At 44.9% G+C, this 115,343-nt stretch carries 115 protein-coding genes, 5 pseudogenes and 1 riboswitch (1 of these 121 cut by a window edge); of the genes and pseudogenes, 43 read left to right on the top strand and 77 right to left on the bottom strand.

From position 1 onward, the window contains the following. Window positions 1-524, bottom strand: partial view of an NAD(P)H-dependent flavin oxidoreductase gene (locus LC065_RS16370; protein WP_226589072.1) — the 5' portion only. Its footprint begins 436 nt before the window's first position; only the first 524 of its 960 coding nucleotides appear in the window; it begins with the start codon at window positions 522-524; the stop codon falls past the left edge of the window. A 124-nt stretch (window positions 525-648) separates the two neighbouring features. On the opposite strand from LC065_RS16370, the pseudogene LC065_RS16375 reads away from it, so the two are divergent. Beyond that, window positions 649-2,119: pseudogene (locus LC065_RS16375) on the top strand (aminotransferase class I/II-fold pyridoxal phosphate-dependent enzyme). Window positions 2,120-2,274: 155 nt separating this feature from the next. Here the strand turns inward: LC065_RS16375 and LC065_RS16380 are convergent. Beyond that, complete coding sequence (locus LC065_RS16380) at window positions 2,275-2,388, bottom strand: GapA-binding peptide SR1P (protein WP_089652758.1); 114 nt, start codon at window positions 2,386-2,388, stop codon at window positions 2,275-2,277. Window positions 2,389-2,579: 191 nt separating this feature from the next. Continuing rightward, entirely contained in the window at window positions 2,580-3,428 is an 849-nt protein-coding gene (locus LC065_RS16385) for a polysaccharide deacetylase family protein (protein ID WP_226589069.1), read from the bottom strand. A gap of 138 nt (window positions 3,429-3,566) precedes the next feature. Here LC065_RS16385 and LC065_RS16390 point away from each other — a divergent pair, with 138 nt between their 5' ends. The 3 genes from LC065_RS16390 (at window position 3,567) to LC065_RS16400 (ending at window position 6,932) form a co-directional block, all read left to right on the top strand. Then, window positions 3,567-4,643 (top strand): FUSC family protein, encoded by a 1,077-nt coding sequence (locus LC065_RS16390; RefSeq protein WP_226589068.1) that lies wholly within the window; start codon window positions 3,567-3,569, stop codon window positions 4,641-4,643. A gap of 38 nt (window positions 4,644-4,681) precedes the next feature. Continuing rightward, complete coding sequence (locus tag LC065_RS16395) at window positions 4,682-6,217, top strand: glycine betaine uptake BCCT transporter (protein ID WP_226589067.1); 1,536 nt, start codon at window positions 4,682-4,684, stop codon at window positions 6,215-6,217. 340 nt (window positions 6,218-6,557) lie between these two features. Continuing rightward, window positions 6,558-6,932: a hypothetical protein gene (locus LC065_RS16400; protein WP_226589066.1), complete on the top strand. Its 375-nt coding sequence runs from the start codon at window positions 6,558-6,560 to the stop codon at window positions 6,930-6,932. 194 nt (window positions 6,933-7,126) lie between these two features. On the opposite strand, the gene lpdA is transcribed toward LC065_RS16400, so the two are convergent. The 5 genes from lpdA to LC065_RS16425 all read right to left on the bottom strand — a co-directional run bounded on the left by lpdA (window position 7,127) and on the right by LC065_RS16425 (window position 13,178). After that, window positions 7,127-8,536 (bottom strand): dihydrolipoyl dehydrogenase, encoded by a 1,410-nt coding sequence (lpdA, locus tag LC065_RS16405; protein WP_226589065.1) that lies wholly within the window; start codon window positions 8,534-8,536, stop codon window positions 7,127-7,129. 3 nt (window positions 8,537-8,539) lie between these two features. Continuing rightward, the gene (locus LC065_RS16410; RefSeq protein ID WP_226589064.1) at window positions 8,540-9,850 is read right to left on the bottom strand and encodes a dihydrolipoamide acetyltransferase family protein; all 1,311 of its coding nucleotides are present in this window, start codon (window positions 9,848-9,850) and stop codon (window positions 8,540-8,542) included. A 28-nt stretch (window positions 9,851-9,878) separates the two neighbouring features. After that, window positions 9,879-10,856 (bottom strand): alpha-ketoacid dehydrogenase subunit beta, encoded by a 978-nt coding sequence (locus tag LC065_RS16415; RefSeq protein ID WP_306163560.1) that lies wholly within the window; start codon window positions 10,854-10,856, stop codon window positions 9,879-9,881. Between the two features lie 3 nt (window positions 10,857-10,859). Beyond that, on the bottom strand, window positions 10,860-11,942 hold the full coding sequence (gene pdhA, locus LC065_RS16420) for a pyruvate dehydrogenase (acetyl-transferring) E1 component subunit alpha (protein WP_306163956.1): 1,083 nt from the start codon (window positions 11,940-11,942) through the stop codon (window positions 10,860-10,862). A gap of 549 nt (window positions 11,943-12,491) precedes the next feature. Next, entirely contained in the window at window positions 12,492-13,178 is a 687-nt protein-coding gene (locus tag LC065_RS16425) for a YkyA family protein (RefSeq protein ID WP_226589060.1), read from the bottom strand. Window positions 13,179-13,404: 226 nt separating this feature from the next. Here LC065_RS16425 and def point away from each other — a divergent pair. Further along, a pseudogene (def, locus tag LC065_RS16430) lies at window positions 13,405-13,959 on the top strand (peptide deformylase). Window positions 13,960-14,035: 76 nt separating this feature from the next. Here the strand turns inward: def and LC065_RS16435 are convergent. Then, window positions 14,036-14,812 (bottom strand): Cof-type HAD-IIB family hydrolase, encoded by a 777-nt coding sequence (locus LC065_RS16435; RefSeq protein WP_226589054.1) that lies wholly within the window; start codon window positions 14,810-14,812, stop codon window positions 14,036-14,038. Window positions 14,813-15,250: 438 nt separating this feature from the next. On the opposite strand from LC065_RS16435, the gene LC065_RS16440 reads away from it, so the two are divergent. Together LC065_RS16440 and rnjA are read left to right on the top strand one after the other, a co-directional pair. After that, window positions 15,251-15,460, top strand: coding sequence for a DNA-dependent RNA polymerase subunit epsilon (locus tag LC065_RS16440; RefSeq protein WP_160912697.1), 210 nt, complete (start codon window positions 15,251-15,253; stop codon window positions 15,458-15,460). 3 nt (window positions 15,461-15,463) lie between these two features. After that, a complete protein-coding gene (rnjA, locus tag LC065_RS16445; protein WP_306163561.1) occupies window positions 15,464-17,134 on the top strand; it encodes a ribonuclease J1 in 1,671 nt (556 codons plus the stop codon). A 44-nt stretch (window positions 17,135-17,178) separates the two neighbouring features. Here rnjA and LC065_RS16450 read toward each other — a convergent pair. From LC065_RS16450 to LC065_RS16475, 6 genes and pseudogenes are all read right to left on the bottom strand, one after another. After that, window positions 17,179-18,901, bottom strand: a pseudogene (locus tag LC065_RS16450) (pyruvate oxidase). Between the two features lie 176 nt (window positions 18,902-19,077). After that, window positions 19,078-19,743 carry a potassium channel family protein gene (locus tag LC065_RS16455; protein ID WP_226589048.1) on the bottom strand — a complete coding sequence of 222 codons (666 nt, stop codon included), beginning with the start codon at window positions 19,741-19,743 and terminating at the stop codon, window positions 19,078-19,080. Window positions 19,744-20,461: 718 nt separating this feature from the next. Next, window positions 20,462-21,475 (bottom strand): cytochrome d ubiquinol oxidase subunit II, encoded by a 1,014-nt coding sequence (locus LC065_RS16460; protein ID WP_226589046.1) that lies wholly within the window; start codon window positions 21,473-21,475, stop codon window positions 20,462-20,464. Next, the gene (locus LC065_RS16465; RefSeq protein WP_226589042.1) at window positions 21,472-22,833 is read right to left on the bottom strand and encodes a cytochrome ubiquinol oxidase subunit I; all 1,362 of its coding nucleotides are present in this window, start codon (window positions 22,831-22,833) and stop codon (window positions 21,472-21,474) included. Before LC065_RS16465 ends, LC065_RS16460 begins: the two co-directional genes overlap by 4 nt. A gap of 823 nt (window positions 22,834-23,656) precedes the next feature. Then, the gene (locus LC065_RS16470; RefSeq protein ID WP_226589039.1) at window positions 23,657-25,489 is read right to left on the bottom strand and encodes an ABC transporter ATP-binding protein; all 1,833 of its coding nucleotides are present in this window, start codon (window positions 25,487-25,489) and stop codon (window positions 23,657-23,659) included. A 13-nt stretch (window positions 25,490-25,502) separates the two neighbouring features. Further along, window positions 25,503-27,260, bottom strand: coding sequence for an ABC transporter ATP-binding protein (locus LC065_RS16475; protein WP_226589036.1), 1,758 nt, complete (start codon window positions 27,258-27,260; stop codon window positions 25,503-25,505). 439 nt (window positions 27,261-27,699) lie between these two features. On the opposite strand from LC065_RS16475, the gene LC065_RS16480 reads away from it, so the two are divergent. Beyond that, entirely contained in the window at window positions 27,700-28,539 is an 840-nt protein-coding gene (locus LC065_RS16480) for a mechanosensitive ion channel family protein (RefSeq protein ID WP_226589035.1), read from the top strand. A 33-nt stretch (window positions 28,540-28,572) separates the two neighbouring features. On the opposite strand, the gene LC065_RS16485 is transcribed toward LC065_RS16480, so the two are convergent. From LC065_RS16485 to cbpB, 5 genes are all read right to left on the bottom strand, one after another. Then, window positions 28,573-29,865, bottom strand: coding sequence for a hemolysin family protein (locus LC065_RS16485; protein ID WP_226589033.1), 1,293 nt, complete (start codon window positions 29,863-29,865; stop codon window positions 28,573-28,575). A 92-nt stretch (window positions 29,866-29,957) separates the two neighbouring features. After that, complete coding sequence (locus LC065_RS16490; RefSeq protein ID WP_226589031.1) at window positions 29,958-31,073, bottom strand: N-acetyldiaminopimelate deacetylase; 1,116 nt, start codon at window positions 31,071-31,073, stop codon at window positions 29,958-29,960. A 74-nt stretch (window positions 31,074-31,147) separates the two neighbouring features. Beyond that, window positions 31,148-31,867, bottom strand: coding sequence for a 2,3,4,5-tetrahydropyridine-2,6-dicarboxylate N-acetyltransferase (dapD, locus tag LC065_RS16495; protein ID WP_089652739.1), 720 nt, complete (start codon window positions 31,865-31,867; stop codon window positions 31,148-31,150). Window positions 31,868-31,927: 60 nt separating this feature from the next. Continuing rightward, window positions 31,928-33,400 (bottom strand): MDR family MFS transporter, encoded by a 1,473-nt coding sequence (locus tag LC065_RS16500; RefSeq protein WP_226589029.1) that lies wholly within the window; start codon window positions 33,398-33,400, stop codon window positions 31,928-31,930. Window positions 33,401-33,467: 67 nt separating this feature from the next. Continuing rightward, window positions 33,468-33,935, bottom strand: coding sequence for a cyclic-di-AMP-binding protein CbpB (gene cbpB, locus LC065_RS16505; RefSeq protein ID WP_226589028.1), 468 nt, complete (start codon window positions 33,933-33,935; stop codon window positions 33,468-33,470). A 229-nt stretch (window positions 33,936-34,164) separates the two neighbouring features. Between cbpB and trhA the strand changes: the two genes are divergently transcribed. Beyond that, window positions 34,165-34,824, top strand: coding sequence for a PAQR family membrane homeostasis protein TrhA (gene trhA, locus LC065_RS16510; protein ID WP_226589026.1), 660 nt, complete (start codon window positions 34,165-34,167; stop codon window positions 34,822-34,824). Between the two features lie 130 nt (window positions 34,825-34,954). Here the strand turns inward: trhA and LC065_RS16515 are convergent, their stop codons facing one another. Genes LC065_RS16515 through LC065_RS16530 form a run of 4 tightly spaced genes read right to left on the bottom strand, consistent with a single transcriptional unit; the run spans window position 34,955 to window position 38,919 of the window. Then, window positions 34,955-35,899, bottom strand: coding sequence for a F510_1955 family glycosylhydrolase (locus tag LC065_RS16515; RefSeq protein WP_226589024.1), 945 nt, complete (start codon window positions 35,897-35,899; stop codon window positions 34,955-34,957). A gap of 57 nt (window positions 35,900-35,956) precedes the next feature. After that, window positions 35,957-36,157, bottom strand: coding sequence for a copper ion binding protein (locus tag LC065_RS16520; protein WP_226589022.1), 201 nt, complete (start codon window positions 36,155-36,157; stop codon window positions 35,957-35,959). A gap of 30 nt (window positions 36,158-36,187) precedes the next feature. Further along, complete coding sequence (locus LC065_RS16525) at window positions 36,188-38,590, bottom strand: heavy metal translocating P-type ATPase (protein ID WP_306163562.1); 2,403 nt, start codon at window positions 38,588-38,590, stop codon at window positions 36,188-36,190. 11 nt (window positions 38,591-38,601) lie between these two features. Next, window positions 38,602-38,919 (bottom strand): metal-sensing transcriptional repressor, encoded by a 318-nt coding sequence (locus LC065_RS16530; RefSeq protein WP_226589017.1) that lies wholly within the window; start codon window positions 38,917-38,919, stop codon window positions 38,602-38,604. A gap of 152 nt (window positions 38,920-39,071) precedes the next feature. On the opposite strand from LC065_RS16530, the gene LC065_RS16535 reads away from it, so the two are divergent. The 3 genes from LC065_RS16535 to LC065_RS16545 all read left to right on the top strand — a co-directional run bounded on the left by LC065_RS16535 (window position 39,072) and on the right by LC065_RS16545 (window position 41,933). Continuing rightward, complete coding sequence (locus tag LC065_RS16535; protein WP_306163563.1) at window positions 39,072-39,341, top strand: hypothetical protein; 270 nt, start codon at window positions 39,072-39,074, stop codon at window positions 39,339-39,341. Then, the gene (locus tag LC065_RS16540) at window positions 39,259-39,726 is read left to right on the top strand and encodes a DUF4396 domain-containing protein (RefSeq protein WP_306163564.1); all 468 of its coding nucleotides are present in this window, start codon (window positions 39,259-39,261) and stop codon (window positions 39,724-39,726) included. Before LC065_RS16535 ends, LC065_RS16540 begins: the two co-directional genes overlap by 83 nt. A gap of 746 nt (window positions 39,727-40,472) precedes the next feature. After that, window positions 40,473-41,933, top strand: coding sequence for a flavin monoamine oxidase family protein (locus LC065_RS16545; RefSeq protein WP_306163565.1), 1,461 nt, complete (start codon window positions 40,473-40,475; stop codon window positions 41,931-41,933). A gap of 109 nt (window positions 41,934-42,042) precedes the next feature. On the opposite strand, the gene LC065_RS16550 is transcribed toward LC065_RS16545, so the two are convergent. Beyond that, a complete protein-coding gene (locus LC065_RS16550; RefSeq protein WP_226589009.1) occupies window positions 42,043-42,237 on the bottom strand; it encodes a DUF2197 domain-containing protein in 195 nt (64 codons plus the stop codon). A 14-nt stretch (window positions 42,238-42,251) separates the two neighbouring features. After that, on the bottom strand, window positions 42,252-43,019 hold the full coding sequence (fadH, locus tag LC065_RS16555) for a 2,4-dienoyl-CoA reductase (protein WP_226589006.1): 768 nt from the start codon (window positions 43,017-43,019) through the stop codon (window positions 42,252-42,254). A 148-nt stretch (window positions 43,020-43,167) separates the two neighbouring features. Between fadH and LC065_RS16560 the strand changes: the two genes are divergently transcribed. The 4 genes from LC065_RS16560 to LC065_RS16575 all read left to right on the top strand — a co-directional run bounded on the left by LC065_RS16560 (window position 43,168) and on the right by LC065_RS16575 (window position 45,495). Continuing rightward, a complete protein-coding gene (locus LC065_RS16560) occupies window positions 43,168-44,025 on the top strand; it encodes a metallophosphoesterase (protein WP_226589004.1) in 858 nt (285 codons plus the stop codon). Between the two features lie 102 nt (window positions 44,026-44,127). After that, window positions 44,128-44,676, top strand: coding sequence for an SCO family protein (locus tag LC065_RS16565; protein WP_306163567.1), 549 nt, complete (start codon window positions 44,128-44,130; stop codon window positions 44,674-44,676). Window positions 44,677-44,751: 75 nt separating this feature from the next. After that, entirely contained in the window at window positions 44,752-45,222 is a 471-nt protein-coding gene (locus LC065_RS16570) for a YkyB family protein (protein WP_226588998.1), read from the top strand. Window positions 45,223-45,285: 63 nt separating this feature from the next. Further along, complete coding sequence (locus LC065_RS16575) at window positions 45,286-45,495, top strand: hypothetical protein (protein ID WP_226588996.1); 210 nt, start codon at window positions 45,286-45,288, stop codon at window positions 45,493-45,495. A 777-nt stretch (window positions 45,496-46,272) separates the two neighbouring features. Here the strand turns inward: LC065_RS16575 and LC065_RS16580 are convergent. The 7 genes from LC065_RS16580 to LC065_RS16610 form a co-directional block, all read right to left on the bottom strand. Continuing rightward, window positions 46,273-47,178 (bottom strand): chemotaxis protein, encoded by a 906-nt coding sequence (locus LC065_RS16580; protein WP_226588994.1) that lies wholly within the window; start codon window positions 47,176-47,178, stop codon window positions 46,273-46,275. Window positions 47,179-48,040: 862 nt separating this feature from the next. Further along, window positions 48,041-48,241 (bottom strand): PLDc N-terminal domain-containing protein, encoded by a 201-nt coding sequence (locus LC065_RS16585; RefSeq protein WP_226588993.1) that lies wholly within the window; start codon window positions 48,239-48,241, stop codon window positions 48,041-48,043. Between the two features lie 109 nt (window positions 48,242-48,350). Then, window positions 48,351-48,713 carry a hypothetical protein gene (locus LC065_RS16590; RefSeq protein WP_306163568.1) on the bottom strand — a complete coding sequence of 121 codons (363 nt, stop codon included), beginning with the start codon at window positions 48,711-48,713 and terminating at the stop codon, window positions 48,351-48,353. Window positions 48,714-48,773: 60 nt separating this feature from the next. Next, complete coding sequence (locus LC065_RS16595; RefSeq protein WP_226588989.1) at window positions 48,774-49,478, bottom strand: DNA alkylation repair protein; 705 nt, start codon at window positions 49,476-49,478, stop codon at window positions 48,774-48,776. Then, window positions 49,475-49,810, bottom strand: a complete 336-nt coding sequence (locus tag LC065_RS16600) for a hypothetical protein (protein WP_226588987.1) — start codon at window positions 49,808-49,810, stop codon at window positions 49,475-49,477. Before LC065_RS16600 ends, LC065_RS16595 begins: the two co-directional genes overlap by 4 nt. 2 nt (window positions 49,811-49,812) lie before the next feature. Next, window positions 49,813-50,664, bottom strand: coding sequence for a patatin-like phospholipase family protein (locus tag LC065_RS16605; protein ID WP_226588985.1), 852 nt, complete (start codon window positions 50,662-50,664; stop codon window positions 49,813-49,815). 115 nt (window positions 50,665-50,779) lie between these two features. Beyond that, complete coding sequence (locus tag LC065_RS16610) at window positions 50,780-50,929, bottom strand: FbpB family small basic protein (RefSeq protein ID WP_226588984.1); 150 nt, start codon at window positions 50,927-50,929, stop codon at window positions 50,780-50,782. Window positions 50,930-51,039: 110 nt separating this feature from the next. Between LC065_RS16610 and LC065_RS16615 the strand changes: the two are divergent. Beyond that, window positions 51,040-52,199 (top strand): annotated as a pseudogene (locus LC065_RS16615) (aminotransferase A). Between the two features lie 111 nt (window positions 52,200-52,310). Here the strand turns inward: LC065_RS16615 and LC065_RS16620 are convergent. Beyond that, the gene (locus LC065_RS16620; RefSeq protein ID WP_226588979.1) at window positions 52,311-52,478 is read right to left on the bottom strand and encodes an aspartyl-phosphate phosphatase Spo0E family protein; all 168 of its coding nucleotides are present in this window, start codon (window positions 52,476-52,478) and stop codon (window positions 52,311-52,313) included. Window positions 52,479-52,773: 295 nt separating this feature from the next. Between LC065_RS16620 and lepB the strand changes: the two genes are divergently transcribed. Further along, window positions 52,774-53,295, top strand: a complete 522-nt coding sequence (gene lepB, locus LC065_RS16625) for a signal peptidase I (RefSeq protein ID WP_226588977.1) — start codon at window positions 52,774-52,776, stop codon at window positions 53,293-53,295. Window positions 53,296-53,370: 75 nt separating this feature from the next. On the opposite strand, the gene LC065_RS16630 is transcribed toward lepB, so the two are convergent. From LC065_RS16630 to LC065_RS16640, 3 genes are all read right to left on the bottom strand, one after another. Next, window positions 53,371-53,514 carry a YvrJ family protein gene (locus LC065_RS16630; RefSeq protein WP_089654787.1) on the bottom strand — a complete coding sequence of 48 codons (144 nt, stop codon included), beginning with the start codon at window positions 53,512-53,514 and terminating at the stop codon, window positions 53,371-53,373. Window positions 53,515-53,774: 260 nt separating this feature from the next. After that, on the bottom strand, window positions 53,775-53,987 hold the full coding sequence (locus LC065_RS16635; protein WP_226588975.1) for a DUF2922 domain-containing protein: 213 nt from the start codon (window positions 53,985-53,987) through the stop codon (window positions 53,775-53,777). 19 nt (window positions 53,988-54,006) lie between these two features. Then, complete coding sequence (locus LC065_RS16640) at window positions 54,007-54,231, bottom strand: DUF1659 domain-containing protein (protein ID WP_226588973.1); 225 nt, start codon at window positions 54,229-54,231, stop codon at window positions 54,007-54,009. 587 nt (window positions 54,232-54,818) lie between these two features. On the opposite strand from LC065_RS16640, the gene LC065_RS16645 reads away from it, so the two are divergent. The 6 genes from LC065_RS16645 (at window position 54,819) to LC065_RS16670 (ending at window position 59,663) form a co-directional block, all read left to right on the top strand. Next, complete coding sequence (locus LC065_RS16645; protein ID WP_226588971.1) at window positions 54,819-55,328, top strand: DoxX family protein; 510 nt, start codon at window positions 54,819-54,821, stop codon at window positions 55,326-55,328. A 117-nt stretch (window positions 55,329-55,445) separates the two neighbouring features. Beyond that, the gene (locus LC065_RS16650; RefSeq protein ID WP_306163569.1) at window positions 55,446-56,219 is read left to right on the top strand and encodes a carotenoid biosynthesis protein; all 774 of its coding nucleotides are present in this window, start codon (window positions 55,446-55,448) and stop codon (window positions 56,217-56,219) included. Further along, window positions 56,200-56,862: a lysophospholipid acyltransferase family protein gene (locus LC065_RS16655; RefSeq protein ID WP_226588967.1), complete on the top strand. Its 663-nt coding sequence runs from the start codon at window positions 56,200-56,202 to the stop codon at window positions 56,860-56,862. Before LC065_RS16650 ends, LC065_RS16655 begins: the two co-directional genes overlap by 20 nt. A gap of 17 nt (window positions 56,863-56,879) precedes the next feature. Continuing rightward, a complete protein-coding gene (locus LC065_RS16660; protein WP_226588964.1) occupies window positions 56,880-57,989 on the top strand; it encodes a glycosyltransferase family 2 protein in 1,110 nt (369 codons plus the stop codon). Then, window positions 57,986-59,569 (top strand): phytoene desaturase family protein, encoded by a 1,584-nt coding sequence (locus tag LC065_RS16665; protein WP_371933352.1) that lies wholly within the window; start codon window positions 57,986-57,988, stop codon window positions 59,567-59,569. Before LC065_RS16660 ends, LC065_RS16665 begins: the two co-directional genes overlap by 4 nt. Beyond that, window positions 59,550-59,663, top strand: a complete 114-nt coding sequence (locus LC065_RS16670) for a DUF4021 domain-containing protein (RefSeq protein ID WP_306163957.1) — start codon at window positions 59,550-59,552, stop codon at window positions 59,661-59,663. Before LC065_RS16665 ends, LC065_RS16670 begins: the two co-directional genes overlap by 20 nt. A 31-nt stretch (window positions 59,664-59,694) precedes the next feature. Here the strand turns inward: LC065_RS16670 and LC065_RS16675 are convergent. The 4 genes and pseudogenes from LC065_RS16675 to LC065_RS16690 all read right to left on the bottom strand — a co-directional run bounded on the left by LC065_RS16675 (window position 59,695) and on the right by LC065_RS16690 (window position 65,172). After that, window positions 59,695-60,925: pseudogene (locus LC065_RS16675) on the bottom strand (MFS transporter). A 304-nt stretch (window positions 60,926-61,229) separates the two neighbouring features. After that, on the bottom strand, window positions 61,230-62,213 hold the full coding sequence (locus LC065_RS16680; protein WP_371933353.1) for a phytoene/squalene synthase family protein: 984 nt from the start codon (window positions 62,211-62,213) through the stop codon (window positions 61,230-61,232). A gap of 2 nt (window positions 62,214-62,215) precedes the next feature. Beyond that, window positions 62,216-63,691: a phytoene desaturase family protein gene (locus LC065_RS16685; RefSeq protein ID WP_226588946.1), complete on the bottom strand. Its 1,476-nt coding sequence runs from the start codon at window positions 63,689-63,691 to the stop codon at window positions 62,216-62,218. After that, window positions 63,688-65,172 carry a phytoene desaturase family protein gene (locus tag LC065_RS16690; protein WP_226591623.1) on the bottom strand — a complete coding sequence of 495 codons (1,485 nt, stop codon included), beginning with the start codon at window positions 65,170-65,172 and terminating at the stop codon, window positions 63,688-63,690. The genes LC065_RS16685 and LC065_RS16690 overlap by 4 nt, the downstream gene beginning before the upstream one ends. A 277-nt stretch (window positions 65,173-65,449) precedes the next feature. On the opposite strand from LC065_RS16690, the gene LC065_RS16695 reads away from it, so the two are divergent. Together LC065_RS16695 and LC065_RS16700 are read left to right on the top strand one after the other, a co-directional pair. Then, the gene (locus tag LC065_RS16695; protein ID WP_306163570.1) at window positions 65,450-65,581 is read left to right on the top strand and encodes a hypothetical protein; all 132 of its coding nucleotides are present in this window, start codon (window positions 65,450-65,452) and stop codon (window positions 65,579-65,581) included. A 147-nt stretch (window positions 65,582-65,728) separates the two neighbouring features. After that, window positions 65,729-65,854, top strand: coding sequence for a YjcZ family sporulation protein (locus LC065_RS16700; RefSeq protein WP_226588941.1), 126 nt, complete (start codon window positions 65,729-65,731; stop codon window positions 65,852-65,854). 203 nt (window positions 65,855-66,057) lie between these two features. Here LC065_RS16700 and LC065_RS16705 read toward each other — a convergent pair whose 3' ends face one another. From LC065_RS16705 to LC065_RS16750, 10 genes are all read right to left on the bottom strand, one after another. Beyond that, entirely contained in the window at window positions 66,058-66,462 is a 405-nt protein-coding gene (locus tag LC065_RS16705) for an EAL domain-containing protein (RefSeq protein WP_371933354.1), read from the bottom strand. Then, window positions 66,446-68,014 (bottom strand): sensor domain-containing protein, encoded by a 1,569-nt coding sequence (locus LC065_RS16710; protein WP_306163571.1) that lies wholly within the window; start codon window positions 68,012-68,014, stop codon window positions 66,446-66,448. The genes LC065_RS16705 and LC065_RS16710 overlap by 17 nt, the downstream gene beginning before the upstream one ends. 26 nt (window positions 68,015-68,040) lie before the next feature. Beyond that, window positions 68,041-69,402 carry a TrkH family potassium uptake protein gene (locus tag LC065_RS16715; protein WP_226588936.1) on the bottom strand — a complete coding sequence of 454 codons (1,362 nt, stop codon included), beginning with the start codon at window positions 69,400-69,402 and terminating at the stop codon, window positions 68,041-68,043. A 164-nt stretch (window positions 69,403-69,566) separates the two neighbouring features. After that, the gene (locus tag LC065_RS16720; protein ID WP_226588934.1) at window positions 69,567-69,992 is read right to left on the bottom strand and encodes a YwpF-like family protein; all 426 of its coding nucleotides are present in this window, start codon (window positions 69,990-69,992) and stop codon (window positions 69,567-69,569) included. 81 nt (window positions 69,993-70,073) lie between these two features. Continuing rightward, window positions 70,074-71,105: a GTP 3',8-cyclase MoaA gene (gene moaA, locus LC065_RS16725; protein WP_371933355.1), complete on the bottom strand. Its 1,032-nt coding sequence runs from the start codon at window positions 71,103-71,105 to the stop codon at window positions 70,074-70,076. Further along, a complete protein-coding gene (locus LC065_RS16730; protein WP_306163572.1) occupies window positions 71,092-72,363 on the bottom strand; it encodes a molybdopterin molybdotransferase MoeA in 1,272 nt (423 codons plus the stop codon). The genes moaA and LC065_RS16730 overlap by 14 nt, the downstream gene beginning before the upstream one ends. A 261-nt stretch (window positions 72,364-72,624) precedes the next feature. Then, on the bottom strand, window positions 72,625-72,753 hold the full coding sequence (locus tag LC065_RS16735) for a hypothetical protein (protein WP_255574141.1): 129 nt from the start codon (window positions 72,751-72,753) through the stop codon (window positions 72,625-72,627). 88 nt (window positions 72,754-72,841) lie between these two features. Then, the gene (locus tag LC065_RS16740; protein ID WP_264187676.1) at window positions 72,842-72,976 is read right to left on the bottom strand and encodes a hypothetical protein; all 135 of its coding nucleotides are present in this window, start codon (window positions 72,974-72,976) and stop codon (window positions 72,842-72,844) included. A gap of 118 nt (window positions 72,977-73,094) precedes the next feature. Further along, complete coding sequence (locus tag LC065_RS16745) at window positions 73,095-73,229, bottom strand: hypothetical protein (protein WP_264187675.1); 135 nt, start codon at window positions 73,227-73,229, stop codon at window positions 73,095-73,097. Between the two features lie 430 nt (window positions 73,230-73,659). Further along, on the bottom strand, window positions 73,660-74,193 hold the full coding sequence (locus LC065_RS16750; protein WP_226588929.1) for an HD domain-containing protein: 534 nt from the start codon (window positions 74,191-74,193) through the stop codon (window positions 73,660-73,662). A gap of 205 nt (window positions 74,194-74,398) precedes the next feature. Here LC065_RS16750 and LC065_RS16755 point away from each other — a divergent pair, with 205 nt between their 5' ends. Both LC065_RS16755 and LC065_RS16760 read left to right on the top strand, forming a co-directional pair. Then, on the top strand, window positions 74,399-75,124 hold the full coding sequence (locus LC065_RS16755; protein ID WP_226588927.1) for an SDR family NAD(P)-dependent oxidoreductase: 726 nt from the start codon (window positions 74,399-74,401) through the stop codon (window positions 75,122-75,124). Between the two features lie 72 nt (window positions 75,125-75,196). Then, window positions 75,197-75,526, top strand: a complete 330-nt coding sequence (locus tag LC065_RS16760; protein WP_306163573.1) for a hypothetical protein — start codon at window positions 75,197-75,199, stop codon at window positions 75,524-75,526. 125 nt (window positions 75,527-75,651) lie between these two features. Here the strand turns inward: LC065_RS16760 and LC065_RS16765 are convergent, their stop codons facing one another. Further along, window positions 75,652-77,064, bottom strand: a complete 1,413-nt coding sequence (locus tag LC065_RS16765; protein WP_306163574.1) for an MFS transporter — start codon at window positions 77,062-77,064, stop codon at window positions 75,652-75,654. Window positions 77,065-77,510: 446 nt separating this feature from the next. On the opposite strand from LC065_RS16765, the gene LC065_RS16770 reads away from it, so the two are divergent. Further along, a complete protein-coding gene (locus LC065_RS16770) occupies window positions 77,511-78,074 on the top strand; it encodes an FAD-dependent oxidoreductase (RefSeq protein WP_226588921.1) in 564 nt (187 codons plus the stop codon). Window positions 78,075-78,125: 51 nt separating this feature from the next. Here LC065_RS16770 and LC065_RS16775 read toward each other — a convergent pair whose 3' ends face one another. Beyond that, complete coding sequence (locus tag LC065_RS16775; RefSeq protein WP_306163575.1) at window positions 78,126-79,649, bottom strand: BCCT family transporter; 1,524 nt, start codon at window positions 79,647-79,649, stop codon at window positions 78,126-78,128. Between the two features lie 198 nt (window positions 79,650-79,847). On the opposite strand from LC065_RS16775, the gene LC065_RS16780 reads away from it, so the two are divergent. Beyond that, window positions 79,848-80,237, top strand: a complete 390-nt coding sequence (locus LC065_RS16780) for an SET domain-containing protein (protein ID WP_226588913.1) — start codon at window positions 79,848-79,850, stop codon at window positions 80,235-80,237. 667 nt (window positions 80,238-80,904) lie between these two features. On the opposite strand, the gene corA is transcribed toward LC065_RS16780, so the two are convergent. Then, entirely contained in the window at window positions 80,905-81,855 is a 951-nt protein-coding gene (gene corA, locus LC065_RS16785; RefSeq protein WP_226588911.1) for a magnesium/cobalt transporter CorA, read from the bottom strand. Between the two features lie 113 nt (window positions 81,856-81,968). On the opposite strand from corA, the gene LC065_RS16790 reads away from it, so the two are divergent. Then, complete coding sequence (locus LC065_RS16790; protein ID WP_226588908.1) at window positions 81,969-82,550, top strand: GNAT family N-acetyltransferase; 582 nt, start codon at window positions 81,969-81,971, stop codon at window positions 82,548-82,550. Window positions 82,551-82,903: 353 nt separating this feature from the next. Here LC065_RS16790 and LC065_RS16795 read toward each other — a convergent pair whose 3' ends face one another. After that, on the bottom strand, window positions 82,904-83,830 hold the full coding sequence (locus tag LC065_RS16795; protein WP_226588906.1) for a manganese-dependent inorganic pyrophosphatase: 927 nt from the start codon (window positions 83,828-83,830) through the stop codon (window positions 82,904-82,906). Between the two features lie 116 nt (window positions 83,831-83,946). Further along, entirely contained in the window at window positions 83,947-84,339 is a 393-nt protein-coding gene (locus LC065_RS16800) for a hypothetical protein (protein ID WP_226588903.1), read from the bottom strand. Between the two features lie 222 nt (window positions 84,340-84,561). Here LC065_RS16800 and LC065_RS16805 point away from each other — a divergent pair, with 222 nt between their 5' ends. Then, window positions 84,562-85,872, top strand: a complete 1,311-nt coding sequence (locus LC065_RS16805; protein WP_206948573.1) for a glutamine synthetase family protein — start codon at window positions 84,562-84,564, stop codon at window positions 85,870-85,872. Between the two features lie 64 nt (window positions 85,873-85,936). Here LC065_RS16805 and LC065_RS16810 read toward each other — a convergent pair whose 3' ends face one another. The 5 genes from LC065_RS16810 to LC065_RS16830 all read right to left on the bottom strand — a co-directional run bounded on the left by LC065_RS16810 (window position 85,937) and on the right by LC065_RS16830 (window position 91,204). Next, window positions 85,937-86,434, bottom strand: coding sequence for a DUF3221 domain-containing protein (locus tag LC065_RS16810; RefSeq protein WP_226588900.1), 498 nt, complete (start codon window positions 86,432-86,434; stop codon window positions 85,937-85,939). 13 nt (window positions 86,435-86,447) lie between these two features. Then, window positions 86,448-88,211, bottom strand: a complete 1,764-nt coding sequence (locus tag LC065_RS16815; RefSeq protein WP_306163576.1) for a beta/alpha barrel domain-containing protein — start codon at window positions 88,209-88,211, stop codon at window positions 86,448-86,450. A gap of 74 nt (window positions 88,212-88,285) precedes the next feature. Beyond that, window positions 88,286-89,311, bottom strand: coding sequence for a ribosome small subunit-dependent GTPase A (gene rsgA / locus LC065_RS16820; RefSeq protein ID WP_226588896.1), 1,026 nt, complete (start codon window positions 89,309-89,311; stop codon window positions 88,286-88,288). A gap of 155 nt (window positions 89,312-89,466) precedes the next feature. Further along, the gene (locus LC065_RS16825; RefSeq protein ID WP_115822165.1) at window positions 89,467-90,246 is read right to left on the bottom strand and encodes an ABC transporter permease; all 780 of its coding nucleotides are present in this window, start codon (window positions 90,244-90,246) and stop codon (window positions 89,467-89,469) included. Continuing rightward, entirely contained in the window at window positions 90,236-91,204 is a 969-nt protein-coding gene (locus tag LC065_RS16830; RefSeq protein ID WP_226588893.1) for an ATP-binding cassette domain-containing protein, read from the bottom strand. The genes LC065_RS16825 and LC065_RS16830 overlap by 11 nt, the downstream gene beginning before the upstream one ends. 403 nt (window positions 91,205-91,607) lie before the next feature. On the opposite strand from LC065_RS16830, the gene LC065_RS16835 reads away from it, so the two are divergent. Next, complete coding sequence (locus tag LC065_RS16835; RefSeq protein ID WP_226588891.1) at window positions 91,608-91,856, top strand: hypothetical protein; 249 nt, start codon at window positions 91,608-91,610, stop codon at window positions 91,854-91,856. A gap of 12 nt (window positions 91,857-91,868) precedes the next feature. Here LC065_RS16835 and LC065_RS16840 read toward each other — a convergent pair whose 3' ends face one another. Beyond that, entirely contained in the window at window positions 91,869-92,219 is a 351-nt protein-coding gene (locus LC065_RS16840) for a hypothetical protein (protein ID WP_226588889.1), read from the bottom strand. 161 nt (window positions 92,220-92,380) lie between these two features. Here LC065_RS16840 and LC065_RS16845 point away from each other — a divergent pair, with 161 nt between their 5' ends. From LC065_RS16845 to LC065_RS16855, 3 genes are read left to right on the top strand one after another with little or no spacing between them, the layout of a single operon-like run. Further along, window positions 92,381-93,058 (top strand): hypothetical protein, encoded by a 678-nt coding sequence (locus LC065_RS16845; protein WP_226588886.1) that lies wholly within the window; start codon window positions 92,381-92,383, stop codon window positions 93,056-93,058. Window positions 93,059-93,070: 12 nt separating this feature from the next. Next, entirely contained in the window at window positions 93,071-93,811 is a 741-nt protein-coding gene (gene nfsA, locus LC065_RS16850; RefSeq protein ID WP_226588883.1) for an oxygen-insensitive NADPH nitroreductase, read from the top strand. Window positions 93,812-93,826: 15 nt separating this feature from the next. Beyond that, window positions 93,827-94,552, top strand: coding sequence for an NAD-dependent protein deacylase (locus LC065_RS16855; RefSeq protein ID WP_226588880.1), 726 nt, complete (start codon window positions 93,827-93,829; stop codon window positions 94,550-94,552). 69 nt (window positions 94,553-94,621) lie between these two features. Here the strand turns inward: LC065_RS16855 and LC065_RS16860 are convergent, their stop codons facing one another. Together LC065_RS16860 and dacB are read right to left on the bottom strand one after the other, a co-directional pair. Continuing rightward, window positions 94,622-95,833 (bottom strand): cation:proton antiporter, encoded by a 1,212-nt coding sequence (locus LC065_RS16860; protein WP_226588877.1) that lies wholly within the window; start codon window positions 95,831-95,833, stop codon window positions 94,622-94,624. Window positions 95,834-95,919: 86 nt separating this feature from the next. After that, window positions 95,920-97,413, bottom strand: a complete 1,494-nt coding sequence (gene dacB, locus LC065_RS16865) for a D-alanyl-D-alanine carboxypeptidase/D-alanyl-D-alanine endopeptidase (RefSeq protein ID WP_306163577.1) — start codon at window positions 97,411-97,413, stop codon at window positions 95,920-95,922. Window positions 97,414-97,572: 159 nt separating this feature from the next. Between dacB and LC065_RS16870 the strand changes: the two genes are divergently transcribed. Together LC065_RS16870 and LC065_RS16875 are read left to right on the top strand one after the other, a co-directional pair. Continuing rightward, a complete protein-coding gene (locus tag LC065_RS16870; RefSeq protein ID WP_226588873.1) occupies window positions 97,573-97,758 on the top strand; it encodes a hypothetical protein in 186 nt (61 codons plus the stop codon). Window positions 97,759-97,909: 151 nt separating this feature from the next. Further along, complete coding sequence (locus LC065_RS16875) at window positions 97,910-98,644, top strand: poly-gamma-glutamate hydrolase family protein (protein WP_226588871.1); 735 nt, start codon at window positions 97,910-97,912, stop codon at window positions 98,642-98,644. Between the two features lie 495 nt (window positions 98,645-99,139). Here LC065_RS16875 and LC065_RS16880 read toward each other — a convergent pair whose 3' ends face one another. The 5 genes from LC065_RS16880 to LC065_RS16900 all read right to left on the bottom strand — a co-directional run bounded on the left by LC065_RS16880 (window position 99,140) and on the right by LC065_RS16900 (window position 102,819). Next, window positions 99,140-99,589: a hypothetical protein gene (locus LC065_RS16880; protein ID WP_226588869.1), complete on the bottom strand. Its 450-nt coding sequence runs from the start codon at window positions 99,587-99,589 to the stop codon at window positions 99,140-99,142. Window positions 99,590-99,724: 135 nt separating this feature from the next. Further along, window positions 99,725-100,003 carry an RNA polymerase alpha subunit C-terminal domain-containing protein gene (locus LC065_RS16885; protein WP_226588867.1) on the bottom strand — a complete coding sequence of 93 codons (279 nt, stop codon included), beginning with the start codon at window positions 100,001-100,003 and terminating at the stop codon, window positions 99,725-99,727. Window positions 100,004-100,052: 49 nt separating this feature from the next. Beyond that, window positions 100,053-101,501, bottom strand: a complete 1,449-nt coding sequence (locus LC065_RS16890; protein ID WP_306163578.1) for a HAMP domain-containing sensor histidine kinase — start codon at window positions 101,499-101,501, stop codon at window positions 100,053-100,055. Next, window positions 101,440-102,129, bottom strand: coding sequence for a response regulator transcription factor (locus tag LC065_RS16895; RefSeq protein ID WP_226588863.1), 690 nt, complete (start codon window positions 102,127-102,129; stop codon window positions 101,440-101,442). Before LC065_RS16895 ends, LC065_RS16890 begins: the two co-directional genes overlap by 62 nt. A 99-nt stretch (window positions 102,130-102,228) precedes the next feature. Continuing rightward, the gene (locus LC065_RS16900) at window positions 102,229-102,819 is read right to left on the bottom strand and encodes a hypothetical protein (protein ID WP_226588861.1); all 591 of its coding nucleotides are present in this window, start codon (window positions 102,817-102,819) and stop codon (window positions 102,229-102,231) included. A 185-nt stretch (window positions 102,820-103,004) separates the two neighbouring features. On the opposite strand from LC065_RS16900, the gene LC065_RS16905 reads away from it, so the two are divergent. Continuing rightward, window positions 103,005-103,910, top strand: coding sequence for a VanW family protein (locus LC065_RS16905; protein ID WP_226588858.1), 906 nt, complete (start codon window positions 103,005-103,007; stop codon window positions 103,908-103,910). A gap of 70 nt (window positions 103,911-103,980) precedes the next feature. On the opposite strand, the gene LC065_RS16910 is transcribed toward LC065_RS16905, so the two are convergent. After that, window positions 103,981-104,562, bottom strand: a complete 582-nt coding sequence (locus LC065_RS16910) for a DUF4256 domain-containing protein (RefSeq protein ID WP_226588856.1) — start codon at window positions 104,560-104,562, stop codon at window positions 103,981-103,983. Between the two features lie 381 nt (window positions 104,563-104,943). On the opposite strand from LC065_RS16910, the gene LC065_RS16915 reads away from it, so the two are divergent. The 4 genes from LC065_RS16915 to LC065_RS16930 all read left to right on the top strand — a co-directional run bounded on the left by LC065_RS16915 (window position 104,944) and on the right by LC065_RS16930 (window position 106,803). Then, window positions 104,944-105,612: a peroxiredoxin gene (locus LC065_RS16915; protein WP_226588852.1), complete on the top strand. Its 669-nt coding sequence runs from the start codon at window positions 104,944-104,946 to the stop codon at window positions 105,610-105,612. Between the two features lie 144 nt (window positions 105,613-105,756). Then, on the top strand, window positions 105,757-106,155 hold the full coding sequence (locus LC065_RS16920) for a DsrE/DsrF/DrsH-like family protein (protein ID WP_226588848.1): 399 nt from the start codon (window positions 105,757-105,759) through the stop codon (window positions 106,153-106,155). 14 nt (window positions 106,156-106,169) lie between these two features. Beyond that, a complete protein-coding gene (locus LC065_RS16925) occupies window positions 106,170-106,508 on the top strand; it encodes a rhodanese-like domain-containing protein (protein WP_226588845.1) in 339 nt (112 codons plus the stop codon). Window positions 106,509-106,575: 67 nt separating this feature from the next. Beyond that, on the top strand, window positions 106,576-106,803 hold the full coding sequence (locus tag LC065_RS16930) for a sulfurtransferase TusA family protein (protein ID WP_226588843.1): 228 nt from the start codon (window positions 106,576-106,578) through the stop codon (window positions 106,801-106,803). A 125-nt stretch (window positions 106,804-106,928) separates the two neighbouring features. On the opposite strand, the gene LC065_RS16935 is transcribed toward LC065_RS16930, so the two are convergent. The 7 genes from LC065_RS16935 to LC065_RS16965 form a co-directional block, all read right to left on the bottom strand. Continuing rightward, on the bottom strand, window positions 106,929-108,221 hold the full coding sequence (locus LC065_RS16935; protein WP_226588841.1) for an NCS2 family permease: 1,293 nt from the start codon (window positions 108,219-108,221) through the stop codon (window positions 106,929-106,931). A 67-nt stretch (window positions 108,222-108,288) separates the two neighbouring features. Beyond that, a riboswitch (purine riboswitch) is annotated at window positions 108,289-108,389 on the bottom strand. A 347-nt stretch (window positions 108,390-108,736) separates the two neighbouring features. Further along, window positions 108,737-109,195: a DinB family protein gene (locus LC065_RS16940; RefSeq protein WP_226588839.1), complete on the bottom strand. Its 459-nt coding sequence runs from the start codon at window positions 109,193-109,195 to the stop codon at window positions 108,737-108,739. Between the two features lie 180 nt (window positions 109,196-109,375). Next, window positions 109,376-110,929, bottom strand: coding sequence for a SagB/ThcOx family dehydrogenase (locus tag LC065_RS16945; RefSeq protein ID WP_226588836.1), 1,554 nt, complete (start codon window positions 110,927-110,929; stop codon window positions 109,376-109,378). A gap of 19 nt (window positions 110,930-110,948) precedes the next feature. Beyond that, window positions 110,949-112,895, bottom strand: coding sequence for a TOMM precursor leader peptide-binding protein (locus LC065_RS16950; protein ID WP_226588834.1), 1,947 nt, complete (start codon window positions 112,893-112,895; stop codon window positions 110,949-110,951). Next, on the bottom strand, window positions 112,892-114,175 hold the full coding sequence (locus LC065_RS16955) for a hypothetical protein (RefSeq protein ID WP_306163579.1): 1,284 nt from the start codon (window positions 114,173-114,175) through the stop codon (window positions 112,892-112,894). The genes LC065_RS16950 and LC065_RS16955 overlap by 4 nt, the downstream gene beginning before the upstream one ends. A 73-nt stretch (window positions 114,176-114,248) precedes the next feature. After that, window positions 114,249-114,821 carry a hypothetical protein gene (locus LC065_RS16960; protein ID WP_306163580.1) on the bottom strand — a complete coding sequence of 191 codons (573 nt, stop codon included), beginning with the start codon at window positions 114,819-114,821 and terminating at the stop codon, window positions 114,249-114,251. Between the two features lie 150 nt (window positions 114,822-114,971). Next, window positions 114,972-115,268, bottom strand: coding sequence for a heterocycloanthracin/sonorensin family bacteriocin (locus tag LC065_RS16965; protein WP_226588830.1), 297 nt, complete (start codon window positions 115,266-115,268; stop codon window positions 114,972-114,974). Window positions 115,269-115,343 lie beyond the last annotated feature (75 nt).

The following is a 115,343-nucleotide window of genomic DNA, read 5'->3' on the forward strand; positions in this document are numbered from 1 at the left end:
GAAGCGATGACAGGTATATCCACGGCATCCACAACTTGTGGCGTCAAGACGAATGTACCAACATCATCACGTCCGAGATGTCCGCCTCCTTCATGACCGACGACCATTACAGCGTCAGCTCCCAGTTCTTCCGCTTTAACGGCCTGTCGTCTTGCCGCTACAAGTACGAGGGTTTTAATTCCAGTGTCTTTGACAAGCTCAAGGACTGGGGCAGGATTTCCTCCTGTCACAGAGATGACCGGCACCTTTTCCTCCACAGCCACTTGAACCATCTCTTCAAATGGACGACCATGCTGACCAATCGCGAAGTTCACACCAAACGGTCGGTTCGTTTTTTCTCTTACAGCCTCAATTTCTTCTTTCAGTTGATCAGGACTTTCCATACTCATCGCCGTTATTTGACCGAGCCCCCCGGCGATTGACACCGCAGCCGCCAATTCAGAATAAGCGAGGTGGGCAAGTCCTCCTTGGATAATCGGGTATGTAATGCCTAAAGCTTCTGTAACGCGAGTTTTCCATTCCACATGAACCCCTCCCTTTTGTTTCATTTTAGCATGATTGGAAAAAGGATACACAAAAGACTAGCAAGGGAACGCGGAAACTGCTATAATTCATTTGCTTTTCTAAATTAAAGAGGTGGAAACACATATGAACCAACAGGAAACTCCCCTGTTTACAGGGTTAAAAAAACATAGAGACCGAAAGCCCGTCCAATTTCATATCCCAGGACACAAAGGCGGAAAAGGAATGGATGAAGAATTCCGATCGTTTATCGGTGAACAAGCTCTTTCAATAGATTTGATCAATATTGAACCACTGGATGACCTGCACCACCCTCAAGGCATGATCAAACAGGCGCAAGACCTTGCTGCAGAAGCCTTTGGTGCAGATTATACGTTTTTCTCCGTCCAGGGCACATCCGGTGCGATCATGACGATGATCATGAGTGTCTGTCATCCTGGTGATAAAATCATCGTGCCTAGGAACGTCCATAAATCTGTAACTACAGCGATTATTTTTTCAGGAGCGAAGCCTGTCTTTATCCATCCCGAACTTGACGACCGCTTCGGAATCTCTCACGGCATTACTTCAGATGCTGTGCAGAAGGCTTGTGAAGCTCACCCGGATGCGAAAGGTCTGCTCGTCATCAACCCGACATATTTCGGTGTGTCTGCCGATTTGAAAAAGATTGTCAACATTGCCCACGGTTTTGATATTCCCGTACTTGTCGATGAGGCACACGGCGTCCACATTCACTTTCATGAGCGTCTTCCCCTTTCTGCCATGCAGGCAGGTGCTGATATGGCAGCTACGAGTGTGCATAAGCTTGGCGGGTCGTTAACCCAGAGCTCCGTATTAAACTTACGAGAGGGGCTCGTGTCCCACGAAAGGGTTCAGTCCATTTTGTCCATGCTCCATACGACTTCAACTTCGTACCTTTTGCTTGCTAGTCTTGATGCAGCCCGGAGACATCTCGCCATTCATGGCAGGGAATTGATGGAAGAAACGCTGCGTCTGGCGGATCATGCAAGAAGAAGATTGAATGAGATCCCGGGCATTTATTGCCCTGGAAGCGAAATATTGACGAGCGATGCTACCGTAGACTTTGACCCTACGAAATTGATCATCTCTGTGAAAAAACTTGGATTGTCTGGCTACGATGTAGAGGTTTGGCTTCGGGAAAAGCATAACATTGAAGTAGAACTTTCCGATTTATATAACCTCTTATGTATCGTCACTCCTGGAGACAGGGTAGAAAACATCGATCAATTAGTATGCGCACTTGAAAACCTTTCAGAGGAGCGATCCACAGAAGAAGAAACAGAAAACATCCGCGTGAAAGTGCCGGACATTCCTGTTTTGGCTCTTTCTCCAAGAGAAGCCTTCTACTCTTCGACGGAAACGATCCTCTTGAAAGAAGCTGTCGGGAGAATCAGTGCCGAATTCGTCATGGTGTACCCCCCCGGGCATTCCTATTTTTATACCAGGAGAAATCATTACTCAAGAAAACATCGACTATATCCATGAAAACGTGGAAGCCGGCCTGCCTGTACAAGGCCCAGAAGATGACACTCTCGAAACGATCCAAGTCATTCGTGAGCAGCGTGCGTTTAAATAAAAAAGAAGCCCAACGTGGCTTCTTTTTTGTTTCTATTCTTGCGTGCGTTTCTCTCTTCTCGCGGAAACAAAAAAGAGCCAGGTCTTAGACCTGGCTCTTCCTCTTTTTATGCTTCCTTCACAGAAAGGATGCCCCCGTTTAATAGTACATACTCTTTATTTATCTTCTGGTTTGTTGCAAGTAGGACAGGTGCTGTAAAGAGTAGAAACCTTCTCATTTTCGTAGTGCTCAATTACCTTCTGACAGTCTTGACATACGATAGTACCCATTCACATCCACTCCCCATATTTGTAATCGTTTTCAACGTAATTTCATTCTAATATGGCACAATCGAAAAATCAAGCCCAAAAGTATAACTTTTTATAAAATGTGTCATACTAATAAATTCGTTACCTACTAGTATATGATCCGGTTTCATCCTTAAGCCCAAAAAAAGATCACTCGGGGAGTGATCTTTTCTTTATGGTGTTTGAATGAGCGCTGGATCCAACAGCTCATATCCTTTGTCTCTCAGACCATCCGTGATAGAACCCAGTGCCTTGTTTGTCCATTCCCGGTCATGCATAAGCAGGTTTGCCCCGTTATTTAGCAGCGGTGTGTTCACCATAATGTCTGCAAGTGCTTGAGCGTCCTGGTAATCACTTTCCCAATCATACCCATACGTCCAGTTCATCACGAGCATCCCTTCTTCTTCTGCCAACTGCTTAGAAAAATCGGTATTCTGACCAAATGGTGCACGGAAAAAGACGGGGCGTTCGCCTATAATTTCTTCAATTTTATCATTCAAACCAACAATTTCTTTTCTTTGTTCTTCTTCACTGAGATCAGGCAAGCTTGCATGTGATTCTGTATGGTTCCCGATTGGAAAGCCCATGTTATAAATCTGTTTTAATTTTTCTTTCCCTTCTGCTGTATTGATGAAGTGGCCGTTTACAAAGAAGATCGCCGGTGCCTCTTTCTCTTTCAACGTTTCCGCCATTTCTACTGCGTGAATATCTGGTGCATCGTCAATTGTAAGAAGAGCGACTTTTGGATTTGCATCCTCAATCGGCTTAAATGACCAGTTTCCTGTCAATTCATATTGTGGCTCTACATTCCTCGCTTCGCCTTCCTCTACAGACTCCTGAGCCGCTTCTTCTTCCTCTGCATTCGTGTCTTCAGAATCTTTCTCATCCTCACTAACTACTTCTTCTGTCTTGTCTTTTTCAGCTTCTTCTTCCTCAGAATTCTGGACTTGTTCACTATTCGCTCCAGAGCAGGCAGAAAGCAGGAAAATAAGTACCAACCACATAATTGACCATTTTTTCATAGGTGTTCCCTCCACTGTTATGTATTTCCACTTCCTTCATTATAAAAGAAAATTCAACATTTTTTCTATCGTTTTCGGGTAAAATATTATATAATGTTTTATCGTGGTCTCATGACTTCTTACATATGGGTGATTTAAATGCTACATTCATTGAAAAAATTCAAATTTTTAGGAAGCCGAACGTTAAAAACGGGGATTTCTGTCTTTTTGACTGCATTGATTTGCGGTTTTTTTAATTTACCCATTATATTTGCTGTCATCACAGCTATTGTAACGATTGAACACACAGCTGCAGATTCGATTAAAAAAGCCGCCGTTCGTTTTCCTGCCTCGGCCATTGGAGCGTTGCTCGCTACAACTTTCTATGGGCTGTTGGGAAAAGGTGCGTTGACTTTCGCTCTTGTAGCTATGGTGACGATCGCCGTCTGTCACAAGTTGAAACTGGATGATGGAATTATCGTTGCTACCATTACAGCGACCGCAATGATTCCTGACTTCCAAGATCAATACGTGGTTTCGTTTTTCACGAGATTGGGTACAACCTCCATTGGAATCATCATCTCGACTTTTGTGAATTTTTTCCTTTTGCCACCCAATTATTCGCCGATGATTTACAAAAACATCAACGATTTGTATAATCATGCTGGTCTGCTTTTAAAGCGAATAATTTCTGAGGTAACGGCAGAATCTAAAGAGAAAACTCGTGCTATCCAGAGGTCCTACCGGCAATTGACGGCCCATCTGGAAAAGACAAATCAGCTTTCTCAATATCAAAGAGAAGAGTGGAAATATCACCGGCACTCAGAAGAGTCGATGGTCGCTTTTCAACTATCTCAGCGGAAATTGGCGGCATTCCAACAAATTGCTTATCATCTCGGAAACTTACAGTACGTCCAAACAAAAGCCTCTGATTTTACGAAAGAGGAGAAAGAGCTTTTGCTTGCACTTACAGAAGAATTCACCAAAGTACTTAGTGACCCGACCCACTCGATTAATGAAAGACAATTCGAGATGGTAAATCAATTGGATGATGCATTCTGGAAATGGAAAGAAGACCATGTCGTAAAGCAGACAGGTTATCGACACCATTTACCACCGCAGACGATCTTAATTTACGAATTGCTTTGTTTTCACGACGTCTTGGAAGAATTGCAAAATTTGTCAGAAAAACAAAAACAATTAGTAAAAAAATGCTATCTACCGGATCAGTCATAATGCGGTGAAAAAATCTTTTATTAGGAGGGAAGTCAGTAATGAAACAAGTAACAAAAGTGTTTTACATTTCAGTTGTTGTCGCATTCTTATTTATTGGCTGGGGAATCATCCCTGAAGCTACATTGCCGACTTGGAACTTAAAAAATGTAACATCAAACATTCAAGGTTTCCTGACAGAAAAGTTTGGATGGTTCTATTTATTGTCAGCCACAGGATTTTTAATTTTTGCTATCTTTTTGGTCTTCTCGAAATATGGAAAATTAAAGCTGGGTAAACCGGATGATGAACCGGAGTATCCTTATATCACATGGTTTGCCATGCTCTTTAGTGCGGGTATGGGAATTGGCCTGGTCTTTTGGGGAGCAGCAGAACCGCTTTCCCACTTCCATACTCCACCGATCGTCGGACAGGAATCGATGAGCGAAGAAGCCGCTCAATCAGCCATGAAGTACACGTTCTTCCACTGGGGTTTCCACCCTTGGGCTATTTATGCGGTTCTTGCCCTAGCTCTTGCCTACTTCAAATTCAGAAAAGATGCACCAGGAGTTATTAGTGCCGCTTTAACACCTGTTCTAGGTGAAAAAAGAGTCAAAGGCCCACTTGGTACACTTATTGACTTCATTGCTGTATTTGCAACGATTTTCGGTGTTGCCACTTCTTTAGGGTTGGGTGCTTTGCAGATTTCAAGTGGACTTGCTTTCACCATCGATGGTTTGGAAGATACATTCGGTCTACAACTAATCATCATCGCCGTGGTCACCGTACTATTTATGGCATCTGCGATGACTGGATTGAATAAGGGAATCAAGTATTTAAGTAACACGAACGTTGTCCTTGCCATCGTCTTAATGGTGTTCATGTTATTTGCTGGTCCTACGAACTTCATTATGGATTACTTTACAACCTCATTCGGTTCATATCTGCGTGACTTGCCGTACATGAGTTTCCGAATGACTCCATTTGCTGAAGATAATTCATGGGTTCAAGGATGGACGATTTTCTACTGGGCATGGTGGATCTCATGGGCTCCATTCGTAGGTACGTTCATAGCCCGTGTATCCCGCGGTCGTACAATTCGTGAGTTCATCCTGGGTGTTCTTTTAGTCCCTACCGTCTTTGGTGCTTTATGGTTCTCAGTGTTCGGTGGAACAGCAATCTCCCTAGAATTCTTTGACGGAGTCGACCTCTATTCTGATGTCAGCGAATTAGGTACAGAAGTTGCTTTATTCTCTATGTTGGAAAATGTACCTCTAGGTGCCATCATGTCCGTCATCGGACTATTGCTTATCAGTACATTCTTCGTTACATCTGCCGATTCAGCGACATTTGTACTTGGAATGCAGACGACAAACGGAAGCTTGAATCCTAGAAACCAGGTGAAGTTCACATGGGGTGTCATCCAAGCCGGTGCAGCAGCCGTCCTGTTGTGGCAAGGTGGATTAGGTGCCTTGCAAACGGCAGCGATCATCGCAGCGTTCCCATTCACATTCATCATGATTCTCATATGCTTCTCCTTGTTCAAAACGTTCCAGGAAGAAGCGAAGAAAGTCGATCTTAAGAAGAAAACAAAATAAAGTGTCAAACAAGAACCCAGAATTTATTTTCTGGGTTCTTTTTTCATTCTTATTTAACCAATTGTCTTTTATATCTTATGAGATGTACTGACAGCATTTTTCCCTCTTTAACTAACTTCCCCTCTCTTCAGTTCTTTCTCGGCTCACACACTCTTTTAAACGGCGTTGTAAGCATCTAATTTTTTGTAGACCTAAATAAGAATATGTAAATGATTTTACATGAGATGTCACAATACAACATGAGACTATCATTTACATGACAAAACAATAACAACCATTAAATATCCTCGGTTCCTTGTTACACTGAGAATGGATTAAAGACAAGGGAGTGGGTCGGACCATGATGAATCGTATTATCCTATCTTTCTTAGCTATATTCTTACTTGCAGGATGTCTCCAGAAAGGCGATACTGTCCAAGTACTTACAGCTACACCCGAAAATTATGAATTATACTTATACTCAGAAGCGGATAAGGAAGAGTCTGCACAGGATTACTTAAGTGCCCTGCTCGATTGGAAATTGAAACAGGATGATGGTACTGAATTGCAGTTCGAACAAACCGAAAAGGACAAAAACGACTTGAATATCCCGACGGAGGAATTACCTGTTCTCGTAGTTAAAGAAGAAGGTAAAACGGTTACCACGATCTCTGGAAAGAACCCACGTGAAAAAATATTAATGACATTAGAAAATCATATAGCGATGGTTAGATAAGCCTTTAAGCCTTCCCCGTAAAACATGTGGGAGGTTTTTTTGTAGGCAAAAAAGAATAAGGCAGTTCCAATTAGAGTTCACTCGATGACTGCTACAGTGCATAATAGGACAGGTAGAGGCCATCTACCTTCCTGTACCATGCAAAAAAGCCCGGCAGACTCATGGGAGCCTGCCGGGCTTTTTATATCTTTTCTTTATTTAACAATATGGATCGGTTGGTCAATGGCAACTTCAGCTGCTTCCATTGTGATCTCACCTAGTGTCGGGTGAGCGTGGATAGTTAGAGCTAAATCTTCGGCAGTCATACCGGACTCAATAGCCAAGCCAAGCTCAGCGATCATGTCACTAGCATTCGCACCAGCAATTTGAGCACCGATAACAAGGCCGTCTTCTTTACGTGTCACGAGCTTCAAGAAGCCGTCACTTTCGTTAAGAGATAGCGCACGTCCGTTTGCTGCAAATGGGAATTTGGATGCTTTCACATCGTAGCCAGCATCTTTTGCTTCTTGCTCTGTGTAACCAACAGAAGCTAGTTCTGGATCAGAGAAGACGACAGCTGGAATTCCAAGGTAGTCGATCTCAGACTTCTCACCAGAAATCGCTTCTGCAGCGATTTTACCTTCATAAGAAGCTTTATGAGCAAGTGGTGGTCCATCAACGATATCACCAATCGCATAAATGTTATCAATGCTCGTGCGGCACTGTTTATCGATTTCAATGATACCTTTATCTGACATCTTGATGCCTAGATCTTCAAGACCGATTTCGTCTGTGTTCGGACGACGACCAACTGTGACAAGTACGTAATCCGCATCGATGGATTTTTCTTCACCTTTAGCTTCATACTTAACAGTTACGCCGTTTTCTGTCTCTTCAACACCTTGGGCCATAGCTTCCGTTACAACGTCTACGCCTTTTTTCTTCAGACGCTTCTTAACGATGGAAGACATTTGCTTCTCGAAGCCGCCAAGGATGTCTTTTGTACCTTCAAGGATGGTTACTTTTGTACCGAAGTTTGCATACGCTGTACCAAGTTCAGTACCGATGTAACCGCCGCCGATTACGACCATTTTCTCTGGGATTTCATCCAGGTTTAAAGCACCTGTAGAATCTAGCACACGATCAGAGAATTTGAATGAAGGGATCTCAATCGGACGAGAACCTGTTGCAATGATGCAATTGTTGAACGTGTATGTTTGAGAGTTTTTCTCATCCATAACACGGACTGTGTTTTTATCTACGAAGTAAACTTCTCCTTTTACGATGTCTACTTTGTTTCCTTTAAGAAGACCTTCAACACCGCCAGTCAGTTTGTTTACAACGCCACCTTTCCACTCTTGTACTTTAGAAAAGTCGACGGTTGTGTTTTCTGACTTGATTCCCATGTCTTCAGCGCCTTGAGCGTGTTCGTAACGGTGACCCGCCTGGATCAACGCTTTGGAAGGAACACAGCCGACGTTCAAACAAACGCCACCAAGGTTACCTTTGTCGACAATGGTTACATTTTGACCGGATTGTGCAGCACGGATGGCGGCAACATAACCGCCAGGACCCGCACCGACAACTAACGTATCTAGTTCAATTGGGAAATCTCCTACTACCATACTTTACGCCTCCATCATGATTAGTTGTGGATCGTTCAGTAAACGCTTGATGTTGTTCATTGCGTGCTGAGCTGTTGCGCCATCGATAATACGGTGGTCGAAGCTTAGGGAAATCGCAAGAACTGGAGCTACTACAACTTCACCATCGCGTACGATTGGCTTATCTGCAATGCGTCCGATACCAAGGATCGCCACTTCTGGGTGGTTGATGACCGGTGTGAACCACTGGCCACCGGCAGATCCGATATTCGTAATTGTAGTGGAAGCACCTTTCATTTCTTCAGATGATAGTTTACCGTCACGAGCTTTCACAGCTAGTTCGTTGATTTCGCTTGAGATTGAGAAGACGGACTTGCGGTCTGCGTCTTTAACGACTGGAACCATTAGACCTTTCTCTGTATCAGCAGCGATACCAATATTATAATAGTGTTTCTGAATAATTTCATCCGTATTGTCGTCAATTGACGTATTAAGAACAGGATATTTTTTCAGAGTAGAAACAAGAGACTTCACAACATATGGAAGGTAAGTCAACTTGATGTCCTGCTCAGCTGCAACAGCTTTGAACTTCTTACGGTGAGCAACTAGTTCAGATACATCCACTTCGTCCATCAACGTTACGTGAGGAGCTGTGTGCTTGGAGTTCACCATAGCTTTGGAGATCGCTTTACGGATTCCGCTCATCTTCTCACGAGTTTCAGGGTAAGCTTCACCTGCAGCTGGAGCTGCTTGTTGCGTAGAACCTGCTTCTTCCTGCTTCTCTTCAGCCGGAGCTTCTGTCGCTGCTTCTGCTTGTCCGCCGTTCATGAAGCTTTCAACGTCTTCTTTAAGAACGCGGCCGTTTTTGCCGGATCCTTGAACTTTACGGATGTCGACATCGTTATCACGAGCGAATTTACGCACAGAAGGCATAGCTACAACGCGGCGGTCTTCGTCAACGTCACCATCGTTTGCAGATGCTGCTGGTTGTTCAGCTTTTTCTTCTTTGCTTTCTTCTTTCGATGCTTCCTCTTTTTCTTCTTTAGGCTCTTCTTTAGGCTCTTCTTTAGGCTCTTCAGAAGCAGGAGCATCTTCAGATCCATCATCGATTGTGATGATAACTGTTCCGACAGTCGTTGTTTCACCTTCGTCCACGTGGATGTCTTTGACCGTTCCATCTACTTGGGAAGGGATTTCTACTACTGCTTTATCGTTTTGTACTTCACAAAGTACATCGTCTTCTTTTACTTCGTCGCCAGGCTTGACGAACCACTTCGCAATTTCACCTTCGTGGATACCTTCACCGATATCAGGCAGTTTAAATTCGAATGCCACGGTTATTACCTCCTAGTATTAGAGATGATTAAAAGTTCATAACGTCGTTGACTTTTTCAACGATCGTGTTGTGATTTGGCAACCATACTTCTTCTGCTTGTGTGAATGCATACACTGTGTCTGGTGCTGCTACACGCAATACAGGAGCTTCAAGGTGAAGGATGGCTTTCTCTTGAATTTCAGAAACAACGCTCGCTGCGATTCCTGCTTGTTTTTGAGCTTCATGGACAACAACAGCGCGGTTTGTTTTCTTAACAGATTCAAGGATTGTTTCGTAATCGACTGGAGATACAGTACGAAGGTCGATGACTTCAGCACTGATTCCATCTTTTTCAAGCTCTTCTGCAGCTTTAAGAGAAGAGTGAACCATTGCACCATAAGCAACAAGAGTAACGTCTGTACCTTCGCGCTTAACGGCAGCTTTATCAAGATCTACTGTATATTCTTCTTCCGGCACTTCTTCACGGAATGAACGGTAAAGTTTCATGTGCTCAAGGAAGATGACAGGATCGTTATTACGGATGGAAGAGATCAAAAGACCTTTCGCATCGTATGGATTGGATGGAATAACTACACGAAGACCAGGCTGTTGAGCCATTAGACCTTCAAGGCTGTCTGCGTGAAGTTCTGGTGTGTGTACACCGCCGCCGAAAGGAGAACGAACAGTAATCGGCATTGGACGAGTACCACCAGAGCGGTAACGATAGCGAGCCATTTGACCGCTGATTGCGTCCATAACTTCGTATACGAAACCGAAGAATTGAATTTCAGGTACCGGACGGAAGCCTGTAAGAGCAAGCCCGATGGACATACCGCCGATTCCGGATTCAGCTAGTGGTGTATCAAATACACGATCTTCGCCGAATTCTTTTTGAAGACCTTCAGTCGCACGGAATACTCCGCCGTTTTGACCAACGTCTTCACCGAAAACAAGCACGTTTTCATCATTTTTAAGTTCTGTGCGCATCGCGTCTGTGATGGCTTGGATCATTGTCATTTGTGCCATGATTTACTTCGACTCCTTTTCCTTGTATTCTTCCAACTGCTCTTTCAAGTTTGAAGGAAGTTCCTCATGCATGATACCGATCAAATCAGTAACACTTTGTTTTGGAGTATTGTCAGCTTCTTTAACAGCTGCTTTGATTTCTTCTTTTGTTTTTTCGATCAATTCGTTCTCTTCCTCTTCAGACCATAGGCCTTTTGCTTCGAGGAACTTACGGAAACGAACGATTGGATCTTTCTTCTCCCACTCGTTGTCTTCATCTTCCGTACGGTAACGAGTCGGATCGTCTCCGGCCATTGTGTGTGGGCCATAACGATAAGTAAGTGTCTCGATCAATGTCGGACCTTCACCGTTCACAGCACGCTCACGTGCATCTTTCGTTGCTGCATAAACAGCAAGAACGTCCATACCGTCAACCTGGATGCCTTCGATTCCGGCAGCTACGGCTTTTTGAGCGATTGTTTGTGCTGCAGATTGCTTCTCAACAGGTACAGAAATCGCAAAGCGGTTGTTTTGTACGACGAAAATCGCTTGAGCACCGAATGCACCAGCAAAGTTGATTCCTTCATAGAAGTCACCTTGGGATGCTCCGCCGTCACCTGTGTATGTGATTGCTACGGCATTTTCACCACGTTTTTTATAACCAAGACCAACACCGGCTGTCTGCGTGATTTGCGCACCGATGATGATTTGTGGGCTCACTGCGTTAACACCTTCAGGCATTTGGTTTCCTTTATGGTGTCCACGGGAGAATAGGAATGCTTGGTAAAGTGGAAGACCGTGCCAGATCAACTGTGGTACATCACGGTATCCCGGAAGAATAAAGTCAGCTTTCTCCAGTGCAAATTGGCTTCCAAGCTGAGATGCTTCCTGTCCTGCAGTTGGAGCGTAGAAACCAAGACGTCCCTGGCGGTTAAGCGCGATGGAACGCTGGTCAAGAATACGCGTATAAACCATACGGCGCATAATTTCTTTAAGATCTTCATCAGATAGGTCAGGCATAAAATCTTCGTTTACGATTTCGCCTTCTTCGTTAAGGATTTGAAACGTTTCGAACTGATTTTCAATGTTCTCAAGAGTTCGTTTCAAAGTCATTCACCCTTTCCTTTCGTATTTTAAAATGGATGCTGTGAGTAGCTTTCCCAATTATGAAAAAAAAACTGTACCGATTTGCTCTTTACGTTTTACCCTGAACACTTCTTTATTAATCATGCAGGGGCTTTTATAGAAACTGTTACATTCTTCAAGTAAGATTCAATGGTACAATGTCAATCCATTATGTAGTTTAGCTCAAATCGTCATCATTCGTCAATCACTTAGCTACATAATATCTATACATAGTCATAGAGGCTTCTAACAGCGGTCGAAAAATGACTTATTTTGTTATTTCAGAACACAATACTGTATCACCACAAAATTAAGCCTGTATTAATCTTACGTTTTTTTCCCTTTACAATCAAATGAATTGTTTAGTGCAGAGCCTTCACTTGTCCATGTACAAATACTTCATTAGTGAAGATGAGCAATAAAGGACCTCCCTCACCACTAAACACTTGAGATCTATTTCACTACACCTTTCACAATCATCCTTTAAAAACAAAAAGCCGTGGACGACTATGGTCGTCCACGGCTTTCCTGTTATTCTTCTGAAGAAGATGATTCTGATTGTTCCTCATAAGTTACATCAAGTTCCATCGCTTTATAAAGTTCTTTTTTCAGTGCATTATACTCTTCGGTGTGTTTGTTGAACGTTTCATTATGTTCAATCACTTCATTATACTTCTGATTGATCTTATCGATTTGTTCCTGCAGTTTTTCTTCTTTCAAATCTTCGTTCTGCATCATTTCATACAGTTCGGCATCGAGAGTCAAAGCTTCGTCATAAGCCGTATATAAATTTTGATAGGAATCGTACCTTGCATTCATTGTTTCAACTAATTGATCTGCTTTTTCTTTTGCCTCTGCATTTTCTTCCTCTATATCTTCGATTAAAGGTTCAATCTTATCGAATTCCTCTTTTGCCGTATCGATGCTCTCTTTTTCAAGTTCAAGCTTTTCTCTGCGTTTTTCAACAATAGAGGCCGCCTGCTTGGATTTTTCTTTGATTTCATCAAACTGATCCATGTTCAAATTGATGATTTCTTCATATAACTTTTGTTCTTCTGTCTCAAGATCCACCATCGGCTGCTGTTGTTCGCGAAAAGCATCTTCCAACGTCACTGCTTTTTCAAGATGTTCATAAATCTGTTCTTGTGCTGACTGACCTGTGCAGGCAGATAAGAAAGCTGCAACGGCTAGGAGCACCACTAGCTTATGTAATCGCACACCTTTTCCCCCTCGAATTCCGTGAAACATTATTGTAATCTAAACGTATCTACAATAGTATAATAAATGATATCAAATTGAAAGCACCTTTTTCACATATGTTACCATTGACATGGATAGGAGAAAGGTCTATTGGCGAGAGCTCATTTATTCCATTCATTATAGATACTGAATCCAATGAGTTAGAGCTGTTTGAAAATGTCTAGTTTGAAAGGATGTTGCTTAAATGATCACAATGGACGATATCGTTCGTGAAGGTCACCCCGCTTTGCGTAAAGTGACAGAGGAAGTGACCCTCCCCCCTTCTGAGGAGGATAAAAAAACATTGGAAGAAATGATCCAATACTTGAAGAATAGCTAGGATGAACAAGTTTGTAACCGATACGGACTCCGTCCTGGAGTCGGCTTAGCTGCACCGCAAATTAATGTAAATAAACGGATGCTGGCTGTTCATTTCACTGATATGAAAGACAAGTTATATAGCTATGGCTTATTCAATCCTCGTATTGTTAGTCATTCAGTGGAAAAAACCTATCTTACTACAGGAGAAGGATGTCTTTCCGTCGATCGTGAAGTGCCTGGATATGTTCCACGCTATCGCCGTATTACAGTGAAAGCTACGGACCTTGAAGGTAATGATGTGAAGCTGCGCTTGAGAGATTATGCAGCCATCGTGTTCCAACATGAAATTGATCACCTCCACGGGGTCATGTTCTACGACCACATCGATCAGGAGAACCCTTTCAAAGAGCCGGAAAACGCTACACCTGCCGATCGATAAAAAACAAAAGCTCCACCGTCCTAGGACGGTGGAGCTTTTTTAACTTTCTCCGTAGAGCTTCCGTTTATTGAAAAAATTACTTCAACAAGCCTATTTCATAAATCGCATGAGAGAGGCCGTCTTCACCCACATCTTTTGTTACAAAATCACTGACGGCTTTCGTTTCAGATACTGCATTCCCCATCGCGATTCCTGTTCCTACCTCACGGATCATTTCGATATCGTTCAAACCGTCGCCAAAAGCGTAAGTATCCTCCATCCTTAGACCAGCTGCTTCAATCATCTTCTTGATTCCTTCCGCTTTCGATCCACCTTTTGGAAGAACATCACAGGAAACGGGGTGCCAACGGATGTAATCGAAAGATTCGTAGGCGTCTCTGTACTCTTCGATTTCATCCCCTTCACAAAACAGGAGGGACTGATAAATATTTCTTCCTTTAAAAAAGGCGGCGTCCGCACTAGGGTGATCAATATAAAGCGTTCCAAGACTTTCTTCTATATGATCGTGATCTGGTACAGAAGCTTTCATTTCTTCATGGTTCATGAAGACCATTGGATGGTCGTTCTGCTCTGCGTGTTTATGAAGTCGTTCTAACTCGGGTTCAGATAATGGATTCGTGTAAATTTCTTTTCCTTCAAAAACGACATATTGTCCGTTGAAACTTACAAAGGAATCGATTCCAAGTTCCTCTCTCAACTTCTTGTACATGAAAGGAGCACGACCGGTTGCAATGGCACAGTACACTCCTTCATCTTGTAGTGCTTGAATCGCTGCCTTCGTTTTCTCTGGCAGTTTTTTTTCATGATTCAGTAGTGTTCCGTCAATATCAAAAAAAGCAATTTTTTTCGTCATTTCCTTGTCCTCCTCGTCGGCCTGCGTACAATTTCTCTTATGTATCATAGCATACCCCACTCTTTGGCTATACTGTAGCATGAGTGGATAGGTTTGAGAAGAAAAACACACGATATATACAAAATCTAATATGTAAATGTTTCATTCTTCCACAAACCGTATTATACTAGAGATAACAGGGATTGGGCGGTTTAACGTTTTTTTGTTTTCTTCTTCAGGATGAAAGGGGATAGATGCCAATGATGAAGCGTCTACGAAGGAAGCTTAGAAAACGTTGGAAAAATTTCATGAAACGAAAAACATACGCGTAAACCATTGTTTTAGGGGTGTACCGAGCACCCGCACATACCATTATCATTCCCATACAGGAAACAAACGTGCTATGATGATGACAGGACAAGAATGTGGAAATTATATCTAGTTAGGAGCGATAGAGTAATGATATTTAAAGTACTTTATCAGGAACTTGCGAGCGAAGTTCCTGTCCGTGAACGTACAGACAGCATGTACGTGGAAGCGGAAACAGAAAGACAAGTTCGTGAAAAATTAAAAAATGAAGGATTCAATATCGAATATATTCAGGTGCTTGATGAGGATCACCTTGAATATGAGAAGCAATCCGAAGATTTTAAAGTGGAGAATTTTTAACCGATGAAATTCGTGAAAAATGACCAGACAGCCGTATTCGCCCTTGGCGGACTCGGTGAAATTGGTAAAAACACGTACGGAGTACAATTCCAAGACGAAATCATCCTCATTGACGCTGGTATCAAATTCCCGGAAGACGAGCTGCTCGGTATCGACTATGTTATTCCGGATTATACGTACCTCGTCCAAAATCAAGATAAAATCAAAGGGCTATTCATTACGCACGGTCACGAAGATCACATTGGTGGAATTCCGTACTTGCTGCGTGAAATTAATATTCCGATTTATGCGGGCAAACTGGCGCTCGGCCTTATCCGCAATAAGTTGGATGAACACGGCCTACTGCGGAATGCGAAACTGAATCCGATCCAGGAAGACGATGTCATCAAATTCCGTAAAACATCCGTTTCCTTCTTCCGTACGACGCACAGTATTCCTGACTCTTACGGAGTTGTAGTTAAAACTCCACCAGTAAACGTCGTACACACAGGGGACTTCAAATTCGACTTCACCCCTGTTGGAGAACCGGCTGACCTTGCCAAGATGGCCGAAATCGGTAAAGAAGGCGTGCTAGCCCTATTGTCCGATAGTACCAATGCAGAAGTTCCTGGTTTTACAAAATCAGAACGTGTGGTTGGACAGAGCATTGACGACATCTTCACGCGTATGGATGATGGTCGATTAATCTTTGCAACCTTTGCATCCAACATCCACCGTCTACAACAAGTGGTAGAATCTGCAGTAAAAAATGGCCGTAAAGTGGCTGTCTTCGGACGAAGTATGGAATCTTCCATCCGAATCGGTCAGGAACTTGGATATATCCGTGCCCCTAAGGATACATTCATTGATGCCCAGCAGATCAACCGACTTCCAGCAAATGAAGTCGTGATCCTTTGTACAGGCTCACAAGGTGAACCAATGGCTGCCCTGTCACGTATCGCCAACGGAACTCACCGTCAAATTCAAATTCAACCAGGCGACACCGTCGTGTTCTCTTCTTCCCCAATCCCTGCAAACACGATCAGTGTCAGCCGTACCATCAATAAACTCTACCGCGCCGGTGCCGATGTCATCCACGGCCCATTGAATGACATCCACACATCCGGTCACGGTAGTCAGGAAGAAATGAAGCTCATGCTTCGTTTGATCCAACCGAAATTCTTTATGCCGATTCACGGGGAATACCGTATGCTGAAGGAGCACACGAAGCTCAGCCATGATTGTGGCGTCGAGCCTGAGAACTGCTTCGTTATGGATAATGGTGACGTTCTTGCTCTTGGTAAAGAGGAAGCTACTGTCGCAGGTAAAATCCCTTCCGGATCTGTCTATGTCGACGGAAGCGGAATTGGTGACATCGGTAACATCGTCCTTCGTGATCGTAGAATTCTTTCTGAAGAAGGTCTTGTCATCGTAGTCGTTAGCATCAACATGAAAGAATTCAAGATCGCATCAGGTCCTGATATCATCTCCCGTGGATTCGTCTACATGAGAGAATCAGAAGACTTGATTAAAGAAGCACAGAATCTCGTCAGCTCCCATGTTGAAAAAGTGATGGAGCGTCGTACGACTCAATGGTCTGAAATCAAAAATGAAATTACAGATACCATTGCACCGTTCTTGTTTGAAAAGACAAAACGTCGTCCGATGATTCTTCCAATCATTATGGAAGTGTGATCATAAAAAATCCCCGCTGGGAACTCCAGCGGGGATTTCTTTTTTTATGTCAGGCGTTTCAATGCTTTTTTCATGTCTGGTAAGTCGAGGTTTCCTGACTCGAAGAATTCTTTAACGATATACTTGGAAAAATTCACAGCTGATTGATAGTCAATTTTTCCAGGAAGTGGCGCCTGGTCTTCAATGACGACATCGATCAATACAGGTTTCTCGGAAACAAAGGCCTGCTTCATCTTTGTAGAGAGCTCCTCATACGACTCAATTCGATAACCTTCTCCCCCACAAGCTTCTGCAAATTTAGCGAAGTCCACTTCCCCCTAAGTTCGTGGCATAATTCAAATGCCCCATCTGTTCTTGTTCGTACTTAATCATTCCAATCTTACTATTGTTCAGCACAATCATTTTAATTGGCAATTCATATTTGACGGCGGTCACAAAATCATGCATCACCATGGAGAATCCACCGTCTCCGGAAACTCCAATCACTTGTTTATCCGGATATGCTTTTTTCGCTGCAATCGCGCCAGTAAGACCACTTCCCATGGTTGCAAGCCATCCAGACAAAACGAACTTCTGGTTCACAAGGTGTAAAAAGCGGGAAAGCCATACGGTCACGTTCCCTACATCTCCGGATATAATGGCTCCTGGTTCCATATGCTTCTCAAGTTCATACATCACTTGTGGTGCATGTAATGGGTTCTCCGTAGATCGTTTCTCTTCTTGTAGAGCGATTCTCCAATCATTCATTTTTTCCTGATAATACTCAAGGTACTCTCGCTTTTCGACAGGAGCAGTAAGCTTCTTCAAAGCGGCGAGGGTCTCTTTACTATCCCCAGCCAATCCGACTTCAATAGGATAATACTTCCCAAGGTTCTCAGGTTTATTGTCAATTTGAATGGCTGTGACATCTTCAGGAAGGAAATCACGGTAAGGAAACTGTGTACCTACTAGAATCAATAGATCCGTCTCCTTCATCGCATGGTAAGCAGGCTTCGTTCCGATTTGACCATGCTGCCCTAGGCAATACGGGTGGTTATCCGGAATTACTCCCTTAGCAAGCAGACTTAAAATGATCGGGGCTTTAATGGACTCTGCAAAATCGATCAATTCATTCGGGGCATTTCTCGTTCCCTGTCCTGCCAGAATGATCGGTTTTTCTGCTTTTTCAATCAGCTGTCTCGCTTCATTCAATTGATTCTGTGCAGGGAAAATTTCTGGACGATAATAGTCTCCAGATGTGAGGCGGACCTCATCTGTCTGTTTGGCTGCAAATAGATCATCCGGGACGATCAAGACAGAAACACCCTTATGGGCGTAAGCTTCTTTGATTGCCTGATCGAGTAAATCCGGAAGCTGAGCTTCTGTCTCCGCCCGACGATTGAAGACAGCAACATCATCGAACATTCTTTCCAAGTTGATTTCATGGAACGCTCCCGTCCCCACTTCTTCACTATGCACTTGTCCGACAATCGCGAGCACTGGCGCGCTGTCTGCTTTTGCATCATAAAGCCCATTAAGTAAGTGGACAGCTCCTGGTCCAGCAATCGCTGCTGTGACACCAATCTTCCCTGTCAATTTCGCATAGGCCGCCGCTGATAAAGCACCAGTCTCCTCATGGCGGACTTGGACGAATTCAATTTCTTCCTGCCTTTTTCTTAAGTCATCAATCAATTCATTGATGGAGTCGCCCGGCATTCCATATATGTGATCGACACCCCAATTGATGAGTTGTTGTGTCATGACTTCTCCTGTTCGCTTATTGAACATCCAAATCATCCTTTCAAGCTCCTTAAATTATCTCCTATAACCCTTCTTATTTCCTTTTCCTGCTTTTCTTAAACAAACATATCAATGTTCATGATGCGGAAAGACCATTCTTTTATTGTAGAAAATATAAAATACCCTCTGGCCTTCTACTGACCAGAGGGTATTTCTTGTTCTTTTTAATCTTCTAATACGAGGTTCTTTTCGAAACGACTAATATCCTTATCTGCTCCAATAACAATAAGCACGTCACTCTCTTTGATTTCTTCCGTGGCCATCGGGGATACAATCACATCTTTCCCTCGTTTAATAGCAACAACGTTACATCCATACTCGGCACGGATATCAAGGTCTACAAGCGTTTGTCCGCCCATTTTGCTTCCAGCTTTCACTTCGACGACACTATGGTCATCAGAAAGCTCGATATAATCTAGAATATTGTTGGATATGATGTTGTGAGCGATTCGTTTCCCCATGTCACGTTCGGGGTGAACGACTTGATCGGCTCCTATTTTATTGAGGATTTTCTCATGGTAATCATTTTGGGCTTTGACCGTAATCATTTTGATGCCCATTTCCTTCAATATTAATGTCGTCAGCATGCTGGCCTGGATATTATCCCCGATGGCTACGATGACGTGGTCGATGTTGCGGAACCCGAGCTCTTTCAGCACATTTTCATCTGTAGAATCGGCAATAACAGCGTGTGACGCGATATCACGGTATTCATTTACTTTATCTTCATCAAGGTCGAGGGCAAGAACTTCCATTCCCTCTCGGCTCAACTCACGGCAGATGCTGCCTCCGAATCGGCCTAAACCAATGACAGCGAATTCTTTTTTCATACGTCAACCCCCAACTGTCTCGCAAAATCTATGCTTATTCTATCACATAAATCCCCACCTCAACATATAGATTCACCATATTCATCAAAGAAAAGATCTTCAACTAAAGCTCCCTTTTCTTGAAGACTCAGTTTCGAGACTTCGTTGAGTGGATGGGGCTGCGGGGAATAACTCGCTTTCCGCGGGAGCGCGGTGAGCCTCCTCGGACTGCGTCCTGTGGGGTCTCACCATGCACTTTTTTCCCGCAGGAGTCTCGCCATTCCCCTCCGCCCCTTTGCTATATCAGTGTCTCGAAACCACTTCATGAATAATCAGCTATTCTATTTGATGAGAGTATAAGGAGAATACTCCCAAGCCGAGGTACTTGAACCCTGAAAGCCTGATACAGAGCGTTTTATGCCTACAACAACCGCGATAGTGGAAGACCATCCAACTTTGGTAAAGGGGTTCGTTTACCCCCTCTTGGAATGGGGTGGTTGGGAAGCTGCGAGACTCCCGTGGGAGAAAGGAGATAGGCGAGATCCCGCAGGGCGTTAGCCAGAGGAAGCTCGCCACTCCCCCACAGGAAAGCGAGTAGCTACCCGACCACCCCTGACGCCCAACATAGCAACGAACCCCGGAAAAATCTCGAAACTGAGTCTTCCACAATCCTGCCATATTCTTTAATAAAGAGAAAAAGCATAGAATCCGTAGATTCTATGCTTTTCAGGTAGCTCGATTATTTTTTTCCTTTTACATAATCCGCATCGAATAGGAAGAGTCTCATTAAGAGAATGAGTGATGGAATCAATAATAACAGTCCTGCAATAAAGACGATGACCAAAGCGATGGCCATTGAGTCGTTGGTCACACCACTCGTAATGGTAACGTAAGGATAAAGCAGGTACGGCAAGTGAGAAGCTCCGTAACCAAAGAAGGCTATGAAGAACTGAATCATGACAGCAACGAACGCCCAGCCATAATACTTCCCTTGATATACGAGAAAGACAGCAATCATGAAAAAGGCTACGGATATCCCGAAGACCCACCATAATTCAATAGCCCTTTGAAAGTGATCCATATTTTGCTGGCTAAGTGCGATAAACGTCGTGAGACTTGCAATGATGGTCGGAGAACTCCAGAACAACGCGTATTTTCTGAGGATCTCGAGCGCTGGCTTATCCCCTGCCCGATTAGCATAATAGGTAAGGAACATGGCGCTGATATAAAGGACACTGACAATAGCAAGGAAAACGACACTCCAAGAGTAGGGACTTGAGATCAACTCTCCGTATAGTAGTTGCACACCGTTAGCCGTCTCTTCAATATATCCACCTTCGGATATCGTTAACGCCGTTGATAGAGAGGCCGGGATGAGCAATCCGGTCGCTCCATACAAGAACATATAAAGCGAGTTATCTTTTGAACCATAGTTCTCGAAAGCATAGAAAGATCCTCTAATAGCGAGTAGAACAATGGCGATGCTTCCCGGAATCAAAAGCGTTTGACCAAAATAATAAGCCATATCCGGAAAAAATCCGACAAGTCCTACGAAAAAGAAGACGAAAAATACATTGGTCACTTCCCATACAGGCGATAAATAACGAGAGATCAGCTGGTTGATCAAATGATCTTTCTTCGTCATTCTCGCATAATAAGCGAAGAATCCAGCTCCAAAGTCGACAGAAGCGACGATTAAATACCCATAAAGGAAAAGCCATAGAACTGAAATACCAATCAATTCATAACTCATACGTCACCCTCCTTGCTTGCAGCGGCTGTCTGAGGATAACGATGTTCCAGTTCCAATTCAGCCGGTTTACCTTTGAAAATTTTCCGCAATGTGATGAGACATCCCATAGCCAGTACAAGGTACACAGCTGCAAAAAGAATGAACATCGAGAATACATACGGAGAGGTTGTCGCCCCTTCTGCGACAGTCATGAAACCACGTAAAATCCATGGTTGGCGCCCTACTTCTGCGTAAATCCAACCAAACTCGATCGCAAACATGGTCAGAGGACCTGTAGCTACAATGCCCCATAACAGAAGCGGGTTGTATTCGTTCCATCTTTTAAATTTCCAAAAAATGAGGAAAAGGAGCGAAATGCCGAGTGTGTAGAATCCGATGCTGACCATGAGGTCGAACATATAGTGGATCCATAGAGGCGGCCGTTCCTCTTCCGGTGTTTCATTTAACCCTTCAACCTCTGCATTAAAGTCTCCGTGTGCAAGAAAACTCAATGCGTTCGGAATCCGAATTGCATTTTCAACTTCATTATTTTCATTCAAAGTACCGAAGACAACAAGGTCCGCACCTTCTTCTGTCTCAAAATGCCATTCTCCCGCCGCCAATTTTTCCGGCTGGTACTCAGCAAGGAATTTGGCAGAAAAGTCGCCAGCAACAGCTGTTAGAATCGCAAATAGAAACGTCATCGTTACCGTCAGCTTCAATGCTTTTTTATGATATAACGAACCTTTTTTAACGAGAATGATGAACGCCGCAATACCAGCAAGTACAGCAGCAGCTGTTAAATAAGAAGAGGAAATGACGTGAAACACCTTCGTCGGGGTCGCAGGGTTAAACATCGCTGCCAGTGGGTCAACGGCTGTAAAGCGACCGTCCTCCATTTCAAAACCTTGGGGTGTGTTCATAAAAGAGTTGACTGTAGTTATGAAAAGAGCAGACAACGTACCACCAATGACCACGGGAATGGATAAGATCCAGTGGTAGATCGGCTTCTTGAAACGGTCCCATGTATATAAATAAATGCCAAGGAATATCGCTTCAAAGAAAAACGCGAACGTTTCCATGAAAAGCGGTAACGCAATGACATTCCCCGCCAACTGCATAAAACTTGGCCAAATCAATGATAACTGCAAACCAATAGCCGTACCTGTTACAACTCCGACAGCTACTGTAATCGTGTAGCCACGCGCCCAACGTCGGGCAAGCAATGTATAGTGTGGATCTTTTTTCTTTATTCCGATGAGCTCGGCAATCGATACGAGCACAGGAACACCGACTCCAAGTGTCGCGAAAATCGCATGGAAAAGCAGCGTCATAGCCGTTAGTGCCCGGCTCACTTCAACGGTTTCAAAACCAAACATCTTTGTTCCCCCTAACTAAAATCGGTCACTACTATCGTTAGTATAATGCGTGAAAACGGTTCATGGTTAGATGGTTGTTGACGATTTTGTGACATCCTTCACAAAGTGTCTGTTTTATGAAGATGGTACCCGATTTCCTTGTGGTTGTCGAACGTTATGCCTACATCTCTTCTTCCCCGTTGGTCATTCAATTTAACGTGCGAATGCAGATAACCAGCACACCACTTCTACCATTAAAACTCCCTTTACGTGAAGACTCAGTTTCGAGACGTTTGTGTGATTTTAGGGGCTACGGGAAAAGGTTCGCTTTCCATGGGGCGGGCGCTGAGCCTCCTCAGGCTACGCCTTCCGGGGTCTCACCTGTCCCACACGTCCCATAGGAGTCTCACCGTTTCCCTCCGCCCCTTCGCCAAGGAAGATTCTCGAAACCACTCCTAAAAAGGCAGCTCGTATGATTATGGGAGTGGATGCCTAGTACACCTCAACAGTACGTTAAAGCTTGATCCACAGCGCTTTACACCTCTAACAGTTGGATAGTGGAAGAACCGTCCAACTTGGTACAAGGGTTCGTTTCTCCCTTACATCGAAAGGGGTGGTTGGGAAGCTGCGAGACTCCCGCGGGAATGGATGGACTGGCAAGACCCCACACTGCGAAGCACGAGGAGGCTTGCCGTCATCCCCGCAGGAAAGCGAGTAGCTTCCCGATCACCCCTGACGCCCAACATAGCAAAGATCCAAGGAAACATCTCGAAATCGAGTCTTCCACAAACCTGCTATTTAGTTAAACAAAAAAGACACCGGAATCCGGTGTCTTTTTTGAGAATTATATAGCATCGAGCATTTGGAACTGGGCTTTTACAAGGTCGTAGTACTCGCCTTCCTGGTCCATCAATTCATCATGCGAACCTTGCTCAAGGATGCGTCCGTTTTCCAGAACGAAAATATTGTCCGCTTCTCGTATGGTCGATAAACGGTGCGCGATCATGATCGCTGTTCGTCCTTTGAGAAGTTTACGGAGCGCCTGCTGGATTTTCAGCTCTGTTTCGGTATCGATACTAGCGGTTGCTTCATCTAAAATTAGAATTCTTGGATTGGCAAGAAGCGCGCGGGCGAAGGACAAGAGCTGTCGTTCACCGGCGGAAAGGATATTTCCGCGTTCTTCTACTTCTGTTTCATATCCATTGTTCAATCGCTGGATAAAGTCATCGGCTCCAACGACTTTCGCTGCTTCGATGACTTCTTCATTGGAAGCATCCGGACGGCCGAAGCGGATGTTTTCCATGATCGTTCCTGAGAAAATGAAGGTATCCTGGAGGACGACACTGATTTGCTGACGCACACTATCAATTGTGGCATCTTTCAAGTCTACCCCATCGATTTTGACAGCTCCCTTAGTCGGATCATAAAAGCGGCTGATCAAGTTCGCAATCGTCGATTTACCTGAACCGGTATGACCGACAAGGGCGACGGTCTCGCCTTCCTTCATTTCAAGGTTAATATCGTGTAGAGCGATGCGTTTGGAATCATACGCGAATTGAACATGATCAAATTCAATGCGGCCCCGCATATCTTTCAGTTCAATCGCATCTTTCTTCTCTTCGACGTTCGGTTCCTCATCCAGAAATTCAAAGATTCTTTCAGAAGCAGCCATCGCCATCAGGAGCTGGTTATACATCTGTCCCAAACGGGAGATCGGCTCCCAGAACATGCCAAGGAAGAAAGCGAACATAACAAAGTCACCTACTTCGATACTTGACTGCAAGATTAAATGGGCACCATATGCGATGAGTATGACCGTTCCGACCGCATTACTCATTTCAACGAATGGGCGGAACATGGCACTTTTCTTTGAAGCTGTGTTCCAGGATTGGAAGTTATCCGTATTCACACCATTGAAGTACTCTGTATTTTCTTTTTCCTGAGAGAAAGATTGAGTAATCCGAATCCCCTGGAGGCTTTCATTCAAGTGCGAATTCAATTTAGACTGTTGAATCCGGACATTCTGCCAGGAGCGGCGGATGTTACGTCGCAGTTTTGTTGAGATATAGAACATGAGCGGCAGGATGACGAGGATCGCCAGCGCCAGTTTTGGACTGAAAACTAATAGAATGACGACAATTCCAGTCAACATGACGACATCCATCAGCAGGTTGATGATTCCATTCGTGAACAATTCCTGCAGGGAATTGATGTCGTTCATGATCCGGACAAGGATTGAACCTGCGGACCTCGAGTCGAAAAACTTATGAGAAAGTCTTTGGACGTGGGAAAACAAGTGCTGCCTCAAGTCATAAATCACATTCTGTCCGAGGATGTTCACATATTTAATTCTAAGTGCATTACCGATATAACTGAGTAAATACATGATGGCAATGCCAACCACGAGTTGGATTAATAGATTGGTGTCCCCTTCAGCAATCGCAATGTCAATCGCTACTTGACCAATTAATACGGGAACAACCAGCCTCACAATGGTGGAAATGAGCATCGCAATGATGGCAACGGGCAGCAATGTTTTGGCATAGGGCTTCAAGTACGTAAGCAGCCGCCACATTTGAGCCCAGTTGAACGGCTTTTCGATCGCCTGGTCCTGCGTATATTTAAATCGATTCAAATGAGTGCTCGTTTCTGGTTCATGCTTTGGTTTGCGAGCCATGGTCTCCCTCCTTTTATGAAATGTTAGATGTCTTTAAAATTTTTTCTTTATCCTGATATTGAATATCGTAAATTCGTTGATACGGTCCACCATTCGTAAGAAGGTACTCATGCACGCCACGTTCCTTGACGGCTCCGTCTTCTAGTACGATGATTTCATCAGCGTGTTTTAAGGAAGAGATACGGTGAGCGATGATGAATGTCGTACGACCTCTCATCACTTCCTGAAGCGCTTTTTGAATCTTGAATTCGGTTTCCATGTCAACCGCAGACGTAGCATCATCCAGTACAAGAATAGCTGGATCAATGAGAATCGCACGGGCAATGGCAATCCGCTGCTTTTGTCCGCCGGAAAGTCCCATTCCACGCTCCCCTAAAAGGGTGTCATAGCCATCTGGCATCTCCATGATAAATTCATGAGCCTGTGCCCTCTTGGCAGCATCGATGACATCTTCAATCGTCGCGTCAGGATTACCGTATGCGATATTTTCTTTTATGGTCGTTGAGAAAAGGAACGACTCTTGTAAAACAAAGCCGATGTTTTTGCGCAGACTTTTCAATCCATAATCTTGAACCGGACGACCATCGACGAGGACTTCCCCTTTTTCGGGTTCGTAAAAACGGGTGATCAATTGGGTGATACTCGTTTTTCCTGAGCCTGTCGCTCCAATCAGTCCGATTGTTTTTCCGGGAGGAGCATCAAAGCTTATATCTTTCAAAGCAGAATCGTCATCTTCAACATAAGTAAGTGTGACATCCTTGAATGTCACATGGCCTTGCAAACGATCTTGATGAATCGCTGCGTCCTTCTCACTTATTTCTTCCTCTGCTTCTAAAATTTCAAGCAACCGTTCACCAGAAGCTTTTGCCTGAGAGAAAAGGTTAATGACGAAACCTAAGTTCATTAGAGGGCCAAGAATATACCAAACCAGACTGAAAAAGGCCACCAATTCCCCTAACTGCATCGTGTTGTTCATAACCATGTACCCGCCGTAGGCAAGCAAGGCTACAACCGATACGTTGCCGATGAACTCCATCAATGGAAAATAACGCGCCCATATGTTGGATGTCGTAATGAATTTGGATCGGTAATCCTCACTTCTGTTCGAAAAACGCCCGATCTCAAAATTTTCCCTGGATAGGGATTTGACCGTATTCATTCCGCTGATGTTTTCCTGTACACGTGTGTTCAACTTCCCGAAAGACTTACGGATTTTACGGAAGGCCGGGTGAACTTTGCGGTCGAACCGATAGATCACAACAGCAAGAAATGGCATCGCCGCCATCGTGACAAGAGCAAGTGGAATGGAGAAATAAAACATGACGCTCAAGCTGATCACAATCAAAAGGAAGATTCGGATCAGTTCCGAGAACCCAAAGGAAAGGAAAAAACGAAACCCTTCCACATCTGCCGTCAATCTCGACATCAAATCGCCTGTCTTGGCATTGTCGTAATAACGGAAAGGCAGCCGCTGCAACTTTTTATACAACTCGTCACGAAGAGTGTACACGGATCGTATGCCGAAGAAGTCCCCTAAATACTGATGAAAATATGTAGCGAACCCTTTGATGATCATGAGTGCGATAAATGCGATACATATATAAGGAATGAGACGATACTCTTCCGCGAGAACAACATCATCGATGGTGATCTTTAATACGATTGGATAAACAACGGTAATGATGGTTACGAAGAATAATGAAAACAGAGACCAAAAGAAAAAATTTCGATATGGCAAGTAAAAGGCCTTTAGTTTTTTAAACGTATCCAAAGGTTTTCCTCCTTCTTATTTTTTAACGTAATATTAAATATATCGGGTTACGAAATAAATATCTACCCATTTGCAATAATTTTTAAAATTTTCTATCTAGAGGATGATTTTCCCTCATACAAAAGTTGTAGATGAGTCTTTTGTTTCATATAGGGGCAGGGTTTGATCTTAAAAGCGTTCCAGGTTGTGTGACGGGATTGGTCGGGAGAGAGAAAAGCGTTCACTATCCTACCAATAAAATATGAAACAACTTCTTTCAGTCACTTTAAAATTATGATTGACACTCTTCATTCTTGTGCCGCTCCTGCCACCTCATTCCACCCCTTCATTTAATTGGTATGAAAAGAAAATTCGTGTCTTTATATGTAAAATGTTGAATTCTCCTGTCAGATTCCGCTATTCTAATAGAGGAGACTGGAAGTTGGAAAGGAGTTTATTGATGAATTTATTTGAAGAAGGATTAAATTTTAATTTTGATGTCCTCGTCGAGTGGCTGATCACGGGAGGACTGAAAATCGCTGTCATCCTCATCGCTTTTGCGATTATTAAACCTCTAGGTACGAAGGCGATCGAAGCAGCGATCAATCGGATGAGCCAGCAGCGTAATATTGCAGAAGGAAGAAATAAAACGTTGCAAAAGATTTCTGTGAACCTGTTTTCATACACGTTGCTTTTTATCCTGGTTATGATGCTGCTCAGTGCCGTGAACATTGAAATTGGTCCATTGCTTGCTGGTGCCGGAATTCTCGGTTTAGCGATCGGATTCGGTGCACAGGGACTTGTTTCTGATATCGTTACCGGATTTTTCTTATTGATCGAGCGTCAGATTGAAGTAGATGACTACGTCACTGCCGGTGGATATGACGGTGTCGTTGAAGAAGTCGGTATTCGTACGACGAAAATCCGCAGTTTTGACGGAACATTGAACTTTGTTCCAAACCGTAACATCGTTGGTGTCGCCAACCACTCCCGCGGCAACATGCGTGCGCTCGTGGACATTGGCATCGGTTATGATGAAAACATCGATGAAGCACTGGCTGTTCTGCAAAAGGTCGCGGACCAATTTGCAGAGGATGAGCGTTTTGTTGAAGGACCGAACGTGCTAGGCGTCCAGAGCCTTGGTTCTTCTGATGTCGTGATCCGTATCTTAGGGAGAACCGAGAACATGGAACAATGGGCGGTTGAACGTGATATGAGAAAAGCGATGAAAGAAGCCCTGGATGCTGCGGATATCGAAATTCCATTCCCTCATCAAGTGTTTATTCAAAAAGAGGCTTAATAAATAGAAATAACCCGACCTTACGAGGTCGGGTTATTTTGATTCTTCTTTCCACATTTCCACTTTCTTAATTTGCCCTTTGACTAGATCAACGATTTTAAACCGATACCCCTCCCCTTCGACTACCGTCCCTTCTTTCGCTTCAAAATCTCTCGTATAGATCCAGCCTGAAATCGTATCGATATCGATGTGATCCAATTGGATATCGAAGAAATCATTGATGTCCTGGATGGCGGTCCTGCCTTCAATCAAAAAATGACCGTTTTTCAGCCGTTTGATATCACGTTCTTCTTCTGCATCAAATTCATCACGTATTTCTCCCACGATTTCTTCAAGGATATCTTCCACGGTCACAATTCCGGACGTTCCACCATATTCATCAATAAGGACAGCCATATGGGTATGATCTTTTTGCATCTTAACAAGCAGGTCATGGATGGGGATGTTCTCGAATACTTTCATGGTTGGTCGCAAAAACGGTCGCAGTGTACTCTGATTCTCCGCATCATCATACAGCAGTTCTTTCATATGAATGATACCGATAATTTCATCTTTACTGCTCTGAATCACGGGATAGCGGGTATAGCGGTTATGCTTCACTTCCCTTACTGCGTTCGTGACCGATTGCCTTACATCAAGAACGGCCATCTCTGTGCGGGGGATCATGATCTCTTTCGCCGTACGGTTATCAAATTCAAAGATCCGATCGACATACGTGTACTCCGAGCGGTTGATTTCACCCTTTTGATAACTTTTCGTAAGGATGTGCCTCAGCTCTTCTTCTGAGTGCACTTCATCCGATTCCCGCGCGGTCTGAAAACCGAACATGCGTACAAAAATATTGGCAGATCCGTTCAAAAGCCAAATGAGCGGGTACATTAATTTGCTGTATAACATAAGTGGTCTGGATAAAAGCAATGTGATACTTTCCGCCTTTTGGATTGCCATCGTCTTAGGTGCAAGCTCTCCAAGAACGACATGTAAAAAGGTGATGACGAAAAAGGCGATCACAAATGAAAGCGTGTGGGTGAGGCCCTCTGGTAAAGCGATTTGATCAAACAATGGTCTTAACAAAACTTCAAGAGTAGGTTCCCCTAACCACCCAAGACCAAGGGCAGTGATTGTGATGCCCAGTTGGCATGCACTGAGATAATAATCAAGATCATTGACAACACGGATGGCATTTTCCGCCTTTTTATCCCCATCAGCTGCCATAGCTTCCAGTCTTGTTTTTCTAACTTTTACAATGGCAAATTCACTAGCTACAAAAAAAGCAGTGAGCAGAATCAAGAGTGCTACTGCCGTCAATTTAATCGTTGTCTCCATCCGGGCCACTCCTTATAAAAAAGAAGGAGGAATCCTCCTCCTTCTCTCATCTATCTTCTATTGTTAACTGGAATGGCCAACCTATGCGCACTTTAAAGCTCTCGCAATGTTTTTTCAACGATATGAACGCCTACACTTAGTGCCTCTTCTTTAGGTTTTAACGTGGATTGATGAAGGCCTGAATTAGAATCGACACCAAGCCAAAACATGAACCCTGGAATCTCTTTTAACATGTAGCCGAAATCTTCCCCTGTCATCGCCATATTCGCTTCCTTGTATTGATACTCTGTCTCTTGCACAAGGTTCTCAAAACGTTGCACTTGTTCTGCATCATTGAACACCTGATGATAGTTGGATCCGTAATCGATATGGATGTCGCAGTCATTGGCGATTTCAAAACCGCGGGCTACCTTCTCGATCTCCGCTTTGACTTTTTCCATGGATTCTGGAGACAAAGTACGGATCGTGCCTTCTAAGCGGGCAGCCTGGGCGATAATATTCTGTACCGTCCCCGCTTCGATTTTACCGATGGTAATGACCGCACTGTCCAATGGATCGACTCGGCGGGCGACGATTTGCTGCAAATGCGTAACGAAGGAACTTGCTGTGACCACCATATCATGAGTCATATGAGGAAAAGCGGCGTGTCCTCCTACGCCCTTAAGATTGATAAACAGTTCGCTCGTGTTAGCAAACAATAACCCAGACTTCGAGGAAACGGAGCCGACCGGAAGTTCTGGTGCCACGTGTAGCCCAAAAATAACATCCGGCCGGTACCTTTCCATTGCTTCCGATTGAAGCATCGGTTCTGCTCCGCCCGGTCCTTCCTCTGCGGGTTGAAATAGAAAAACGACATCATCATCGGCTGGATTCTGAGCGAGTTGCGTCAATGCTCCAAGCGCGATGGTCATATGAAAGTCATGGCCACAGGCATGCATGCGTCCTTCATGGGTGGACTGAAAATCATACCCCGTCTCTTCCGTGAGTGGAAGTCCGTCGATATCCGCCCGGTAACCGATTGTTTTTCTCCCCTCGCTCCCTTTGACACGTACAAAAATACCCGTTCTCCACGTTTCTACTGTCAAAGCTTCTTGAGGGAGTTTGTTTATATAATCCAATAAATACCGCTGCGTTTTGTACTCTTTAAAGCCGAGTTCAGGAATCTCATGCAGCTCTCTTCTGATTTGACTCAACAATTCTTGTTCCAAAAGGGTCCCTCCCTATACGAAAGGCCCTGCTCCAGGAGCAAGGCCCTTCCTTCTATTTAATCGGATTGAGAAAATTAGTTATCCAGTTTACGAAGTGCCTGCATGATTTCAGTCTTGGACTTCGTCTGATCGTCAATTTCTTTGATCACTTTCGCAGGTGTGCCGGCAACAAGGGTGTTAGCTGGTACATCTTCTGTTACAATCGCTCCTGCAGCAACGACCGCACCTTCGCCGACCGTTACCCCTTCAAGAACGACGGCGTTCGCACCGATGACGACACCATCTTCAATGACAACCGGTTTTGCAGAAGGTGGTTCAATAACTCCTGCAAGGACAGCACCTGCTCCGATATGGCAGTTCTTTCCAACCGTTGCACGTCCGCCAAGGACAACATTCATGTCGATCATTGTGCCTTCACCGACGACAGAGCCGATGTTGATCATAGCTCCGAGCATGATGACCGCTCCGTCTCCAATTTCCACTTGGTCACGGATGACAGCACCTGGCTCAATACGCGCATTGACTTTTTTCAAGTCAAGGAGAGGAATCGCAGAGTTGCGGCGGTCATTTTCAAGCACGTAGTCTTCAATTTCGTTTTCATATTTTTCTAGAATCGGCTGAATGACTTTCCATTCTCCGAAAATCACTCCGGAGTTGCCTGTGATGAAATCTTGCACCTGTTCACCGAATTCGATATTTTCTAAATTTTCACCTTTCAAATAAACTTTGACCGGTGTTGATTTTTCACTATTTGAAATGAATGAAATGATTTCATTTGCGTCCATCTGTTTCATGAGTAGTTCCTCCTTTATGTATCTTTCATCCTTTACTTTATCAAAGGGACCCTGTCTTTTTCAATCTTCTTTTTTTGGAATTCTGAGAATTAGTAGAAAACTAATGACAGCAAGTAAGAGTAATCCCATATAGACGAAGTGTAATCCTGATGTCAATCCATCCTGCAAAACAAGGAGAGCTTCCTGACTCAACTTCTCCCTCGTTTCCTCTCTAAGCAGGGAATTAGCAGAATCGACACTGAAAGAGGCCGGAAGACTTGAGCTCTCAATAGCGTTTGCCACCTGGCTGTTCAAAATCCCTCCAAGTAGTGCTGCACCAACGGCACTTCCAATCGTACGCATGAACATATTGGTCGCTGTCGCAATCCCTCTTTTTTGCCAATCGACACTGTTTTGAATCGAGACGATAAAGGAGGTTGACGAAAGCCCCATCCCGATTCCGATGAACAAGGATCCCATCGCGGCAAACCAGGGGCCTTTTTCCGGACTGAGCATGGAGAATATAACTGCTCCGATGATCAGCGACATCCCCCCAAGGATGGCGGTTGGCCGAAAACCAATTCTCAAAATCAGGCGTCCCGCGATGGTTGCTGCGATCGGCCACCCAATTGACATCGTCGTCAAAGTAAAGCCGGCAACGGTAGCGGACTGCTCCATCACCCCCTGCACGAAGGCCGGTAAATAGCTGCTCACCCCGATGAGAATCATCCCGGTCGTAAGTGAAGTAAGGTTGGCATAGCGGATGGAACGAATGTGCCATAAATCCATCGGCATCATAGGATCATCCGTTTTTCTCTCGTGAAAGAAAAAGGCCAGTGCCCCAACGAGAGCCACGACGATCATGGAAAACATCGTCCAGGACATCCAATCGATCCCTACTCCGCCTTCTACTAGGATAATCATCAGCGTGCTGACTGTGATGACGACCCACATGGAGCCAGCAACGTCCACACTCCTCTTTTCTTTAGAAACTTCTTCTTTGAAGAAAAAGAGGATGCCGAAAAGGGCAAGCAGGCCGAGGGGGATATTCATCCAGAATACATACGGCCAGGAGAGGAGATCGACAAAGAACCCTCCGAGTGCTGGCCCTGTAACTGCAGAGATGCCCCAGACACTCGATAAGTACCCCTGGATCTTCGCGCGCTCTTCTTTTGTATAAATATCACCGACGATCGTTGTCGCAATCGGCATCAAGGCTCCTGCGCCCAACCCCTGAACGAGTCTCGCCCCGATCAAAACATTCATGGAAGGAGCAAGGGCGCAAAGAACGGCTCCCAATAGAAAGAGGCTAATTCCGAGCATGAAAATCGGTTTTCGACCGAAAACATCTGCTAATCTTCCGAAAAGCAGGACAGTCGCTGCATTTGTTAAGAGATAGGCGGAAAACACCCAGCTGTATAAGCTGAACCCTCCGAGATCGGCTACGATACTCGGCATCGCCGTCGACACGATCGTCGCTTCAATCGCTGCGAGGAACATGGCGAGCATGATCGATGCGAGCACAAGTCCCCGTTTTTGTTTGTCTTTCTTCATATGTACGTTCACCTTCAATACAAAAATAGATGACATCTTAGATGCCATCTATTTTATCATAATCAGTTTATTTACTTGCTTCTACCATTGTATGTTTAAACGTTTCATGATAATGCTTGCTGAATTGTTTAAGGATTGTCCGACGAGTCACAATTCCGTCGAATTCACCCTCTTCATTCGTCACACAGACAAAAGGATAATCAATAAGCTTGTGCATCGCATCAATCATATTGTCATCAAGCTGTAGACAAGGCACTTCATCATCCATCACTTCACTCACTGTCATTTCAGACAGTCGGTTTAATTCAAATTGTTCAATTCCCAACGTTTCTTCCAAAATCTTGGTTTTGCTGATGACTCCTTGAAATTTAAAGGTAGGATCCAGTACAGGTACCGCAGAATAACCAGACTTCACTAAAACCAAAAGCGCATGTTCGAGTGGGTTACCGATTTGTACGTGGGCTACTTTCTCAGATGGGATCATGAGTTCTGAAACGAGTGGGATCCTCAATGCTTCTTTTTCTAAACTTACCATGTTCTTGTTCACTCCTCTTTTTCTTGAACATTGAAGGAGCAGAAAGAGACGCTCTTAAGACCATTACATATTCTAACACAATTTCTACCTAAGCACGAACGCAAATTCCGACAATTCTCTCTCCAGCAATCTTCCGACTTTCTATTACCCCTATATCTGTTCTGGATAAACCTGTTTAATCCTCCATTCTTTATAAAAAAACGAATCAAGCGTATAATGGAGTCAGTTCATGAAATTGGAGTTGAAAAATGTGCTGACACATACCTTTACAAAGCGTGAAGAAATAGCCAATGCCATCACCCATGGAATTGGTGCCATTCTCAGTATCGCCATGCTCGTCCTACTCATCGTGTTCGCAAGTCTCGGAGGCAATGCCTGGCATATTACGAGTGTGACGATCTACGGGGTCACCATGCTCATCTTGTACGTATCCTCAACACTTGTTCACAGCTTCCCACCAGGGCGTGCCAAGGATTTGTTTGAGATCTTTGACCATTCTGCCATCTACCTCTTTATTGCCGGCACATATACGCCAATCATGCTCGTTCCGTTACGGAGTACACTTGGTTGGACGTTGTTCGGCATCGTTTGGGGAATGGCCATTCTTGGTATCATTTTCAAGGTGTTCTTCGTCAAACGATTTGTGGTGATGTCCACGGTCTTTTATGTATTGATGGGCTGGTTGATCGTCCTTGCCTGGGGTCCTCTGACAGCAGAAGTCCCTGCAGCAGGCATCACTTATCTCGTCGTCGGGGGCGTCATGTATTCGATCGGATCGATTTTTTACGTCTGGCGGAGCTTCAAATACCACCACATGGTCTGGCATTTGTTCGTGCTTGGCGGTTCGATTCTTCACTTTTTCTCGATTTTCTTCTATATCATTGGTTGATTCAAGACTCGCGGGTGCCTCCTGCGAGTCTTTTTCTTACAACCGTACGTGGGAGACATTCGTTCGTACGCCTAGCCAGTTCCCTATTAATAGAGAAAAACTCCAATGGCATCCCATTGGAGTTTCTTTATTACGAAACGGTTTCCCCTTTTTCAACAACCTTCTCCCAATTCTCTCCCCCATCTTCAGAAATATAGGCGGAACCATTAAAAGTGTAAATGGCCATTTGGTTTTCTTTTTCTGTAAAATACATGACAGCGTCTTCGGTCAGGTCGGGAAGTGGAACATCCGAAGTGCCGGATTCCCCAATTAAATAGGATGTCATCGTCGCTTCACCGTTGTATAACCCATAAAATAATTCGTCTTCAGTAAAATATAGGCCTCCAGCTTGTCCAGACTCAGAAATCCTCTCAAAGCTCTGCCCGCCATTTTCACTTAAGAAAACTCCAGAATCTGTAGCAATCGCCACCGTATCACCATTCGTCGGATGGACCGCCATTTGGAAAACACCGCCCTCGATGCCTTCCGCTAGAATAGACTCCCATGTAGCGCCAAGATCGGTACTTCTATAAAAACCTTGATCCAATTGAGAATTAGGCTGCTCATTGAACACGTAAACAGACTCATTGGCAAACCCTGCTCCCATGACGTGAAAATCACTTTCCCCGACAAATGCAAGAGATTCTAAGCTCTCTTCAGAAACCTTCCCTTTTTGTAAACCCAGTGGATTTTGAAGGTCACTGGAAGGGACCGGGTGACCTGAAGACAAAAATCCGTCCTCCCTCACCTGAAAACCCATGTAATCATGAGGGTGATCAACCGCTTCTTTCCATTCCCCGTCCTGATAAATTTTGATTCCCGTATGAGCGGCAAAAGCGAAACCTTCTTCCATATGTCCGAGACCATGAACATGTCCGAGATTTCCTTCAAATGTTTGTAAGTATTCCTGCTTCTCTACCTTCTCTTCTGAGCTGTCCTCAGAATCCGTTGCTTCCTCTTCCACTTCCTGACTGCAAGCCCCGAGAATAGTGGAGGCTGCAAGAAGGCTCAGTGCTGCTTTTTTTAGATGTCCCATAAGATTTCACCCCTTTAAAAAATACCCCCGGAGAGTGTTACACCGGGGGATTGTACGTTATACCACATCGTAGCCTTGTTCTTCGACCGCTTCTCTCATTTCTACTTTATTGGCGGTTTCTGAATGAGATACTTTCACATCACCTGTCTCAAGATTGACGTCAACAGAGCTTACGCCATCGACTTCTTTCAATGCTCCTTCTACAGCACTTTTACAGTGTCCACATGTCATACCTTCTACTTTTAATGTTGTTTCCATATTCAACATCCTTTCATTTTTATATTGAATTTATATTCTCGCCCGCTTCAAACGTAGGGAGTTTGTGACAACGCTGACGGAACTGAAAGCCATCGCAGCGCCGGCCACCCATGGAGCAAGAAGTCCAATCGCAGCGACTGGAATACCTGCAGAGTTATACGCTAGTGCCCAGAAGAGATTTTGACGAATGTTACGCATCGTCTTTCTGCTTAAGCGGATCGCCTGACTCAAGTGAGCAAGATCTCCACCGACAAGTGTAATGTCTGCTGTTTCAATCGCTACATCAGATCCTGTCCCTATGGCAATGCCGATATCGGCAGTAGCAAGGGAAGGTGCATCATTGATGCCGTCTCCGACCATAGCTACTTTTTCTCCCTGTTTCTGCAGTTCTTTCACTTTTTCAGCCTTTTGCTCAGGAAGAACCTCCGCGAAAACTCCATCGATTCCGACTTCTTTGGCAATCGCATCGGCGGTACGTTTATTGTCTCCTGTGACCATATAGACGCTCAGACCAATATCTTTCAAATCGGCAATCGCTTGTCTGGAGGTTTCCTTGACTGTATCTGCGACCGCGATATAGCCTTTTAATTCACCTTCGACAGCGATGAACATCGCGGTTTTCCCTTGTTGTTCCAGTGTAACCAAGGACTCTTCATACAAACCATAATCGATGTTTTCGCGCTGCATTAATTTTCTTGTTCCGATGTAGACCCGATCGTCGTCGACTACGGCTTTAATTCCATGTCCAGTAATCGCTTCGAACTCCACAGCGGCTGCCTTAGTGACTCCCTTCTCCTCTCCGTATTGGACAATGGCTTCTGCTAACGGATGTTCCGATGATTTTTCTGCAGCAACGACGAGTGGCAGTAACGTGTCCTCATCCTCAATTGCTACAAAATCAGTCACTTCCGGCTTCCCTTTAGTGACGGTCCCTGTTTTGTCTAATAGAATCGTCGTCAATCGGTGGGTGCCTTCTAAATATTCACCGCCTTTGAACAAAATGCCCTGTTCCGCTCCTTTTCCTGTACCCACCATGATCGAGGTCGGTGTAGCCAGGCCAAGCGCACATGGACAAGCGATGACGAGCACAGCGATGGCAGCTTCCAAGGCAGGCGGCCATTCTCCCGGGGATACAATCAAAAACCAAACAAGGAAAGTCAAAACAGCGATACCGACGACAATCGGAACGAAAATTCCAGAAATCTGATCGGCCGTTCTTTGGATCGGTGCCTTCGATCCTTGCGCTTCTTCCACGATTTTGACGATACCGGATAGTGCTGTATCTTTTCCTACCTTTTCGGCCTTCATTGTAATGGTTCCGTTTTTGTTGATGGTTGAACCAATGACAGGTTCGCCTTGTTGTTTATCGACAGGGATTGATTCTCCTGTAATCATCGATTCATCGACAGACGTAACACCTGTTACAACCGTACCGTCGACAGGGATTTTCTCCCCTGGTTTGACGAGGATGTCATCTCCAACCTGCACATCATCGACAGGGACTTTTTCTTCTTTTCCATCACGGATGACGGTCGCTTCTTTCGCTTGAAGGTTCAACAATTTCGTCAGGGCAGCTGTCGTCCGGCCTTTGGCGAGCGCTTCAAAAAGTTTCCCTACAAGGATGAGGGTGATCAAGACGGCGCTCGTTTCAAAATATAGTTGAGGCGTGATCCCAGGATTCAACTGCCATCGGATGGCTTCGACCAGGCTGTAAAAATAGGCGGCCGAAGTCCCGAGCGCTACAAGGACATCCATATTGGCGCTTTTATTAGAGAGTGCCCGGTAGGCTCCTTTATAAAACTGGGCCCCGATATAAAATTGAACCGGGGTTGCAAGCAGGAATTGGAACCACGGATTCATCAGCCACATCGGGACCGGAAGACCGATATCCCAAGGTAAATGGCCGATCATCGTGTACAAGAGTGGGAAGGATAGCAGAGCTGAAATCCAAAGTTTCCGTTTTTTCTCTTTGATTTCTTCTTCCTTCTGTTCCTTCTGTTCCTCCCGGTTCTGTTTCGTCACTGCATGATAACCGAGCTTCTCTACTTTTCCAATAATGTCATCGACGCTCAATGTGTTTGAGTCGTATTCGATGACACCCGCTTCTGTAGCTAAGTTGATGTTCGCCTCACTGATCCCACTTGTTTTAGACAATACTTTTTGTATCCTTGTTGAACACGCAGAGCAGGTCATGCCTTGAATATCCAGCTCGACACGCTCTTTTTGAACACCATAGCCAAGCTTTTGGATCTTCGCCTCTATATCCTCCGGCTGCACTTTGGACTCATCATAGTGGACACTCGCCTTTTCCATGGCGAGGTTGACGTTGGCTTCCACACCATCCATTTTGTTAAGTACTTTTTCAATTCTTGTGGAGCAGGCAGAGCACGTCATCCCAGTGACACCGACATTCATCTGTTTCTTATCTGCCATCGTCTCCCTCCTTACTTGGAGAATTGCTGGACGACTTTCATCAATTCATCGATCGCTTCGTCCCCATTCCCTTTTTGAATGGCATCTTTGACGCAATGATGCGTGTGACGCTCCAACAGGTTATAACCGACTTTGTTCAAAGCATTATTGATTGCTGAAATTTGCACAAGAATGTCTACACAATATCGATCGTCTTCCACCATTTTCTGAATTCCGCGTACTTGGCCTTCAATACGTTTCAAACGGTTTAATACTGCAAGCTTCTCATCCTGAGTCCTCGATTTAACTGGTTGTTTCCCGCTATCTTCCGGAAGATGATTCTCTGTCATGCCACCGCCTCCTTATTGAATAGTATATACCCGGTATAGGTATTATAGTCAATTGTTTCACCTTGGTAATCCTAATTTTTTTTTTGGTTTATTAATTTACTACCTTAGGGTATAGATATTTAAACTCCAAATGTATAGAGGTGATTGTTTTGTTGTCCACCATTTCTGTAATTGCTCTTGCGATTGGTCTTTTATGTTCCCTTATTATTACCATCGACATTCTAAGGCACCCGCAAATGATGAAGATCATGAATGTCGTCTGGCCGATCAATGGATGGTTTATGGGGCCTGTGGCCTTATGGACCTATTATAAGTGGGGCCGTTTGAAGAGTAAGGATAATGATAAAGAAGATCATCGCGGCCGACCTGCGAAAGTGTTTGTTTCTACGAGCCACTGTTCCGCAGGCTGCACCCCTGGGTGATGCTGTCGGGGTACCGATTGTTGCTTTGACAGGCATGATGATTGCCGGGTCGACATTATTCGCCCACTACACCGTAGAATTCATCCTGGCTTATTTGTTTGGCATCCTTTTTCAGTTTTATGCCATTTACCCGATGAATAAAGACCTTGGAAAAAAGGGAGCCGTTTGGGCTGCGATCAAAGCCGATTCTTTATCATTGATCGCTTTTGAAGTCGGGATGTTTGGGTGGATGGCGATCGTCCATTTCGTCCTTTTCAAGGAGCCGCCGAAGCCGAACGAGGCTACGTATTGGTTCATGATGCAGATTGCGATGATTTTAGGTTTCTTGACAAGTTATCCGGCTAACTGGGTCCTAGTGAGAAAAGGGATAAAGGAAGAAATGTAAAAAAGTAAGAAAGGCTGAGGAATAATTTTCCTCAGCCTTTCTTACACATTGTTCAGAAACCCAATCCCATTGAAACGGTTACCTGTACACTTTTCTGTACAAGTAGGCGGCTGGGTTTGAAAGCTTTTGATCTTTTATGGACCTTTGAAATCATTTATTTGTGTGTCAGCAAAATAAAGACCTGAAACATACCAAAGAGTAACGAAGATAACAATCCACACGTCTTTCCTTACTTCTCTCCAAATAATCTCAAAGGATATTGTTGTGTGTACGACATCCTCAACTGGCTTGAAAGGTATTCTCAGCAGCAAACTCATCACAAATAAGAAGAAATTTTTCATACTTTTGTGAGGGGAGATCATCGCGACCTTATAAAAGATATGAAAGACTAATGCCGAGATACAAAATAGATAAACCATTGTAGCAATGAAAGTATAAAAATTTACTTGAGCCACACTTTCTGCCTCTGGAAAAATCCTACCCCTACTTTCTATGTAAGAAAACACCATTCTTTAAATCAGCTTAACAGCAAGCCCGGAGTAACTATAGAGGTAATTTTCACCAGAGGCACAGAGACACGTCCACTAATTTTTATGAATTGCTTAGTAATTGAATTCTCACTCCCATAAATGAGAGAGAGTTATCCTTTCTCTCCACTCTCCCCACTCAAGTCCTTAATAGATTCTACTATTCTGGAATTTCCTTACTTCCTCCATCGTAAGATATACGATGAGGGGGAGGTTGAGATGAGCATGCGAGTAGATATTCATAGTTACGGAGAATTAAGTTACCCCAAAGACATGCTGTCCATCATTCAGGATGGATTGCCTGTTTTGAATGGCCCACCGAAAAAAGTGGTCATCATCGGGGCAGGCATGGCCGGATTGGTTTCAGCTTCCCTACTGAAACAAGCGGGACATACAGTTAAGATCATCGAAGGCAATGATCGGGTCGGTGGGAGAGTCTACACGTTAAGAGAACCTTTCTCAAAAGGACAGTACCTTGATGTCGGGGCAATGCGGTTCCCGAATATCCATAAGCTGATCTTCGCCTACATTCGCAAATTCGATTTACCCATCAATGAATTCAACAACGAGAATGACCTCTATTTCGTCAATGGCGTCCAGAGCACAAGTACGACGTACATGCAAAATCCCAACGTTCTTAAATTTCCATTGGCTCCTGAAGAACAAGGGAAAACAGCAAAAGAATTGCTTTCACTTGCAGTTCAACCCTACTTGGATCTGTATGAGAATGCATCCCCCACTGAACAAGAACGCTTAAGAAAGAAGTTTGACCGTTATTCATTTGAAGGATTTCTCCGCTTTAATCCCTTAGGGGTTTCCTTATCTGAAGGGGCGATAAGGAAGGTCAAAGTATTGTTAGGAATCGAAGGTTTTCCTGAACTGTCCTTTGTAGATATTCTGTTGGATATTGTCCGGACCGTGTTTAATCCAGACCTCAAATTCTATGAAATTACTGGAGGCAATGATTTGCTGCCTAAAGCGTTCCTCCCTGATTTAAGTCCCCACATCTTATACAAAAGGAAAGTGCAGCAAATCTTCCGGGAAAACAATGGAGTCAGAGTCGTCGCCTTCAACCGGAACACATATGAATACGAAAATTTCAAAGGAGACTATGTAATCGTCACCGTCCCTTATTCTGTCATGCAGTTCATCGATATCATCCCCTACAATTCCATATCTTTTGAGAAGTGGAAAGCGATCAAGGAGTTGTCCTACGTTTCATCAGTAAAAATTGGACTTGAATTCAAATCAAGATTTTGGGAGGAGTTGAAGATTGGGAATGTCTTAACCGATATCCCTTTAAGGTACACCTACTCGCCCAGTCCCGGCCGTCAGGTGATGCTTGGCAGTTATAGTTGGGGTGCGAATGCCAACTTGTGGAACAGTCTGCCTGAGAGAGAAAGGATCAATGAGGCTCTCTATGGCTTGTCAAAAGTTTATGGCAAGAGAGTGTATGAAGAATTTACGAAAGGGGCTTCTTACAGTTGGAGTCAAAATGAATTCTCAGCCGGATGTTTCACTTTATTTGCTCCCAATCAAGCGACTGATTTCTCCGACCTTCTCTATACACCAGAGGGGCGCATCCATTTCGCCGGTGAACATACATCCACGTTCCATGGATGGGTAGAAGGTGCGATCGAGTCTGCAATTCGAGCTGCGAATGAAGTGAACAAAAGATGATGTTAAATTTGGAGGCCTTTTCTCATAAAAAAGGTTCCTGCCCTCAAGCATCTTCAAGCATGTAGAGCTTGTGGTAGGAACCAATCCAATTGTAAAAGGCCAGGTCCTTCTATCTCAAAAACTTGTCGTGTGAATCGATCATATCCGGATTGAGTCCGGTACTTGTCTGCGCATCTTTCTGCATCGATTGATTGCAAGATTTACACACATAAGACGCTTTAGGATTTTTACTAATTTTCATATATTGTGGGTCAGAACGGTCTAATTTGTACGTCTTCTTACAAAAGAAGCACTTCTTTTCCATACACTCTCCCCTTTTTAGAAAGGAAATTTGTTGAGCCATTGTCCCCCATCAAGGGTAACAACCTCTCCATTCATATAAGCCCCTTCTTCAGATAGGATGAATTTCGCAAGTCCCGCGATTTCCTCTGGTTTCCCTAAGCGGCCAAGAGGGACGGAAGCAAGAGTACGCTGGGCAGCTTTTTCCGATTGAAACAATTTCTCCGCACCACCGGTACGTTCGATCGGTCCAGGAGCGATGGCATTGGCACGAATGCCGTATTTCGTTCCCCATTCGACTGCAAGTGTACGTGTCATCGTGAGCACTCCTGACTTCGCAGAAGCGGAATGGATGACGCCTGCGCCTGCATTCCACGCGTAGGTAGCGACGATATTCAAAATCGACCCTTTGATTTCATTTTCAATCCAATACTTACCGACCGCCTGACTGCAATAAAAGGTTCCATTCAAGACGATGTTGATGACGGAATTCCATCCATTCGGAGACAACTCCTCCGCAGGTGCAATGAAATTACCAGCGGCATTATTGACGAGATGGTCGATTCTCCCGAAAGCCTCTACGGTTTCTTTGACCATCCGTTCGGTATCTTCGACTTCACGGACGTCCATTTGAACCGTTAGGACATGATCTTCTTTTCCGGCTGCAATCTGCTTCTTTGCTTCCTCCAGCCTTTCCACATTCCGACCGGTAATGGCGACCTTCGCCCCTTCTTGTACAAACCTTTTTGCCATATGCAGTCCCATTCCACTGGAACCACCTGTAACGATGACGACTTGATTTTCCATATGTACAAACCTCCTCTTCTTGACTACTTATGTAATTCAACAAGAACAAACTGAATACCTGTTCATTTTCAAAAGAAAGTGTAAAAATTCGACGGAATCTTTCCTTCACCCATGTTATAATGGCGGAAGAATTTAGAGGAGAGACGACATGAAAATAACAAGAAGAACCTTCATCAAACGGACATTAGCAAGCGCTGCAGCCTTGATTGGCCTCAATGCGTTCGGCTATTCGTATGCGCGGTATATGGAACCGAATATGCTCGCTATCCGCCGTCATGAAATCGAACATGGGAAGATTCCCAAGCATTTTCATAATTTCAAAGTCCTTCAGTTCTCAGACACACACCTTGGCTTTCATTATGAATTGGATGACTTGGAGCGGCTCGTTAAAAAAATCAATGAAGAGGAAGCAGACCTCCTATTGTTTACAGGAGATCTCGTAGACGAACCACACACCTACTCTTTCCCACCTCGCCTGATTCAAATCCTAAAGAGATTGGAAGCGAAGCAAGGCAAGTATTGGATCTATGGAAATCATGACCACGGCGGCTATGGAACGGAAAAAATCCGCGATGTCATGGAGCAAAGCGGCTTTCAACTTTTACAAAATGAGCATACGCTCATTGAAAATGGATCGGCGTCCTTTGCGCTTGCTGGTGTTGATGACATCATGCTTGGACAACCAGATTTAGAACGGACACTCGAAAATGTTCCCAAGGATTCTTTCACCTTACTCATGGTTCATGAACCGGATGTTGCTCTTGAATATCAGCACTACCCCGTGGATGTCCAATTATCCGGGCACAGCCATGGCGGGCAGGTGCAGGTCCCTTTTTTCGGCTACCTTATCACACCTCCGTTCGCCGAGCATTTCGTCGAAGGGCACTATCCATTAGTGAACGGGTTCAACTTATATGTGAGCCGTGGCATCGGCACGACAAGACTTCCTTACCGGTTCATGTGCCGCCCGGAATTTTCGGTGTTCCGTTTAAAATCAACGCAATGAACGAAACGGAACTCTTACATTTTTGTGACAGATAGAAAACAAGTCTGTCCTTTTTTCTTTGGAGTGATAAACTAAAGACAATTTAGAAGGTTGGAGGATTTTATGAAACTACGTTTTTGGATCAGCATCATTTTTCTCCTATCCATCACCGCGGCCTGTGGGTCAAAGGATGTTGGAGAATTATCAGCCGTGAACCAACACGGAAAAGAGATATCTGTGCCACAAGCATACGCGGGAGAGTATTGGGTCGCGGATTTCATTTTCACCAGCTGTGAAACCGTCTGTCCTCCGATGACTGGGAATATGTCCAGGCTGCAAGCACAATTGGAACAGGAAAATCTGGACGTTCAACTCGTTTCAGTAAGTGTAGACCCTGAGAATGACACCGAGGAAGAACTACTTTCTTTTGCCGAGAATTATCAGCCAAATTATGAGCAGTGGGACTTTCTTTCAGGTTATTCTTTTCAGGAAGTGAAAGAATGGTCCATCAAATCATTCCAGTCTCCCGTCAAAAAAATGGAGGACTCGGACCAGGTCGCTCACGGAACAAGCTTTTTCCTCGTCGATCCTGATGGAAACATTGCAGAAACATACAGCGGTACGAAAGCTGAATCCGTCAAAAAAATCGTCGAAGACCTAAAAAAAATATAAAAATGAATCCTGATATTGTAAAATGTTGTAAATAAACAAAAAGAGAGCTATACTTGGATGGAAAGGAGATCATAGATGAAAGACAATCAAATATCCAACCGCGAATTAGCCGAATCCCTATTCATCGTCAATCGACATGCCAAAACAGCCCCAGAACCGAGGCACCTGTATGACATTAAAAAGCATACGATTGACAAACTCCTAAATGAAAACCGCGCCAAAAAGGTCGGACTCCATTTCTCCGACCATCCGAAATTCAGTCAGCAGCATTCGACCCTCCTCATTGAAGTTGGTGGTTACTATTTCCATGTTCCTGCTACAAAGAAAGACTTTCAAGATTTGGAACACTTAGGGAAAGTCGACCAGTCCTACCGGAACCCAAAACCCAAATTATCACTGTCGAGAGCCAAACGAACGCTTTATCATTACTTGAATTGGAAGCAGCCGAAAAAGCCTGCGTATTCCTTACAAACGTCTTCTCAACCAAGTATGCTCGGCCAGCCGACAGGCAGCCCATGGAACCAACGCAGAAGAAGGCGCCCATAAACCCTTTTCTAGGTTTCATTTCTTATTAAATAAGGAATGGACAGGAAGAGGAGGATGATACAAATGGCTGTAAGTGAAGTCGAAGATTTTTTATATCATTTAAAGAAGTATATGGAATACACAACAGAAATGCGTGCTTCTTATGAGCACCTTTCCGATCATCACAAAAACATCGTCGTAGATTCATCACCGACAAAAGCTGGTCCAGAAACGTTATCCAAGCATGCGTATGACTGGCACGATGAGTTGTTCGAGCGATTAAAGAAGGAATAAAAAAATCCGCCAACGAGCGGATTTTTTTATTCCTTCTTTTGTGTACCTCTCATCCATATGCAGCAAAAGCTCCCTTTTCTTGAAGATTCAGTTTCGAGACTTTTGTTGAGTGAATAGGGCTGCGGGGAATAACTCGCTTTCCGCGGGAGCGCGGTGAGCCTCCTCGGACTGCGTCCTGTGGGGTCTCACCATGCACTTTTTTCCCGCAGGAGTCTCGCCATTCCCCTCCGCCCTTTTCCATATATGTATCTCGAAACCACGTCAGGAATAAGCTGCTTTTATGCACATGGTAACTGGAGGGGAATCAACTCCAATGAAAACTGCTCCGTATGAGGGAAGCTTGTTATAGAGTGTTTTATGCTTATAACACCAGGACAGTGGGGAGCCCCTCCCACAGTGATGGGTTCGTTTCACTCATACATCGAAGGGGTGGTTGGGAAGCTGCGAGACTCCCGTGGGAGAAAGGAGATCGGCGAGATTCCGCAGGACGTAGTCCGAGGAAGCTTGCCATTCCCCCACAGGAAAGTGTTCAAATGCGGATTCGCCCTGGTAGACACGACTGGCATAAGCAAAACAGCAACGGAATGTGCCTTTCATTCCTTTGCTGTTCTGCTTATGACGCGAGTGTCTGGGCGATGGAGCTGGACGAGTTGCTTCCCAGCCACCCCTGGCGCTCAACCCGGGCAACGAACCCTGGAAAGTCTCGAATCTGAGTCTTACACACCCCTGCCATTTCCTTTAATAACAGAATGGATGTCATTAAGCGAATCGGCTATTTCAGAGGATGTGATGATCGATGATTTTTACGAGTTCTACGATTTCTGGTTTGGAAACTTGGGCATCGGCTCCTACGATTTCCCCTTTGTGACGAAGGTCGTCCGTGATCAGTGATGAGAAGATGACGACCGGGAGTTTACTCAGAACGTTATGATCCTTTAACAAACGAGTAAAGTGATGGCCGTCCATCCGAGGCATTTCAATATCAGTGATAATCAACTGATATTCCTCCTCGATTGTTTTTCCTTCTTCCAATAAATCTTCCAAATGCTCATAAGCTTCTTTTCCGTCCTCAAAAGAGATCGTATTTTCATAACCTGCTTCACTTAACGTTTCCTGAAGCATGGCACGAAGCATTCCCGAATCTTCGGCGATCAGAATTTTCTTTTGTGACCTGTCCCTTTGGCCTAGTTCACGCAGCTGCTCGGCGTTAATACTGGATTCAGGATTGATATCTGCGACTACTTTTTCAAAATCAAGCAGAAGCAGCATGTCGTTATCCATTTTAATGACTCCAGTGATTTGCGTTTCCAGTCCCTGGTACATCTTATTCGGCTTCTCAATTTGCTCCCAGGAAATCCGGTGAATTTGTGTCACGGTATGCACGTGGAAGACGATCTTGGTCTTATTAAATTCCGCCAGAATAAACTTATCCTGCTTTGGATTTTCTGATGATGAAAACCCGAGCGCATGTGCTACATCTACAACGGGGACGACTTCCCCACGGATTTCAATGATTCCCTCCACCGATTTATGAGAATGAGGAATCTTTGTAACGGGTTGAGGGTTCAGTATCTCTTTTACTTTTATAACGTTGATCCCGAAACGGTTATGGCCGATTCCGAATTCGACGATTTCCAATTCGTTCGTTCCACTTTCTAGTAATATGCCTTGGTCCTGGTTCATGAAGCATCGTCCTTCCTTTGATAGAATCCACTCTTTATATCGTCGATCAAAGACTAAATGTAAAGCAGTTGTGCTCGATTACTACAAGCCTCTCATTTGTTCCATATAAGCTCCCTATTGTTAAAGACTCAGATTCGAGATGTTTTCGGGGTTCGTTGCTATGTTTAGTGCCAGGGGTGGTTGGGAAGCTACTCGCTTTCCTGTGGGGATGGCGGCAAGCCTCCTCGAGCTTCGCTCCGGGGGGGCCTCGCCAGCCAATCCATTCCCACGGGAGTCTCGCAGCTTCCCAACCACCCCATTCGATGTATATGAGAAACGAACCCCTAAACCAAGATGAGGAAGGTCTCCCAAACCAATAACAGACATATAGTGCTATGTCAGGCCTTTCCCGCTGAGAATCAACACTGGGGAGAACTTTATAATATTCACCTCGCTTAAACATACTAGCGGAGTTACTGAGAAGTGGTTTCGAGAATCTTCCATGGCAAAGGGGCGGAGGGGAATAGCGAGACTCCTATCTTAAGTGTGCAGGCGCCTCGATCAGCGGCGTATGGACTGGACTGAGCTGGCGGAGATAAAGGAAACACGAAGAACGGAGTGATTCGATGTTGACTTATCGTACAGAAGCGAGGGAAGTCTCGCTAGGCGCCGGAACCGGATATCGAAAAGGAAAAGAGTGCTTGGTGAGACCCCGCAGGACGCAGTCCGAGGAGGCTCACCGCGCTCCCGCGGAAAGCGAGTTATTCCCCGCAGCCCCATCCACTCAAAAAAAGTCTCGAAACTGTGTCTTCAACAATCCTGCCATGTACATGTCGTTAATAACGAAGAGCACAAAAAAAGAGCGGGAGGCCCGCTCTTTTTTTTAGTCATTTCTTATGATGAGGTAAACAATCAGCCCGACTAAGGGGAAGAATAATGTACCGATAAGGACGACGAGGCTGTAGGCGGTACTTCTGCCTTTGCGAACAGAATCTCGATACGCCCATACACTCGTAATAATATTCAATACTAACAACCCGACCACGAAGATTAGGAAAGTTAGAAATAAGATGCCGATTTCCATGATGTTCCTCCTCTATTCCCGTTTCTCACTTATTCTACGATGAGGAAAAGAGAAGGTTTCAAATCAGGCCGCTTTTCTTTTGTTTCTTTTCGATAGGCGCGCATATAGCTTACGCATCCACCTTATGGTTACATACACCAAGCCGAAGCTGCTGATGGCAAGAAGGCAGACAGACCAGTAGGAAGCGGGCAGTGTTGAGGCCCGTGTCAGACATCGCGTAACGATCAACTAGCTGAAGAAATACCAGGGCTAGAAGACTGCTTGTCACATAACTTGATAGGGTCTTCCAGTGATTCAGCATCATCCATTCGATGACTGGTTTGACGACCCACATGAGGGACAGCATAAACAGAAAAACGAGGGAGAATTGAACATACTCCGGCTTCAGACCGAAAACATCCAATAGATCGTGATCAAGCCAGCTAATGGTTTCATCTAAAAACGATGGATCGAACCAATCCATAATATTCATCTTCTACCGCTCCTTGTTCTTTTTTTTACCATTATGAACAAGGATAGAAAGGAATAAACTTCACGCCTCTAAAAGCTGTGGATGTTTGCTTTTCAGCCACTTTAACCCTTCCCGTCGGCTCAAAGGCCGTACTTCCTCCTGATTAAGGTAACCGATGACGGCAGTTGCATCGGTTTTGCTGTATTCTCGGAGCGCCCATCCGATTGCTTTTTCAATAAAAAATTCTTTTTCATGCTTGAGGGCATCTATCGTTTCGAAAAGGAGGGGAGCATCTGTCTTTTCTTTATATTTCAACTGATGCAGGACGCTCGAACGTCTGACCCATAAGTGATCGGACTCTCTCCACTCTTCTGTGTAGGGGCGCAGCTTGTCTTCGTATCGAAGAAAATATCCGCCGCACAACGTGGATGCGATCATATCGACCGTGTCCCACCAGGGTTTCGTCATAAGCAATTGTTTGTATGTATCAATGCTGTGTTCCGGGGCTTTTTTGATTCCTTTTTCAAGAAAAGCGAGAGCAGCGTAGTGACATTCTCTTTCCGATTTTTCAAAAAGCAGGACGGCCGCTTCCAAGCGCTCGTCTGCGGTGATATCTCTGTATTCTTTTAGCAAAGGTGCGAGGATGCGTTTCCGATCAGGCGCTTTAATCCCGAAAAAAGGGAAATGATTCTTCATGTAATTCTCCATAGGAATTCGTTGGTTTTCGTCTCTATGTTTTTCTAATGCTGTCGTCACGTTCTCACATAATTCAGTAGGTCTGTTCATTCATTCTCCTCCGTTTCTTTAAAAAGGCGTACGCCGACGATCAGGCAAAGAATCGAAACACACCATACAAAGGCAGCCAACCAAAGATGAAAGGACATCGCAGCTAATGCCATCGATTGAGGTTCATCATGAGACGACCAGGAGTACAGTGTTCGAAATGCCCATACCAAGGAAGCCAAGGAAAAGAAAAGATGAGCCACCATCCAGCCATACGGTCGTTTGTCCTCTTTCTCCTTCATCAGGAAAAAGATGATAGTAAAAGCCATGAAGGTAACGGTAATGATCCCGGCCACCATCATCTCCGCTTCCTTTTCAAACGAAAAGGTCATCATCATCAAACTTGCAAAAACCGTTCCAGTCTTGTTGCATGGGCTCCCGCTTCTTCATATCCTTGAGCATACAGGTCGTGCAGACGGTCACGGTTCCGTTCGATTCTGCTCACTTTCAAAGGCTTTAAAGGCCGGATGACGAACGCATCTCCGTTTTGTTCCGCTTCCTTCACTTTTTGCAATTGCTGATTGTAACGGACGTGCCGTTCAAGCAAAGCTTTTGCGAAGAGTGGAAACTTTTTGTACTTCCGGTTGAAATACCAGCCAGCTTTCATTCTACCTTTGATGTATCCATCGTTGCGTGTAAGCACAACGACATGCTTTTGGTTCCCATCCCGCTCAGAAGCCTGCATCGGTATAGGATCAGCAATTCCTCCATCCATCAACTCCCGACCATCATACTGAATACTGGGAGCGACCATCGGTAAAGAGCTCGAGGCACGTATGACTTTCAAAAGACTCTCCCTGTCAGGAAAACGGTCGTAAAAGACAGGTTCTCCCGTATTCATATCTGTAGTCCCCACGACAAAACGCGTTTTTTGCTGAAGGAATGTGTCATAATCGAACGGAACAAGTTGATTAGGAAGCTTATCAAATATGAAATCCATTCCAAACAACTGACGTTTCGTAATCATCCTTTTGTACGATATGTATTCTGGATGCGCCCCGTATTCAACAATCACTTCATAGTTCCTTCCCCGTTGTTTCGCGACGTAAGAGCTGCCATTACATGCTCCCGCAGATGCTCCAACCACATAGGGGATGTGAATGTCTTCATCGAGAAAAAAATCAAGCACGCCTGCGGTGTATGCGCCTCTCATCCCTCCGCCTTCAAGAACTAAACCAACATCATCCATAGGATATAAACACCTTCCTTTTCTCATTTGTTTCCTTTATCTATATTTTGCCACGTTCTCTTAGAAAAGTAAAAAACCAACCGCTTCTATGCGGTTGGTTTTTGGTGTGATATCATCAGTTTACATAAGCATCGGAATCGTTTTTTCTTGTATGTTTTTCATCTATTTGACGTTCGATTTTTTCGATGGCTTCCTGATCGTTCAACAGTTGTCGTTTGTTACGATCCACTAAGTCTTCAAAGGAAATTCGTTTGTAACTTCTCATTATACAACTCCTTTCATAGGCTTATTTTAAATAATAACAAAATTCATCAAATTCCACGCAATAATTGTTTGAACATTTTGTTAACTTTATGTAAAGAAGGAGAATACGCATTGGAAAACTTCATCAATCCAAAAGTCAAGCAAATAGAAATATCAGGAATCCGGCGTTTTTTCAACATGGTATCCCACTATGAAGACGTTATTTCATTGACCATTGGACAACCTGATTTCCCCACGCCTCCTCAAGTGAAAGAAGCAGGCGTTCAGGCAATTAAAAATAATCACACGAGCTACACGCATAATGCCGGGATGCTGCCCCTCAGAAAAGCGATACAGCAGCACGTGAAAGATTCCTATGGACTCGATTATGAAGCGGAAGAAGAAATCATCGTTACTGTGGGAGCTTCCCAGGCGCTTGATATTACGCTGCGAACGATTATACAGCCTGGGGATGAAGTGCTGCTGCCAGGTCCTGTCTATCCCGGGTATGAACCACTGATCCGCTTGGCCGGTGGGACCCCTGTGTTCATCGATACAAGTCAGGATGGATTTAAGTTGACGGGGGGATAAAATTAAAGAGAAGGTCACTTCAAAAACGAAGGCCGTTATTATGCCGTATCCATCCAATCCAACGGGCGTTTCTTTGACGGAAGAAGAGCTGCGTGGAATTGCGAATGTAATCAAAGAGCATCAAATTTTCTTATTAGCCGATGAAATATACAGTGAACTTGTATATGATCGTCCGCACACATCTATAGCAAGCTTTTCCGATGTTCGCGACCAGGTGATCGTCATTAACGGGGTGTCGAAATCCCACAGTATGACCGGCTGGAGAATCGGGTACCTCCTCGCCCCTTCCTGGCTGAGCCGGCACCTTTTGAAAGTACATCAGTACAATGTCTCCTGTGCTAGTTCAATCAGTCAGCACGCGGCACTAGAGGCTTTGACCAACGGAAAAAAAAGAAGCCGAATCAATGCGTGATGCTTACAAAGAAAGAAGAGCGTTCGTCGTCAAACGCCTCAACCAAATGAGCCTTTCATTTGCTGAGCCTAATGGAGCCTTTTACATTTTCCTGAACTTCCCATTGAATGGAAAGACAACGTTCGAACGTGCTGTGCAGCTCGTAGAAGAAGCAGGAGTTGCCCTTGTTCCAGGGGATGCCTTTTCAGAATATGGGAAGGGCTATATGCGCCTATCCTATGCCTACAGTATGGCTACTTTGGAAAAAGGCCTCCAACGCCTGGAGGACTTCATCTCAACAGAGGATTGAGCTTTATGTAGATCTTCAAGGAAGACAGGGGGAACCACTGTTCAACCGTCTCGAAGATCCTTTTAAAAAAGACATAAAAAGAACTCATGGATGCAGATACCATGAGTTCTTTTAATTCGGCTCATTTTTTTGTACTTCATTCAAAAGGGCATCGAGTTGTTGACTGATTTTCACAGACTCGGGGCTCGACAACCCTTTTTCAAACGCCACTTCCGTCATTTTCTTACGCAAATACTCTAATTCAGCAATACGAGGATCTTTGCCGGCCACTTGCACCATCGACTACCTCCTGACTTATTCTTCCCTCTTATTGTACACCTTTTATAAAAAAAACGAAAAGAATGTGTGTTCGCATCCAATTCTTGCACGAAATGAATTATCTCAATTTTCTATACTCTTGTAAAGACAATCGGTAAAGGTTCTGATATTTCGACAGATGGCGATAAAATAAGATAATACCTGTAAGGAGACTTTACAATTTCGTAAAACCCTTCTCCCGCACCTTTTCTTTCCGTTGCGATATGGTAAAATTAAGGTTGAGATATTCTATGTTCATCTAGAAAGGAAGATGAGTTTGTCTGAGCAATCTAAAAAAGAATGGTTGGAATGGTTGAAAGCCATTGCTGTTGCCATTACACTCGCATTTATATTACGAACATTTTTCTTTGCCACTTCGATTGTTGAAGGGGCCAGCATGGACCCTACCCTCAAAAACGGGGAACGTGTCATGTTCAATAAGATTATATATTATGTAGATGAACCTGAACGAGGGGATATCGTCATCATTGAGAGACCTGTTAAAAGTTATGTGAAACGAGTCATAGGACAGCCGGGAGACACAGTGGAGATCCGTAATCATGAACTGTATGTAAACGGTGAGGAGCAGACCCAGGAATACTTGACGGAAGAGGCAGCGTCCTCTACGAGAGATTTCGGTCCCATCGAAGTTCCAAAAGGAAAATATTTCGTCATGGGAGACAACCGTTCCATCAGTAAAGACAGCCGGAATGGACTTGGGTTTGTCGAAGAGGAAGAAATCATCGGACGTACCGAATTGATCATTTATCCCTTCAATGAATGGGGCCTAACGAAATAAACTGACAAACGACCCGCCAGTCAAATGGCGGGTCGTTTGATTTCCTCCTATTTGTGAATCAGCAGAGCTGTGCATTCATTTAGTCGTGACGATTTTCTCTGGCAGCTGATGTAGTGTTTCAATCAGTTGATCAAGTTTTCCTTCCACACGGTGCAGCAAGTAAAACGTCACCGCCACAGGAAAACCAACATCCGCTAAAATTGAAATCCACGCATCAATCCCCATCCTTTCACCTCTTCTCCTGAAATTTTATATAAGCTCCCGTTTCTGGAAGAGTCAGTTTCGTGATGTTTGTGTACTTCTAGGGGCTCCGGGAAAAGGTTCGCTTTCCATGGGCGGGCGGTGAGCGAGTCATTCCCCGCAGCTCTATCCACTCAAAAAACATCCGAAACCAAGCCTTACACAATAATTATTTGATCAATCTCCATGATTGTTTTTGCTAAAAAGAGCCGCTACTTTGGATAGCGGCTCTTTCGTTTTTAGAATGAGATATCAAAGACGTTGCGTTCGACGATACGTGCTTCTTTCTTCTCGACAAAGTCTCCCCCGTTGGAATAAAAACAGCCTTGGGCAATGATGGCGTCCATTGCAGCAGTGACCTGGGCAGTATCGACGGGCTCTACCGGATCGTCGAGGCTGATGGTGACTGTTTTTCCTTCTTCATTTAAAAATTTCAGCTCCAGCTTTTTCATATATTCTCCTCCTACCTGATTATGATTCCGTCAATACAGAGCGGTCATCACGAGCGATATCGACAAGGATGTGCTGCTGTAACGGGTATAGAGCGATAGATACTTCATGCAATTGTTCGTCTGTAGCATTTGTTTTGATGTTGTTGAATGATTTACGTTTAAGAACCATGTTTCCGTCTTCATCTGTTCCTGTTGAAAAGACAAGCTGCAAGCGACTGTCTACTTTCAAAGTATTTACGGCCATCTGCTTCACCTCCTCTCACTTCTATAATCGAAGGAGAAAGAGAAAAAAGTGTCGTACGTATTCTTTTTCTTTATATCGGGATATTCTCCATGTTTTCGTGAATGAGGGGGGTATTAAATAAAGATGGGTTCACGGGGTTAGAATCACTGAAGAGTTTTTATTAAAGAACAAAAAAGCGTCCGGGGAAGGAACCTGTGATGGATCCTTCCCCGGACGCTTTTCTTCATTAAGTATCAACCGTGATCAAAAATCGTTAATCCTATAAGTCCTAACATTACAATGATACTGACAAAAAACATGATCATTTCCATCCTTGTTCCACCCCTCTTTCCTCTCTATCATAGCAAATATTTAAAGCGTTTGCTTTGGTTGTTTTCTATTCCTTGTATATTTTATCCTTCCCTCAAATGTAAATAGAAACACTCGTCTTTTCATAATCCTGACATAACTAATTGAACATATTGTGAAGTGATGAGCAAATCGTGGATATTCTTTCCTTCTCACCTTATACTTGAATTGTAAGAAAGAGATCTTCTTACACAACATCATGTGAAATGGTGAACAAACTTTTATAAGGAGTGAGTGTCATGTTGAATGAACTGTTACGAAACAACAAGGTGATTGCTATGATTCTTACCGTCTTCCGCATTTATCTAGGCTATGCCTGGTTGACTGCTGGCATCGGAAAAATTACAGGCGGGTTTGAAGTGAGTGGTTTTCTGAATGGAGCCATTGCGAAGGCAGAAGGCGCGCACCCGGCTGTCCAGGGATGGTGGGCTGTATTCCTTGAACAATTCGCCCTTCCGAATCATGAATTTTTCGCTTTCATCGTCATGTGGGGAGAAGTTCTCGTCGGTATTGCACTTATTTTAGGATTATTCACGAACGTAGCTGCTTTCGGTGGCATTCTCATGAACTTCGCTTTCTTATTCAGCGGAACGGTCAGCACGAACCCACAGATGGTTCTGCTCACGATCTTCCTTCTTGTTGCCGGTGCCAATGCCGGACGTTATGGATTAGATCGCTGGGTCTTGCCAATGCTCAAAAAACAAGGCACCAAACTTCACATGGGAAGAGGAAGACTTGCTCATCAATAATACATCAAGCCCTATGTCACCGCGCATAGGGCTTTTTTCGTTTATTTTACTTCTGGATGAGGTATGATGATTTTATACATCATTCTTTTAAGGACCGTACGATGAAAGAGGTGTCCTATGGCAAACTATATCTACCGTTTTTTTATTTTTTGGTACATATGTGGCGTGTTTTTAGTAACTTTCGACTGGCTGCCCCCCTGGCTCGAATGGGCGAACAGCGTTTTTTTAATTTCTGCCGGCATCGTCGCAGGCATTTATTTTATTAAAATGTACGGTGTTGGGCGCGGGACCATCTACAGCTTGATCATCATTTTCGTCAGTATTTACGTAGAACACCTAGGTGTAGAATACAATTTCTTATTCGGTGCCTATCACTATACAGATAACTTCGGATTAAAAATTGTGGACACCCCCATTACCATTGGATTTGCATGGCTTTTGATTATCGGGTGCTCTCATGAACTGGCCCGTATTCTATCGAAGGGATGGAGTCTTTGGGTCAGTCGGTTCATTTTTGTTGTCACAGGTGCGCTCGCAGCGGTGACGATGGACCTCATCCTTGATCCAGTCTCCTTCAAGGTGAAGGAATATTGGATTTGGGAAGATCCTGACTTCTATTACGATATCCCTTTTTCCAACTTCTTTGGCTGGTTTGTTCTGGCTGCACTGTTTCACCTGATTTTCCTATTCATTCACAGGGATGTAGAAGAGAGAAACATCCATCCTTGGCCTGAAAGGATGGTCCTGACATTCGGTCTGATTATATTCCTGTTTATATGTATCGCATTCACCGGACGGTTGTATGGGGCGATTACGTTCGTGAGTACCCTTACACTCTTATGGTATGGCTTGTACTTTTGGAGGAGATCAAATGTTTCAACCCGCACGTAAAACGTCATGGATAGAGTGGGGTTTCACCCGTTTCAACCGTTTATTTTTAAACTATCATTTCAACAATATTCTAATCCAGCCCCCTTCTTCCGTACCTGATGAGAAGACCCTTTTTCTTATCAATCATTCGACATGGTGGGATCCGCTATTTATTTTTTACATCAACGATCGTCTCGTAAAGTCAGACGGATATGGCATGATGCATGAAGAGGGCATTCGCCGCTTTCCTTTCTTTCGGAGAATTGGAGCTTATTCAGTGAACGGTGATGATCGCCGCCATTTAGTGCAATCATTACATTATAGCAAGCGTTTGCTAGAAGAGGACAAAACGGTGTGGATCTTTCCTCAAGGGAATGAACAGCCCCTCGAGAAGAGACCGCTTGAATTTTTTTCAGGCATCAGTTACCTTACTCAGCGATGTCCAGACATAAAAGTCGTACCTGTTTCCCTATACTATGCGCTTGAGCATACGAAAAAGCCGAATGCCTACATACGACTGGGAGATGCTCTCCCCCCACTGGAATACGAGGGCCTCTCCAGAAAAGAGATGACACGATATTTTGAAGAGTCGGCAACCAAACAGCTGGATCAATTACGGCAGGACGTCATTGAAGAAAATCTTCAATCCTTTAAAAAATTGTAATGGAAGGGGGAATCGTCATGTCGCTATTTTTTATTCTCTTGATCATGACCATCGTTTTGAATGTGTGGACGATTTATAACAGTCTCTTCCTTTATCCTTTATCTGCGAAAAGAGAGCCGGAAGACCAGCCATTTGTTTCGCTACTCGTACCGTTAAGAAACGAAGCAGGCAATGTGGAGGGGCTGATCCGGTCGTTGCGTTCGCTTACTTATCCCGACTTGGAAGTGATCCTGCTTGATGATCATTCGGAAGATGGAACATTAGATAAGCTCAACGAACAGGTGGCAGATGATGAACGTTTTTCTGTGATTCAAGGAAAAGAGCTTCCGGAAGGCTGGAACGGGAAAGTTCATGCGTGTCACCAGCTCTCCCAGGCCGCTAATGGCGAATGTTACTTATTCCTTGATGCCGATGCGCGTGTCGCTCCTGGCACCATTCAACAAGCGCTCGCCATGATGCAGCAGAAAAAAGCGAGCATGTTAAGCGGATTTCCGAATTACCCGAATAACCATTTTCTCAGTCATATGCTCGTCCCGCTTCAACATATGGTCGTCCTGCTCCACCTCCCCCTGTTCGTCGCCAACCACACGAAGAAGCCGATGTTCACGGCTGCGTGCGGGATATTTATCATAATTGATAGAAAAGCATATGAAGCGATCGGAGGTCATGCATCCGTCAAAGACTCTCTGGTCGAAGACGTACATATTGCGAGAGAAGTGAAAAAACACGGGTACAAGATGATTCTCGCCAACATTACAAAATCCGTCCTTTCCTATATGTATGTTTCTGGTAAGGAGACGTGGGAAGGCTTTAAAAAAAATGTGTACACAGGTATTGGTCGATCAGTGGGTATGGTCCTGTTCCTGACCTTATTTTATGCTGTTGTTTTCTTAGCCCCCGCCTGCTTTGCCATAGTCGGATTGGTTACCGGTGATTTTGCCTTTTTACTTCCGTACCTTTTGACAGTTGCGTTCAAGATGTACGTGGACGCACGGACAGGTCATCCGTTATGGCTTTCCTTCCTCCTGCCCGTTGCGGTTGTACTCCTGATTTCGATTATGATGGCGTCTATGTTTGTACATAAACGAGGGGAAAAATACCAATGGAAAGGGAGGTTCTATCAATGAAAGTAGCCATCATCGGGGGCGGACTCGGCGGCTTATCTGCTGCTGTGACCCTCGCAAAACATGGAGTGGACGTGAGGCTGTTCGAAAAAAATGAACACTTTGGCGGAAAAATGATGAGCGTCGATGAATCTGGATTCCATTTTGATTTTGGTCCCAATACGATCACGATGCCTGAAGTGTTTCAGGACGTCATTCGTCAAGGGGGACTTGAACCTCGTGAGGAGCTTCCTTTTGCAAAAATCGTCACCCACACGAGAAATGAGTTTTACGATGGAACGACTTTTGATTTTTCCACAGATCAAACGTATATGAAACGGCAGCTTGAAAGAATGGATCCTAAAGGTCATGTCATGTATGAAGATTTTCTTATAGAAATCGAACGCTTGTACCACCTGTCCCAAAAGCACTTTTTACACAGGACCTTCAATGGGTGGCTCGACTACCTTTCCCCCTCTCTAGCGAAAAGCATGACGAAGGTACGTCCGCTTGAATCGATGGACCACTTTTTCAGACGGTATTTTTCAAATCCGAAGATCATTCAATCATTAAACCGGTATTCCACCTACATCGGATCCAACCCTTATCAAGCACCAGCCACGTTCAGTATGATTGGTCATCTTGAGTGGAATGATGGGGTGTATTTTGTCCGCGGGGGTAACACACGGATTGCAGATCGGTTCGTTAAAGCGGCGGAGAACGTCGGTGTCCACCTGTACAGCGGAACCAAAATAAATCATATCCTTCACGAGAATCAAAGAGTGACGGGAGTCGAAACAGAAGATGGCGAGCGCTATGAGGCGGACCATGTTATCTTGAATGGAGACCTCCTCCATTCCGTTCCGGAGTTGATCGATTCGGAACAGAGACGCAACATGACGAATCGGAAGTTGAAAGGCTACGATCCTTCCATTTCTGCCTTTGTCATTATGGCTGGACTGGATACGAAACTCAGCCGTTTGAAGCACCATCATTTGTTTTTCTCGAAGGACTATAAAAAGGAATTCAATGTTTTAAAAAGCGGCTATTACGCTGACGATCCGACGATCTACATTTGCACTTCTTCCAAATCGGATTATTCTGTCTCATCTCAAGGGGATAACTGTTTTATCCTTGTCAACGCTCCCGCGCTCAATGAAAAAGACGGATACGATAAACAAGGCTATAAAAACCACATTTATGATCGACTTCAGGAAGCAGGCGTTCCTATCAAAGATCATATCCAGGTGGAAAAAGTCTGGGATCCAGCGGATATCCAAAGTCATTTCGGTGCTTATCGAGGATCGTTATACGGGCCGTCTTCAAACCGCCGGTCGCAGGCTTTCATGAGACCCTTCAATAAATCTCAGGACCTTGATGGTCTCTGGTTTTGTGGAGGGGAGTACACACCCGGGCGGCGGGTCTCCGATGGTCGTTTTGAGCGGACAGAACGTCGCCAACGAAATTCTCGGAAAGATTGTCCAAATCGAATAACACCTCCTCTTTTCAGGCAAGCTAAAACGGGAGGTGTCCGGAATGGAGAAGAACAAACGCAACCAACCGAGAAAAGAAGAAAAAAGGCCGATGAATCCCATAACCAATGACCTTGGTGTCGATCAGGATGAACAGGCGATGAATGGCGATTATGGCATGCTTGAGACGGAAGAAGAAGATCGCCAGCACAACCATAACAAATAAAAAAGAGGGAAGCGCCATGCTTCCCTCTTTTTTAATCATCCAAAGATAAGGTTTCATCCATTCTAAAAAGTGCATGGATGCCAGATAATACCGGAAGCGCCCCAACGATCCCGATCGCCCACGTAACGGATAAGACATCCGTGAAAACTCCTGCGAGTATCGCTCCGAATGCATAGCCGCTGTCGCGCCAAAAACGGTAAACTCCCATAGAAGAGGCTCTCCATTCCGGACGTGCCACATCACTGATCGAGGCTAGGATGGTTGGGTAAACCATTGCCGTACCGATTCCTAAGAAGAGGGCTCCGGTCAGCCACATGCTATACGTTTGAACGAGGAGAATAAACCAGAGAGCAAGCCCTTGAAGCAGCATTCCTGTCACAATCAGCTTCTTTCTGCCGATTTTGTCACTCCATATGCCTGTGAATAATTGAAAGAATCCCCAAGCGGCAGGGTACAACGCGACCACTGTCCCTACTTGCCCCACACTCAGTCCGCCTGCACTCAGAAATATAGGAAACAACCCCCCAGGCCATTCCATCTTTCAAGTTCGTCGTCAGACCAGCCAGACTGCTGCTCGATAAGTTTTTATTTTTCCATGTGGTTTGCTTAAAGACCTCTTTTGTAGAAAAAGCAGCAATCGTGTCTTTCTTTTTCACCTGGCTTTGAACATGCTTTTCTGTATCTTCAGCGAACCATGATAAGAAAAAACCTATGAGAACGAGTACGATTCCGATATAGAAAGGTTCTGGTGTGAGCGAATAACGAGACGCCACGTAACCTGAAACGGCGGCCATTACAGCGACACCAATGTAACCCGCGAATTCATTAAATCCGACCGCTAAACCTCTTTGTTCAGGTTTAGCAAGGTCCACCTTCATATTGACCGTCATTGACCACGTAAGGGCCTGATTGATTCCAAGGAAAATATTCGCTACGACGATCATCCACCATGCCTCAGCGAAAATGACAAGCAGAGGCACGACCATACCGATGAACCAGCCACCTAAAAGCACGCGTTTTCTCCCCCACCGGTCCGCCATGTTTCCCGCGAAAAAGTTCATCATCGCTTTTGAAAAACCGAAGCTGACGATAAAAGAAAGGGCGGCACTTGTTGAAGCCATTCCATAAAGCTCTTCTCCGAGAATCGGCAAAATGGTTCGTTCTAAACCGACCATTGAACCGACAAAAAAGTTAATGATAACAAGAAGCGAAAATGTAAGCAGATTGGCTTTCACCCCTAAACGGATCTGGGTGGGTTTCATTTTTCCCCTCCTCTCTGTATTTGGAACTTTCCATAGAGACCATCATACTACATAGGGTATATTTTTCAAGACATCCCAATTAAACAGGAAAAAAGCAAAGGGCTGGATCCCTTTGCTTTTTATACCGGCTTGTTATAGCTTTCTACATAGAAGATGGGTTATAAAAGACGAATATGCGTAATTTTGGCCTGCGGGTTATTTTTCAAATGACTTTCCCGTGCTTTTTCTTTATGCGATGCATAGACGGGGACTTGTTTGACTACCCCTGATTGCCTGGTAATAGATTAAATATTTTTCTGCCATTCTACTCTACCTTTCCTGAATCTTTGTTGATACAAGTATTCGCAGGAGTGGACAGGAATATACATGGATCGTCTTTGGAGCGGTGAAGCCGGGTTTGCGCGCGAATCCCGCAAAGAAGGCGTGATTTGCTCAGAAAAAAAAGCAGCATCACTGCATGTCTGCAATGATCTGCTTTTTTTTCTTGGTCGGTCACATAATTGCGATGGTTGAACACGTGATATCCGTTTTTTCTTACAGTCGGGAGAATGGCCCGATACATTTTGGCAGCGCCTCCTACCGGTGTTCTTGAGTATAACGGATAATCCGGTAATGTTTTCATCGCCTTGTCGTAGTAGGCTTCAGCCTCAGTGGCCAACTCTTCCCACATATTGATGAATGCCTGATTGACCTTTTTCTCTTTCAAGTCAAAAAAAGTGTAACCATGACGATCCATCACATCTTGTGGTAAGTAAATGCGGTCAATTTCCATGTCCTCACCTATATCTCGTAGTATGTTGGTGATTTGCATGGCGTAGCCGAGCTCTATGGCCCCTTGGCGGAGAGCACCGACTTTTCCTGGAGCGATGACAGGCAGAAGCATTAGACCGACGGTGCTTGCAACATGATAGCAATATTCTAACAAATCTTCTTTCGTACGTATGGTGGTGGGGTACAGGTCCATGCGTTGACCTTTGATCATGTCATAATAAGGCTCGGGATCGATAGAGAAATTTCTAAACACATCATCGAGCGCGATCCAGGAAGGGTCGTTGAGTTCGAGCTTGCCCTCCATGAATTGATCGAATTGCTGAGAGAAAATTTCTAGTTCTGCTTTTGGTTTAAGTCCTTCATCTACGATATCATCTACGCGACGGCAAAAGGCATATATCGCCCAAACCGCTCTTTTCTGCTGTTTGGGCAGCATAGCGAATGCTTTTGAAAACGTTTTGGAATGCTTTTCAATTACTTTGCGACAATGATCGTATGCTTGGTTCAAGTCCGTCATCACTAAACACCTCGCTTGTAATTATGCCTTTCTTTGACCCTATATTGCAAATAATCTGCCAACAATTTTGCTCCTTGCATGACAATGGGAACGCCCCCTCCTGGATGAATCGAAGCTCCAACCGCGTACACATTGCCTAATGCATACGGCTGCAACTGTGGCCGGAACACACCGGATTGAAAAAGGGTGGGGGCAATTCCAAAGCTTCCTCCTGCATACAAGCCTTCACGCTCCGCATCTTCTGGAGTTCGAATGTGCTGCCATTCGATATGATTTCTCAAACCTGGAAAACCGCGTGACTCCATTTCATCGATGACGCTCTCGATCAATTGGTCTTTCTTCTCCCAATCCACGGACTCTCCTGTAGGAACAGGAATCAATGTGTAGAGCACCCCTTTTCCTTCAGGAGCGAGCGAAGGATCAACTAAGGAGGGGTGGAAGGTATAAAACGATGGATCATCCGGCAGTTGCTTTTCCACAAACACTTGCCGCATATGTCTGTCAAAATCATGAGACATGAAAAACTGGTGGATGGAGTCGTTTTCATAGGTGCGGTCCAGTCCCATATAGAGCAAGAGACAACCTGAGGAAGGGGTATATTTACGTTGAAGCTGTTTATCAGCTGGCATGATTTTGTCCATGAGAGGAAAATCCCCATTCAAAATCAGCTCATCGAACTTAACTTTTTCTCCTCCAACGGTTATGGACTCTGCTCTATCCTTCCTTGTTTCCACACCTTCTACAGGTCTTCCTTTATAGATTTGCACGCCTCTCTTTTCCAACTCTTCCTCAATGATTTCAACAAGGTGAGCATAGCCGCCTTTCATGTACCAGATGCCGTGCTCATGTTCACTGTAAGACACGAGCGAGTACATCGCCGGCGATTGTTCTGGGTGACCTCCGATGTACAACGTTTGTAGCGTGTAGGCTTCCACGAGACGCTCATCGTCAAAGTAACTGCGCATCATTTTCTTTACGTTCTGGTAAGCTTTCAACTTGATCAATGTTTTCAAGTTTTTGCGGGAGAAAAACGTTCGTTTGTCGACGAATGACTTTTCGAGAAACTGAGCTTTCCCCTGCATAAAACGGGCCCGCATATCATTTAAAAACCGGTCGAAATGCCTTTCATTGCCAGGAAACTTTTCCTTCAGTTCTGCTTTTTGTTTTTCAGCATCGGAATATTTATTGAAGGTCGTGCCGTCAGGGAAATGAATATTATAAAGAGGATCGCATGGAATCAATGGAATACGGTCCCTTGAAATGCCTCCTTCTTCTAAAATACTTAGGAGCATATCAGGAAGAAGAACAATCGTAGGGCCCTGGTCGATTTTAAACTCGCCATGCCGTTCGAAAGTAAGTCTGCCTCCAAGCACGTCTTTCTTTTCATAAATGGAGATATCCCTATCTGGGTCGTTGGATAAATGCAGGGCCGTTACAAGTCCCCCAATACCTCCACCGACAATTGTCGTCTTAGTCATATCGGCTGCACCTCCTCTTCCCTGATCCATCCCGTCGTTATCCTTGCAGATTCCAGAATGGTCGGCAACCCGCTTCCTGGATGGGTTCCACCACCGACGAGCCAGCAATGATCTAGCTCCTGAAACCTGTTGTGCGGTCTGAAGTACATCATTTGAGAAAGCTGGTGACCGAGGCTGAACGTAGCACCCTGATGCACAAAATGGTCAGTCTGCCATTGCTTCGGAGTAAGGACTTTCTCTTCGACGACGTGGCTGCGGATATCGGTAAACCCTGTCTTTTTCTCAATTTCATCGTAGATCAACGATTTGAATGTTTCCTGCTTATCGTCCCAGTCGATCTCCGAATAATTGTTCGGCACTGGAGCTAAGATATAGACGGCCGAATGCCCCTCGGGTGCGAGCGTCGGGTCGGTCACGCTTGCGTTATGGATATAGATGGATGGTTCATCGGACAACACGAGGTCTTTCGTCATTTCATTTACATTCTTCTGGTAGTCTTCTGCAAAGAGAATGGTATGGTGTGGCATATCGTACACCTTGTCAAGACCGACATAGATCATAAATGTCGAGCAGGAAAATTTCTTCTTCTGGAGTTTTTGTTTGGAGTGGCGGCGCAGGACCCCGTCATCAACTAAACGGGTCATCGCTTCAGCAAAATCCGCATTGATAATGTATTCATCCGCATATACCGTTTCCCCGGAATCGAGCACAAGCCCGGTAATCTCCTTGCCTGATACGTTGATTTTTTGGACGCCTTCATTCAAATGAATCTGTCCTCCGTGCTCTTCCGTCACTTTTGCCATCGCTTTCGAGAGTTGATTGACCCCACCGATCGGGTGGAACACTCCCCATTCATGTTCCATATACGAAAGAATGGAAAAGGCTCCCGGACATTCCCACGGAGACATACCTAAGTATTTCGCCTGGAACGTAAAAGCGATTTTTAAACGTTCATCTGTAAAGTAGTCGGAAAGGACGTCATAGACTGATTTTCCGAGTGAGAGTTTCGGCAAAGCCTTCAGCGCCCGCTTACTCATATAATCGGTAAGCTTATTATGTTTGGTTTGCAAAAGCGGCATGAGCGCCTGCATTTTCTCCCGTGTGTCCTTCATGAAGTTTACATATCCGGACTCATTGCCCGGGAAATGCTCTGCAATCACATCCAGCATTTTTTCCCGTTCCCGGTACATCGGTACTCTTTTTCCGTCGAACTGAAGTTCATACATGGGGGAAAGTTCTTTCAAATCCATGTAGTCGTGAACATCTCTCCCTGACATTTCGAAGATCTCCTCCATAATCTGGGGCATACTCAAAAATGTCGGGCCGATATCAAATGTGTACTCCCCGAGTGAAAAATGACCGTTCCTCCCACCCACATAGGATTGTTTTTCATAGACATGAACGTCATAGCCTTTAGCTGCAAGGATCATTGCTGAGGCTAAACCTCCAGGTCCTGCTCCGATTATGGCGATCTTTTTCATAACCATCCACCTTCTCTCCTGAACTTCTACTGTACAATCATTATACAAATTATGTACAAAAGCAGCCATTGATCCAACTTCACCAATGTGCTCCGCCAATTTTTCCACTTCTTTATACTCATTTTTTACCCATCAGGTGGATGTTATAACCCTCTGCTTCAGTAAAGTACTACTTTCGCTTCTGCACCTTCCTATTCCTTCTTATGGTTCAAGGTAAATTTATGACAAGGATAATAAAGGGAATCGAGGGGATAATATGATCGAAGGAGGCATGGCTATGTATTCAAATCAAAGGATTTCCGGTCCTTATTACCCTTCCCATTCGACCCAAAACCCGCCACACAACCAATACAGCAATGAACAATTGAACCATTGGTGTGAGGAACTGGATCAGTGTGAACATCACTAGGAACAACAGTCGGACAGCATGCACCAAAAAAGTAAAATTACCAAACTCTCTCCCCCGACCTTCATGATTTGATGAACGTGGGTAGATAACCATACACAGCGACTCCTCCGTGCATAGGCTAGGAATGTAACAACAGGAGGTGAGCTTATGTACGGAGGCAATCCTTACGGAGGAAGACGATGCTATAGACCACGACGTTACGGCAACAACTTCGCCTTGATCGTCGTATTGTTCATCCTATTGATCATCGTAGGTGCAGCATTTTACTGCTAACCACTGATTAGTGCTTATGAAGCAAACGACAAGCATAAGACGGGGGCTACTTTTCCCCGAAACTTGTCCAGCGTCTTATGGAGAAAGTAAAGGTAGACGCTGAGAGAGGGTGAGAGATAAGAAAATCCGCTCCCCTCTTACAAGACTCATCCTTATTCTTTTTCCTAAAAAAGGACACAGCCGAAAAGGCTGTGTCCTTTTTATTAGTGGATGGTTTTGTTTTCGAATACCGTGATTAACTGATCAGGGGGGAGTGGTTTGCTGTAAAAATAACCTTGGATTTCATCACACTTTTCATTCTTCAGAAAATCCCATTGTTCAGCGGTCTCTACGCCTTCAGCAATGACTTTCATGTTCAATGAGTGGGACATGTGAATAATTGATTTTACAATGGCTTGGTTTTGCTCCTGGTTTTCACTGATAAAAACTTTATCGATTTTTAACTTACTTACAGGGAAACGGCTCAGATATTTGAGTGATGAATATCCGGTGCCGAAATCATCAATCGAGACATGGACGCCTAGATTTCGAAGCTCATTCAGCGTTTGAATAATGTACTCCTCGTTGGTCATCGCCATGGATTCGGTAATTTCAAGCTCCAAATACATGGGGTCGAGGTCGGTTTCTTCTAAAATCTGTTTTACACGAGTGACCCAGGTCCTTTTGTAAAAACTGCAGGGCTGAGAGATTCACTCCAACAATAACGGCTGGGTACCCTTCCTCCTGCCATCGTTTATTTTGTCGACAGGCTTCCCGAATAACCCAATCCCCTATTTCGAAGATCTGTCCATTTTTCTCGGCCACGGGAATGAAGGTCGCCGGAGAGATCCTTCCTTTTTCCGGATGATTCCAGCGAATCAATGCTTCGAGTCCGACGATTTTCCCTGTGTGGATGCTTTTTTGTGGTTGATAATGTAGTTCCAGCTGATTTTCTTTCAAAGCCTTCCGCAGTTCTGAATCGATAGAAAGCATTTGCTCAAACTCTTCACTGATTGATGCATTATAACAAAGGTAATCATTTCGGTGCTGATCTTTGACCGTGTACATCGCACTGTCCGCCTGTTTAATGAGATCTCCCGCTGTCTTCCCATGCTCAGGGTAAAGGCTGATCCCTATACTTACTGAGGTGTATAACTCATAACCGTCAATAACGACAGGCTTCCGGAAAGCTTCAATCAACTTCTTTGCCAATGACTCTGCGTCACTCTGTTGACTCACATGCCTTTGCAAGACAAGGAACTCATCGCCGCCCATTCGTGCAATGAACGTATCAGCATCCTGGTACAGCTTCAACCTTTGAGCACATGCTTTCAACAGTTCATCCCCGAAAGAATAACCGAGGGTGTCATTGATCTGTTTAAAATAATCCAAATCGATGAAGTGAACAGCAAGTCCGTCCTTTTCTTCAATCGCCTCTTTGACCATATCCATAAAGTAATAGCGGTTGGGAAGGTCTGTCAGTTCATCATAATAGGACATGAATTCGATTTTCTTTTCATTATGTACTCGTTCGGTGATGTCCCGAACGATCGCGACGCGTAAAATACGACCTTCCTGTGGATAAGGATGAGCGAGGACTTCGATATAAAAAAGGGACCCATCTTTCTTGATCGCCTTCAACACATAGGGCTGTTCAGGAAAGCTTAGAAAAAGCCTATGAAGCGCTTCGTGTTCTCCTTCTTCGGTAAGTGTGAACGCATCCTGTTTCATGATTTCTTCTTTTTCATAGCCGAACATGTGAGCAAGTGTGTCATCACAATCGATGATTTTTCCTTCTTGATGAATGACCATCCCCTCGGATGGAACCGTCAACCGTTGATCCAAGATCTTCTTAACTTCGTACGATTGATCGAGCATCGATACGGGTTGAAGAAAAATGGCAAAGAGGGGGCTGTTTTTTTTCAATTGCCGGCATTGGACTTTATACAACTGCCCCCCTTTTGGCGGAAGGTCAACCATTTTCGGGAGTTCTTCCTTTTTCAGTTGATGAAAATCAAGCAGGTTGATGAGTGACTGCACATCGCCGTCATTCAGTTCCCCCGCTTTGTCATTACACCGGAGCAGCTTTCCTTCTCCATCTACGAAAATCAGGGCATCATTCATTTGTTGAAAAATCCAATCATCTATAGGTAATGCAAGCTCTCTCAAACGGTCCGACATATGTGTGCCCCCTAAACAGCTGTGTTCTAACCAATAATGATTCTTTCTCTAGGATAATGATATTTCCCTTGGGCTTTGTCATGTTTCTTAAAGGAGAATAAGAACGTCAATAATCCGATTCTTCCTAAGAACATAAGCAGCATCAGCACGATTTTACCAAAGGAAGACAGGCCCGGCGTGATGCCGAGAGATAACCCGACGGTTCCGAACGCCGAACAGACCTCAAAAACGAGTTCATTCAGTGTAAAAGGTTCCGTGATGGTCAGTGTAATGACGGCGCTGAAGCAGACGAATAAAGCGACGATCGTGACAACAACCGCTTTATTCAAATCTTCTGGATGAACTTCTCTTCTGAACAAGCGGATATTGTTTCCGCCTCTCGCAAAGGTCAACACGAAGATGACCACAAGGGCAAACGTCGTTGTCCGTATACCGCCTCCCACACTACTCGGGGAAGCTCCGATGAACATCAAAGAAGACATGAACAACTGCGTTTGTTCCGTGAATTGATTGATATCCATTGTGGCAAGACCGCCACTTCTCGTTGTGACAGACTGAAACAAAGCATAAAAGAAAATTTCATGCCAGGACTTGTCTGTAAAGAAATGATTGCTTTCTAAGATGATAATCATGACTGTTCCCAAGACGACCAAGGCAAAGAAAGTAAAAGTCGTCAATTTGGCAAACAATGAAAAGCGAATGGTTTTTTCTTCATGATTCTGCATCAAATATTGTTTGACCTCGATCAGCACTGGAAAACCGATGGCACCGGCAATGATGAGAATAATGTTTATGAATTGCACAAAATAATCATCATGGAACGGTATCAAAGATTGGCCCGTAATGTCGAACCCACCGTTCGTCATTGCGCTGATCGTACCGAAGAATCCCTGCAAATAGGCCTCTCCTGGTTCGTAATACTGAAGAAAATAAGTCCCAAGAACAAGAAAACCGACAAGTTCGATCAGCAGGACAACAAGCACAATTTGTTTGACAAGCCGGACCATCCCGGAGAACGATGTTTGGTTTTGGTCGGTCATAATCAAACGGCGCTCTTTTAAGCCGATTTTCTTCCCGAGCATCAACCAGACCATCGTACCTAAGGTCATCACCCCGATCCCTCCAAATTGGAGAACGATCGCCAGGATGAAATATCCCGTTGTACTGAACGTTTCAGCTGTCGGTAACGTGGTCAACCCTGTTACACTGACCGCACTGACAGCCGTGAATAAAATATCGATGAATTCAATTTTGACTCCCTCCCGATGTGCCACAGGAAGGGCAATCAATATAGAGGATATGGTTACTGCGACCATATAGTATAATGCGATTAATTGGAATGGCGATAAGTCATTCAGCCATCGCAGGCTCTTTCTTCTCACCCACATAAAGTAAAACTCCTTTGATGTTGCCAGGTCTAATGGATGTCTATCACCACTAATAGTATAGCAGTATATTCGACAAATTACTTCCGTTTTTTAAAAAATGTAAGACATTTGAACTAATACACACGTCGGAGGCGTCTGAATATCAGACGCCTCCAATCGTATGCTTATGCTTTTGATTCCTGGCCACGCTTTTTGAATTCTTCTAAGAGGTCTTCTCCCTGATAGCCTTCATCCATCAATTGCCGTAACACCCACTCCACTTGTTCCTGCTGACGATCAACTATGGTTCCCATAAAAATGACGTTCATCCGGTCGCCGATCATGTTCACGTCAATCGGCTTTACGAGGAAAGTCGCTGGACGGTTGCTTTGTTTCGTTATTTTCACTTGAATAATGATTTCTTCTTCATTTTCTTTCATCGTTTCAAAGAAATCCCGATAACTCTCATCAACGTACGCCTCAATGACCCAGCGGCCGTGATCATCTTCTCTATTGATAATCAAACCGTCTTCGAGCTTGATGCGTCTTTGAGTGATATCCTCGTGCTTTTCTTCCACGATATCCAATGAAATCAATTTAAAGGTTTTCATTCGAATGACCTCCGAGAATGATAATTAACTCTATTATAGAACACGGAGAGGACTGGAGCAAAGACTGATTTCGACCTTTTTTTATCCTCCGATGTAGGACATTTCGATTTTGTTCTCTTTCATCGGCTTTCCTTGGGCTCTATCGACTGAATACTGATCTGTACGACCTGTCCATATCGCAAGCAGATAATCGGTAATCGTTTCATCGTCTTTCCCTTCACGGAGCATGGTTTTCAAATCATAGCCGGAGGAAGCAAACAGACAAGTAAACAAGTGACCGTCTGCTGACATACGCGCCCTTGTGCAGCTCGAGCAGAAGGCTTCCGTCACGGATGAGATCACCCCGACCTCACCCGCACCATCTTCATAACGATACCGCGAGGCCACTTCCCCAAAATAATTCGGGTCTTGAGCCACGAGTGGCATCTCTTGATCGATGTGGTCGATGATCCACTTTTTTGAAACCACTGCATCCATATTCCAACCGTTGTGGTTGCCGACTTCCATGAATTCAATGAAGCGCAGCGTATCGCCAGTTCCTTTGAAATACCGCGCCATCGGCAGGATTTGATCTTCATTCATCCCTTTTTTGACAACCATGTTGATTTTTATTTTCAAGCCTGCGTTTCTTGCTGCTTCAATTCCCTTTAATACGGGTTTCGTTTTAATTCCACGTCCATTCGTTTCATGGAAAACGTGATCTTCAATTGCATCCAGACTGATGTTCACACGATCAAGCCCGGCATCCTTCAGTTTTTGAGCCAGTCTGACGAGAAAGACCGCATTCGTCGTAACGGCAATATCCTCGATGCCATCGATCTCTTTTAACCGGCGTACGAGATCAGCAAGATCTTTCCTCATCAGAGGTTCGCCTCCGGTCAGACGTATTTTTTCCACGCCGAATTTCGCAAAGATTTTGGCAAGCCGGACGATTTCATCAAAACTCAAGAGTTCTTCTTTTGGTAAGAAAGCATAGTCCGGCCCGAAAATTTCTGCCGGCATACAATAGGTACAGCGAAAATTGCATTGATCGATCACTGATATTCTTAAATCTTTAATGGGACGACCAAGTTGATCAATGATGTGTGAGTCGATAAGATCACCCCTCCTCAAAATACTCTTGTCCACTTTGATCTTCTAAAAGAATCGCTTCTACAGCATCTCCTTTTTCAAACCCTCTCGTTCCTCCGGGTAGCACAAGAAAGGCATCTGTGTGAGCTAAGGATGTCACCACATTCGACTTATCCATCCCTGCAGGCGACACTATGACTTTTCCTTCTTCGTAGTGCACTCTACCACGTACAAAACGGGTGAAAGGATTGGGTTTGGGGAAATCCTCCCCGAGCGTTGCTTTAATGCGGTTATGAAAGGGTTTTGGATTTCCAAGTAACTTTTGAATGATTGGATAGGTAAACAGTTCAAAACCGACATAACAAGCAGAAGGATTGCCGCTCAATCCATAAAGCAGCTGGCCTTCAAGTTCAGCCACAGTCGTCACACTACCCGGGCGCATCGCGACTTTATTGAAGAGCACCTGAGCTCCTAGTTCCTCATAAATGTCTGGCATAAGGTCATAATCGCCGACAGATACACCTCCTGTCGTGATCAGGAGATCGTAATCATGCAATGATTGAGAAACAGCATCAAAACAAGCGTCAAAGTCATCCATCAATTTTCCTAAAAAGTGACCTTCCGCTCCGGCACGTTCAATCTGGGATAAAATCATCGGAGCATTGGAGTTACGGATTTTCCCTGGCTGAAGCGGCTCATCAACGTCCAGCAGCTCTGTTCCAGTGGCAAATAGGCCGATTTTCGGCTTCCGATAGACCTTTACTTCCGGATAGCCGAAAGTAGCGAGGAGGGCTTTGACACCAGGATTTATACGTGTCCCTGCCTTAACGAGTACCGTCCCCTCTTCTGTCTCTGATCCTTTTCCAATAATGTTCTGGTCCTTTTGCATGGATCGCTTCAATGTCATGTAAGAGGCACCCTGGTCTTCATAGGTTTGGCAGATTTCAAACATTGCGACACAATCCGCACCCTCAGGGATCTCTGCCCCCGTCATAATCCGGACGGCTTCTCCTTTTTGTACCGGATGACTTGCCAGCTGTCCGGCACCAATGGTTTCCGTGACATGAAAGTGGCTAGGGTTTTCTCTTGATAAATGCTTTGTATCTTCCGAACGGAGAGCAAATCCATCGTATGGAGATTTGTTGAATGGAGGTACAGGATGCGTAGCAAGTAAATCCTCAGCTAACCTGCGTCCATCCACATTCTCAAGCTGAATGGTTTCCATTCTTCCTTCTTTTTTATCATTCATGACCCTGTCGACTGCTTCGGGCACAGGGAGAGGTTTTCTATGTAAGTTCATCTTCGATCCTTCCTTTAAAAACGTCTTCCTTTGAACATATAGGAATATTCATATTTTTTCAAAGATTGTCTATGTAGGATTATGTTCTTTTCCCCAATCGCTTGAAAAATAAACTCGTATTTTGGAGACCGATGAACCGTGCCTGTTTAGCATAATTTTTCAGTTGATGATGAGGATCGTTGCAATCCAGATTTGTAATCATAAAAATCTTTTTTCGAAAATAAAATAAGCCCGGGAGCAAGGCTCCGGGCTATGTGTTCGTTAAATGGGGTCGTAAACATTGACGACATGGTTAATCGCCGTTTCATCCTGCTTTTTGCTGCGTCTTTCTTCTTTACGCGCATGCTTTTTCTCATTACGCTTCGTTATTTTCTTATTTCCAGATGCCATTGTTCATTCACTCCCCTCTCTTCTATTGTCCCAAGGAAAGAAGGATTTTATGACAAAACCTCTGCCTGTTAAGCAGAGGTTTCATCATTTATATGAATGTGTATTTGCTTTTCATATCATTGATTTTCTGTTCGATCTGCCGGCTGCGTCGTCTCGATTTCTCGAGGGAGGCGACATTCGCACGTTCAATAATGATCGTAAAAAGAATCATATGGATTCTCATGTATTTTCCTCCTCTTTGTACTGAGGCTAAGCGGTATCCTTCTCAACATTCAACCAGTTCATAAATGCCAATCTTACTAATTCTCCCATTTCCATCTCCTCCTTATGATTTGTACCTATTACATGTAACGGCTGAATGCGGACTTCCGGTCGAGCCACTGGTCTTTGGCCGTTGGTCGGTATCCTGGTAACGGCTGACAACTTTTCTTGTTCTTCGCAACGGTGATCGTAAAAATTAAAAATTGAATCGTCATGACAATCCCTCCTTTTTTAAGTGTAATATTTATATCTAAAGAGTAATTTTACTCTTTGATAGCATAAGAAAAAGCCGCAGGGTATACTGCGGCTTTTTTGAAGAAATCTCTCCATTAAAAAAGCCACAGGAATACATTATGCATCTCCTGCGGCTCATATGAATGCTTTTTTATGAATAGTCGTAGATCTCAGAAATGGATCTCCGCGCAGGTCGATGATATGAAATTGATTTGGTTTAGTGTCATCCAGTTTTTCATGTTTTCCGACCTCGCTTTCTGAGAATTTTTTCTTACAATGGAAATTATATAGGACGTTTTATGGAAAGTAAAGTCCATTTCCAAAATATTCTTGACTTTTATAATAGGGCAGAAATAATTTCTGCCCTATTACGCCCCTGCTCTAAATGAATGTATGAGGGGCCAGAGCAAGTTATGCCAACTCATCATCATCTTCCAAAAATTTTTCGATTTTCAAATCTAATGCGTGCAATCGTTTCAAGGCTTCGCTTCTATCCATTTGTTTGTAATGATGCAGCCCCATCGGCTGCTCATCTTTTTCATCGGCTTTGGCAACGACATGTTGAAGCGGTGTTCTTTTTTGGTCGAGACCAAATGGTAAATAGCTGTCCGTGTGGAGAAGAACCGCCACAGAAACTTCCTTGGCAACGAGACGGTCTTCACCAAGACGGATCAGCAGCTTATGCGCCCTTTCTGCTCCCTTGATCGCATGGATGTCAGACTTCCGGTATTCATCATAATCCCATTTGCCATCACGGTACCATTCATAATGCCCCATGTCATGAAGCAAAGCTGATTTCGTAGCAAGATCAGGGTCCACTCCCTTTTTCACTGCCATATCAAACGCGTATCCTGCAACGGTGACCGCGTGGTTGATGCCTGAGCGCTGCAAGTATTTCTGTGTAATGCGGTGTTTGAACACATCGACGAGTGTCACTCTTTTCATACGATCACCTCCGATTTTTTAAAAAAGATCATATCATGATTACCCTTCCAGAACAAGATTCCACTTATAAGGTTGGTCGCTTTAGGAGAGATTGATGGTGAAGGAAATGCGTGGTGAGGATTGTATGAATCAAGCCTTTGTTTCACATCCATAGGGAAGTTTACCCTATAATAGAAAAAGGAAACGATACCGGGGAGGGATCAACATGTCAAAACCGAACGAAACGGCACTCATTACAGGCGTTGCCGAGGGCATTGGACGTGGATTAGCTACAGCTTATGCAGAGAAAGGGTACCAGGTGATTGGATGTGATGTGAATGAAGAAAAAGGCCGGAAAACGATGGAAAGTGTGAATGGACGATTCTTCCGTTGTGATGTGAGTGATCCACAGCAGGTCGAAACTCTTTTTAAAAACATCAAAGAACCTTTTTCCATACTGATCAACAATGCTGGCGTGAGCGAGTTCAAATCAATGTTCGAGTTGGATGTGGATGAATGGGACCGTGTGCTGAATACGAACTTGCGCAGCTGTTTTCTTATTTCAAAATATGCCGCGGAACGTTGGAAGCAGGAGGAGACTCCGGGTCGGATTGTGAACATCGCGTCCACAAGGGCATTCATGTCTGAGCCTGACTCAGAAGCGTATGCCGCAAGTAAAGGAGGCATTTTCGCACTGACCCACGCGATGGCCGCTTCTTTATCTCCCTATAACATTCGGGTGAACAGCATCAGTCCAGGGTGGATTCATGCAGGAGACCCTGATGAGCTGCGGGATAAAGATCATCAACAGCATTTATCCAACCGTGCAGGTACAGTGAAGGACGTTGCCAAAGCTTGCTTTTATTTGACGGATCAGGAAAATGGTTTTGTGAATGGAGAAAATGTGACGGTTGATGGCGGTATGACTCGAAAGATGATTTACGAACACTGAATATGGAAAATGTTTAGTACAAGTTTTGTACGGGTAGTGATATATCAACAAAACATTACGGAGGTGACGACAGTGAATGAGCTGTCTTCTTACCAAATCACATTGAACCGCCCGTTAAAAACAAACCAGATTATGAAGGTGTACAAAACGATTTCGAAAAATGGGTGTGACTTATACTTACATCAAGATCAGCTGATTGCTGATGCTGGGCACCTTCCGAAATTATTATCATTTTTCCTTTTTATGAACAAAGAAGATCCGTTCGTCATGATTATCGACGGCGAGTGTGTCGATGATGTTTATGATGAAATCAAAGGCGAATGGCAGGATCATATTGCTGAAAGTACGTGCCGCAGAAAATACGAGGATATGGTTGAAAACGAAACTTCTATTCTGGTATAACATTTGTGCAATTATTATAAAACCTTTTGTAGGACGTAAATGTCGAATCGTCACGAACCTTCTTCCTGCGGAGGAGCAGCCACCTTTGTTTTACGACCATCCAGATCCTCCTTCGCATCTTTTTTTTACATAAGAAAAAAACCCGCTCCTTTTACAAGGAAGCGGGTTTCTTTTGCGCATACGTCTGTTCTTTTTTTATAAAAATTCAATCGAAACTGTAGAAATCCTAAAAGGATGATGAGAGCGAACGCAAGGAAAATGTTGCTGTAAACCGCTGTCGTGCCTTCAAAACCAAACCAGTTGAACGGTTGGTTCGGGTTGAATACATCGAGCGCTTTTCCAATCAAAGCCCCACTTAGAGCACCGGATACGAAGTTGAGCAGGTTGAACACGCCCATTCCTACCCCGGTTTCATTTTTGTGTAAAATGTTCGCAAGGATGTCAGCGGAAGATGCCTGAACGAGCGGGAAGCTCATGTAGGCAATGATAATCGCTGCACTTACGATATACGGATGAGCTCCGACGAGTGTAGACAACACGACAAATCCAGTTCCTAATAAACCAAGAGCCATATAGAGAACGAACGTGTTCCCTTTCGAATCGACGAGGTTCCCACCTTTTTGCCCCATCAAAGCTGCACTCAATGCACCTGGAAAAAGGACGAGACCAATCATCATCGTTCCAAGTCCATAGGCATCACGGAACATGATCGGCAGCATAAACATCATGCCGAACAAACAAACGACGCCTAGAAAACTCGTAATGATGGTAGCTCTATACTGGTTGCTTTTGAATAGATGAGCCGGTATGAACGGTTCGTCAATCGCCTTCATCCGCCATAAATTCAAAGCAAAGAACAGAACCGTAAACAGGAACAGCCATGTGATTCCAAGTGTAATACCAAGCATAAGCGTGGAAATCACCCCAGCGATCAAAGCGGCACCGATGTAGTCGATGTACCCTTTTTTCGATTCTTCCTGAGGCAGATTTTTACGTAAGAATGGCAATGTAATGATAATCAACGCGGACGTTAAGAACAGATAACGCCAATCAAGAAAACCTGCAATGAATCCACCTGCAATCGGACCTACACCTGATGCAAACGCCATCACAGAGGAAACGATGCCGAGCACTTTCCCGCGTTCATTCGGAAAATAACGGATCGGTGCCAGAAAAACGAGCGCTGGTATCATGGCCCCACCGACGGCCTGGATGACCCTCGCCAACAAGACCATCCCATAGTTTTGAGCGAAAAAGCCGAACAAGGAGCCGGCACAAAAAATACTGAGTCCGAACGTAATCAACGTTCGATATGGATAGAAGTCAGCCAGTTTTCCGTAGGTAAGAGCACCGACAGCATAGACCATAATATATCCAGTCATGACCCAGCTGACTTCCGATGGCATCAATTGATACGTTTTTGCTATATCGGGAACGGCGATGTTGAACATCGTTCCATTCATCACTGACATCATCATAACCGCGCAAAGGGAGATCAATAATCCCTTTGGGTTACGTACTAGTTGTTCTTCCTTCATGTTTTGATCTCCCTTCCATTATTTCGTTACCCGAAATGATTCTACAGGACATCGCTAAATAAAGCAACGGTCAAACGTCGGATATGAAAATTTCACTTTTTCTTCCTATTTATTTCCTATAAGCTCCCGGTTGTGAAAGACTCAGTTTCGATACTTTTGTTAAGTGGATGGGGGCGGGCTCTTTTTCCGCGGGGCCCCACACCAAGTGGGTCGTTCGATGTTGGCACAGGACGTGCCGAACTTAATCGAACGTCCTCTATTCTTTTTAGCCGTCCCATGGAAAGCGAACCTTTTCCCGGAGCCTTAAATACCCTCAAACATCTCGAAATCAAACCTCCCTTAGTTCTTTCAGTTTATTGAATTGTTATCTTACCAATGAGGTCAAAATTTAAATGTATGGAAAATTCAGATATAATGGAAGGGAGACTTCAAAAAGGAGTGGTTGGATGTACGATGTAGCGATTATTGGCGCCGGACCTGCTGGTGCCAGTGCCGGACTTTTCACAGCAAAAGCCGGAAAGAAAACAATTCTTTTTGATAACGGAAAAAGCATTACAGCGAAAGCCTGGGTCGAAAACCACTACGGCGTCGATCCGATTGAAGGTCCAAAGTTATTAGAACAGGGACAGAAACAGGCGCAGAAATTCGGAGCAGAAATCATCCAGGATGATGTGGTTTCCATTGAGGAAAAAGAAGAGCTCTACGTCATCCATTCAGCAGAGGGCAGTTATGAAGCCTCCCACGTCATTTTTGCGACAGGCATGTCTGTGAAAGCTGCCGAATCCTTCGGCCTTGATGTTGTAGAAGGAACCGAACCGCGCGTGGCCAAAATCATTGAGACAGACAAACATGGCCGTACGTCCAAGCCGAAAGTTTGGGCCGCCGGTACCGTTGCCGGTGTGAGTGTCCATACGATTGTGACATCAGGTGATGGTGCGAAGGTCGCCATCAACGTCATTAGTGAATTGAATGGCAAACGCTATGTCGATCATGACATACTCGGTAAATAAATACGTAACAAACGAACAAAGCCCCTAGTCTTTTCAGATCAGGGGCTTGCTTTATGATTTCTTATCATCAGGCGGGTTGAACCGTCCTACACCCAGCTCCCTGCCTTCTTTGTAGATCGCCTTCACAAAACTGATGACCATCATCAACATGATGATCGAAAATGGCAGGGCTGCGATAATCATCGTATTTTGCAACGCCTGCAGCCCTCCTGTATAGAGAAGAGCCAACGCTGTTGCAGACAGCAACCCACCCCATGTCAGCTTGATGGACGTTCCCGGTGTTTCAGAACCACCCGTCGTCATCATTCCAAGGACAAAAGTTCCCGAGTCTGCGGATGTGATGAAGAACGTAGCGATCAGTGTCATGGCAACAATTGAAGCCAGCCAGCCAAGTGGTACGTTTGAAAATACTCCGAATAACGATTCTTCTGTCGCCAGAGATGAAATCGTATCAATCGCATTGTGCTCCAGTTGTATAGCTGTACCGCCGAAGGCAGCAAACCATAAGAATCCGATGATGGACGGAACAACAAGGACTGTGAAAACAAACTCACGAATACTTCGCCCTCTCGAAACCCGGGCAATAAATACTCCGACAAACGGTGACCACGCAATCCACCATGCCCAGTAAAAAATCGTCCACGCATTGATCCATTCACGCGTTTCATGGTTAAGGGGGGCAATCCGAAAGCTCATGGTAGGCAAGTATTGAAAATAGGCACCGATCGAACTGGTGAAGATGTTTAAAATGAACATCGTCGGTCCCACTATAAAGACGAGAAGGAAAAGGAGCCCGGCGAGCGCCATATTCGCATTACTGAGGATCTTGATTCCTTTTCCTAAACCCGACCAGGCGGAAATCATGAACAAAACGGTGACGATCGCGACGATAATGAATTGAACGACAATCCCGGTCGGAATACCAAAAAGATAGGAAAGCCCTCCATTGATCTGCACGGCACCAAACCCAAGAGTCGTCGCCACCCCGATGACGGTCGCGATGACGGCAAGGATATCAATGACTTTTCCAAACATTCCTTCTGCCGCCTTTTCCCCGATCAACGGTTTTAACGTGGCACTAATGAGCCCTGCATGGCCATGACGAAAATTGAAATAAGCGAGCACGAGCGCAACAATCCCGTATATCGCCCATGCATGAATGCCCCAGTGGAAAAAGGTGAACCGCATCGCATCTTTGATCGCCTGATCGGTCCCGGTCTCCCCCGTCGGCGAACTGATGGCATAGTGGCTGATCGGTTCCGCTGTTCCCCAGAACACGATCCCGATTCCCATGCCGGCACTGAAAAGCATCGCAATCCAGGTCGGACGTGAAAATTCGGGTTTCTCCCCCTTTTTCCCTAACTTGATCCGCCCAAGCGGGGTAAATAGGAATGTGAGACAAACAAGTACAAATAGTGTGACGACGATCAAATAATACCAGCCCAGTTTGTTAGCGATGAAGCTTTTTACGTTCGTGGTCATCTGTTCCAAGCCATCCGGCCAGACGATACCGATGATGACTAGAACAAGCATGATTCCAGCTGAAACCTTGAAAACTGTATTGAATTTTTTCATCAGCAAGCGATCCCTTCCAAAAAAGATTATTAGAGATAGTATCTTTCCACATGCTTTTCCTATTCTTATTGAGGAAAACTGAAAAATAAGAAAGTTGCTTTCCATTCCGATACCTGTCAGACTTGAATAGTTGAAGAAACGTGAATATCCGTAAAAACGGATCGCTTTTATAGAAGAAAAAATTACGGAGGTGAGACGATGATCGAAGTACGTATGTCTACACTGGAAAACGAAGAATTGAACCGCGGCATTTTCGCAAAAAGGGATATTGCCAAAAATGAGCTCATCCACCAGGCTCCTGTCATCCCTTATCCAAATGAAGAACATGTCCACATTGAAAAAACGCGTCTGGCTGACTATGCGTTCGAATATGGAGAAAACCACACGGCCTTCGTGCTCGGCTATGGAATGATGTTCAACCACTCCTACGAGCCGAACGCCAACTATGTCATCAATTTCGAGACACACACGTTCGACTTTTATGCCTACAAAGATATCAAAGCGGATGAAGAAGTGTACATCAACTACAATGGTTTTGTTGATGAACAGGAACTTCTTTGGTTCGACCAGGACGAAGAAGAATCTTAAATGAACATTAAAAAACGGTCGTGACTTTCGTCACGACCGTTTTTATTAGCGAGGGCGGCGCTCCTGGATATCGATAGAGACTTCAAAGATGTTGATCATTCCGGTCATCTCCTTTGTTTTCTTGTTACTTTAAGTATAGAGCGCCTTCCATTTCTTTCTAACGGCCGTTGGAGTGATTTCCCTTCATCCTCTGGACTGAAAAAAGACGGAGGGGTAATGACTGAGTCGCTTCATCCTCTTGCCTCAGAGAGATAGATACTGATAAATGCTTCAAACCCACCGATAAAAGGGCAAAAGATACCGATAAAACCTCAAAAGCCACGGATAAAAGTTTAAAAGTCATCGATAAAGTCTTAATTGAAACTGATACATGTCCAAACCCCCTAACAAGCAGATCTTATGTAATGCGCTCAACAAAGTAAAACGCTCGCGACCGTAGTCACGAGCGTTTCGTTCTATACATTCAGCGAGGGCGGCGCTCCTGGATATCGGTAGAGACTTCAAAGATGTTGATCATTCCGGTCATCTCCTTTGTTTTCTTGTTACTTTAAGTATAGACCGCAACCCTTTTCTTTCTAACGGTCGTTGGAGTGATTTCTCATCATCCTCTGGACTGAAAAAAGACGGAAGCCACCTGCCCGGGTAGCTTCCGTCTTACGTCTTGGATTCAATCAAACCATCCTTTGTTTCTGAACCAGATGAACATGGCAACCGCGACAGCAATCATCACTCCCCAAACGACAAAGTAGCCGTACTCCGTCTGCAGTTCAGGCATGTTGGCAAAGTTCATGCCATACACACCAACAATGAATGTCAACGGCATGAAGATGACGCTGATGACCGTGAGGATCTGCATCGTCCTGTTCGTTTCGTGGGAGTTCAAGGACAAGTAGCTGTCCCGGATATCCTGTGTCATTTCCCTGTTTGAGGCGACCATGTCGGCCACTTTGATCAAGTGGTCATGGATATCCGCGAAGTATTCCCGTCGATCAAACACCCCATCCAAGTGCCTCGTGTTCAAAATACGGTAGAGAAGATCTCTCATGGGGTGAATCGTCTGCCTTAACGTCAGCAGTTCCCCACGTCGGTCGAACAATTCCTCAAGCAGCCTCTCCATCGACAAGTCTTTCGTATTGTCTTCAATTTCATTAATATGGTCCTCAATTTTATAAATGATCGGAAAATAATGGTCGACAACCTTATCCAGAATCTGATGAAAGACATAATACTCGTCGACATCCTGATGCTGTTTCGTATGTTTGACAATCTTTTTCGCTTGTTCCAGAGGTTCATTCTTTTGTTTGTGAAAAGTGACGAGTGAACATTCACCGAGAAAGACATCGATCTCCTCCCGCTCAAGTGTTTGTGGGTTCACGGAATGAACAACGATGAAACTGTGATCGTCATAATAATCGAGCTTTGGACGCTGCAGTCCATGCAAGCAGTCTTCCACCGCTAATGGGTGGAACTCGAACGTCTTCTCTAAGAGCGTCACTTCCCCTTCAGACGGTTGATTGAAGTCGACCCAATACCAGTCCCAATTCCCACTGGACAGTTCTTCGATGGAAAGGTCATCATGCAATCCTGATTCTTTACTATAAGCCAAAACCTCAATCATTCGTTTCACCTACCTATGTACGTCTTATTCTTTTATAACCGTAAACGAAATTATTCAAACAACCAATCTCACTTATGGTACGATGGAAGAAAAGACGGAACGGAGGCATGCGGATGCTGCAACGATTGAAAAACGATGAACAATTGAAAGGACAACGGGTAACCTTACGGGCGATTACAGAGAAAGACATCCCTGTCTTATACCAGTTGATCTACAATGGCGATCAACCGGAGTGGAAGAAATGGGATGCCCCCTATTATCCGCTCGAGCCTCATACGCTTGAAAGCTATCGCAGCCACGAAAAAGCCCGCATCCACAGGCTGGGACCGAACGAACCCGACTCACGACTCATCATCGAAGTGGACGGAAAGACCATTGGTACGGTCACCTATTATTGGGAGCACAAACCATCCCTATGGCTTGAAGTCGGCATCGGCATTTATGATCCCGACTATTGGAACGGAGGGTATGGATCCGAAGCGCTGGAGCTTTGGGTGGACTACCTTTTCCGCACGCTTCCCCTTGCGCGCGTGGGTCTCACGACATGGTCCAAAAATGAGCGGATGATGCGTGTCGGTGAAAAGCTCGGCATGAAAGTGGAAGGCCGTTTGAGGAAGTGCCGCATTTATGAGGGGCAGTTTTATGATTCAATCCGTATGGGCGTCCTAAGGGAAGAGTGGATGAAACGTGCGTAGAAGAACGCTTGGCCTAAACAGCCAGGCGTTTTCTTATCCCTCTGCACCTTCAGCTCTTCCCTCGGTCTCCATAAAAAAAAATCCCCGGATCATGAGTGGGACTGCCGTGGGGGATTATTCAATTGCCGTTTTCTCTCCATCATGAAAAGTATAAATATTCCCGCTGACCCTACTCAAACGAATGTTGGTAACGAGTACAGACCCAGGGACAGGTGAGACCCCGGAAGGCGTAGCCTGAGGAGGCTCACCGCCCGCCCCATGGAAAGCGAACCTTTTCCTGGATCCCCAGAACTCACACAAACATCTCGAAACTAAAAAGCGAACGCCTCACAACGAGGCGTTCGCTTTTCTTCTTATCCGAAATAGGTGTTCAATGGAGGTACGATCTGTTTCTTACGAGAGACAACGCCTTTCAGGACAGCCTGATTGCCATCAAGCTCCGTTTCGAAAGCTTTCGCCACTGCTTCTGTTTCATTACCGACCGCAACGACAGTGGAGTCGCTTTCCAAAATGTCGGTAACAACTAGTAAGAACAAGTCCAACCCTTTTTCAGAAACGTTTTTTTCGATCGCTTCTTCAAGTTCACTCTTACGGGAAAGCACATCATCTGTATCAACCGTATTCACTTGAGCGATCTCTACTTTCTTATCTCCCATGTCAAACTCTTTTGCATCCAGCGTGATTAATTCTTCTGCTGTCTTGTCACTGATATCCGCGCCTGCTTTCAACATGTTCAGACCGTATTCCTCAGTATCTACACCAGCGATCGCTGCAAGTTCTTCGGCCGCTTTACGATCTTCGTCAGTGCATGTCGGTGATTTGAACAGTAGGGAATCGGAAATGATCGCAGACAGCATCAGCCCTGCCATTGGCTTCGACACTTGCTGTCCTTTTTCCTTATACAACTTGTTCAAAATCGTTGCCGTACATCCGACAGGCTCGGCACGGTAATAAAGAGGTCCTTTTGTTTCAAAGTTTGCAATACGATGGTGGTCGATCACCTCAAGGACCTGCACCTCATCGATATCGTCAGCACTCTGCTGGCGCTCGTTGTGGTCAACAAGGATGACCTGCTCCACTTCATCGGAAACACGCTCAACAAGACGCGGCGCATCGACATTGAACTGATCCAATGCAAATTGAGTTTCTCCATTTACTTCTCCAAGACGAACCGCTTCGACCTCTTCGCCAAGGGCTTTTTTCAGCTCAGCATACACGAGTGCTGATGTAATCGTATCCGTATCCGGGTTCTTGTGCCCGAAAATCAATGTTTTGCTCACAAAAATCTTCCTTTCTTTATCAAGGGTATGTAGGATATCTTGTCCGTATCGATTATAAAATAGATTGCAGCCATAGTCCATCTTCTCCTACCATTCCCCTTAATATGGAAAAGAAACTATTCTTTTTCAAACCCATTGATCAAAAAGTATCCGAACAATACCTGAATCACCGAACTAACGGAAGGGTTGGTAATCAGTAGATTTGGAAAGAGGGAACCGACAGGGATAACATAAGGAACCAGCATGATATATAAGGTAGGAAAAAGAAAGAACAGTCCGTACCTTTTCTTCCATTTCCACTGCCCTTCCTCTTCCCATTGATGAAGAAACCCAGGCAAAGCGAGTAGAATTCCTACGGGGACACACACGAATTGTGAGAAAATAATATAAAAATAAAAATTTTCTGTCACCAGGGCGGATCCCTGTACTTTCACTGTTACAAAAGAGATGAAAATCAAGTAACCAAAAATGGCCATAGACTGCATGATAACAAGCTTTTTACGATTCATACCATCCCTCCATTCCACTTATAATCTACCTTATGTAAGACGACGAAATTTTTTACTAAATCATAGGTTTAGGTGAAAAAAATAAGGGAATTTAAATAAAAGACATTTGAGATTTGTCTACACTATGTGTTAGAATTCCTTACATAAGAAAAAGTGAGGTACATATCCAGCACTATTCCGGATACAAATCTCATAATAAAATTGTTAAAGAGAGGGTAATGTATGACTTACACAAAAGAGCAAATTATTCAGGAAGTAAAAGAAAACAACGTTGAATTTCTACTATTAGAATTCACAGATATGTATGGGGATACGAAAAATGTAGAACTACCAGCTGAAGAGCTAGAAATGGTCTTAGACAATGAAGCAATGTTCGACAGTTCTTCCATTTCTGGTTTCTCTGATATCCAAGAAAGTGACATGTATCTTGTTCCAGACTTAGATACATTCCTACTACTTCCTTCTTTGGTCGATGAAGATCGGAGCGCGCGCTTCATTTGTGATATCTACAAGCCGGATGGCACTCCATTCGAAGGAGACCCTCGTTACATCCTAAAACGTGCAATGAAAGAAGCAGAAGATATGGGCTACACAGTAAACGTCGGTCCAGAACCAGAATTCTTCCTATTCAAATTGGACAAAGATGGTTACCCGATCCGCGAAATGAATGACCGCGGTGGATATTTCGATGCTTCTCCTAAAGATAAAGGGGACAAAGTACGTCGTGACATCGTTCGTACACTTAAGAAATTCGGTTTTGAAATGGAAGCTTCCCACCACGAAGTTGCGATGGGTCAACACGAAATCAACTTCCGTTTCGATAACATGCTGAAAACAGCTGATAACATCCAAACGTTCAAAAACGTTGTAAAAGATATCGCTACAAACCACGATTATCATGCGACTTTCATGCCTAAACCAATCGCTGGTGAAAACGGATCTGGAATGCACGCGCACCTTTCTCTATTCAGAGATGGCGACAGTGCTTTCTACGATGAAGATGCGAAAGACGGCGTTTCCAAAACGATGAAACAGTTCATCGCAGGTATCCTTCACCACGCTCGCGCAATTGCAGCGATCACGAACCCGAACGTGAACTCTTATAAGCGTCTCGTTCCAGGTTATGAAGCACCTGTAAGCATCGCTTGGTCTCACTCCAACCGTAGCTGTATGGTTCGTGTACCAACTACTCGTGGACAAGGAACTCGTTTCGAAGTCCGTAACCCGGACCCGACAGCGAACCCTTACCTGACACTTGCGGTATTGATCCAAGCAGGTCTTGAAGGTATCCGTAATGGATATGATGCAGGTGAAGCAGAAAGCCGTAACCTGTACGAAGTTGAGGACGACAGTGTACCAACACTTCCTACAAACTTGAAAGAAGCTCTTTCTGCTCTTAAGAAAGACGAAGTTCTTCTTAAAGCTCTTGGCGATCACACAGCCAATGCGTATATCGAAGACAAAGAAGATGAGTGGACTCAGTACTCCTTGCAAGTAAGCAAGTGGGAAATCGACAAATATATGAACAAGTAAGAAATAGAAAAAGCAGCGCTCCGTTGGGAGCGCTGCTTTTATCTTGTTATAGATGCATACATTATTATGATTCTCCGTCCTTCAATTCGATTTGCTTTTCCTTCTCTTTTCCATTAAACGTACTGATTAATCTTATTTTCCATTGATCCTCATCTTTCTCATATTCTATAGAAGAAACAGCCCAAAGTTCATAGGTTTCATCTTCTTTCTTGTTCAAAGCTTTTCTGAGCGCTTCATACTCTGTCAGCTGCGCCCCTTCTGGTTTAGACGTAGGAACAGCCTTTGCTCTTTTCAATGCTACCTGGCCTGGGTATGATTCCTGTACATACTTCCCCAGCCATACATCTACTTTTGATCCGATCTCTACATTTTCTGCCGCGTCCCCTTCTGCCCAATAAGCTTCATAATACCGATCATCTTCTTTTGTGTGACTAAAATCTTGTGGAGAGGGATCAACGACTAGAATTGCCCCTTCTCTTTTGTCCATGACATAACCTGAAAAGGAAGGAGTACAACCAACTAAAAAAGTAAGCCCGATTAGAATAGTGATCAACCTTTTCATAACAGACTCCTTTTTATTTATTCATTAAATAACGATAGGACAGAACCAACCCTGCCACGTAAAAAAACAGGGCGATGTAGGCAGGCAGCAAGTGGATGAATGTCGTATACCCGATCATGATATGTACAAAAATCCCTGCGCAAAAGGCAGGAATACCTCCGATCAGGAACATCCACCAAAACCAGCGTTTCTCCTGGTGATAGCCCCATAAAGCGCTCATCAGGACGAGCGCTCCCACACTGAAAAGAGCACTCCCGAATCCGGCACGGTCGTGGGCAATGACGGGGATCAATCGTTCATTGAAGTTCTGAATCAGTTCAGGAGGCATACACAGATATGCGATATCGGTCGGAATAAATACCCCAGTCACGCCAATGCATGAAATGATGATCCCTCCAAGTACAAAAGAGAATCCGAGGACGACGAAGCAAAACTGTCCGTAGACACCGAGAAGCCACGTGCGATCATTTCTTCGATTCTTGGAAGCTGGCTTTTCAGACAGCCCTCGTGATTTCATCCATCCTGTCACATACAGCGGCAGGAGAATCAACCAGAATAACAAATGCAGCCAATCAAAATAGCCATAACCGATGAAAAAGAGAATGCCTAAAAAGCCTGCAATTGCTGCGAAATCTATCGCCTGTTTCGCCCATTTTTCTCCTTTGGAAACAGAAAACCTTGCCAGCCACATGTAAAGGAGACCACCGGATATCATTGTACCGGCGAGAGTCATTCGGTCATGGGCCATAAACCAGAGAATCCGTTCATTGAACAAAAGCAATTCTTGTCTCGATATTCCGAGAAACGCTTCATCATAAGGGAGGATGACCGAGGTCAAGCTGAAGACCAAGGCAAGGATGCCACCTAGGAAAATCGCCAGACCGAACAGGAAATACCACATCCAACCGGTCTTCTTTTCGTAAACCATGGGTGTTTCGTCCAGGAGAGCTTCATGAATCCGCTTCGGTAATCCAGGACCTGCATCGACGTATTCAGCAGCAAGAAACACCATGCTTGCTCCAGCGGATAGGAGGGCGAGCGCATCTTCGGGGTCCTCCACCCCTCCGACTGTAATCACTTCATAGCCATGAAGCTTTTCTAATACCTCTTTATAATCTTCTACCTCCCCGTCACTGCCAGAGTCTTCTAAAATAATGCCGGCAGCTCCTTCAAAACGATCGACGTCTGAAACGCCTTTACTAGGCATTCTTAAAAAAACAGGTTTCCATTCTGACAGTTCGTCAACGATCTTGGACTCCCACTCCTTGTACGAGATACTAAAAATCCCACGGAATGGTTTTAATGCTTTTGCTATTTCCATTAATTCATCCTGTGACCCTTGCAAATGAAAGAGAAAAGGAACATCTGATTCCGCCTTTTCCAGACGCCGCACCGTTTCTTCCAGACCGATGGATTCTCCTTGATCTGGAAACCGAATACGCCCGTCTTCTCGTTCAGGGAAACATCCACTCTCTGATTCCAGCGTCACAGGGCCAACTTCAATCATGCTGAACCCTAAGTTGGTGAACGCTTTCGTGCCTGTTAATCGAGGATCAATTTTCCCCGATAACCCAACAGGTCCACGTATAGATTCGCCTCCCACAGAAGTAGCAAGTCGCTCAGCGATTTCTTCTCTGCCAAGAAATCGAATGACATGGCTGCCTCCTGGTAAAGAGGCAATCCGGTTCATATTTTTATGTAAAAATTCCCTGTAAGTCACAGGTGAGATTTTTGACAGCCAAGGTTTGAACAACACATGATAAGACCAATCTGGCATAAAATCTTCCTTTTCATTAATAATCCAACGGTGCAGTTACAAAAAAGAGGCACCGGACCCGGCACCTCTTTTTTCTACTTGATCGCGTTCGGTCCGTGCAGCATCCGGTTTGTCCGGTGCGTCCCGTACCGATCTTTCAGCTCGAGCCGCTTCAGCTCCCGTTTCAACTTGTTGTAGCTTTTCAGGCGTGCAGCTTCAAGCTCGCCTTCTTCAATCGCTTGTTTTACTGCACATCCCGGCTCTTGTTCATGCTTGCAGTCTCTGAATTTACAAGACGCGCTCAAGAGGTCGATATCAGAGAACGTCTGGTCGACACCATCTTCATCTCCACCCCATAGCTGCAATTCGCGCATCCCAGGTGTATCAATGATATAAGTACCGTTCGGCAGTTCAAACAACTCCCTGTGAGTCGTCGTATGGCGCCCACGCTGATCCTCTTCACGCACGCCTTGTGTCGCTTGTTTTTCCATGCCGAGCAAATGGTTGATCAGCGTCGATTTTCCAACACCAGAAGAACCTACAAGGGAAATGGTTCCGCCCGCACATAATTCAGTAATTAGCTCTTCCATTCCAGCCCCGGTCAAACTATCGACAGCATAGACAGGAACACCCGGCGCAACACTTTCGACTTCAGCGATATGATGAGCAGCCGTGTCACACAAGTCCCTTTTTGTTAAAACAACCACTGGACTCGCTCCGCTCTCATATACCTGTTGAACATACCGTTCGATTCTTCTTGGATTAAACTCCTGGGTCAAAGCGGTGACGATAAAAACGGTATCGACGTTCGCTGCTATGATTTGCTCTTGATGACTTCCTCCCGCTTTTTTCCGCGACAAGACTGTTTTCCGGTCCAGGACGCGGTGGATTTTGGCGCGCGTTCCTGCATCATAAGGTTCAAATACGACCCAATCTCCGACAGCTGGATAATCTTTGTCTACCTCGACGGTATGATGAAACCTCCCAGATACTTCTCCGTTCCGCTCCTGCTCATCATCCACGACAGTGTACAATCCATGGGTCAGACGGGTGACTCTTCCGATGTGGTCCCCTTCGTTCATTTGTGCTTTGAAAAATTCTGTAAAATCATTCCGTTTCATTCGATTCCTCCTGAGAATTTGGAGGACGTTACGAGTGATGTCCTCCGTGATTTGATTGATTTGAGTTAAATAGAATCGTTACGTTTGCCATAAAACATCACTCCTAACTTTTTAATTAGTTCTATTATATCAGAATTTATTACCAGTGATCAGTTTTATCCGCGGGAAACCGCTTTTTTTGCAGAAATGGCCGCAAAAGTAATGGTGATGGTGCACACAATGACGATCGCGAATACGCCCTGCATCAAATCCCAAAACACCCAGCCATCGATAAGTGCCGTCCGCATACTTTCGAAAATGTATGTCGTCGGGTTAATAGTGGCCGCGATTTTCAGCCATTGTGCTTCAATCAGTTCATACGGGACAAAAGTCGTGCTTAGAAAAATAAGCGGGAAGAAGATGAACGTTCCAGCCTGAGCTGCTTGCGCGTTCCCTGTCCGAAGCGCAACCCCCGCGGAATAACCGGCAAACGCAAGCCCCCATCCGACCGCAATAAGCAGCACAAACAGAATGCCGCCAAAGCCTGTCACCACTTCAAGTCCCAGTAAAAAGGCGATGCCAATGATGAGCAGCGTTTGGACAACGAGCTGGAGCATTCCGGCAATGATCGGTCCGAGGACGATCGCCAGTCTTGAAGCAGGGGTCAACAACAAACGGGAGAAAAAACCATTCTCTATGTCTTTGACAATGCTCTGTCCGGCACCTCCGGCTCCACCAATAGCGGCAGACACAATTGATACAGGCAGAATGAAGGCCAAGTAGTTCGCACCTTCAAACGTCGGGAGCTGGGAGATCCCGCTCAAACCGCCTTCATAAACAAGGAGGAAGAATGCCGAGATAATCAAGTTTGGGATAAAAGAAAATGGATTGCGTAACGTCGTTTTGATGTTTCTTACAGTCATCAGCCACGTATCTTTCCAAAGGTTATTCCCCATCTGCTCTCACCCCTTCCTTTTTCTCACTCGTAATTTTCAAGAAAATATCATCCAAGGTTGGAGATGAAAGTTGGATATCCTCAATTTCATAGCCTTGCTGATCAAACAAACGGACAACTTCAAGCAATTGTTTCGTCCCTTCTTCCACGTAAATGAGAACCTTATTCTGGCGACTGATCACGTCAACATCCGCCATTTGTCCTCGTAAGTACCCTACTGCTTCAGATTGCTGATTTTCATCTTTCAATGTAAGTGTGATCAGATCATTCCCAATTTGAGCTTTCAACTCTTTCGGCGTGCCTGTCGCAACAATTTCCCCATCATTGATGATGCTGATGCGATGGGCAAGCGAATCGGCTTCCTCTAAGTACTGAGTGGTAAGAAAAATCGTAGTCCCCACTTCTTCGTTCAGCCGACGCAGTTCCTCCCAGATCGCCATCCGGTTCGAAGGATCAAGTCCTGTCGTCGGTTCATCGAGAAAAAGAATCTTCGGTTCATTGACGAGCGTTAGAGCGAGATCGAGACGCCTGCGCATCCCACCCGAATAATTGCCGATCCTACGTTCCGCCGCTTCCGTCAGCTGCACGATCTCCAACAGCTCCTGCACCCTCTTTTTCCCTTCTTCTTTACGGAATCCGAAAATATTCGCTTGAAGCTCGATCATTTCTCTTCCTGTCAAATCAGGATCCACGCCTGTTTCCTGCAAAGCTACACCTATATAACGTCTGACACTTTCCGGTTCCCGAATGACATCATGGCCTGCAACTTCCGCCTTTCCAGACGTCGCGTTGATGAGTGTCGTCAAAATTTGAACAGTGGTCGATTTTCCAGCTCCATTCGGTCCTAAGAAAGCGAAGAATTCCCCTTCCTTTACTTCAAAAGAGACATCTTTTACCGCTTGTACGTTTCCTTTTTTGAACGTTTTTGATAGGTGTTCCACAACGATTTTCCCATTCACTACAATCCCTCCAGTCATCGTTCCTTATCTTTACTATATACAAAAGTCCTACCATATTCACTTTTCCACTCCTATGGGATGTGCGGGACAGCTGAGACCCCGGAAGGCGTAGCCTGAGGAGGCTCAGCGCCCACCCCATGGAAAGCGAACGGTTTCCGGTAGCCCCCATCCACTCAACAAAAGTCTCGAAACTGAGCCTTCAAGAATAAAAACCTTTATTGACAGAATTTTAGGAATAAAGGATCAGAGGTTTGAAACTGTTTCAAGCGGGGAAACTTTATTTTTACGTCACAACGGAAAACCGCCAAAACTAGACGGTTTTCACGGTTGAAACAGTGTTTCAAAACGTGATAGAATCTTCAATAATAAGAATTTTCAGAATATATTTTAGGAGGTGAATACCATGGAGCTTACTCAATTGTATCCTTGGTTGATGCCGGCCCTTTTGATCATCAGTATCGGGACATTGTTCGGTTCATACTTAACGTTTAGAGCAGAAAAATACATGATGTTGATCGCTATTGGGATGGTACAGACGCTGATTAGTACGATGCTTGTGACAAGTGTCGGGCCGCTTTTGTTCGGAATTGGGTTGACACAATTTTATGTAGGAATCGTCAACATGAAAAAGGTGAAAGGCTATGAGACATGAGAAATCATCGTCTTATAGGTCTTTCACCTTTTTTTCTATATACATACAAAGATCTCCAAGCGTCGAAAATCGAGTCAACTCTCGATTTTCTGGCAGTTCTTGATGGCTGTTCTGAGGGAGCTCCCAATGTTTAATAAGGGCAGCGAACGCTTCCAAAAATTTGTCACGGTCATTTTTAAAAATGTCGGCAAGCTCGATATTGGTCGTTAAGTACTCCAGCGGATGTTGATCGGTTTCATCGCTGTACAAATGCACATAATAAATAACACTTCGATAAATGGCTACGGTTGTTCTCGGGTCCTGTTTCTTACTCTCTTTTTCTTTTTTTGACTGAAATGCTTTAAAACTGTAAACTTCCCCCATTACCCCCACCTCACTCTTTTTTCTATAAGGATATATTTCTTGTTTTTTAATCCTTATTCCTTTTAAAAAATAGATAAACTTTGTAAAAGTTTCACCCTCATGAATTTTTGCCTGTTGTGGTATCCTTTAGAAAAGAGCTTTTTTAAGTGAGGGAATTGTTTATGATGAAGAAAAACGTGTGGTGGATCGGCTTGTTCCTTCTTTTTTTGATCGGATGCAACTCGAATGCAGATGCACAAGAGACGTTGAGTATAAATCCGCTTGAGGGGGACGATCCCCTTGTCGAAGAAGAAAGGGCCGAAGACAAAGGAGATAAAATGCAGCTCACCCTCGATGGAGCTTCCTATCCATTTACAACGAAAGACTATCCCATTCTATCGCAGTATGTACATAATTTTGACCGACCGGAAGAGCAGTTAGGAAATCTTCCTTTTTCTAAAATAAACGAGGATCAGTACTTGGTGGAGTTTGCCTGTCATGAGCAGCGTTGCTCGCATTTGATGATTGATTTCGAACAGAAGCACTCGTTTTTAATCAGCGATTTGAGTAAACTGGTTTCCAATCACGTTTCTCCTGACCAGCAGTATGTAGCCTTCCTTTTTGAACGTACGTATGAAGAAGAAGTGACGCATCAGCTCGTTGTCATGGACCTTGGCACGCTCGAACCGGTGGATCTCGAACCAGGGGAAGATCACCTCCTACCAAAGCCGAATCAGTATCAATACGCCATCCATTCTGTTACTTTTATGGATGAAGAACGATTAAAAATTACCAATGACGATCCAGTGGCAGGTGCCGATACCCATGATCCGGTACGGACGCAATGGATCTATAAATAGGAGGACACCTTCATGAATAAAACCATTGAAACGCTTTTGAATCACCGGTCAATAAGGAAGTTCAAAAACACCCCCATCACTGACGAGCAGCTGAGCACCATTTTGTCTGCGGCCCAGCAAGCATCTACATCCAGTTACATGATGGCTTATACAATCATTGGGGTGACGGATGAAAAGAAGAAAGCACAACTTGCCGAAATCACCGGTCAAGGCTATGTGAAAGATAACGGCCATTTGATGATCTTCTGCGCTGATCTTTACCGTCATACCCTTCACGCCTCTTCAGAGCAGTATGAGGAGATGCTCGCCAACCTAGAAAACAGTGAACATTTTCTCGTTTCCGCCATTGACGCTGCCCTTGCTGCCCAGAACGCGGCGATTGCTGCCGAATCGATGGGGCTCGGCATCTGCTATATCGGAAGCATTCGCAACCAGCTTGATAAGGTGGATGAAATACTCGGACTACCGAAACATGTGCTTCCACTCTTCGGCATGGTCCTCGGCGAACCCGATCACCAGCCTGATCAAAAGCCACGCCTTCCGAAAGAAGCGGTTTACTTTGAAAATGAATACAATCGCCATCACAAAGATGAACTTGGAGTGTTTGACGAGAAAATCGCCGCCTATTATCAGTCACGTCAAACGAATACTAGGAACGATTCCTGGACGGATCAAATGCTTCGCCGCTTCACTAAACCGATGCGGATGGACGTTACCAGTATCGTGAAAAAGAAAGGCTTTAACAAGCAGTAAGAGGAGTTTGCTTCTATGCATGAAACGATTGCTCTCCATATTAAAAGTGCTGAACAGATTGCCATATTGACTGGTGCCGGTGTGTCGACGGCGAGCGGGATCCCTGATTTCCGCTCAAGCGAGGGATTATGGACAGAAGATCATGATCGCGAGTATTACATGTCCACCGACTACTTTTTCCATGATCCGGAGGATTTTTGGAAAAAGTATAAGGCGATTTTCCGTATGAAACTTTTGAAAAACTATCGGCCGAATCTTGTCCATCAGTTCATTAAGGAGTTGGAAGCAGATGATCGGGACGTGTCGGTGATCACACAGAATGTCGACGGGCTTCATTCGCTTGCCGGCAGTTCCCGTGTTCTTGAATATCACGGTACATTGAACCGCTCCAGCTGTCCAGACTGCGGCAGGTCCTATTCTTTGGATGAGGTGATGAGAGTAGCTGTACCGGTTTGTGAGGACTGTGGCTCTGTTTTGAAACCGGATGTCCTGCTGTTCGGTGACTTGATCACCGCTCATGATGAAGCCGAATCGATCATTGAAAAAGCCGATCTCCTTCTCGTGATGGGGACGTCGCTTTTCGTGACTCCTTTCAACCTTCTGCCGTATCTTGCCTATGAACAAGAAAACACGACAACCATTCTCATCAACAACGAACCGACAGACAAGGATCATCTTTTCGACTATGTCATGCACGAAGATTTGTCAGAAGCCATAACGGAGATCAAAGAAAACATGTGAAAAAGCCTCCTTTGATGAAGGAGGCTTTTTTCCATTATCTGTATGACCTGGTACACCATAATATGGAATTTAAGCCAGCCCGAGTTTCTTTATGACTGGCTTTAGGGTGAGTCCTTGGACGATTAATGAGAAGAGGACGACGGAAAAGGTGAGCAACAGCACTTGTTCTCTGCCGTCAAAATCCATGGGCAGGCTTAAGGCGAGAGCGATAGAGAGGCTTCCGCGTAATCCTCCCCAGTTGATAAGGATTCTTTCTTTGGATGACAATTCTTTCACCCAGCCTGTTCCGATGTAAACCGCGATGGTACGTCCGACGAGTACAATAACGATCGCCCCGACAATATACCCCCAATTACCCGCAAGATCGATGTTCCGTATTTCAAGTCCGACCATCAGGAAGATCAATGCGTTAGCAAGCAAGGTGACACTATCCCAAAACGTATTGAGATTCGTCTTCGTTTCGTCCGACATGCCGATCTTTGCTCCGTAATCCCCAAAGACGAACCCACCGACAACAACCGCAATGACCCCGGAAGTATGGAAGTGTTCAGCGATGAAGTAACTTCCGAAAAACAGCAGGGCACTGAAGGCAACCTCCAGCGGATAATCATCATAGACACGAATCACTTGGGAGAACAAATAGCCCAAGATCAGTCCGATCAGTGCGCCACCGACCGCAAATTTTAAAAACATGAACACCCCGCTGCCAAGTCCAGCCCAGCCCATTTCAATATAGGTCAGCAAGTAGATGCTGGCGATTTTAAAAAGCACGACGGCAATCCCGTCATTAAACAGCGACTCCCCCTCCATGATCGTGGACATTTTTTGTTTTACGCCGAGAGACTTGAAAATGGAAAGCACGCTGATCGGATCGGTCGCACTCATCAGCGCAGCAAATGTAAACGCGACAGCAAGCGGCAGGTCCAAGAAGAAATAAGCCGCTGCCCCGATGGTGAGCGAGGATATGAACGTTCCCAAAAAGGCTAGTCCCATGACCGTCTTCTTTTGTGAAAAAAGATGATGAAAAGGAAGCTTTAACGTCGCATCCCCAAGCAGAATCGGAAGAAAAAGTGAGATAACGGTCGCCTGGAACACTTCCGATTGTGTAATATAACTCTCCGCTTCCTCAATGAAAGGGAGCTGAGTCAGTCCCAGGACAAGCCCCACCAGAACCAGGGCTATGGAGTCTGGTTCCTTCAAGAGTTTGGCGATAGCGATAACCGAGACTGAAACGGCGAGTAACAATAGAATTTGAATGAAAACTTCATGAAATCCGTGCATGAAAAAAACCCTCCCTAAAATCAAAACCTATCGTTAGTCTTACCCTTAATGACTGACCGTTACCCATAAACCCGCCAGGATAGCTGCTAATTTTTCCGGAACGTATGCTCAGATAATAGGATTGCCAGTTGATCCTCAATATCCTTGACCTCATCAGACAGAACATGGTTGAAAACAAAAGCAAAAATCAACGGTTCACCGTCAGCTGTAGTGACATAGCCGGAAAGGGAAGAGACTTCTGAGAGAGTCCCTGTTTTTGCCTGCACCTTTCCCTCCGCGTGCGTATCAATCATCCGTGACCGTAATGTCCCTCCCACAAACCGTTCCGAGTTTCCTGCGACAGGCAATGATTGAAACAACACCGGAAACCACTCCTTATCCTGTACTTGAAATAGCAGCTCAGAGATTTCATGAGCAGGAATCAAGTTGGAACGCGACAATCCAGATCCATCTTTCATTTGCATCGTCTCCACATCGACCCCCATCTTGGCCAGTTCATCTTCTACCACTGAGAGACCTCTCTCCCAGCTTCCTTCCCCATGAACAACTCTCCCCATCTCCTTGACGAGCACTTCCGCATGGCCGTTGTTGCTAAGCTTCATAAAAGGAAGAAACAACTCTTCAAGCGCCATCGAATTCCTTGTAACTAAGAGTGTCGCCTCTTCAGGCGTGACCCCTGAACGTGCATGTTCACCTTTCATAATAATGTTGTATTTTTGAAGAGACCTCTGAAAAAGTTCCCTAACAAGTCCAGAAGGTTCTGAAACAGCGACCCAGGAATGGGAGAAAGGATCGTCCAAAGCGATTTCCCCCTTCACAAGAATGTCATTTGTTCCATGCCTTCGTTCGACCTCAAGCTCCGTCCCTTTTTTAGCCGAAGACGTCACGGTTTGATTGATGATCCGCACATAATCATTGTCCGGAAAAATCTCGATGTGAGCTGGAGACCCTTTTACATGAGCAGGCACGGTCTTCACGATGACCGTGCCCGCATCAAAATCCTTATCCGGCGACAATGTAAGGGCGGAAACCTGGGCTCCATAGTACTCTGTCTCATCCGTCCATTGAACCCCGTCCGATAATCGCACATCATCATACCACGAGTCATCAGCTACCAGCCGGCCGGTAATTTTACGGACACCCGCTTCCTTCAAAGCCTGCGCCATAGCATCCAAGTCTTCTGCTCTTAACGTAGGATCCCCTTTTCCCTTCAAATAAAGGTTTCCATTCAATATCCCCCGCTTCAACTCCCCATCTGTCCATAGTTCCGTTGTAAACGTATGCCCAGGCCCAAGTGTTTCCGGGGCTGCAGCGCCAGTGAAGAGCTTCGTATTGGAGGCAGGGACCAATCGAAGGTTTGCATTTTTTTCGAAAAGGATGGCTCCCGTGTCGGCATGACGGATGCTGATGCCTGCAACAGCACCTTCCAACCGCTCGTCCGTTAACACCCGTTCCACCTTTTCCTGCAGCGTCTCATCGATTCTTGCCTCCCCTTCCTTCTGTATCAAAAACGCGGCCGTGAAGATCAGGATCACACCAAGGAAGGAAATGGCGGTTTTCGTCTTTGGTAATGTTTGCATATGTAGGTCTCTCACCTTCCATTGAAAATGGGACTTCATTTCCCTTATATTGGTTCCCTGTTCGATAAGCTTCATCCAAAAAAACGGCAGGAAATGAAACTGAAACGGTAAGTATTCGTACATTAGGTAAGGAGTATAGACAACCAGGAGGTGTTTGCCATGTTTATGTTCCCCATTCTGTTCGGACTATGCGTTTTATTCTTCCCTTTACAAGGAATTAAAGATTTCAGAAATGAAAAAACAAGCCACAAAGTTACTCGACTCATTTTCATCGGATTTGCTCTTTTACTCCTCACAGCCGGTGGAATTGATTTAGCCGATTTTATCAACAATGCAAGGAATTAATTTCAATGAGGACATCACTTACCGATAAGATGAAAAAAAAAGCTGCCTCCTAGTGGCAGCTTTTTTTTCATTCTAAAAATTTTTCGAAGCATTTCCGTATTCATTACAATCAATCATTGATAGAGTACAAATAGAAGAAAGAGGTGCCCTTATGAAAATAAAACTTACATTGACCATCGCCGCTGTGCTTGCAGCGTTGCTATGGTTTTTAAATGAAGGAAAAGAGGAAAAATCGCAACAAACAGAAGATGACTGTTCCGGGGATCGGTTCTGTTCGTTTGAAGAGCTGACAGAAGTCTATGAAGAAGGTGAAGACTGGGTCATAGCCACGAGTACGAAAGGTAATCAAAAATGGCTGGTCAGCGCGATTCATGGTGGCGGAATAGAAGAAACGACCTCGTCCTTAGCCGAGGCGATTGCAGGAGATTCCTATCCTTATTACGCATTCAAAGGAAGGTTAGCCTCCGATAATTTCAGAAATTTACATATCACCTCGACAAACTTCAATGAGCCCAAAGCGCTTGAAATGGTGGCAAAGGCCGATCATCACCTTTCCATTCACGGGGCAGGCGGGGATGAGCGAACAACGCTGATTGGCGGCCGGGATAAAGAGTTGATGAAGATCGTGGAGCGGCATTTAGAGGAGAAGGGATTCAACGTTGAAGTTGCTCCTGAACACCTGGACGGCGACGACCCTGACAACTACGTCAACAAAACGAAGACAGGGAAAGGCGTGCAGCTTGAGATCACACGCGGGCAGAGGAAAGCCTTTTATAAGAACGGCGACATCAGTTACTCGTCAAGGAAAGATCCTTCTAATGAGACCGGCGCGTTTCATGCTTATGTAGAAGCCGTTCAGGAAGCACTGAAGGAATATCAAGAATAGCAGACGAAACGCTCCACCATCATGGTGGAGCGTTACAAAAACAGGCTCATTTATAGAAGCATTTCAATTAGCCAGCTCAACATTTGCCACTTTTCCCCCACCTTCCCTAAGGGTAAATCTACCAATAGTTGAAAAAGGATCAAGAAATAAATAAAGAGGCTTCCGTTTTTCAGAAAAGCCTCTTTAAAGAGAAAGCCCTTTATTCATCAAGTAAAAAACCGAACCGGCAATAGAAAAGAACGCCAAATGTTCCTTTGCTTATTTTTTCACCTTCTTAAAGCCACCGACAGCTATGAAGACGACAAAGAACAAAATGAACCACGAACCAATACCCATAAGGTCTCCCTCCCTGAAAGTCTCGTTGACTTCTTTACGTACGAGATCTTTAAAGGTTTCATTCTAAGGCATACACTCAATGAGAATAGGTAAATATGTAAATATCATAAAAGCCTAAAAAAATCGAAAAGAAACCACACGACTAACGGCTGACGATGACTAATAGAAGGAACCCTCCAAAATTTCTTTAACATCCCCCAAATGACGGATAAGGGATAGTCCAGAGACAAATACGTAAAAACAACTGAGGACAAGCACTTTTTTCAATGGTATCCCTTTGAGGACATCCAACCCCACCCAGAAGATGGCTACCATGATGGAAGTGAAAAAGAGGTGGTACTCCATAGCTTGACCTTCGATACGATCGACCAGTGCTTTCGCTCTCCATTCATCCCCTTCAGGCGGTTGATAAGTGACCCTCTCTTCATTGAAACCCCAAGCATTCAAAGACTGTACCACGACCGCATCCTCCTGCTTTTCCACCACTTCATAACCGAGCGGCGCATACCCGAGTGGATAAGCAAGACCATAGGATAAGAAGAATGCGGCCATCAGAAACGCGAGGTAAAGAAGGATGCGTCTGACTTTCTTCAAAAGCTCTTCACTCATGATCATCCCTCCTAACGATTGTTGCAACCAAACTTTATGACCGGCTCTTATCTGTCTATACGATGCCAGCTGAAAATCGTTTCACTTCGCAAATCAAAATTTCTTTCCTCTTCTTCAGAAAAAAGTACCCTGGGTTTAATCCTTAAACGATAACCCTTTCTCACTTAAAGCTGCGCGGAGTTTCGGAATCGAACTTTTTCCAAGTCCATGAAGTTTCAAAATTTCCTCTTCCCTGTAAGTAGATAATACCTCCAGAGAGTCCACTCCGTGATTCTCCAATGCTCTTCTTGCCGGCGAGGCGAGTGTCGAAAGAAACCCGGTCTCAGGCTTTCGCTCTTGCTCACAGATCGGACAGGTCGGGCAGTCACTTTTCTTCTCGTACTTATGACCTCTGTCACACGTTCGAATACTCATGGATCGCACCTCCTTGAATCGCTTTTTTCATTTGGTTAATGACCAGCATTCACTCTTTCGGCAATCGCAATGTAAACGTCGTCCCGCTCCCGGAAGAATGACGTAGAAGTAGGTCTCCGCCGAGGGCACGGGCAAGCATCCGGCTGAGAGGGAGACCAAGTCCCAGTCCCCTTTCCTTCAGTTTCTTCGCTTCCCCTCTATAGAAACGTTCAAAAATGAGCCCCTGTTCTTCACTCGGGATTCCATCACCGGTATCCGACACGTCGATGTCGACATAATCGTTGGAATGATGGACCGCCAAAGTGATGCTGCCATCGTTGTCCTTGACGGCGTGGTCGGCATTCTGGACGACATTTAAAAGAATTTGTTTTACTCGGTGATCATCGACTTTCATTTTCATAGCTTCTGCCGGACATTCCATTCTTAAAGGAGTATGCGATGGATCCGAACGCCATTGTTTTTCAAAATCCCGGAGGATGAGGTGAAGGTCCTGATGTTTTTTCTGAATGGGGAACGATCCGGATACGTACGTATTGAAGCTTAACAGGTCCTGGATCATCGTTTGCAGGCGTTCCATTTCCTTTAAAGAGAGATCCAAGTACTCTTTCGCTTCCTCTCCATCCACAATCTCATCCTTCACCGCCTGGATCAACCCGCTCATCGAGGTGACAGGTGTTTTCAAATCATGAGTCACACCAGCGAGCAGTTCATTTCGCATGTCCTCAAGCCTCTTCAATTTATCCGCCATTTCCGAAAACGAGCCCATCAATTCAGCGAGCTCCCTTTCTTTAGGAATATCTGTAAGATTGATGTCATAATTCCCTTCGCTCACTTGTTTGGCTGCCGTTGCCGTCTCCTTTAGTGGTTTGGATACTTTCTTCGTCATATAGTAAATCACCGCCCAGCCCAGAAGACCTACCCCTCCGAGCATGGCTGCGAGCAAACGATATTCATGGTTGATGCTTGAGAGGACAGATTTTTCGTTCACGAGGACAATATAGCCCAATGTTTCGGAATCACTTTTGATCGGTTCACTCACCACGTAGGCTTTTTCGTTTCCTTCCAAAGTTATGGTGGACTCATTGGTTTTATAAAGGGATTCTTCCAGATAGTCGCCTCGGTTTTTAAAGGTTCGTTCCCGGTTGTTGGTAATAAGGATTTCACCTTCTGCTGACACAACGATTCCTGTTGGCGGCTCGTTCACCTGCAGTTCCTCTGACCTCTTCCTAAGAATCTCTTCAAAAAGAGGGCCGGCTAAGATCCTGCCGTTCGTGCTCACGACGCGGTCCGCAATCTCCTGGGCGACGATATGCATCAAGTTCAGACGGTTGTCTACCGTCGTCTGACGAATCCACACGACAGAAAGTACAGCTATAATCACGAGACCCACGAGGAGCGTAGTCAAATATCTTCGTGACCAATAATAGAAGATGTTTTTACGTTTCTTTTGTTTGAACACGCCACTGATACCCCAATCCACGTAGAGTTTTGATCGCATAAGGATCGTCTTTGGAAAGGCGGAGCGCTTTTCGAATCCTTTTAATCGATAAATCGACCGCCCGGTCACTGCCATCGTAATCAAAGCCCCAGACGTGATCGAGCAGCTGGTCCCTGGAAAACGTCTGGTTCGGATGTTGGACGAGGAACAAGAAAAGAGAACGGTCCTTCGGAGACAATTCCACTTCCTCCCCCTCATACAGAATGGTGTGCCCCACTGGATCGATACGCAGCGATCCATACTGCAGCGTGTGATCCTCTACCGTCGGTATCGGACGGCGCAGCACGGCTTTGACACGGGCGACGACTTCCTCTCCGATAAAGGGCTTTGATATGTAATCATCCGCACCGCCCTCAAATCCTTTCAAACGATGATCGATTTCACCGAGAGCCGTCAGCATAATGACCGGACACGAGCTCTTTTTCCGTATGTCAGATAAAATGGACCATCCATCCACATCAGGAAGCATCACATCCAGAAGCACAAGATCCGGCCGACTCCGGAAAAACATTTCGAGGGCATCCCTGCCTGTGAAAACCTGTTCGACATGAAGTCCGTTTTTCGTTAAATAGGCGGTAAGAACACGTGAGATGGTCGGTTCATCTTCCACAATTAATACTTTACTCATCGTCATGAACTCCTTTGGCTTTCATTATAAAGGTTTGCCGACATAAAAGAAAAAGAAGACTTCTTCTCAAAGAAAAAGCCTTCCTTCTTATGCACAAAGTTACACGGAAGAATCCGTTTCCTCCGCTGTCTCTTCTTCTGTAGATTCCTGAGGGCGGTCCCTAGGGAAGAAGTCCAAACCGAGCGCTTCCATTTCTGCTCTCGCTTCTTCTTTCGTCAGTTCCCCGCTCTTCACTTTTTCATGGATGTCTTCTAAAGCCGTTCTTTGTTCCTCTGTCAGGTTGTCCAGCATCGGCTTGAACCCTTTCGGATGAGGGTGTTTAATCCCTAGTTCTTCGATTTGCTCCCTCGCCTCTTCTTTCGTCAGCTCACCAGCTTCCACCTGTTCTTTGATCGCTTCAAGTTTTTGCTTTGTCTCTTCATCGATCTCTTCAAAGTGATGGTTGCCTTTGTGGAAAAAGAACCGTTTCTGCTCCCTCAGTTTCTCAACCACCTCATCTTCCGTCAGTTCCCCATCTTTAAAGGACTGCAAAAGACTGCGGATTTCGGTTTCGCCGCTTTCCACCACTTCCTCGTTCACGTTTGCCTCCACTTCTGCGTCCGAAGTACTTGAGGCATAAGAGATCCCAGGTATAGCAATAGCCAAAGCAATCGCACCTGTTAAAGCTTTTTTAGATAAAACGTTTTTCAATTTCATGCCCTCCTCTGGGTGTCATTTTTGATGGTACACGTTTATCGTATAGAAGAAATAAGTCAGGAAGATGTCAAAGAAACATTTTTTACACCATGATGGTCTTACCCACTCCAACACTTACAGAAAGTCATGCACATGATTCCTACACCACCTACTCATACTAACTTCAGGAGGAGTCAGGGATGAAAATTGCCATACTTTCACTATGTTTACTCATTACTGCACCGTTCATTCAGGAACAGCATTTATCCATTTCTCATGACGGGGAAAAAATAATGACTGTGAACCGGGAAGACTTCGCGGATGAGGTGTTCGGAAAACCTTTTGTTGATAAAAAGAAAACAGCGGACCTGATAAAACAATTGGAGGAGGAGATCAACCGGGAGCCCGTTTCTGCAAAGATCGGAAAAACGGAAGAAATCATCCCTGGTAAGCCGGGAGCTAAAGTCGATCATCAAACATTCATCGAAGAATTTTACCATTACCTGCACAGCACCGGATCATCTACGATCGACGTGCCGACGATTCCGGCTCACCCTAGAGTTGATAGTGAGCTGCTTGCAACAATCCGCACGAAACAGATCGGCCAATATGTGACCTATTTCAATAAAAACAATGAAGAACGCTCCCACAATATCCGATTGGCCGCTGAAGCCCTGGACAGTCATGTCGTCTTTCCCGGTGAGGTTTTTTCTTTTAATAAAGTGGTTGGAAAAAGAACAGTGGAAAAGGGATATAAGAAGGCCCCGGTCATCGTCAAAGGGGAAGTGTCGGAAGGTATCGGCGGGGGCATATGTCAGTTATCTTCCACCTTGTTTAATTCTGTAGACAAAGCGGGTGTAAAGATCCTGGAACGCTATTCACACAGCAAGCGTGTGCCCTATGTTCCGGAAGGCCGTGATGCGACAGTGAGTTGGTACGGTCCTGATTTCACATTTAAAAATCCGTACAATCAGCCCCTGTTGATCCGGTCGAAGGTGTATGGCGGGCAGATGATTGTAAAAGTGTATTCTTCTGATGTGATCAATACGGAACCAAATGAAGTTCCCGATGCAAGCAAACAGCTCCCGGAAGAGATGTTCCAATGATTTCACACCACCAAAAAAAGGCCTGTTCATCCTGAAATCACAGGAGGTACAGGCTTTTTTGTGATGGGCATCAGACGTGCAGCGAACCACGGAACCCTCTGGCCTTATAATAGGACTCTGCTCCGTTATGATACAAAAAGACGTGATCAAAGCGACGGTCGCAAAAAAGCGCTCCGCCAAGTTCTCTAATCTTTTCAGGCGTATGAACCCAGCTGGATGTCTTCAAATCAAATTCCCCGAGCTCCTGCAGAGAACGATACTGTTCTTCCGTCAACATTTCGATCCCCATCGATGCGGCCAGGTCCATCGCGCTGGTTTCAGGTTTATATTTCTTTCTGGATTCCAAGGCGGCCCGGTCATAACACACACTTCTCCGACCTTTTGGACTTTCCTTTGAACAATCATAAAAGATGTAGGCGTCCTTCTCTTTGCTGTATCCCACGACATCCGGTTCGCCACCGGTTCTTTCCATTTCATTCAGTGACCAAAGTTTTTCCGGGTGTTCATCCAATTTGGCCTGAACTTCAGTCCAATCCAGATCCTCATGCCGGTGCCTGTTCTTTTCAAAGCGAGCTTTCAATCCTTGAAGTAATTCCTGCTTCTCTTCTACTAAAAGCTCCCCTTTATTCCTTGTCCCCGTTTCCTTTGTCATGACTCTTCCTCCTTAATGTTCAATCCAATGTAGTCGTTACCTTCTATCTTACTATAAAAAAGCAACTCCTTCCCCCCTTCTATGAAGCATATGAAAATGCCAAAGAACGATAGAAGAAAGCTTGGATTACTCAATGGTCATAAAGTTCTAAAATATATCCCACAAAACCTTGCTTTGACAGAGTTTTACATATCCATCCACGACATACCCGTTTAGGTATGAAAGAAACCGGTTATGAAACAACTGTGTACGTAAAAACAAACCACAGCTTGAGATTGGATTTTTTATTTGAAGATAAAAAGCTTCATTGTTTAAAAACCCTGAATGTCACCTGTCTTTTTGATTCGAAATTTCGACCAACCATTTTAGAGGAGTGATCGTATGGAACAAGAAAACCAGGTAGAGGAACAAACGTACAGCTTACCTAGAATCGGTGAAAAAGCACCCGATTTCACGGCGCAAACCACACACGGGGAAATTTCATTGAACGACTACGAGGGAAAATGGTTCATTCTTTTCTCCCACCCTTCCGATTTCACACCTGTGTGTACGACTGAATTTGTGGCTTTTCAAGGGATCTATGATCAATTGCGTGAACGGGACACAGAATTGATCGGACTAAGTGTCGATAGTGTCACGTCACACATTGCCTGGATTCGAAACATTGAAGAAAACTTCAATACGACCATTGAATTTCCGGTCATTGCTGATTTAGATAAACGAGTCGCTACAAAGTTCGGAATGATCATGCCGGAAAGCAATGGAACAGAAACCTCAAGAGCCGTCTTCGTCATAGATGATAAAGGGACCGTCCGATCCGTGATCTATTATCCACTCACTACCGGAAGGAACATGGGTGAAATCCTCCGTCTTGTTGAAGCCCTGAAAACGACGGATGAACATGGCGTATCCACTCCTGCCGATTGGAAAAAAGGAGATCAAATCGTTGCTTCTCCCCCAAAAACGACGGAGGATGCAAAAGCACGTATCGATGATCCGAATTATGAGTGTGTGGATTGGTACTTCTGTAAAAAGGATATCCACTCCTAAAGGGAAACGATGATAGCGGGACGGAAAATAGAATCCACTTGTCTTCAATACGCACCATTCCCTTATGACCGGGAAATCATCATAAGAAGATCATTTAAGATAAAACTATGAAGGGAAGTCAATCATTTTCAAGGAGGAGTTCCAGTGGCGAATACAAAAGTGGCCATCATTGCGGCAAATGGAAGTTTATTTGATGCTTATAAAGTTTTCAATATCGCCTCAGCGGCAGCAGCCTCTGATGCAGAGGTAGGCATCTTCTTCACTTTCGAGGGGTTAAACTTAATTCATAACGAAGGGCACAAAAACCTGCCTTTACCCGAAGGAAAAGAACATTTCCAAGAAGGTTTTGAAAAAGCGAATGTCCCTTCCATTGAAGAGTTGGTCGGCATCGCACAAGAGATGGATGTCAAACTGATCGCCTGCCAAATGACGATGGATGTCATGAGTTTAGAGAAAGAGGATTTTGTAGAAGGCATTGAAGTCGGCGGCGCTGCTTCTTTCATTGAGTATGCAAAAGATGCAGACATTTCCTTAACTTTCTAAACAAAGGAGCTTGAATGGTTACCCTTAAACATTTATCAACCAGCGACTTAGCTGAAAAGATGCAGAACAACGAGGAGAAAACTCTTATTTTGGATGTGCGCAATAGCGATGAATTTAATGAAGGTAAGATTGAAAACAGTCAGGTGGAGGTCATCAACGAACCTTACTTCCATCTGCTCGACGACCTCCAAACCCTTGACGGGAAATTAGCGAAAAACCAAGAGATCGTCGTCGTTTGTGCGAAAGGGAATTCATCGCAAATGATCGCAGAAATGCTTGATGAAGAAGGTTATGAAGATGTGTACTCTCTAGACGGCGGCATGCAGGCTTGGAGTGAGCACTTCGAAAGATAAAGGCTGCCGTTTAAAACAAACGTCGTCTGTCACAGCCAAGGAACAGCAATAAAAAGGAGGATGACCAATGGAAGCAAATGAAGTGTTGGATGCAAAAGGATTGGCGTGCCCGATGCCGATCGTTAAAACGAAAAAAGCGATAGAGAAACTTGAGACCGGTGAGGTTCTGGAAGTCCAGGCGACCGATAAAGGAGCGAAAAGTGATATCGCCGCATGGGTGAAATCCGGGGGGCACGAACTCTTGAAAGATACAGAGGAAAACGATGTCTTGAAGTTCTGGATCAAAAAGGGATAAGAACTAAACAAGTGAGCCCTTTTTAAAGAAGGGAAACATGCTGACAAAAAGGAAAAAGATCTGTCCCGGGCTTTATGAAAGCCAGAGGCAGATCTTTTTTTATTTAGGATGAATGCTAAGAGGATTCACAAAAATATAAAATACATAATAAATAGTCCACCAAGGGTGTACATGATCGGGTGTACCTGCTTCCAGTCTCTCTTCGCAATCATAGCAAACGGATAAAGAATAAAACCAAGTGCAATTCCTGTCGCGACACTGAACGTCAGCGGCATCATGATGATCGTGACGAACGCCGGCACTACGATTTCAAATCGGCTCCAGTCGATTTCTTTCACTTCTGTCGCCATGAGAGCACCGACGATTATGAGCGCGGGTGCCGTCACTTCTGGTGTGATGACACCAAGAACAGGTGAAAAGAACAGCGCAATAAAGAAACAGATCGAAATCACAACGCTCGTAAACCCTGTACGGCCGCCGACTGCAACACCTGCGGAAGATTCAACGAAGGAAGCCGTCGTCGATGTACCGAAGATGGCTCCTGCCACTCCGGACGTGGAGTCAGCCAATAGAGCACGGCCTGCGTTTGGAATTTTGTTGTCTTTCATAATTCCCGCTTGACTGGCTACGGCAATAAGCGCGCCTGCCGTATCAAAAAATGCGACAAACAAGAAAGTGAAAATAACCGCTAAGACTTCCGGTCTGAAGATATCCCCTAAATGCTGAAACACCACGCCGAAGGTTGGCTCGAGGCTTGGAATTTCCCCCACAACAGATTTAGGCACATCCACCAAACCAACGATCATGCCGATGATACTGGTAATGACAATCCCGTAAAAAATCCCTCCGCGAATGCCACGCACAAGCATCATCAGCGTAGCGATAAAACCGAATGCGGCAAGGGCTGTTGTTGGTGAGGTCAATTGACCGATCGATACAAACGTCTCTTCACTCCCAACCACGATTCCGGCATTTTTCAACCCGATGAACGCAATGAAAAAGCCGATGCCTCCTGCAATCGCATGCTTTAAATCTTTCGGAATGACATTGATGATTTTCTCCCGGATCTTAAGCAGACTCAGAATCATAAAGATGATCCCGGCGATGAAGACACCGGTCAAAGCGACCTGCCACTCAATGCCCATCCCGATGACTACAGAGAATGTAAAGAAAGAGTTCAGCCCCATACTCGGTGCAATCCCTACTGGGAAGTTAGCAAGAAGCCCGATCAACAGCGACCCGACAATGGCGGATAACGCGGTAGCTGTGAACAGTGCCCCTTTACCCATCCCCGCCTGACTTAAAATGATCGGGTTGACGACTAATATATAAGCCATGGAAAGAAACGTCGTAACTCCAGCGAGCGTTTCTTTTTGAAAGTTCGTTTCACGTTCTTTGAATTGAAAAAAGTTTCTCATGATGTCCCCTCCTGTACACGAAAAAAAGCACCGGCAATCTACCGGCGCTTATACATAGGGAAAGGAACATAGACGTTCCATCCCTTGTAGACGAGCTATTTCCGGTAGCTGGTAGAAACGTTCAGGCCGTATTCCTGAACTTATACAAGGTGCTGCTGTTTTGAATTATAGGGAGAATCATAACAATCCAATGGAGAAGGGTCAATAAGTTTAAAAAATGTTCGGGAATTCACTTTTTTCAGATATTTGATTGTCAGTGGTTGGTTTAGAAGACGCTCCACGTGGTTATGAAGAATTTGACAGCGGGGTAGCGAAAAAGTTTGTGCTCGACCCGCAGAATCTGATCCGCAGCTAATGATTGAGGCTCTCCATCCTCTAGGTGCATGGAGACGTTTTTTTCGTGCCCTGCCTATCGATCCACCTGCTCCAGTGCCAATCCTTCATGCATCGTCAGAAAAAGGACCCGGAGAACGAAGAAAGCTGACCAGTCCACCTAGTCAGCTTCCTTCGTTTATTTACTCTGCTGTCTTTTCTTTCAGTGCTTTCACTGTACCGGTATGTACACCCTCATGATAGATCGTGAAGTTAAGGATTTCACCAACCGTGGGCAGGGATAGAAAAGTTTGTGCCGCTTCATCATCCAGCTGGCCGCTGAGTACTTCCTTCAGTGTCTCCGGCTGCTCCTTAAGTACTTGTTTCAGCTCATCAAGAGACGGGATGTCGCCCTTCCAGTCCGCTGGTTTAGTTCCAGGTGCGAACAATTCTATGTATCGGGGGGACGTTTCGACAGGTTTGCCTCCGAACTTAGCCAGCAAGGCGTTTTGCACCACGTGTATGTGTCCTATGTTCCAGCGGATCGTGTTTTTGAATCCTTCCGGTTGATCATCGGCCTGTGCCTCTGTGACACTTTCCAATTGTTTTAATGTGGCTTGCCTTACCAGGTTGATCTGTTTAAACAGCTGTTCTTCGTTCATATGAACATCTCCCTTCTTCTCTATTATTCTAGCTTCCTCCCCTATGGTTCACAACTATACTGCTCGTTCCTCCTACAACATACGGTCTACTCACGCTCCATGACAAGGCTAAAAAACGGAAATCTCCTGTTATTCTCTCAGGAGATTTCCGCTTCCGCTACACGTGGCCAGGACGATAGATTAGGTGTGCAGATTTCCAACTAGTGAGCTCTTCGGTTGGTAAAAGCCCATAGGGATTTGAATGAGTGTTGTTTCTTTGGATTTCTCCAACTGATAAATTCGATCACAAGCATCCCCGTCATACCCAAGCAGTGGATGACCGTTCATACCAAGTGCACTGGCTGTCAACAACAGCCTTTGAAGGAGCATGCCTGCTTCCATCTGCTGAATCCGGTATCCCCTGTACCCGAGTTCTTTTTTATAGTGGGCCCGTTCGCCGGCGATATGAAGACAGATCGGCACTTGATGGAGATTGACGTTATCGACCTTCATCGCCTGCTGCAACGGGAGACGGAAGTCCCCTTGGGCGATTTCGGTCAATGAATGACTGTTTGCATCATAGCGGTAAGCGCCGTCAGGGAATCCTTCCACCCCATGAAAACAACCATAGATCGCCAAAGAGGATCGGCCGTCTTCGGCATAGAGGTCCGTATGGGATGGTTTGATTGTCTCTTTCAAAAGCAAAGCGAGCTGTTTTAAAGGAATGCTCCGGTTCACAAAATTCAGTTCTGGTGAATGCCTCTTACGGCACGCGTCAGCCAGGTTGTAGACCAATGGCTCAATTTCCGGCAAAGAGTGGGTCGGATTCATAATCCAATCCGGCTCTTTGGGTTTAACAAGCCCGAATTGAGCAGGCGAATTAAACATGGCCTGTTGATTGATTCTTTTAATGTATGGGAAATCAAGGACGTTTATGGAACGTTGATAGTGGCTGGTTTTGATTTCTGGAATGTCTCTGCTCCATTGTGAAGAAGACAGGTTTCCTGTTTTATTTTTTATAAAAGAATTATCGCTTTCTGCAAACGGGACAACTGCGTAGGTACTCTCCTCCCCCTCATCCAATCCAAGCAGATGATTGATCGGACGGTCGAGGAATTGAAAATGGATCTTTATTGAAAACCGGGCACGTGAACTTAATTCCTGCCATTGACCGAGGAGCGCTCCTGCATCAAGGCCTTGCAGACGATAGGCGAAGTGGTTGTATTTGAAAAAGTTTTTCCAAAACATCGTCGTCACGAATAGAATTCCCTGCGCTTTAGATACATCGCAGCGACCGCCAAGTGCTTCAGTCAGAAAAGAATCGACATTCCCCTCTCGAATCAAATGCAGACGGTGGTGAGCAGCATCATAATGGTAGATGCCGTATGGAACGTCCTCCATTTTTAAATAGATATACACTTCACTCGGATACAAGCCACCACCTGAAGGGACAAAGCGGCGGAACGCTTGGATGGTTTCGACACCGGCCCCGTTTGTCAGCGGCATTATGGTTTCACTGTATCCTGTCTGTCCGTAAGCATACCAGAGTAAATGACTGAGCCTCTTGAGTCCAGTCGTTGTATCCAAGGACGATTCGTTTAACGAAGACGGAAGATCACCGTCGAGCGGAAACTCCTTTAGATGCTGATAAAGTTTAAAAGGAAGCGGAGCGTCATCCCAAGCGGGTTTCCAATCCGAAGGAATGACCTGCTCCGATTGAAATTGCAATTGATGTAGGAACCGGTCAAGATCCATCACACGCCTCCTTCTGCCATTAAGGGAATGGATGCGGATAAGGGTTAAGTTCACCAGGGGTAAGGAGGTGGTCGGTATAACCGAGCTTCTTAGGAACTTCCAATACTCTGTTCAACCCCTCCAGACGTCTGAGGTGATGTCCGAAAGTCATCGGCAGCATCCCAGGGATCAACACTTTGACGCAATGCAGTCCGTTCCTTTCCAATTCACCCGCTGTCTGGTCTACAACGATGACATCCAGGTTCAATTTCTGAAAAACTTCCAGAATGTCTTTTACATCCTCTGTGAGGTCTGAATGAGCTCCTTCATAGTGAAAAGCTTCTTCAAAAGTCTGGAGAGGACCGTTCTGATTCAACAAAAACCCGAGACGTTCTTCCGCTTCCAGGAGTCCGTACACCATCCCGTGATCATCCATTTTTTTCACGAGGAAAGAATCGTGAAGCATCTTTGTATAGCTCTCTTTGTTCTTCTTGAACTCTTTGTTCAACGGTGCGATCATGCCGACACTTTCAAATACCGCACTTTTCACAGCTTTTACGGGATCCAGATGGGCGCCCGCGGCACAGATCAGATTCAACTCACCGGAGTCCGCTTTCCTTTTCTTGATGACGGTCAGGATACAAGGGATGCCGTGTTCCATCGTCGCATTATACAAATACAGATCATAGCCTGCGATCTCTTTCATACGCTCGATCATCAAAAGCAATTCTTGGTCACCGGAAGAGTACGGGTCTATACGTGGCAGCGGAAGTTCTGCATACCAGGTCAAAAGAAAAGAATCACGTTCCAGCACTTCCATCATGCCGTGGAAAATCGCCTCTTCCCTGCTTCCACCGATCGCGCATCCGTTGGAGGTTTCAAAAATATACCCGCCTCCACAACCCATGCTGTAATAGGCAAGCCTTTCCGGCACTAAGATCGGCTTTTCCTGTAATAATGAATACCCCCACACCCAGTTCATTTTTTTATCGGGATGATAAGGAGTGAAAGGAAAATCTTTTTTTGCATACTGTTCATCTGAATGAACGCCGACATCCAGAGGATTAAGCGCTGAACGGAGGTTGCTGTAACTGTTATACACACGCGTTCTTTTCCGTTTCGGATCCATCCCGCAGAACCGTTCCAGCCCTTCCAGGATGGCAGTCCTCTCACTGGCAGCATAGGAATTCGTTCTCCCGGCCGATCCTTCATTGCCGCTCATAAGCGGGAGATTCACAATCACATCCGCGAACGGGGTTTCAAAATCAATCATTTTATGATTGAGGATCCCTGTACGCGGTTCGAGGTAATCTTTGGTCAGGAATGTGCTCAAATCCTCCATTGACCTTGTGCGGTAACTGCCTTCACTTATTTTCATACTTGGCTGCAGGGGCACCTCTGCAAGGTGAGAAGAATCTTCGACAATCTTCCTGCAATACCTGCACTGGGAATCTGGCAAAAAGCGATGACGTGAGCTTTCCAATGTCCTCATGTTGATCAGGTGGACGGCTTGATCTGTCAAGACGGATTTCCCTTCAATCCAACGCTGAACCTCATTTTTTATAAAGGAAGTCATCTGCAGGATCCCGCTTACAGAAACCCATTCATCCTTTCTTGCCTGCGTATCCTCCGTAAGTTTCTGTTGAATGGTCCAAAGATCCTCACGATCGCCTGCTGTCATGACTCTTCTCAAATCCGCACACTGAGAACATCCCTCACCCCCGGGGCGGACGAAAGGGCCGATGACTCCTTCCCCGAATGCTACAAACCCTCTCAACCAATCGACTCCATGATCCCGGGCGATCTTTTCTCCCATAATTGAGATTGCCGGGTTCCAACCGTCCTCTAGTACAAGAAGTAAATCCGTGGTGTCCGGTACCGTTTTTTCAAAACTTGGAATACATGTCACTTCATAATGAGTCTTCAGTTCCTTCACTACACAATCAAGCAGAACGCCTTCCCCTACGGCCGTTATGAAAATGCTCATACACTGTCCCCCCTTTCCAACCATACCCCGCAGAGATCGATCACCCCGTCCTCCTCGAAAGGATCCATGGAAATTTTGACAAAGGAAGGTTTGTGCTGTCCTTTTTCCAACTGCGTGACTGCACCACGAAGGACTTCTTTGTTATCTTTCGCTTCCATAGAAGGGAGGTCAAAAGATGCCATCGATTCTTTTTCAAAGTATAGCTGGGAGCAGGAACGGAAGGAATAAGCAGTTGGAAGGCCCTCCATTTGCTTCTCCATGAGGAGGAGAAATAATGCCTGGCGGACGGCCAGTGTTTGATGCAGCGCAACCGTCCCCCTCCATTTGCTATGGGGCGTTTTCACCCACACCATAGGGAAGCCGAAACCATCTTCTGAAATCGCAAGCTCCGGTTCCTTATCCATCGTCTTGAGAACCTGCCAATAATAACGGCAATCCTCATCTTCGATCGTTCTTAAAGTGAATTTCCTTGCTTTCTTGGCTTTGTGATGGTCCTCGGTCCATACGTTTTCAACAGCTTTTTGCAATGCTCTGAGGCTAGATTCGGTGTAACTTTCCCCGGCACCAATGTGAAAGGCGTCATCAGGAAATCTCCTTGGTGACTCCGCATGAGGGACGAGACTTTGTAATATTTCACCTTCCAGTGTTTTCGCATAAGCCTCCACCCCCATGAAACCTGCTTCCCGCCTTGCCTCTTCATGGGTTTTCCCTCCGGCAATGATCTCAGGTGTCAATTTCTGTGACCGGGCATGAACCACTTGAACGCCGCATAGGGAAAGAGGGAGCTGTTCCAGGTCGCCTTCTTCCCATTGATAAAAGATCCCTAGAGGGCTTGCTGTTAACTCACCAAAATAGTAAAGCCATTCGTTCTGGTCTTTTACGTGATTCAAACTTCCCTCTTCAATGTTCATTTTTTCCGTTGAAATGTTCTGTGTAGCCAGCGGATGCGGTTTAAAAGGATGCCATCTTCCCTCAAGGGTTTCCATGTTCATCAGATAGATGTGTTTGGTCTGATGAGGCTCCTGGACACCAGTCATCTTCTTAAAGAGTTCAAATACCATAACCGTTGAAAGCATCGACTGAGCGGGTCTCGACGCTATGAAGGATGGGGATTCGCTCTTCATATGCTCGGGCAGGCTATGCCAGGCTGACTGCCAATCTTTTTCTGAAGTTTCATTTATATAAGGACCTGCCATTCCATAAGCTCCTAGAACGACAGCCGGTAGGAAGTCTTTCTTCTTTTCCAGGCATCGCTTCATGATGCTCTCAAGTTCATCCACTTTTCCTTCTTGGGATACGTATAGAACAGCATCATAAGAATCGATTTCATCTGCCCAGGAAAAAGGCTCCTTTTCAAAAAAAAATATTCACCGCTGCCTCAGGATCCACTTTTCTGGCTGCCGTTTCTAATTCCGATAATCTGTACACGTTTGTCTTCTTGGGATCCGTGAGGCAGACGGAAACATTCGCCAACCCAGCTTGGAGCATGGCGGATACGAGCCCGGTCACCATCGTCCCTTCGCCAATCGCCATCACTTTTTTTTGACGAAACCGCTGGAAGTGATAAGCAGGGGAATCAACGAAACTTTCTAAGTATTCGATTTGAGAGGCGAACGCTTCCACCACCTGCTCTTTCAATTGATGAGGCCGTTCCTGACTGACATCTAAGAGAAACCCATTTTGATAAAGCGTGTCGGTAATTTCATAAAGCCGCTCGCGATAGGCATTCGGTAGACCGTCCGTCAGAATTTCCATCGTATGACTTCCGTTCAGCATAGGGATGAGCTTTTCAATCCACTGCTGGATCATCGGGCCTTCCATACGGAAAGAACCCGCATTGTTCTTGAAGTAAACACGATCCGTCTCCGGCATAAAGAACGTGCCCTTTTTGACTTTCAAACACATGAAAGGTTGGACCTTTGTCATGACGTTCCTCCTTGCCCACTAAGGTGACTTCCTAACCGATTTTATGTATTCCGACACGTAAGTTATGCGTGGACAACACTGAAGAACCCCTGTCGAAATATCCGACAGGGGTTCTCATTCTCGTTCATTATGTCTGTAAAGGTCGATGCATCAGCGGCCCCCGCAGCGTCCGCAGCCGCCGCAACGGGCGCAGCCTCCACAACGAGCACAGCCTCCGCACCCTGCACAGCGGGCACAACCACCGCATCCCCCACAGCGGGCACAGCCTCCACAACCGCCACATCCGAAGCAACTGAAACAGCCGAAACATCCTCCAAGTCCGAACCCAAGGCCGACACACAAACGCGCATCATTCGTATACGCTTCTGCCTGCTGACTCGGCACTAATTGTTGAGCATGAAATTCACCGACATCTAAGTTCTGAATTTGATTTTGAAATTCATTCAACTTGTTTTCCCCTCCATAGTTCCAGTCTTTGTGCGCAAAAAACACAAAGCACTACGTTCACAACAACGTATGATG

Source organism: Halobacillus litoralis (assembly GCF_020524085.2).
GTDB lineage: Bacteria > Bacillota > Bacilli > Bacillales > Halobacillaceae > Halobacillus > Halobacillus litoralis_E.

Bases quoted from the DNA above. Each gene is read 5' to 3' on its own strand.
- LC065_RS16755 (WP_226588927.1), top strand. From the start codon at position 74,399: ATGTCAAAACCGAACGAAACGGCACTCATTACAGGCGTTGCCGAGGGC.
- LC065_RS16500 (WP_226589029.1), bottom strand. From the start codon at position 33,400: ATGAAGAAAGACAAACAAAAACGGGGACTTGTGCTCGCATCGATCATG.
- LC065_RS16945 (WP_226588836.1), bottom strand. From the start codon at position 110,929: ATGGATCTTGACCGGTTCCTACATCAATTGCAATTTCAATCGGAGCAG.
- LC065_RS16380 (WP_089652758.1), bottom strand. From the start codon at position 2,388: ATGGGTACTATCGTATGTCAAGACTGTCAGAAGGTAATTGAGCACTAC.
- LC065_RS16395 (WP_226589067.1), top strand. From the start codon at position 4,682: ATGAAACAAGTAACAAAAGTGTTTTACATTTCAGTTGTTGTCGCATTC.
- LC065_RS16435 (WP_226589054.1), bottom strand. From the start codon at position 14,812: ATGACGAAAAAAATTGCTTTTTTTGATATTGACGGAACACTACTGAAT.
- LC065_RS16455 (WP_226589048.1), bottom strand. From the start codon at position 19,743: ATGAAAAAAGAATTCGCTGTCATTGGTTTAGGCCGATTCGGAGGCAGC.
- LC065_RS16745 (WP_264187675.1), bottom strand. From the start codon at position 73,229: ATGACGATTCAATTTTTAATTTTTACGATCACCGTTGCGAAGAACAAG.
- LC065_RS16485 (WP_226589033.1), bottom strand. From the start codon at position 29,865: ATGGAGACAACGATTAAATTGACGGCAGTAGCACTCTTGATTCTGCTC.
- LC065_RS16480 (WP_226589035.1), top strand. From the start codon at position 27,700: ATGAATTTATTTGAAGAAGGATTAAATTTTAATTTTGATGTCCTCGTC.
- LC065_RS16700 (WP_226588941.1), top strand. From the start codon at position 65,729: ATGTACGGAGGCAATCCTTACGGAGGAAGACGATGCTATAGACCACGA.
- LC065_RS16385 (WP_226589069.1), bottom strand. From the start codon at position 3,428: ATGAAAAAATGGTCAATTATGTGGTTGGTACTTATTTTCCTGCTTTCT.
- rsgA (WP_226588896.1), bottom strand. From the start codon at position 89,311: ATGAAACGGAATGATTTTACAGAATTTTTCAAAGCACAAATGAACGAA.
- LC065_RS16705 (WP_371933354.1), bottom strand. From the start codon at position 66,462: ATGTATTTGGAGCTTGAAATTACCGAATCCATGGCGATGACCAACGAG.
- LC065_RS16610 (WP_226588984.1), bottom strand. From the start codon at position 50,929: ATGAGAAGTTACAAACGAATTTCCTTTGAAGACTTAGTGGATCGTAAC.
- LC065_RS16440 (WP_160912697.1), top strand. From the start codon at position 15,251: ATGATATTTAAAGTACTTTATCAGGAACTTGCGAGCGAAGTTCCTGTC.
- LC065_RS16525 (WP_306163562.1), bottom strand. From the start codon at position 38,590: ATGGCAGATAAGAAACAGATGAATGTCGGTGTCACTGGGATGACGTGC.
- LC065_RS16815 (WP_306163576.1), bottom strand. From the start codon at position 88,211: ATGCCAGATTGGTCTTATCATGTGTTGTTCAAACCTTGGCTGTCAAAA.
- LC065_RS16940 (WP_226588839.1), bottom strand. From the start codon at position 109,195: ATGAACGAAGAACAGCTGTTTAAACAGATCAACCTGGTAAGGCAAGCC.
- LC065_RS16925 (WP_226588845.1), top strand. From the start codon at position 106,170: ATGGTTACCCTTAAACATTTATCAACCAGCGACTTAGCTGAAAAGATG.
- LC065_RS16575 (WP_226588996.1), top strand. From the start codon at position 45,286: ATGGCTGTAAGTGAAGTCGAAGATTTTTTATATCATTTAAAGAAGTAT.
- trhA (WP_226589026.1), top strand. From the start codon at position 34,165: ATGAAATTGGAGTTGAAAAATGTGCTGACACATACCTTTACAAAGCGT.
- LC065_RS16560 (WP_226589004.1), top strand. From the start codon at position 43,168: ATGAAAATAACAAGAAGAACCTTCATCAAACGGACATTAGCAAGCGCT.
- LC065_RS16930 (WP_226588843.1), top strand. From the start codon at position 106,576: ATGGAAGCAAATGAAGTGTTGGATGCAAAAGGATTGGCGTGCCCGATG.
- LC065_RS16835 (WP_226588891.1), top strand. From the start codon at position 91,608: ATGGAGCTTACTCAATTGTATCCTTGGTTGATGCCGGCCCTTTTGATC.
- LC065_RS16465 (WP_226589042.1), bottom strand. From the start codon at position 22,833: ATGTTTGGTTTTGAAACCGTTGAAGTGAGCCGGGCACTAACGGCTATG.
- rnjA (WP_306163561.1), top strand. From the start codon at position 15,464: ATGAAATTCGTGAAAAATGACCAGACAGCCGTATTCGCCCTTGGCGGA.
- LC065_RS16595 (WP_226588989.1), bottom strand. From the start codon at position 49,478: ATGAACAGACCTACTGAATTATGTGAGAACGTGACGACAGCATTAGAA.
- LC065_RS16400 (WP_226589066.1), top strand. From the start codon at position 6,558: ATGATGAATCGTATTATCCTATCTTTCTTAGCTATATTCTTACTTGCA.
- LC065_RS16720 (WP_226588934.1), bottom strand. From the start codon at position 69,992: ATGAAAACCTTTAAATTGATTTCATTGGATATCGTGGAAGAAAAGCAC.
- LC065_RS16670 (WP_306163957.1), top strand. From the start codon at position 59,550: ATGAATCCCATAACCAATGACCTTGGTGTCGATCAGGATGAACAGGCG.
- LC065_RS16840 (WP_226588889.1), bottom strand. From the start codon at position 92,219: ATGGGGGAAGTTTACAGTTTTAAAGCATTTCAGTCAAAAAAAGAAAAA.
- LC065_RS16895 (WP_226588863.1), bottom strand. From the start codon at position 102,129: ATGAGTAAAGTATTAATTGTGGAAGATGAACCGACCATCTCACGTGTT.
- LC065_RS16960 (WP_306163580.1), bottom strand. From the start codon at position 114,821: ATGACAAAGGTCCAACCTTTCATGTGTTTGAAAGTCAAAAAGGGCACG.
- nfsA (WP_226588883.1), top strand. From the start codon at position 93,071: ATGAATAAAACCATTGAAACGCTTTTGAATCACCGGTCAATAAGGAAG.
- LC065_RS16565 (WP_306163567.1), top strand. From the start codon at position 44,128: ATGAAACTACGTTTTTGGATCAGCATCATTTTTCTCCTATCCATCACC.
- LC065_RS16710 (WP_306163571.1), bottom strand. From the start codon at position 68,014: ATGTCGGACCGTTTGAGAGAGCTTGCATTACCTATAGATGATTGGATT.
- LC065_RS16550 (WP_226589009.1), bottom strand. From the start codon at position 42,237: ATGGAAAAGAAGTGCTTCTTTTGTAAGAAGACGTACAAATTAGACCGT.
- LC065_RS16750 (WP_226588929.1), bottom strand. From the start codon at position 74,193: ATGAAAAGAGTGACACTCGTCGATGTGTTCAAACACCGCATTACACAG.
- LC065_RS16770 (WP_226588921.1), top strand. From the start codon at position 77,511: ATGTACGATGTAGCGATTATTGGCGCCGGACCTGCTGGTGCCAGTGCC.
- LC065_RS16600 (WP_226588987.1), bottom strand. From the start codon at position 49,810: ATGATGACCTTTTCGTTTGAAAAGGAAGCGGAGATGATGGTGGCCGGG.
- LC065_RS16460 (WP_226589046.1), bottom strand. From the start codon at position 21,475: ATGAGTTATGAATTGATTGGTATTTCAGTTCTATGGCTTTTCCTTTAT.
- LC065_RS16880 (WP_226588869.1), bottom strand. From the start codon at position 99,589: ATGAGTGAAGAGCTTTTGAAGAAAGTCAGACGCATCCTTCTTTACCTC.
- LC065_RS16590 (WP_306163568.1), bottom strand. From the start codon at position 48,713: ATGAATATTATGGATTGGTTCGATCCATCGTTTTTAGATGAAACCATT.
- LC065_RS16790 (WP_226588908.1), top strand. From the start codon at position 81,969: ATGCTGCAACGATTGAAAAACGATGAACAATTGAAAGGACAACGGGTA.
- LC065_RS16515 (WP_226589024.1), bottom strand. From the start codon at position 35,899: ATGGGACATCTAAAAAAAGCAGCACTGAGCCTTCTTGCAGCCTCCACT.
- LC065_RS16805 (WP_206948573.1), top strand. From the start codon at position 84,562: ATGACTTACACAAAAGAGCAAATTATTCAGGAAGTAAAAGAAAACAAC.
- LC065_RS16775 (WP_306163575.1), bottom strand. From the start codon at position 79,649: ATGAAAAAATTCAATACAGTTTTCAAGGTTTCAGCTGGAATCATGCTT.
- LC065_RS16620 (WP_226588979.1), bottom strand. From the start codon at position 52,478: ATGGTGCAAGTGGCCGGCAAAGATCCTCGTATTGCTGAATTAGAGTAT.
- LC065_RS16905 (WP_226588858.1), top strand. From the start codon at position 103,005: ATGAAAATTGCCATACTTTCACTATGTTTACTCATTACTGCACCGTTC.
- LC065_RS16950 (WP_226588834.1), bottom strand. From the start codon at position 112,895: ATGAGCATTTTCATAACGGCCGTAGGGGAAGGCGTTCTGCTTGATTGT.
- LC065_RS16580 (WP_226588994.1), bottom strand. From the start codon at position 47,178: ATGAACCAGGACCAAGGCATATTACTAGAAAGTGGAACGAACGAATTG.
- LC065_RS16845 (WP_226588886.1), top strand. From the start codon at position 92,381: ATGATGAAGAAAAACGTGTGGTGGATCGGCTTGTTCCTTCTTTTTTTG.
- LC065_RS16915 (WP_226588852.1), top strand. From the start codon at position 104,944: ATGGAACAAGAAAACCAGGTAGAGGAACAAACGTACAGCTTACCTAGA.
- LC065_RS16650 (WP_306163569.1), top strand. From the start codon at position 55,446: ATGGCAAACTATATCTACCGTTTTTTTATTTTTTGGTACATATGTGGC.
- LC065_RS16740 (WP_264187676.1), bottom strand. From the start codon at position 72,976: ATGAGAATCCATATGATTCTTTTTACGATCATTATTGAACGTGCGAAT.
- cbpB (WP_226589028.1), bottom strand. From the start codon at position 33,935: ATGGTAAGTTTAGAAAAAGAAGCATTGAGGATCCCACTCGTTTCAGAA.
- dacB (WP_306163577.1), bottom strand. From the start codon at position 97,413: ATGCAAACATTACCAAAGACGAAAACCGCCATTTCCTTCCTTGGTGTG.
- LC065_RS16800 (WP_226588903.1), bottom strand. From the start codon at position 84,339: ATGAATCGTAAAAAGCTTGTTATCATGCAGTCTATGGCCATTTTTGGT.
- LC065_RS16545 (WP_306163565.1), top strand. From the start codon at position 40,473: ATGAGCATGCGAGTAGATATTCATAGTTACGGAGAATTAAGTTACCCC.
- LC065_RS16570 (WP_226588998.1), top strand. From the start codon at position 44,752: ATGAAAGACAATCAAATATCCAACCGCGAATTAGCCGAATCCCTATTC.
- LC065_RS16860 (WP_226588877.1), bottom strand. From the start codon at position 95,833: ATGCACGGATTTCATGAAGTTTTCATTCAAATTCTATTGTTACTCGCC.
- LC065_RS16470 (WP_226589039.1), bottom strand. From the start codon at position 25,489: ATGGCTCGCAAACCAAAGCATGAACCAGAAACGAGCACTCATTTGAAT.
- LC065_RS16695 (WP_306163570.1), top strand. From the start codon at position 65,450: ATGTATTCAAATCAAAGGATTTCCGGTCCTTATTACCCTTCCCATTCG.
- LC065_RS16520 (WP_226589022.1), bottom strand. From the start codon at position 36,157: ATGGAAACAACATTAAAAGTAGAAGGTATGACATGTGGACACTGTAAA.
- LC065_RS16730 (WP_306163572.1), bottom strand. From the start codon at position 72,363: ATGAACTTACATAGAAAACCTCTCCCTGTGCCCGAAGCAGTCGACAGG.
- LC065_RS16540 (WP_306163564.1), top strand. From the start codon at position 39,259: ATGATAAAGAAGATCATCGCGGCCGACCTGCGAAAGTGTTTGTTTCTA.
- LC065_RS16645 (WP_226588971.1), top strand. From the start codon at position 54,819: ATGTTGAATGAACTGTTACGAAACAACAAGGTGATTGCTATGATTCTT.
- LC065_RS16780 (WP_226588913.1), top strand. From the start codon at position 79,848: ATGATCGAAGTACGTATGTCTACACTGGAAAACGAAGAATTGAACCGC.
- LC065_RS16765 (WP_306163574.1), bottom strand. From the start codon at position 77,064: ATGAAGGAAGAACAACTAGTACGTAACCCAAAGGGATTATTGATCTCC.
- LC065_RS16825 (WP_115822165.1), bottom strand. From the start codon at position 90,246: ATGGGGAATAACCTTTGGAAAGATACGTGGCTGATGACTGTAAGAAAC.
- LC065_RS16875 (WP_226588871.1), top strand. From the start codon at position 97,910: ATGAAAATAAAACTTACATTGACCATCGCCGCTGTGCTTGCAGCGTTG.
- LC065_RS16870 (WP_226588873.1), top strand. From the start codon at position 97,573: ATGTTTATGTTCCCCATTCTGTTCGGACTATGCGTTTTATTCTTCCCT.
- fadH (WP_226589006.1), bottom strand. From the start codon at position 43,019: ATGGAAAATCAAGTCGTCATCGTTACAGGTGGTTCCAGTGGAATGGGA.
- LC065_RS16685 (WP_226588946.1), bottom strand. From the start codon at position 63,691: ATGACTAAGACGACAATTGTCGGTGGAGGTATTGGGGGACTTGTAACG.
- LC065_RS16890 (WP_306163578.1), bottom strand. From the start codon at position 101,501: ATGCGATCAAAACTCTACGTGGATTGGGGTATCAGTGGCGTGTTCAAA.
- LC065_RS16855 (WP_226588880.1), top strand. From the start codon at position 93,827: ATGCATGAAACGATTGCTCTCCATATTAAAAGTGCTGAACAGATTGCC.
- LC065_RS16665 (WP_371933352.1), top strand. From the start codon at position 57,986: ATGAAAGTAGCCATCATCGGGGGCGGACTCGGCGGCTTATCTGCTGCT.
- corA (WP_226588911.1), bottom strand. From the start codon at position 81,855: ATGATTGAGGTTTTGGCTTATAGTAAAGAATCAGGATTGCATGATGAC.
- LC065_RS16415 (WP_306163560.1), bottom strand. From the start codon at position 10,856: ATGGCACAAATGACAATGATCCAAGCCATCACAGACGCGATGCGCACA.
- lpdA (WP_226589065.1), bottom strand. From the start codon at position 8,536: ATGGTAGTAGGAGATTTCCCAATTGAACTAGATACGTTAGTTGTCGGT.
- LC065_RS16660 (WP_226588964.1), top strand. From the start codon at position 56,880: ATGTCGCTATTTTTTATTCTCTTGATCATGACCATCGTTTTGAATGTG.
- LC065_RS16655 (WP_226588967.1), top strand. From the start codon at position 56,200: ATGTTTCAACCCGCACGTAAAACGTCATGGATAGAGTGGGGTTTCACC.
- LC065_RS16640 (WP_226588973.1), bottom strand. From the start codon at position 54,231: ATGGCCGTAAATACTTTGAAAGTAGACAGTCGCTTGCAGCTTGTCTTT.
- LC065_RS16585 (WP_226588993.1), bottom strand. From the start codon at position 48,241: ATGGAAATCGGCATCTTATTTCTAACTTTCCTAATCTTCGTGGTCGGG.
- dapD (WP_089652739.1), bottom strand. From the start codon at position 31,867: ATGAAACAGATGGACGCAAATGAAATCATTTCATTCATTTCAAATAGT.
- LC065_RS16530 (WP_226589017.1), bottom strand. From the start codon at position 38,919: ATGACAGAGAATCATCTTCCGGAAGATAGCGGGAAACAACCAGTTAAA.
- LC065_RS16690 (WP_226591623.1), bottom strand. From the start codon at position 65,172: ATGAAAAAGATCGCCATAATCGGAGCAGGACCTGGAGGTTTAGCCTCA.
- LC065_RS16680 (WP_371933353.1), bottom strand. From the start codon at position 62,213: ATGACGGACTTGAACCAAGCATACGATCATTGTCGCAAAGTAATTGAA.
- LC065_RS16715 (WP_226588936.1), bottom strand. From the start codon at position 69,402: ATGTGGGTGAGAAGAAAGAGCCTGCGATGGCTGAATGACTTATCGCCA.
- LC065_RS16605 (WP_226588985.1), bottom strand. From the start codon at position 50,664: ATGGATGATGTTGGTTTAGTTCTTGAAGGCGGAGGGATGAGAGGCGCA.
- LC065_RS16390 (WP_226589068.1), top strand. From the start codon at position 3,567: ATGCTACATTCATTGAAAAAATTCAAATTTTTAGGAAGCCGAACGTTA.
- LC065_RS16910 (WP_226588856.1), bottom strand. From the start codon at position 104,562: ATGACAAAGGAAACGGGGACAAGGAATAAAGGGGAGCTTTTAGTAGAA.
- LC065_RS16935 (WP_226588841.1), bottom strand. From the start codon at position 108,221: ATGAGAAACTTTTTTCAATTCAAAGAACGTGAAACGAACTTTCAAAAA.
- LC065_RS16885 (WP_226588867.1), bottom strand. From the start codon at position 100,003: ATGAGTATTCGAACGTGTGACAGAGGTCATAAGTACGAGAAGAAAAGT.
- LC065_RS16635 (WP_226588975.1), bottom strand. From the start codon at position 53,987: ATGAAAAAGCTGGAGCTGAAATTTTTAAATGAAGAAGGAAAAACAGTC.
- LC065_RS16810 (WP_226588900.1), bottom strand. From the start codon at position 86,434: ATGAAAAGGTTGATCACTATTCTAATCGGGCTTACTTTTTTAGTTGGT.
- LC065_RS16735 (WP_255574141.1), bottom strand. From the start codon at position 72,753: ATGGCATCTGGAAATAAGAAAATAACGAAGCGTAATGAGAAAAAGCAT.